Here is a 111805-nt window from a genome sequence, read left to right as displayed (position 1 = left end):
CTCTCCAGCGTCCGCTTCAGCACGACGGTCGTGGAGGTGATGTACGACGAAGGGGCCGAGGTGTACGTCGTACGGACGCAGGCCGGTGAGGTGTTCCGCGCCCGGCACCTGGTCCTCGGCACGGGCACCCCGCCGTACATCCCGGAGGCCTGCGCGGGTCTCGGCGGCGACTTCATCCACAACTCCCGCTATGTGCACCACAAAGAGGAGTTGCAGCGCAAGGAGTCGATCACGCTGGTCGGCAGCGGCCAGTCCGCCGCCGAGATCTACTACGACCTGCTCAGCGAGATCGACGTCCACGGCTACCGGCTGAACTGGGTCACGCGCTCCCCGCGCTTCTTCCCGCTCGAGTACACCAAACTCACGCTGGAGATGACCTCCCCGGAGTACATCGACTACTTCCACGCGCTGCCCGAGCCGACCCGCTACCGCCTCCAGACGGAGCAGAAGGGCCTGTTCAAGGGCATCGACGGCGAGCTGATCGACGCGATCTTCGACCTGCTCTACCAGAAGAACATCGGCGGCCCGGTCCCGACCCGGCTGCTCACCAACTCCTCGCTGAACAGCGCGCGTCACGAGGACGGCACGTACACCCTGGGCCTGCGCCAGGAGGAGCAGGGCAAGGACTACGAGCTGCGCTCCCAGGGCCTGATCCTCGCCACCGGCTACAAGTACACCGAGCCCGAGTTCCTGAAGCCGGTCCGCGACCGGCTGCGCTACGACTCGCAGGGCAACTTCGACGTGGCCCGCAACTACGCCGTCGACACGACGGGACGTGGGGTCTTCCTGCAGAACGCGGGCGTCCACACGCACTCGATCACGTCCCCGGACCTCGGCATGGGCGCGTACCGCAACGCGTACATCATCCGAGAGCTGCTCGGCACCGAGTACTACCCGGTCGAAAAGACCATCGCGTTCCAGGAGTTCGCCATATGAGCACGATCACCGACATCGGTACGTTCACCATCCGCCCCCTCGACCCCACCGAGGACGCCGAGCTGCTGCACGGCTGGGTGACGCATCCCAAGGCCGCCTTCTGGATGATGCAGGACGCCAGACTCCAGGACGTCGAGCGCGAGTACATTGCGATCGCGGCCCACGAGCACCACGACGCGTTCCTGGGGCTGCTGGACGGTGAGCCCGTGTTCCTGATGGAGCAGTACGACCCCCGGTACGTCGAGCTGGTCGGCCTGTACCAGCCGGAGCCCGGCGATGTCGGCATGCACTTCCTGGTCGCGCCGACGAACACGCCCGTGCACGGCTTCACCCGGCAGGTGATCACCGCCGTCATGGAGCACCTGTTCGCGGACCCGGCGACCGCGCGGGTCGTGGTCGAGCCCGACGTACGCAACAAGGCGGTGCACGCCCTCAACGAAGCCGTCGGCTTCATACCCGAACGCGAGATCCAGAAGCCGGAGAAGAAGGCGTTGCTGAGCTTCTGCACTCGGGAGCAGTTCCAGAAGGCGGTGGCCGCATGACCCTCGCCGACACCGTCGCCCACCTCTCCCCCGAGCGCTGGGCCCGCGCCAACCGCCTGCTCATCCGCAAGGCGCTCGCCGAGTTCGCCCACGAGCGGCTGATCACTCCGGATCCGCAGGGCCAGGACCAGTACGTCGTCCGCAGCGACGACGGTCTCACCCGCTACCGCTTCACCGCCCGCCTCCACTCGCTCGACCACTGGCAGGTCGACGCCGAGTCGATCACCCGCCACCGGGACGGCAGCGAACTCCCACTCGCCGCCCTGGACTTCTTCATCGAGCTGAAGAAGTCGCTCGGCCTGAGCGACGAGGTCCTGCCCGTCTACCTGGAGGAGATCTCCTCCACCCTCTCGGGCACCTGCTACAAGCTCACCAAGCCGCAGATCCCGGTCGGCGAGCTGGTCCGCTCGGACTTCCAGGCCATCGAGACCGGCATGACCGAGGGCCACCCCTGCTTCGTCGCCAACAACGGGCGGCTCGGCTTCGGGGTGCACGAGTACCTCTCGTACGCCCCCGAGACCGCGAACCCGATCCGTCTGGTGTGGCTGGCCGCGCACCGCTCGCGGGCCGCGTTCACGGCGGGTGTGGGCATCGAGTACGAGTCGTTCGTGCGCGAGGAGCTGGGCGCGGAGACGGTCGAGCGGTTCGCCGGAACCCTCACGGACCAGGGCCTCGACCCCGACGACTACCTCCTCGTCCCCGTCCACCCCTGGCAGTGGTGGAACAAGCTCTCCGTGACCTTCGCCGCCGAGGTCGCCCAGCGGCACCTCGTCTGCCTCGGCGAGGGCGACGACGAGTACCTGGCGCAGCAGTCGATCCGGACGTTCTTCAACAAGAGCGCGCCGGAGAAGCACTACGTGAAGACGGCTCTCTCCGTCCTCAACATGGGCTTCATGCGCGGGCTTTCCGCCGCGTACATGGAGGCGACCCCGGCGATCAACGACTGGCTCGCCCAGCTCGTCGAGAACGACCCGGTGCTGAAGTCCACCGGCCTGTCGGTCATCCGCGAGCGGGCCGCCGTCGGCTACCGGCACCTGGAGTACGAGGCCGCCACCGACCGCTACTCGCCGTACCGCAAAATGCTCGCCGCCCTGTGGCGCGAGAGCCCGGTGCCCTCGCTCCAGGAGGGCGAGACCCTGGCGACGATGGCCTCCCTCGTGCACGTCGACCACGAGGGCGCGTCCTTCGCGGGCGCGCTGATCGAGCGGTCGGGCCTGAACCCCGTGGAGTGGCTGCGCCGCTACCTCCGGGCCTACTTCACGCCCCTGCTGCACAGCTTCTACGCGTACGACCTCGTCTACATGCCGCACGGCGAGAACGTCATCCTGGTTCTCAAGGACGGCGCCGTACAGCGCGCGATCTACAAGGACATCGCCGAGGAGATCGCCGTCATGGACCCGCAGGCGGTGCTGCCGCCCATGGTCGAGCGGATCCGCGTCGAGGTCCCCGAGGACAAGAAACTCCTGTCGATCTTCACGGACGTCTTCGACTGCTTCTTCCGCTTCCTGGCGGCGAACCTCGACACCGAGGGCATCCTCGACGAGGACGTCTTCTGGCGGACGGTCGCCGAGGCCGTGCGCGCGTACCAGGACACGACGCCCGAACTCGCCGACAAATTCCGGCAGTACGACATGTTCGCGCCGGAGTTCTCGCTGTCCTGTCTCAACCGTCTCCAGCTGCGCAACAACAAGCAGATGGTGGACCTCGCCGACCCGTCCGGAGCCCTCCAGCTCGTCGGCAGCCTGAAGAACCCGATCGCGGGTCTCTGACGCACGGCCCCTGCGCGGGGTCTGTGAAGCCGGGTGGGGCTCAGGAGACGGTCCTCCTGAGCCCCACCTCCGTACCTACGCGCTGGGCCAGGGAACCTGGGGCGACTTGTAGTAGCCGATCCCCAGTGCGTCCCAGCGCGGCCCCTGCGCCGCGAGCCGCACCTTGTACGTGTCCCAGTCGTGCGTCGAGGCGGGCGACCAGCCGAGCTCGGCCGCACCGGGCAGGCGCGGGAACGCCATGTAGTCGATGTGGGCGGAGTTCACGATCGTCTCCGTCCACAGCGGCGCCTCGACACCCCGGATCGCCGAACTCGGGGCGCCCGGAATGTAGTTGCCCGGGTCCCAGTCGTACGCCCGCTTCACTTCCACCAGGCCCGCCCAGTCTTGGCCCAGCGGGGTGTCCGCGGTGTACTTCATGTCAAGGTAGATCCGGTCGGCCGGCGACAGCACGAGACCGGTCCCGTTCTGCGCGGCCTTCGCGACCTGCGCCTTCTCCTCGGCACTGGTGTCGTCGAGCCCCCAGTACTGCGCGATGGCGCCCTTCGCCGGGGTCGCCCCGGTCAGCTGGTGCCAGCCGATCACCGTCTTGCCGTACTTGGCGACTAGAGGCTGCACCTTGTCCATGAAGGTCACGTAGTCGGCGTGGCTCGTGGAGTGCGCCTCGTCGCCGCCAATGTGGAGGTAGCGGCCCGGCGTGATCGCGGCCAGCTCCCTGATCACGTCGTCCACGAAGTCGTACGTCACCTGCTTCGACACGCACAGCGAGCTGAAGCCGACGTCCGTGCCGGTGTAGAGCGGCGGCGCGGTCCCGTCGCAGTTCAGCTGCGCATACGAGGCGAGCGCGGCGTTGGTGTGCCCCGGCATGTCGATCTCCGGGACGACCTCCAGATAGCGCGAGGCGGCGTACTGGACGATCTCCTTGTACTGGGCCTTGGTGTAGGAGCCGCCCTGCCCGCCGCCGACCTGCGTGGAGCCGCCGTACGTGGCGAGCCGCGGCCAGGAGTCGATGGCGATGCGCCAGCCCTGGTCGTCGCTCAGGTGCAGATGCAGCTTGTTGACCTTGTAGAGCGCCAACTCGTCGATGTAGCGCTTGACCTGGGCGACGGTGAAGAAGTGCCGGGAGACGTCGAGCATCGCGCCGCGGTAGCCGTAGCGCGGGATGTCCTTGATGGTGCCGCCGGCGACCAGCCAGGGGCCGGGCTGTGCGGAGTTCTTCTCGACGGAGGCCGGGAGGAGCTGGCGCAGGGTCTGGACGCCGTGGAAGAGCCCGGCCGGCTTGGCGGCCGTGACGGTGACTCCCGACGTGCCGCTGTCGAGGCGGTAGCCCTCGTCGCCCAGGCTCTTGGCGCCGAACCGGAGTTGGATGCCGCCGTCGCCGTGCGAGGTGACCGGCAGGCGGTATCCGGTGGAGGGCCGCAGGATGTCCGCGAGGTACTCGCCGACCCGGCGGGCCTCGCGCGAGTCGTCGACACGGATGCGGGTGTCACCGGTGATGCGGTACGAGGATCCGCTCGCGTGGACCGAGGCGGGGGCCGGGACCACCTGGCCGAGCGGCGTCGCGGTGCGACCGGCCGCCGAGGGTGCCGCGCCGACGACGGAGATACCGGCAGCCGCCACGAGCAGCAGCGTACCGAGAAGGCGGGGCGTTCTGTGCTGTCTCACATGCGCTCCCTTCGAATGGGTATAGACCACTCTCCCGCAGACCCGGTGAAACAATCCCCCTCATGGCGGAAATCATCCAGCGCGACGGCACCTGGACCTTCGACGGCGACGCCCTGCGACTGACACCGGGACGCGACAAGAACGTCAGCCTGCTCCGCAAGAACCTGGGTGAACTGACCGTCCCCCTGGGCGCGTTGGCGGGTGTCTCCTTCGAGAAGGGCAAGAAGACCGGACGGCTCAGGCTCCGGCTGCGCGACGGCGCCGACCCGCTCCTCCAGGCGACCGGCGGCAAGCTCGCGGAGCCGAACGACCCGTACCAGCTCACCGTCGAGTCCGACCGCTACGGAGTCGCCGAGTACGTCGTGGACGAGGTGCGCAACGCGCTGCTCCTGGACCAGGTGCCGTCCGACCCGGTCGACAGCTATCTGCTGCCGGGGCCCGCCGTGCCGCTGTCCGCCTCCGCCGGTGACGGCACGGCGAGCTTCGACGGCGAGCACGTACGCCTGGAGTGGAACTGGAAGACGGAGGACGCCAAGTCGGCCGCGGGCGCCCGCTCGCTCGCCCTGACGGACATCACGGCCGTCGAGTGGCACCCCGCGGTCGGCCTGGAGAACGGCTGTCTCCGCTTCACCGTGCGCGGCGCGGAGACCAAGGCCCCGCCGAAGTACGACCCCAACTCCGTGGAGCTGTGGGGCTTCAAGAAGGATCCGCTGATGGCGCTTGTCGCGGCGGCGGTGCAGGCGCGGTTGCCGCATCCGACGGCGCCGCCCGCCGTGACGGGCGTACCGTCGAAGGAGCTGCCAGCGTCCCCCGAGCCCCCCGCCGAGGCCGACCACGACGCCCTGCTGCGCCGCCTGCGGGAGCTCGGCGAGCTGCACCAGGCGGGCGTCCTGACGGACGAGGAGTTCACGCTGGCCAAGCAGGCGGTCCTCAAAAGGATGTGAGGACCGCCCGTCACCGGCGTGCCCCGCCTTCCGGGCACACCGGCGTACTCAGCGCACCCGGCGTGCCACCGTGAAACTGTCGATCTCCGCGCCCGTCTCGGCGATGCCCCGCACCTTCAGTGTGGCCAGGTGGCCCTTGGGCGCGGGTGTCACGTCGACGCGCAGGAACGAGTAGTTGAGGTAGCGCACCCGCGACCAGGCGACCGTCTCGTTCTGCTTGCCGTCCTTCGTGTTGATGAACGAGGCCACGGAGTCGACCTTGTTCTCGTGGCCCTCGTACGTCTCCGGGGCGGAGAACGCGTACAGGCTGCGGCCCGCCGCGCCGGCCGTCGCGTAGACGACTCCGTCCGTCTCCGGGTATGCGGTGCCGCCGATCGGCAGCTCCTTGGAGACCTTGTTGCCCTTGATGACGTCGGTGCGCTCGTACTGGTGGTTGTGGCCGTTGATCACCAGGTCGACGGTGTACTTCTCGAACAGCGGCACCCACTCCTGGCGCACGCCCCCCTCCGAGGCGTGCGCGGTCGAGGTGCAGTACGCGCAGTGGTGGAAGAAGATCACGACGAAGTCGATGCCGCTGGTGGCCCGGTACTTCTTGAGCCGGCTCTCCAGCCATTTCGTCTGCGTTCCACCGGAAATGCCCAGGTTCGCGGGGATCTCGAAGGACACGTCGTTGGCGTCCAGCGAGATGACCGCCGTGTTGCCGTGCACGAAGGAGTAGACGCCGGGCAGGTTCGCCTTGTCGGGCCCGTTCTCCGGGAGCTGCCAGCGGGCCTCCTCGCCGCCGTAGCCGTTGGGCGAGTACCAGGCCTCCATGTCGTGGTTGCCGTACGAGACCATCCACGGCACCTGCTTGGCGACCGACTCGGTCTGCGCGAGGAACTGGTCCCAGGTGCGCGAGTCGAATCCGGTGTCGGCGGTCTTGCCCGCGCCCGACGGGTCGGCGTACGCGATGTCGCCGGCGTGCAGGTGGAAGGCGGGGTTCTGGCCGAGCAGCAGGCTGTTGTTGGCGAGGCCGTGGTAGCCGACGCCCTCGTCACCGAAGGCCGTGAAGGTGAAGGGCTTGGCCTGCGCGGGCGCGGTGGTGAAGGTGCCGAGGGTGCCCGCGAGGTGCGCGGCCGCCGGGTCGAAGCCGTCGTGACCGACGCCGTAGTAGTAGGTCTTGCCCGGGCGCAGGTGGGTGAGCCGGGCGTGCAGGTAGTACTGCGTGTGGTCGCCGCTCGCGCCGACGCCGGCCGGGGTGTAGAGGGAGCGGACCTCGGCCTCGATCTTGCGGGAGAGGTCCCAGGGGCGGGCGCCGATGCGTATGTAGGGCTTGCTGACCGCGACCGGGACCTGCCAGGAGACGGTCATCTCGGTGCGGGGGTCGGCGCCGTAGGCGAGGTGCCGGGCGAAGGGGGCGACGAGTGCGCCGTCCACCTTCTCGGTGCTCGCGGCCGTCCGCTGGGCGGGAACCGCGGCCTGTGCGGTCGCGCCCGGCACGAAGGCGCCACCCGCGACGGCGCCCAGGGTCACGGCGCCGCCTCTGATCATGTTGCGCCGCGAGAACTTGGCGCGGAGATACTCGTGCTGCTCTGCCATGCTCATCCGCTCGGCGAGCTTCTCCGGTACGCCCATGCGTGGAGTGTCCATGGCTCCAGAAGTTGCTCCCAGCAATCGACGCGGCGCAAGACACAGGATGGACAGCTTGCAAACAGCCCCCCATAAGAGTTTCAACAGTCAGTTGCCCGAAATCGGGCAGGATTCTTGCGAATCGACTTCTCGTACTCCAGGATCAACGGGTGCACGACGAACTTGTTGATCATCTGACGCGATCCACGCCCCTGAACCGGGGCGAGGCGCTGCGGGTGATCCAGGACGTGCTCGCCTACTTCGACGAGACGACCGAGGAGTACGTCCGTCGCCGCCACCGCGAGCTCCAGGCCCAGGGTCTGGTCAACGCGACGATCTTCGAACGGATCGAGGCGGACCTGAAGTACCGCGCGGTCGCGCCGCCGGAGCTCACGCTCAGGCAGCTGCGCCGCATTGTCTACGGCTGAGGAACCTGACTTATATGTGCGGAATCGTCGGATATATCGGCAAGCGTGATGTCGCTCCGCTGCTGCTCGAAGGCCTCCAGCGCCTGGAGTACCGCGGCTACGACTCCGCGGGCATCGTGGTCACGACCCCCAAGTCGGCCGGCCTGAAGATGGTCAAGGCCAAGGGCCGGGTCCGTGACCTGGAGGCCAAGGTCCCGGCACGCTTCAAGGGCACCACCGGCATCGCCCACACCCGCTGGGCCACTCACGGCGCCCCCTCCGACGTGAACGCGCACCCCCACATGTCCGGGGACAACAAGGTCGCCGTCGTCCACAACGGCATCATCGACAACGCCTCCGACCTGCGCAAGAAGCTCGAGGCCGACGGCGTCGAGTTCCTCTCCGAGACCGACACCGAGGTCCTCACCCACCTGATCGCCCGCGCCCAGGCCGAGAAGCTCGAGGACAAGGTCCGCGAGGCCCTCCGGGTGATCGAGGGCACGTACGGCATCGCCGTGCTGCACGCCGACTTCCCCGACCGCATCGTGGTGGCCCGCAACGGCTCCCCGGTCGTCCTCGGCATCGGCGAGAAGGAGATGTTCGTCGCGTCCGACGTCGCCGCGCTGGTCACCCACACCCGGCAGATAGTGACCCTGGACGACGGCGAGATGGCCACCCTCAAGGCCGACGACTTCCGTACGTACACCACCGAGGGCACCCGGACGACGTCCGAGCCGACCACCGTGGAGTGGGAGGCCGAGTCGTACGACATGGGCGGCCACGACACGTACATGCACAAGGAGATCCACGAGCAGGCCGACGCCGTGGACCGCGTGCTGCGCGGCCGCATCGACGACCGGTTCTCCACCGTGCACCTCGGCGGCCTGAACCTGGACGCCCGCGAGGCGCGTGCCGTGCGCCGCGTGAAGATCCTCGGCTGCGGCACCTCGTACCACGCGGGCATGATCGGCGCCCAGATGATCGAGGAGCTGGCCCGCATCCCCGCGGACGCCGAGCCCGCCTCCGAGTTCCGCTACCGCAACGCGGTCGTCGACCCCGACACGCTGTACGTGGCCGTGTCCCAGTCCGGTGAGACCTACGACGTCCTCGCGGCCGTCCAGGAGCTGAAGAGGAAGGGCGCGCGGGTCCTTGGCGTGGTCAACGTCGTCGGCTCGGCGATCGCCCGTGAGGCGGACGGCGGCATGTACGTCCACGCGGGCCCCGAGGTCTGCGTCGTCTCGACGAAGTGCTTCACCAACACCACCGTCGCCTTCGCGCTGCTCGCGCTGCACCTCGGCCGCACGCGTGACCTCTCGGTCCGCGACGGCAAGCGGATCATCGAGGGTCTGCGCAAGCTCCCTTCCCAGATCTCCGAGATCCTGGAGCAGGAGGACGAGATCAAGAAGCTGGCCGCGGAGTACGCCGAGGCCCGCTCGATGCTCTTCATCGGCCGCGTCCGGGGCTACCCGGTGGCCCGCGAGGCCTCGCTGAAGCTCAAGGAGGTCTCGTACATCCACGCCGAGGCCTACCCGGCCTCCGAGCTCAAGCACGGCCCGCTGGCGCTCATCGAGCCCGCCCTGCCGACGGTCGCGATCGTCCCCGACGACGACCTCCTGGAGAAGAACCGCGCCGCCCTGGAGGAGATCAAGGCTCGCAGCGGCAAGATCCTCGCGGTCGCGCACCAGGAGCAGGAGAAGGCCGACCAGACGATCGTCGTCCCGAAGAACGAGGACGAGCTCGACCCGATCCTCATGGGCATCCCGCTGCAACTCCTCGCTTACCACACGGCGTTGGCACTGGGACGGGACATCGACAAGCCGCGCAACCTGGCGAAGTCGGTGACGGTGGAATAAGTCCTGCCGTACGGAGGGCAGTTGCCGTCACGTGAACATGAACGATCCCCTGCGTGCCCTCAAGCGCACAGGGGGGTCGCCCTTCAAGGGCAAAGGCCGGGGCCGCCCATTACCGTTCCTGAGCAGCGAGCAGGACTGAGTCCTCGCTCACCGGCACGCCCCGAACGGTCTTGGGCGCACTGGTCCTCCGCTTTCGCGTCCTGGTCGGCGACGCATATCCCGTATGCGGTCCGTTCCAGGTGGGCGGAATCCCTCACGACCTGGCCATGTGAGTGTGGCCAGAGGCGACGGGGAGGCCCCGAACCATCTCGCTGGTGGAGCGGGGGCCCCGACTGCTGACGCCACACCGGCGTCCCAGATCGCATGCATAACCTACGCACACCCCGCCAGGCAGGCATACAGATCGTCACACCATCCACTCGATCGTGCCGAGTTCGGCAATACGGCTTGCGTGACCAGCGAATTCGAGTCTTCACGAACGACCCCCTGCACGCGCCACCAAGCGCACAGGGGGTCGTTTTCTCAAGGGTCAGGGGCGCCCATCCCCCGACCCGCGCCTGCCTCAACCGGTGACCGTCACTCCCCGGCCGGCGGCGCGATCACTTCGGCGTGGCCGAAGTCGAGGGCCACCAGGGTGAGCCCAAGAGCGAGATGGCCGAGAGGCGGCGTAGCGCTTCCCGCGGAGACGTCATTGTCCACGGCGGGCTCCCTTCATGCATGTGCAGTTGTGCTGCGTGGTACCGGCCGTGCGGTTGGTCCGGCGACCGGTATGTACCCTTCACAAGGGCACAAACCACCTCTACGCGCGAGTAGATTTACGCCGCGCCACACGGGAGTCGACCGCACCCGTGTCTCATCCCACCTGGAACGACGGCCAGTTGACGGCCCGTTACGGAATGACGATGACCGGGCGCTGCGCGCGCTTCGCGAGCCTGCCGGCGACCGAGCCGAAGATGCGCCCGACGATGCCGTGCGTGGAGCCGACGACGATCGCGTCCGCCTCGTACTCCCGCCCCACCTCTTCGAGTTCGTGGCAGATGTCGCCGCCGCGCTCGACGAGGATCCACGGCACCTCGGCCAGATATTCGGCGCAGGCGAGTTCGAGTCCGAGCACCTCGGTGCGGTGGTCCGGCACGTCGACGAAGACCGGTGGCTCGCAGCCCGCCCACACCGTGGTGGGCAGCCTGTTGGCGACGTGCACGATGATCAGGCCCGAGCCGGAGCGGTGGGCCATGCCGATCGCGTAGGCGAGGGCACGCTCGCTGGACGTCGAGCCGTCGAAACCGACGACGACGCCGTGCTTGAAGGCGGGATCGCAGGACTGGCGGAGTTCTTCCGCCGCCAGGGGCTCGGCCGCCGTGGGATCGGCGAGCGGGCGCTTGCGGTCCGCGGGATCGAAGAATTCGTGACCGGCCATGGATATCTCGGCGTTTTGATCCTTGTGGGTGGGTCGACAACGTGCGGCAGAACAGTGCCCGGGCTGTCCGGGAATCATCTTCCCAACCCCATACCCCCAAGGGTACGGCGGCACGCCTCCTCTGCCCAGATCCCGCACGCGCTACGCGGCGTTCCCCGGAGCATGCATGAGAGGCGCCCGTAACGCAATGGTTGCTGCCCCGTACAGGCGGTTTGCACAGGGTTCACCCAGGTACGGGTCCCTCCGGTCCGCGCCGGAGCCCTCCGCGGCCCGCACGCTGCCGGCGGGGCAGTGACCGACCGGTCGAACACGCGTTGAACCGGTCAGCGATCGCCATGGGAGCACTGGAGTACTAGGGAGCACAGCGTGCCTGGACCCGAGACCGCGTCCCGCTCCTCCTCCGGAGCGCACTCCGCCCCGCCCCCCGTGCCGGACACCGCGAGCGAGGTGGTGCGCTGGGCGGCCTTCAGCTGTGTACTGGTCCCCGTGGTCCTCGTCTGGTACGGCACCTCGCTCGCCGGAGCGGCCGGAACAGCCCTGGGCCTGGCGGCCGTGACCGGGGTCTGCAGGATGCTGTTGAGACAGTCCGAGCGGGTCGCCGCGCGCCTGCGTGCGGAGGAGCGCTCCCCGCACCGCGCGCGGCACGGCAGAAGCGGCCCGCACGCTCCGACCGGCCCGCGCACCACGCCCGGCCCCCGCGGCAGAAGCGGCCCGCACGGTGTGACCGGCATGACCGGCGGGCACGGTCGGGGTGGTGCGGGGGCGCACAGAGGCGGTAGGCATAGTGACGGAAGCAAGCCGATCGACTGACCGGTTTGTGCGCACGCCTACGTTTCTTTTCAGCCAACTTCGGCCTACCGCACATCCCTTGCTCGAACGACCCCCCAACCCCAGTTCGACCTGCACTGAAAGGGGTAGGGGAGGCGCGCGCACCCTACGGGGATTGGCCACTGACACGAGGCGCACTTCCCTGCACGGCCCACGAGTGCAACGCTTCGTGATCGAATGCTTCACGCCAAGTTGCCATGTCGACATTCTGCCGAGTGCCGATCTGGTCACCTTGGTGCCACGGGACGCAGTAGATTCGATCTTGACTGTCGTACGGCGGGGGACTCGTGCAGGACCGAGGGGAAACGTGCAGGAGCGACACAACCGAGGAGCCGCGACCACCGAGGGGGGCTTAGCAGGATGAGCCACGACTCCACTGCCGCGCCGGAAGCCGCGGCCCGGAAACTTTCCGGGCGACGCCGCAAGGAGATCGTCGCGGTGCTGCTGTTCAGCGGCGGCCCCATCTTCGAAAGTTCCATACCGCTGTCGGTGTTCGGGATTGACCGCCAGGACGCCGGCGTGCCGCGCTACCGACTTCTGGTGTGCGCCGGAGAGGAAGGCCCGCTGCGGACCACAGGGGGCCTGGAACTCACCGCGCCACATGGCCTGGAGGCGATCGCGCGGGCAGGCACGGTCGTCGTGCCCGCCTGGCGGTCGATCACCTCGCCGCCACCGGAGGACGCGCTCGACGCGCTGCGCCGGGCACACGAAGAGGGCGCGCGCATAGTCGGGCTGTGCACCGGCGCCTTCGTGCTGGCCGCGGCCGGACTGCTGGACGGCCGACCGGCGACGACGCACTGGATGTACGCGCCGACGCTGGCCAAGCGCTATCCGTCCGTGCACGTCGATCCGCGCGAGCTGTTCGTCGACGACGGTGATGTGCTGACGTCGGCGGGTACCGCGGCCGGAATCGACCTCTGCCTCCACATCGTGCGCACGGATCACGGCAACGAGGCGGCCGGAGCACTGGCCCGCCGCCTTGTCGTGCCCCCGCGCCGCAGCGGCGGTCAGGAGCGCTACCTCGATCGATCTTTACCAGAGGAGATCGGCGCCGACCCCCTCGCGGAGGTCGTCGCCTGGGCGCTGGAGCACCTGCACGAGCAGTTCGACGTCGAGACGCTGGCGGCACGCGCGTACATGAGCCGCCGCACCTTCGACCGCCGCTTCCGCTCGCTGACGGGGAGCGCTCCCCTGCAGTGGCTGATCACTCAGCGCGTCCTGCAGGCGCAGCGACTGCTCGAGACCTCCGACTACTCGGTCGACGAGGTCGCGGGCCGCTGCGGCTTCCGCTCACCGGTCGCGCTGCGGGGTCACTTCCGGCGCCAGCTCGGCTCGTCGCCGGCCGCGTACCGGGCGGCGTACCGCGCCCGTCGTCCGCAGGCCGAGCGGCCGTCGGACACGGACGGCTCGGCGGGTTCCTCGGGACCACCACCCTCGCTGAACCCGGAGGGCGCGCTGCCGATGCAGACCCGCCGTACCGCGGCCGCCGGCGCTCTGGGCCCGGCAGCGTCGTCCGCGTCGCTGCCCACGGACCCGGGCAAGCACGGCCCGGACCTGTACGCGGCGGGACGGCCGAGCCTGCCGGGACAGCGCAGCGCGCCGTAGCGCTCCGCAGTACGCCGTAGTACGCCCGGTACGACGGATCGAGGGCCCGCGCCTTTGGGTGCGGGCCCTCGCCCGTGCGCACGGGAGGTCCGCCCGGCCTGAGCGGGCCGTAGGGTGAGACACATGAACGATCGCATGGTGTGGATCGACTGCGAGATGACCGGGCTCTCGCTGTCGGAAGACGCGCTCATCGAGGTGGCCGCGCTGGTCACCGACTCGGAGCTGAACGTGCTCGGCGAAGGCGTGGACATCGTGATCCGCCCGCCGGACGCGGCGCTGGAGACGATGCCCGAGGTGGTGCGCACGATGCACACCGCGTCCGGCCTCCTCGACGAGCTGGCCGCGGGCACGACCCTGGCGGACGCCGAGGAGCAGGTCCTGTCCTACGTGCGTGAGCACGTCAAGGAGCCGGGCAAGGCCCCGCTGTGCGGAAACTCGGTCGGCACGGACCGCGGCTTCCTGCTCCGGGACATGCCCACCCTTGAGGACTACCTCCACTACCGCATCGTGGACGTCTCCTCCGTCAAGGAGCTGGCCCGCCGCTGGTATCCCCGGGCGTACTTCAACAGCCCGGAGAAGAACGGCAACCACCGCGCCCTCGCCGACATCCGCGAATCCATCGCCGAGCTCCGCTACTACCGCGAGGCGATCTTCGTCCCGCAGCCCGGCCCCGACTCGGACACCGCCCGCACCATCGCGGCCAAGTACGTCCTGCCCGCCGAATAGGCCTTTGACGGGGCCCTGATGGGCCCCCGTAAAAGCCGGGCGCGAGCACCCCTTCGGACCCTGTACACTTTTTCTCGGCCGGTCAGGGAAACCAAGACCGGACATGGTGGGTGTAGCTCAGCTGGTAGAGCACCTGGTTGTGGTCCAGGATGCCGCGGGTTCAAGTCCCGTCACTCACCCTGAGTAATCAGCCGGTGGCCTGTTCGAACAGGTCACCGGCTGATTGCGTTCCGGGCCACCGCAGGGGCACCCGAGTCCCGGTCCCGGGCCCGGTCCCGAGACATAGGCTCACGCGATGACCGAGCCCCACGTGACCGCCGGCACCATCCGCACCGCCTGCCTCGACCTCCTCCCCCTGCGCGTCGAGCACGCCGAGGAGATGGCCGAGGTACTGGCCGACCCGGCGCTGCACACGTTCATCGGCGGCACCCCCGCCACCCCGGAAGCCCTGCGCTCACGCTACGAACGCCTGGTCGCGGGCTCCCCCGACCCGGACGTCTGCTGGCACAACTGGGTGCTCCGGCTCCGTGCGGGCGACTGCCTGGTGGGCACGGTTCAGGCGACGGTCGCGGGGGATGTCGCGGAGATCGCCTGGATGGTGGGCACGGCCTGGCAAGGGCAGGGGTTCGCCGTGGAGGCAGCGCGGGCACTGGTCGGCCGGCTGGGCGAGGAGCCACGTGTCCGCACGGTCGTCGCCCACGTCCACCCGGACCACCGCGCGTCCGCGGCCGTCGCCGCAGCGGCGGGGCTGACCCCGACCGGGACGTTCCATGACGGCGAAGTCCGGTGGGAACTGCCGATACAGGCGTGACCTCACACGCCCTGACGCGCATGGGCCGCACGCCACGCGTCGGCGAAACGGTGGACGTTCTCGAAGCGGTCGTCGGGATCGGCGCGGGTGGCGCGGACGATCACCGCCTGCTGGGCCGGGGTGCCCCGCCAGGCGCGTTCCTCGTCGCCCGCGTCCAGGAGCAGCCGGGCGGTGCGGCCCAGGGTGAACACGGTCGTACGGGTGTCGATGACCGACCCGCGTACGAACTCCTCGGGGGCCATGAACCGCCGGGAGCCCGGCAGGCGTTCCTCCTCGACCACGAACGGGCCCGGCCGGTACTCGTCGAGGTCGACCAGGTGCGCCACGTCGGCGGCGAAGTCGTACAGCAGCGCGCCGTCGTAGAAGTCGACCGCCACATGGCCGGCGGCCTCCACCGCGAGATGGGCGTCCAGGACCCGTTCGAAGGCGCGGAGCACCCGGGTGGCGGGCAGGGCACGGAAGCGGGCCATCGGGCTGCCAGGAGTCGTACGGTCCCGGTGGCCGCGCGCGGTGGGGTGGTACAGCACCTCGCCGTCCCGCCAGGGCATCACCACCGCCCAGCCGCCGCCCCGTACGGCGATCCGGTGGACCTGCGGAACGATGGCCCGGTGCCGTACAGCCCGGTGGAACGCCCAGCCGCGTTCGAGCGACCGCCGTGCGCAGTCGGTGACGGACTCCTTGACGAACCACCGCGCCCCGTCGAGCAGCCGCACCCCGTACGACACGCACCCCGAGTCCTGCTCGCGGAACGCCCTGAACACCTCACCGACCCGGCCCAGGTGCGGCTCCACGGCGAGGACTTCGTCAACTCCCAGCAAGGGGTGCAGGACCATGCCGTCAGCCTGCCTCATTAGGCTGCCGCCATGTGGAGAGAAGCGGCGGAACGAGCTTGCGCCGAAGCCGAGTTCACGCTCCCTGTCGACGCGGCCGCACTGGCCGCGGCGGAGCGGCGGCTGGGGTGCGGGCTGCCCGCCGGGCTCGCCGGGCTGTTGCGGGAGACCGACGGTGTCGTGGGACTCGACGGGACGGACACGGTCTGGCCCCTGGAGCGGATCGTCGAGGAGAATCTGTTCTTCCGGTCGGACCCGGAGTTCGCCGGGCTGTACATGCCCTTCGAGCCGCTGCTCTTCTTCGGGGACAACGGGGGCGGTGACCGGTTCGCGTTCGTCCGGACACCCCCGCGCGACGACATCTTCGTATGGGATCACGAGGACGACAGCCGCCGGTGGGCCGCCCGGGACCTGCGGGACTACCTCGGGCGGGCACTCGGCAGCGACGGGGAGGACTGGTACCGGTAGGCGACCGCCACCCGGTTGACGTCACGCGGACACCCCCCGCGCGACGACATCCGTGTCACCCCGCCCGCGTCACGACGACGCCCGCACCACCAGCTCCGTGGGCAGCACGACCTGGCGTTTCTCCAACTCCCGTGACACCGCCGGGCGGCGGTCCGCGATCTCGCCCAGGAGGAGGTCGATCATGGCGCGGCCCATCTCCTGGATCGGCTGGCGGACGCTGGTCAGGGGCGGGTCCATGTGGCGGGCGATCGCCGAGTCGTCGTAGCCGACGAGGGCGACGTCGTCGGGTATGCGGCGGCCCGCCTCGCGCAGGACCTGGCGGGCACCGGCCGCCATGACGTCGGAGCCCGCGAAGACCGCGTCGAGGTCGGGACAGCGCTCCAGGAGCGTGGTCATCGCGCGGCGGCCGCCCTCCTCCGTGAAGTCGCCGGGGACGATCAGCCGGTCGTCCACCGGGCGGCCCGCGTCGAGCAGCGCCTCCCGGTAGCCGTCCACGCGGCGCTGGGCGCCGAAGACGTCGAGGCGGCCGGCGAGGTGGACGATCGAGCGGCACCCCCTGTCGATCAGGTGTTCGACAGCCGCACGGCCTCCGCCGTAGTTGTCGGAGTCCACGGACGGCAGCGTCTCCTCCGCCGAGCGGCGGCCGCTGATCACCGCCGGGATCTCCAGCTGGGAGAGCAGGTCGGGCAGCGGGTCGTCCGCGTGGACCGAGACCAGCAGGACGCCGTCCACCCGGTGCGCCGCCAGGTACTGGGCGAGGCGGCGGCGCTCCCGGTCACTGCCCGCGAAGATCAGCAGCAGCTGCATCTCGGTCTCGGAGAGCTCCGCGCCCACACCCCGCAGCATGTCCGAGAAGTACGGCTCCGCGAAGAAGCGGGTCTCCGGCTCGGGGACGACGAGGGCGATGGCGTCCGTGCGGTTGGCGGCGAGGGCGCGGGCCGCCGTGTTGGGGACGTAGCCGAGTTCCGCGACCGCCGCCTCGACGGCGGCGCGGGTCGCGTCACTGACCCGCGGGGAGCCGTTGATCACCCGGGAGACCGTGCCGCGGCCCACACCGGCGCGCGCGGCGACCTCCTCCAGGGTCGGCCGCCCGCCGCCCCGGCCCCGCGCTCCGTGGCTTGCCATGGTCCGCCTCCCGTCGACATCGCGCGCTCCGCGACTGGCCTGGAATCTAACAGTCCCGTTCATGGACAGGGGCCCGGTGACGGTGCCGATGCCGCCGGGGCCGCCGGCCGGCGCCGAGAAGTCGTACCGACACGAGCCAACTCGCCCGCCCCGCACTACCCTTCGACCCCGTCCCCCGAGTTAGTTAACAGGCCGATAACTGAACGCATCTCTCCGCGTCCGCTCCCTTGACACCCCCGCACGAACCGACGACTCTTCAACACATCACCTGTGGGAGCGCTCCCACGGTACCTGACACATACACATCCCGCACGTTCCCCGCCCGAGCCGCCGCGAGAAACAACGGGCCCAACAGTGCAGTTGGCCGGGGGGTCGGCACGTCAGGCAACAGGAGGACGCAATGCGCACGAGTACCCGACGGTCCCGCCGGCTGATGGCCCTGGCGGCCGTCGCCGCGCTGACGACGGGGTTGCTGGCCGGCTGCTCCAAGGACTCGGACGACAACTCGTCGAACACGGACGGCGGTGGCGGTGGCGGCAAGACCACGCTGACCATCGGCACCTTCGGTGTCTTCGGCTACAAGCAGGCCGGCCTCTACGACGAGTACATGAAGCTGCACCCGGACATCTCCATCAAGGAGAACGTCACCACCAAGACCGAGGTGTACTGGCCCAAGACCCTCACCCGTCTGCAGGCCGGTTCCGGTACCGACGACATCCAGGCGATCGAGGTCGGCAACGTCACGGAGGCCGTGCAGACGCAGGCCGACAAGTTCGTCGACCTCGGCAAGGAGGTCGACAAGTCCCAGTGGCTGGACTGGAAGAACGCACAGGCCACCACCAAGGACGGCAAGCTGATCGGGCTCGGCACCGACATCGGCCCGATGGCGATCTGCTACCGCAAGGACCTGTTCAAGAAGGCCGGTATCGAGACGGACCGCACCAAGCTCGCCGCGCAGTGGAAGGGCGACTGGTCCAAGTTCGTCGACCTCGGCAAGGACTACATGAAGAAGGCGCCGAGCGGCACCAAGTTCGTGGACTCCGCCTCCTCGGTCTACAACGCGGCGCTGGGCGGCGAGAGCGAGCGCTACTACGACAAGGACGGCAACGTCATCTGGGACAAGTCCACGGGCGTGAAGAACGCCTGGAACGCCGCGATGGAGGTGGCGACCAGCAACATGTCGGCGAAGCTGAAGCAGTTCGAGGACCCGTGGAACAAGGCCCTCTCCAACGCCAGCTTCGCCACGGTGGCCTGCCCCGCGTGGATGATCGGCTACATCGAGCAGAAGTCCGGTGACTCGGGCAAGGGCAACTGGGACGTGGCGGCGGCGCCGACCGCGGCCAACTGGGGCGGCTCGTTCATCGGCGTGCCGACGGCGGGCAAGCACCAGAAGGAGGCCATCGCGCTCGCGAAGTGGCTGACCGCCCCCGAGCAGCAGGCGAAGGTCTTCGCCAAGCAGGCGAGCTTCCCGTCGACCCCGTCGGCGTACGCGAACCTGAAGCCGCTTGCCGACACCACGGCGTACTTCTCGGACGCGCCGATCGCGCAGATCTTCTCCGACTCGGCGAAGACCATCCCGAGCCAGATCTTCGGCACGAAGGACCAGCCGATCGGCACCGCGATCACCGACGTCGGCATCCTCCAGGTCGAGCAGAAGGGCAAGACTCCCGACCAGGGCTGGAACGCGGCCAAGAACGAGATCAAGGACGTGCTCGGCCAGTGACAGGCTCCAAGCAGGCTCTCGCGCACCTCGCGTCGAGCGCCGACGCCGCGCCCGGCGACCAGCCGGGCGCGGCGCGCCGCGCTCACGGTCGCGGTACGACGCCGCCTCCGGGCCCCGACTCCTGGCGCAGCCGGCTGTACCGCTGGGACATGAAGGCGTCGCCGTACGCGTTCATCGCCCCCTTCTTCATCTTCTTCGGCGCCTTCGGGCTCGTCCCGCTGCTGTACACGGCCTGGTACTCGCTGCACAACGTGCAGCTGTCCGGCCTTGACCACCAGACCTGGGCCGGCCTGGACAACTACAAGAACCTGCTGTCCTCGGAGTTCTTCTGGAACGCCCTGGAGAACACCTTCACCATCGGTCTGATCTCGACCGTGCCGCAGCTGATCATGGCGATCGGGATCGCGCACCTGCTCAACTACAAGCTGCGCGGCTCGACCGTGTGGCGGGTCGTGATGCTCACCCCGTACGCCACCTCGGTGGCGGCGGCGACCCTGGTGTTCGTGCTGCTGTACTCCTGGGACGGCGGCATGATCAACTGGCTGCTGCACTTCGTCGGCATCGACCCGGTCAACTGGCGTGAGTCCGACTGGGGTTCGCAGTTCGCCGTCTCCTCCATCGTGATCTGGCGGTGGACCGGCTACAACGCGCTGATCTATCTGGCGGCGATGCAGGCGATCCCCACCGACCTGTACGAGTCGGCGGCCCTGGACGGCGCGGGCCGCTGGCAGCAGTTCCGCCATGTGACGATCCCGATGCTCCGGCCGACGATCCTGTTCACGGTGGTCGTCTCCACCATCGGTGCGACGCAGCTGTTCGGTGAGCCGCTCCTGTTCGGCGGGCTCGGCGGGTCCAAGGGCGGCTCCGAACACCAGTACCAGACGCTCGGTCTGTACATGTACGACCAGGGCTGGACCATCGGCAATCTCGGCAAGGCGTCCGCGATCGCCTGGACGATGTTCCTGCTCCTGCTGATCGTCGCTGCGGTCAACCTGTTGATCACCCGACGGCTGAGGAAATCCCAATGACCACAAGTGAACTGACGCTCCCTCAGGCGGAGGGGAAAGTGACGGGGAAGGGCAGCCGGGGCGACACCGGGCGCCGCCGGATGCTCGGCGCGGGCAAGCATCTGCACGCGGGTCCGCTCACCTATGTCGTCCTGTCCGTCTTCGCCTTCGTCTCGCTGGCGCCGCTGCTGTGGACGGTGATCGCGGCCTCGCGCACCGACCAGCGGCTCGCCCAGACGCCACCGCCGCTGTGGTTCGGCGGGAACCTGTTCAAGAACCTCGAGGCCGCGTGGGAACAGGGCGGCCTCGGCACCGCGATGGTCAACAGCACGATCGTCGCCGGAACCATCACCGTCGGTACGGTCCTGTTCTCCACGCTCGCCGGATTCGCCTTCGCCAAGCTGCGGTTCAAGTTCTCCAGCACCCTGCTGCTGCTGACCATCGGCACGATGATGATCCCGCCGCAGCTGGCGGTCGTACCGCTGTATCTGTGGATGAGCGACCTGGGCTGGTCCAACCACCTGCAGACGGTCATCCTGCCCACCCTGGTCAGCGCCTTCGGTACGTTCTTCATGCGGCAGTACCTGGTACAGGCACTGCCCACCGAGCTGATCGAGGCGGCGCGGGTCGACGGCGCGAGCAGTCTGCGCGTCGTGTGGCACGTCGTCTTCCCCGCGGCACGCCCCGCGATGGCGGTGCTCGGGCTGCTGACCTTCGTGATGGCCTGGAACGACTTCCTGTGGCCGATCATCGCTCTCAACCAGCAGAACCCGACCGTGCAGGTCGCCCTCAACGCACTCGGCACCGGCTACGTCCCGGACCAGGCGGTGATCATGGCGGGCGCGCTGCTCGGCACACTGCCACTGCTGATCGCCTTCCTGCTGTTCGGCAAGCAGATCGTGGGCGGCATCATGCAGGGCGCGATCAAGGGCTGACCGCCTCTCCAGGGGGCCGGGTCACCGCCGCCTCGGCCCCCTCGTCCCCCTTCTCCCCTCCTCCAACTCGTCGGTCTTCACGACCTCTTATGGGAGCGCTTCCATGCCTGAGCCCGTAACCTCCGTGATCTTTCCTCCCGCCTTCCTCTGGGGCGCGGCCACCTCCGCGTACCAGATCGAGGGGGCGGTGCGGGAGGACGGCCGCACGCCCTCGATCTGGGACACCTTCAGCCATACGCCGGGCAAGACAGCCGGCGGCGAGACCGGTGACATCGCTGTCGACCACTACCACCGCTACCGCGACGACGTGGCCCTGATGGCGGAGCTGGGCCTGACGGCGTACCGCTTCTCGATCTCCTGGTCGCGCGTGCAGCCGACCGGCCGCGGCCCCGCCGTACAGCGCGGCCTGGACTTCTACCGCAGCCTGGTCGACGAGCTGCTCGCGCACGGCATCAAGCCCGCGGTCACCCTCTACCACTGGGACCTGCCCCAGGAGCTGGAGGACGCGGGCGGCTGGCCCGAGCGCGACACCGCGCTGCGTTTCGCCGAGTACGCGCAGATCGTCGGCGAGGCGCTGGGCGACCGGGTCGAGCAGTGGATCACCCTCAACGAGCCGTGGTGCAGCGCGTTCTTGGGGTACGGCTCGGGGGTGCACGCGCCGGGCCGTACGGACCCGGCGGCTTCCCTCCGGGCCGCCCACCATCTGAACCTGGCGCACGGACTGGGCACTTCGGCCCTGCGCGCCGCGATGCCCGCCCGTAACACGATCGCGGTGAGCCTCAACTCCTCCGTGGTCAGGCCGCTTTCGCAGGACCCGGCGGACCTGGCCGCGGTGCGGCGCATCGACGACCTCGCCAACGGGGTCTTCCACGGTCCGATGCTGCACGGCGCGTACCCGGAAACCCTGTTCGCGGCGACGTCGTCGGTCACGGACTGGTCGTACGTCCTGGACGGCGACCTGACGGCGATCAACCAGCCGCTGGACGCCCTCGGCCTCAACTACTACACCCCGACGCTGGTTTCGGCCGCCGCCGCCTCACCCGACGGCCCTCGCGCGGACGGCCACGGCGCGAGTTCCTTCTCCCCCTGGCCGGGCGCGGACGATGTCGCCTTCCACCAGACCCCGGGCGAGCGTACGGAGATGGGCTGGACGATCGACCCGACGGGCCTGCACGACCTGATCATGCGCTACAGCGGGGAGGCGCCGGGCCTTCCGCTGTACATCACGGAGAACGGCGCGGCGTACGACGACAAGCCGGACCCGGACGGCCGCGTCCACGACCCCGAGCGGATCGCGTACCTCCACGGCCATCTGTCGGCGGTCCGCCGGGCCATCGCCGACGGCGCGGACGTCCGCGGCTACTACCTCTGGTCCCTGATGGACAACTTCGAGTGGGCGTACGGCTACGACAAGCGGTTCGGCGCGGTGTACGTGGACTACGCGACGCAGGCCCGCACGCCGAAGTCGAGCGCCCTCTGGTACGGGCAGGCGGCGCGGACGGGGTCGCTGCCGCCGGTGACGGCCGCCGAATAGACCATGTGACCGGGGGATCGCGGGGGACGGGGCGCGGCACCTGAGGGGGGTGCCGCGCCCCGGCATTTCTGTACCGCTTACGAGGAGTAGACCTCGGTCATCTCGGTGATCTTGTTGTCGGAACCGACCGCGGCGTCGTAGAAGTTCATGCCCCAGCAGTCGCTGGTGTCCGCCGAGGCCTGACCACCGTCGTACGACTCCCCGTTCGGGTCCGCGCACGTCTTGACGTGGGCGATGCCGCCGTCCTGGGCGGTGAGGGTCTTCTGCTTGCTGTCGTTCTTGCTGATGACGGTCACCTTGGTGTCGCCCGAGGCGATGGAGTACGTCTTCGGCTCACCGACCGGCTCGTAGGCGGCACCGGCGTCCGACTTCGGGTCGCAGTGCATCTTGGCGTCCTTGGCGATGACGTTGTTCATGGCGCCTTCGACGTTGTTGACCCAGATGACCTTGTGGCCCTCGGCGATGGTCGGGCAGGAGCCGTTGTCCGCGCTCGCGGAGGCCGTGGGACTTGCGGTGGCGGTAGCACCTGCCGAGGCCGTAGCGCTCGGACTGGCACTGCTGCCGGCGGCACCGGTGTCGTCGCTCTCGCCGGGCTGACAGGCGGTGAGCGTCAACGCCACGGAAACGAGCATGGCGGCGCCAAGGGCATGACGGATGGAAAGCACGACTCCCCCGAGTGGTGATACGGGCCGCAGCCCAAGTGGTGAACCGGGCCGAAGCCCGAGTGATGGCACGGGCCAAGATCGACCCGGCCGCACACTATATAGGCATGGGCATGCCGAGTTGACGTTGCTTCAGGGCAGCGTCTGCGTGACGCGCGACCTCGGAGGGTTCGCCGCCGCGCATCCCCGGGTGGGCCGCGTACGTCTCCTGCCAGTGCGCGCGCTGGGTCCCGCCGAGGTCCCGGTCCCGCTGTCGCGTCATGCCGACGCCTCCTGCCGGGTGAGCCCCGCGACGATCGCGGTGAGCGTACGTTCCACGACCGCGTCGCGCTGGTCGGCGGGGAGGAGGGCGAGGGGGCCGTCGAGGATGAGCAGGGAGAGGCCGTGGACGGTCGACCAGGCGGCGACCTCGGCGGCGGGGCGGTTCTCCGGGCGCATACGACCCGTGGCCACGAGCGCGTCGAGGGTGTCGGAGAGTTCCCTGAACGCGGCGAACTCCGGCCCGGCGACGGGGGCTTGGAGTCCGGTGAAGTCGTTCTCCTCCGCCTCGGACGTGCGGCAGAAGGCGGTGCGGTAGAGCCCGGGGTGCTCGATCGCGAAGCGGACGTATCCGCGCCCGATCGCCTCGGTCCTGCGCTCGGCCTCCTCGCCCGGGTCATCGAGCCCGGGGAGTACGCGCACGGCTTCGGCCATCGAGGCGGCGAGCGCCTGCTGGCCGCGGATCTTCACGGCCTCCAGGAGATCTCCCTGGCCGCTGAAGTGGCGGTACGCGGCGGTGGGCGACACGCCGACGCTGCGGGCCGCCTCCCGCAGGACGACCCGCTCGGGGCCGCCTTCGGCCGCGAGCTCGACGGCGGCCTCGATCAGGGCGTTGCGGAGGTCGCCGTGGTGGTAGCGGGGCTTGCCGGCGGCGGCCGGCTTGCCGCCCGTGATCGATCCCATGACTCCATCCTGCGGTTCCATGACTCCATCCTGCCCGAAGTTGATGCCGTTAACATCCAAAGTTGACGCCGTTAACATCCTGTGCCACCGTCGATGGAGCTAATGTTAACGGCGTAAACATCCGGAGGCGATTCGCGTGTTCGACCGCATCGCCGAGCTGGCACTCCATCGCAGCCGGCTCGTACTGACCCTCACCGCGGTGGCCGTGGTCGCCATGGGAGCCATCGGCTTCGGGGCGTTCGGCAAGCTCCTCGGCGGCGGCTTCGAGGACCCGAGCGCACCCTCGGCCCGCGCGCAGCAGCTCATCGACGAGAAGTTCGGCGGCGAGAGCAACCTGGTCCTGCTGGTCCGGGCCGACAAGGGCAGCGACGGCTCCATCGACTCCCCCGCCGCCGAGCGCGCCGGGCGCGCCCTCACCTCGCGACTCAAGGGCGAGCCAACCGTGGCGAACGTGATCTCGTACTGGAACACCGGCAGCTCCGCGCTGACCTCCCGGGACGGGACCGCGGCCCTGGTGCTGGCCCACGTCAAGGGCGACGACACCGAGCAGGGCGACAACGCCTCGGCGATCATCGACGCGTACACCGGCGACCGGGACGGCCTTACGGTCCAGGCGGGCGGCGAGGCGGCGGTCGGCGACGAGGTGCCCAGCCAGGTCGCCAAGGACCTCGCGCTGGCCGAGTCGATCGCCGTACCGCTGATCCTGATCCTGCTGGTGATCGCCTTCGGCAGCGTCGTCGCGGCCCTGCTGCCCCTGGCCATCGGGCTGATCGCGATCGTCGGCACCTTCGCCGAGCTGTTCGTGCTCGGCAGCCTGACCAGCGTGTCGGTGTTCTCGATCAACCTCACCACCGCGTTGGGGCTGGGCCTGGGCATCGACTACGCACTGCTGATGATCAGCCGGTTCCGCGAGCACCTCGCCGAGGGCGCCGACGTCCCCGAGGCGCTCCGGCACACGGTCCGCACGGCCGGCCGGACCATCACGTTCTCCGCGGCGACCGTCGCCGCCGCGCTGGCCGCGCTGCTGGTCTTCCCGCAGTTCTTCCTGCGCTCCTTCGCGTACGCGGGCATCGGCGTGGTGGCCATCGCCGCAGTCAGCGCCCTGCTCGTCATTCCGGCACTGCTCGCCGTACTGGGCCACCGCGTCAACAACGGCCGCCTGCCCTGGGCCCAGACGGTACGCAACGCCGAGGCACCCCTCTGGGGCCGGCTGGCCCGCACGGTCATGCGCAGGCCCGCCCTGACCGCGCTCCCGGTCCTGGCCGTCCTGCTGCTCGCGGCAAGCCCCCTGCTCGGCGTCACCTTCGGCACGCCGGACGAGCGGGTGCTGCCGGAGAGCGCGCAGAGCCGGCAGGTCGCCACGGCGGTGCAGCACGACTTCACCGGCAGCGACGAGTCGGCGGTGCAGATCGTGACGACGGGCCCGGTGTCCGCGGCCGACCTGAGCACCTACGCGACGGCTCTCTCGAAGCTCGACGGCGCGGCCCGGGTGGAGACCTCCGCCGGCACCTTCACCGACGGCCGGTCAACGGCGCCCGGTCCGGCGAGCGCCGCGCTCGGCCGCCCCGACGCCCAGCGGATCACTGTCGTCACCGGCCTCACGCCCAAGTCGGACGAGGCGCAGGACTTGGTGAAGGCGGTACGGGCGGTCGACGCGCCCGGCGGGACCGAGGCGCTGGTCGGCGGCACGGACGCGCGGCTGGTCGACTCCAAGACGTCGATCGCGGACCGCCTCCCGGCCGCCATCGGTCTCGTAGCCGGCAGCACCTTTGTGATCCTCTTCCTCTTCACCGGCAGCGTGGTGCAGCCCCTGCGGGCGCTGGTCCTCAACGGCATCAGCCTCACCGCGGCCATCGGCGTCATGGTGTGGATCTTCCAGGACGGCCATCTGTCCTCCCTGCTGGGCTTCACACCGCAACCGATGGACACCTCGATGACCGTGCTCATGTTCTGCATCGCCTTCGGCCTGTCCATGGATTACGAGGTCTTCGTGACCAGCCGCATCAAGGAACTCCACGACGCGGGCGCCGACACGGAAACGGCCGTCACCAGCGGGCTCTCCCACACGGGCCGGATCGTGACGATGGCCGCCGGACTCTTGGCGGTGAGCTTCTTCGCCTTCGGCACGGCCCACGTCAGCTTCATCCAGATGTTCGGCCTGGGCAGCGGTCTGGCGATCCTGATCGACGCGGTGGCCGTACGCGGGGTGCTCGTACCGGCGGCGATGCGGCTGCTGGGGCGTACCGCGTGGTACGCACCCAAGCCGCTGCGGGTGGTGCATGAGCGGCTGGGCGTAACCGAGGGCTAGGGCCAGGGCGTTGGGTTGTGCCGGCCTGCGCTGGGGACCGATGGTGCGTTGTCCTTCGGTCCACTGTCCTTCGGTGCGCTGTCCTTCGGTGCCTTGGCCGTGACCATCAGGCCGGCGATCAGGCTCGCGAGCAGCAGGATGCCGGCCACCCACCAGAGGGTGTAGGTGTATCCGCCCATGCTCGCGTCAGCGAGCGCCTTCCACGTTGCCGGCGGAAGCCCTCGCATACCGACGGCGTCCCCACTCCGGGCAGAACTGCCGAGGCCGAGATAGTCATGGTCCGGCGAAACCCCTGGCACATAGTGCATTCGGGCGTCAACGGCCGCGCCGAGGACGCTGCTGAACGCCACGACGCCGATCGAACCCCCTAGCTGCTGGGCGCTGTTCACAGTCGCCGAGGTCACACCGGAGTCCTGGGGAGTGATGCCGTCCGTCGCGACGGCGAAGAGCGGCATCAAGGTCATGCCTGTGCCGAGGCCGGTGAGGAGCATGCTGGGCAGCATCTGGGTTGCGTAGGTGCCGTCGAGCTCGAGGCGCGTGAGCAGCAGCACGCCGAGGGCCACGAGTGCCAGGCCCGGCACCATCAGGATGCGGGGTGCGACGCGGTGCAGCAGGCGGGCGGAGATCTGAGTGGAGCCGATGACCATCGCGGCAACCGTGGGCAGGAAAGCCTCGCCTGTCTTGAGCGTGGAGTAGCCGAGGACCTCCTGCAAGTAGAAGGTCTGGGTCAGGTACACCGCGAGCAGGCCCATGCCGGCCAAGAGCATGGTGAGGAAGGCACCGAGGCGGCCCCGGTCCTTGAAGACGTACGGCGGCAGGAGGGGGCTGGACGCCCTGGTCTGCCACCACACGAAGGCCGCGAGCAGGAGGACGCCTCCCACGAGTAGGGCCAGGATCAGGGAGTCGGTCCAGCCCCGTCGTCCCCCGGCCTCGCCGAGGGCGTAGAAGAAGGCGTAGAAGAGGGCGGCGAGCCCGCCGGTGCTGAGCAGTGCGCCGAGCGCGTCGAAGCTGGTCGCGGCGCGGCCCGGACGGTCCTGCACGAGGATCGCCGCGCCGAGCACGAGAATCGCGGCGATCACGACATTGACGTACAGGCACAGGTGCCGGTCCGAATGCGAGAACAGCCAGGCGCCCATGAGCAGGCCGAGCGCCGTGCCGCCGCCGGCAATCACCCCGAAGACCCCGAAGGCCCTGCCGCGTTCCTTCGGATCCGTGAAGGAGGTGGACAGGAGGGACAGCGCCGACGGCCACAGCAGCGCGGCGAACACACCTTGCAGCGCACTGGCACAGATCAACATGCCGGCGCTGTGGCCGCGCCGCCGAGCGCGGAGGCCGCCGCGAAGCCGACCAGGCTGACGATCAGCGCCCGTTTGCGGCCCATGAAATCCGCGATGCGCCCGCCGAGGAGGAGCAGACCGCCGAAGGCGAGGGGATAGGCGAGGTACAGCAGCCTCAGGTCCTGGAAGGGGATGTTCCACTCGGCCCGGAGGGACGGCTCGATGAGGTTCGGGTACGACCCGTTGATCAGCACCAGCAGCTGCGCCAGCGTGATCACCAGCAGGCCCCACCAGCGCCGGGGGTGCGGGCCCTGGATGTCCGCCGGGGGCGGGGCGCGGACCAGGCGCCGGGGGGTGGGCCCGGGGGCGGGCCGTATCCCTGCGCGGGGACGACGTGCGCCGGGGCCGCGGGGGCGTACCCGGGCGGCGGGGGCAGCGGCTGAGGCTGTGCCTGTGGCTGTGGCTGCGCGGGCGGGATGCGGGGGTCCGGGCGGGCGGCGGGCGTTTCGGCAGATGTGGCGGGGCGTAGTCCAGCAACTGGGCGGCATGGCGGCCCAGTTGCGCCAGGATCGCGCCCGGCAGCCATTCCGTGGCCTGGTCCGTCGCCGTGCGCGCGGCCACCTGCTGCGGGGTGGGCCGCTTCGCCGGGTCCTTGTGCAGACATTCGCGTACGAGATCGACGAGCGTCTCCGGTACGCCGGTCAGGTCTGCCTCCTCCTCGGCGACCCGGAAGAGGTGGGCGTTCAGGCCGGTGTCCGTGGCGCCGAAGAGGAGGCGCCCTGTGGTGGCGTAGACGAGGACGGCGCCCAGGCAGAAGACGTCGCTGGCAGGGGTGAGTTCAAGGCCGCGGACCTGCTCCGGCGACATGAAGCCGGGGGAGCCGATCAGCATGCCGGTGCGGGTGTGCAGTCTGTCTCCGGCGAGGCTGTCCATCGCCCGTGCGATGCCGAAGTCGATGACGCGGGGGCCGTCGACGGTGACGAGGACGTTGGACGGCTTGAGGTCACGGTGGATCAGGCCCGCCTCGTGCACGGCCTGCAGGGCGAGGGCGAGGCGGTTGGCGAGGGTGTGGGCCGAGTGCTCGGGCAACGGCCCGAAGTCCTTGGCGACCACGCTGTGCAGGTCGGGCCCCGGGATGTACTGGGTCGCCACCCAGGGCACGGCGGCCTAGGTGTCGGCGTCGAGGACGGCCGCCGTCCAACTGCCGCCCACCCGCCGCGCGGCGGCGACTTCACGGGCGAAGCGCTTGCGGAACTCCGGGTGCCCGGCGTACTCGGCCTGCACGGCCTTCACGGCCACGGTGCGTCCGGCCTCGGAACGGCCCAGATAGACCAGGCCCATGCCGCCCGCGCCCAGTCGGGCGATCAGGCGGTACGGGCCTATGCGGGTCGGGTCCTCGGCGATCAACTGGTCCACGGGATGAAGATAGTCCAACTATCCAACGGAGGTGGGTGCATTGGGCGAACCAGCTTCACCCATCAGACACGCCCGAGCTCGAACCAGGTCGCCTTGCCCCGGCCGGGGCCGTGCGTACACACGCCCCAGGCGTCGGCGCCGTACGAGATGAGCTGTATGCCGCGGCCGTCCTCGTCGTCGGGGTCGGGGGTACGGCAGGTGGGGGAGCCCGGGGCTTCGTCGTGGATGAGGACGCGGAGGCGGTACGGGTCGGTCCAGCCGGCGTAGAGGGTGACGGGGGTTGTACAGCCTTTGCCCGCACAGGCGTTGATGGCGTTGGTGACGGCTTCCGAGGTCAACAGGACGGCGGTGTCGGTGAGTTCGGGGCGGTGGGAGGCGGTGAGAAGGGTGCGGATGGTCTGGCGGGCGGTGTGGACCCAGATGGGGTGGGGTGGGAAGACGAGGGAGACGTCGGTGGGGGTGGGGAGGGGGTGTGGGGGGTCCTCCATGGGGGGCTCCTTGGGGTTCGGGCGCGCACGTGGTGACCAGGTCCGGGGGCCTCAACTGGGGTGAGGGTGGGGGTGCTTCCTCGGGGCGCGGGGGGGGGTGGGTTGGCCGGGATGAGCTGCGCGGCACACTGCGCACGCCCACAAGGAGGACAGCATGCCGCCCAGGACCAGCCCCAGCGAACGACAACGACGTCTGGGCGCCGAGCTGCGCAAACTGCGCATCCGAGCCAGAATGTCGGGCGATGCCGCCAGTGCACTGATCGGAGCCGAGCGGACCCGGATCAGCCACATCGAGACCGGCCGCGTCGACGTCCCACGCAACGGGCTCTACAAGTTGCTACGCGCCTACAGTTGTCCCGAAGGCGCCTACTTCGAGGGCCTGATGGAGATGGCCCAGGAGCGCGGCAAGGGCTGGTGGGACGACTTCCGGGACGTCGTGGCCCCTTCGGCCTGCGATCTGGCGGAACTCGAATCGAGGTCGACGGTCCTGCGGACCCATGAATCGCTGTTCGTGCCGGGGATGTTGCAGACGAGCGACTACGCCCACGCGGTGATCGGCGAGTCAGAACCGAACCCCCAGCGCATCGACCGGTTCGTCGGCTTCCGCCTCAGGCGACAGCGAACCATTCTCGACAGCACCTCGGTGACATACCGGGCGATCATCCACGAGGCCGCACTACACGCACAGGTCGGTGGCCCCAAGGTCATGCGCCAGCAGTTGCTCCGACTGATCGAGGTGGCCCGGCGCCCCAACGTGACGGTGCAAGTCTTCCCCTTCGACGCCGGCACGTACTCCGCGTACAGCCGCTCCTTCGCCATCTTCGGCGGCGTAACCCCCGAACTCGACACGGTGTACCTGGAACACCCGACAGAGTCCCTCTTCCTCCGGGATGGTGAACAAGTCGACGAGTACGCCAAGATGTTCGAAAGGCTCTCCGACCGGGCCCTCGCCCCCGTCGACCCCGAGTCGGCCCCGGAGTCCCACAACACGCGGGATTCACTGAGCCTGATTCAGCACGTGATGTACACCCTGTGAGAGGAACCGCAATGCCCCAACTCACCTGGCAGAAGTCTTCGTTCAGCGGCGGAGGCAACGGCGAGTGCGTAGAGCTGGCGGCAACAACCCCTCACCGCATCCACCTCCGCGAAAGCGACCAGCCGCACAAGATCGCCACGAGCACACCCCAAGCCCTGGCAGGACTACTCGGCGCCCTCAAGACCGGTCGGATCGCTCGGCCTTGACGCGCCGCCGCGCCACTGGCGCGAGCACGGCGATAAGGACCACCGCGACAACGACGAACCCCCCGACCTCGACAGCCGACGGAAACGCACGCTGAGCCACGAGCGAGGTCACGGTCATCCCCACCGCGGCCACGCCGAAGGAAATCGCCGCGCGCTGGGCGAAGGGTCGAGTGCGGGCCATCAGACGTACCGCCGTCCTGGAAAGAACACGAACCTGTCTCAGATGTGATCGTCCCGCAGGGTACTGCCCTCCCCCGAGAGGAACCACGACGCCCCAACTCACCTGGCGAAAATCCACACTCAGCGGCGGCGGCGAAGGCGAGTGCATAGAGCTGGCGGCAGCAACTCCTCGCCACATCCACCTCCGCGAAAGCGACCACCCCCAAGACATCACCACAACCACACCCCCCTCGCGGGACTGCTCAAGAGACCCCACCCGTCGGCCTCGTGGCCCGCGCGTCAGTACAGCGCGGTCGTGACCTCGGAGCGGTGATCCACATCAGGTGGAGCAGGATCGGTATCCGCAACACGATCAGCGTCCAGGCGACGGCCCTCGACGCCCGGCCGCCGCGGGCCATGAGCGCCGCGCTCACGGCCACGGACACGACCACCCCAGCCAGATGGCCGGGACCACCGACCGGTTCGCCACAGTGGTGTAGGGGTTTGCGTAGACCGCGACACCGGCCGCGACGGCCAGGGCCACCGCCACCGCCGCTTCCAGCCGCAGCGGCACCCGGGGCCGTGAGACCCGGCTGTCCGGGGCGGGTGTCGTCGTCTCCATCATGATCTCTCCCGGTTCTCTGGACCGGCCCGGCCCGGGTCGGAGCGCCCGGGCCGGCCCTGTGGGTGCTACAGCAGTTCGGTTGTGATCTCCGGCAGCAGGAAGCCGACCAGATAGAGCACCACGGGCGTGCGCAACACGATCAAGGCCCAGCCGAGGCCCCTCAGCGCACGGCCGCCACGAGCCATGAGTACGGCGGTCGCGGCCACGGACGCCACGACGCCCACGCCGATGCGTGGCAGCCACGCCCGCGTCTCCAGGTCGATGTACGAATCCAGGTAGACCCAGCCGGTGGACACGAGCACCACGACGAGCGCCAGTACGGCTTCCGCCAGGAGGAACACGCGGCGACGAGAGGTGTGACCCCCGTGTGGGGACGTCATGGGTTCATCCGTCACGAGTACCACTCCGGCCACACCTTGTAGATCCAGATCTTCATGTCGGGCTCCACTTGACGCTGTGCGCTCAGCGCCCGGTACTTGTACCGCTTGCTGTGCTGAGTGACGTAGATCTTTCCGTTCGCATCGATCTTCGAGATGACCGAGGCGTGCTCCACGCCGTCCTTCTTGGCGGGATCCCAGTCGTAGAAGATGACGTCGCCGATCTGCGCGCTGCTGGTCGAGTGCGTGGTCCACAGCGCGTAGTGGTACAGGAAATTCTTCAGGGCCGCCGCGTTGACCCAGGTCTTGGATGCCTTCGTGTACGGGCTGGTGTACCGCCACCAGTAGTTGAGGTCGTCGTTCGCCCACCACGAATACGTGTCGTACTTCTTCTTCATCCCCCCGCCCAGGTGCAGGGCCCTGGAGACGAAGTTGGTGCAGTCCGAGCTGTACATGTTGGCCTGGGCGTAGTTCTTCACGGCCCAACTCGCGATGCCCCCATACGACATGGACACGCTGGCCTGCTGGGCGTCGAAGGAGACGGTGGCCGCCGTGTCGCTCGTGTTGGTGCTGTCGCCGTCGAACGCGGACGCGTCGTCGGTGTCGTCCAGCGTGCCGGCGTCGAGACTGTTGCCGAAGTCGCTCAGCGCCTCGGCGCCCGCGCTGACGGCCGACTCGGCGGCCGAGGCCGTGCTGTGGCCAGTGAGCGTGGGAACCGTACCGGTCGTGAAAGTGTAGACAGCTGTCGTCACACCGCTGTCCTCGGTCGCGTCGGGGGTGTCACCGTCGACCCCGGACACATAGGTGGACGTGGTGGTGGCGGTGGCACGCAGGTCGACCGTGGAGCCGGTGGTGCCGGGCATGGCCAGGACGTCCGTCAGCGTGGTGGTCGGCTCCTCCGTGTCCATGTCGTCGCCGGTCACTCCTGCCCGTTCGGTCAGCGGGGTGGCCTGCTCGGCATCGAGGACGTCGACGAACGCGTCACCGCTGTCGCTCGCCTCGGCCGCTGTCGCCGCGCTGGCCTGGTCGCCGGTGAGCAGGGCGTTCTGCGCGGCCAGGTACTCCGCCAGGACCGTCTGATAGGCAGCCGTGCCGCCGGTGACGGCGGCCGGGGTGACCGCGGAGGATGTGGCCGCGCCGCCGGTCCCGTAGTCGTTCGCGGGCGTCACGGTGAAGGTATAGGCCGAGCCGTTGGTCAGTCCGGTGACGACCGCCGAGGTGTCGGTGGTGGCCGTGGAGACGACTGTCGTGCTGCTGCCCTTGAGCTTTGCCGCGACGGTGTAGGTGACCTCGTCGTCCTCTTCTCCGGTGAAGGCGGCGGGGCTCCAGGTGACCAGCGCGCCCTTCTCCCCGGCGCGGGCGGCCAGGTCGCTCACCGCGGTGGGCGCCGTGCCGGTGGCGTCCTCGTCGGGAGCGGTGGTGTCGTCCTCGACGACGTCCACAGTGAAGGACTTCAGGCTGCTGTAGGAGGAGCAGACGTCGCCGAGGCAGGCGCGCGCCTTCCACTTGTACGTAGCCCCATCGGTCAGCAGGTCCTCCGGGACCCCGAGCGCGGCGCGCTCGCCGGAGGCGACCGTGGCCGTGCCCAGCGGGCTGTCCCCGACGACGTCGCCGTCACTGTCGTACAGCACGTACTGCACGTCGACGTCGTTCTGCCCGACCGCTGTGGCGATGGTCGTCAGCAGCGGTGTGGTCGTCTCGGTGGCCCCGGTGCGCAGGTCACTCGGGACGTCGGGGACCTCCAGCGCGCCGGTGTCGACGGTGAAGGTCTGCCAGGAGGTCCAGGCCGTGGAGTAGTCCGTGCCGTCGTAGGCGCGGGCGTGGATGCGCAGGTGCGTGCCGTCCTCCAGCGGAGCCGTGGACGGCACCGTCAGCGGGGTCGCCTTGCCGGAGCTGACGTACGCGCTCGACTTGGTCAGCGTGTACGTGGTGTCGGCGTAGTCGGGATCGGGCTCGATCGCGTACTGCACCCGGACTTTGGCGCCGGAGTCCGCGTCACTGACCTTGGCGGAGAAGACGGGCAGGAGTGAGGTGACGACTTTCTCACTGCCGCTCGTCGTGCTCGGCGAGAGGGTCAGCGAACTCGGTGTCTTGGGATACGAGTTGTACGTGACCGTCAGGTGCGGTTCGGTGGCGGCGTCCTCGCCGGAGACGTAGTTGGCCGAGCGCCAGCGACGCCAGGTGAGGCTGTCGGTCTCGCTGACGCCCTTCATCTTGAGGCCGTAGTTGGTCGAGCCGTCCGCCCAGGCCTGGACGATGGAGTCGATGTCGAAGTTGACGGTGCCGGCCGGGCAGTCGTCGAAGTAGCCCTTGGCGGCCGTGCTGGTGACCGCGCCGGTGCTCGTGGAGGACGGCTCGTCGCCCCAGGTGATCGTGGACGACGACCAGGACGAGGTGATCCGGCGCACCTGGGTGCCCGAGCCCGCGGTGGAGCAGGATGACGACCAGTACGAGTACAGGGCCAGGTTGGTGTCGAGGATGTCGGTGCCCGCGAAGTCCGAGACGTCGAACTTCAGGTAGGAGCGGGCGACCGTGTCACCGCCGTTGTACGTGCCCGACTTCAGCTCGACCGAGGAGACCTGCGAGTCGGTGTAGTTGGTGGCGACCCAGGTGTCGGTGGTGACGGCGAGCGTCGAGGTGGGGTCGACCGTGACCGGGTAGGTCAGGTCCTGGTCGAAGTAGTCCGCGTCCGGGGTCAGGACGAGGGTCTGTCGGCCGTCGGCCGCCGTCTCGATCTCGGTGTCCACGGAGGCGGCGTGCTTCGACTCGCCGGAGGCGGCGTCCCTGGAGGAGTCCCACATCATCGGCGCCGGAGCCTCTGCGACCAGGTCGCCATCGGCGTTCTTCAGCAGCAGGTGCCCCGAGTCGGCCTGGGAGAGGGAGAGCCCGTCCAGGGTGATGGGGATGCGGTAAGAGAGGGTCCCGTCGGGCGCCGAGTCGAGGACGACGTTCTCGGAGAAACCTTCCTTCAGCGCGGTGACCGTCAACGTCTGGCCATCACTCAAGGCGTACGAGGCGGTGTCGCCGTCCACCGTCGGGGCGGGCAGGGTGTTCTCCCACCCCATGGTCAGGGACGTGTCACCCGCGGAGACGGAGGCCAGGGTCTTGTCCCCGCCGTCCGAGACGGTGATGTCGGCGGCCGCTGCCTCCGGCTCCAGCGCGGGGCCCGCGTCGGACAGGTCCGTGTCGATGGCCTGCCACGTCCCGCCGTCGTCCTTGACCCTGATGGGACCGGCGTAGCTCTCGGCCGTCAGCGTGCCGTCCGGGTTCGCGTACACGGTGGAGGTCTCGGTGCGCTGCGAGGTCAGCTCGACCCGCTCGCCGCTCAGCTTCGCCTTGCGCCGCGCCAGTTCGTCCTCGGAGAGGAACGACAGCGCCTTCGCCGCGCCGTCGCTGCCGCTGTCGTCGAGGGTCGTGGCGGTGATGCTGTTTCCGGGAGCCGTGGATGACGCTCCTGTGGTCTGCCTCAGGACCTGCGTACCGCCCGGGTCCGTGGTCACGACCAGTCCGGTGAGCAGCAGCGCCACGCCCGCGGCCTGCGCGCTGCGTCTGTACCGGGATCTTCGCCCTGCGGGCGTCCCCCCAACGTCCCTGTTCACGTGTCCTCCCTCAATTCCCCAACGGCAGCCGGAAATCGACTGCCGTTGGCCGGAAGGTAGTGGCATCGGTTGTGGGGGCCGCCGCTCACGCGGCAGACCCCGGCGGGGCCGCTGTTCGTCCACTGTGGGTATCCGGGGCGATGCCGGTGGGCCCGTTGCGAGCGGCCTGTACGCGTATCGGGAGAACCCCTTCATTCCCCCTCACCGGGCTCACATCCGTGTCGCTTCCGTGAAGGCCTCCCACCCTGGAGATCTTGACGAAGCTGTGACCCGGCTTGATGAGGGGTCAGGCCACCTTCACCAGCCCCCCGTCGACCCGATAGTCCGCCCCCACCACGCTGCGGGCGTGGTCCGAGGCCAGGAAGGCCACCACGGCTGCGACTTCCTCCGGCTCGGTCAGGCGGTCCGTGGTCATGCCCATGAAGTCGGCGGCCCGGTCGAGGAATTCGGCGTGGTCGGCGCCGTTGGCGGCGGCCAGTTGGGCGCCGAAGCTGTCCGGGGCCTCCCAGATCGCGGTGCGGACCGGGCCGGGGGAGACGGTGTTGACGCGTACACCACGCGGGCCGAACTCCTCTGCCAGGGCCTTGCCCAGGGCGGTGAGGGCGGCTTTGACGACGTTGTAGTCGACCGGGCCCGCGGCCGGCATCCGGGCGCCGATCGACGACACGTTCACCACTGAGCCGCCGCGCTCCAGCAGACTCGGCAGCGCTGCACGCGTCACGCGCACCGCGCTGAAGAAGTTCACGTCGAGCGTGCGGTGCCAGGTCTCGTCGTCCGTGCCGAGGAAGCCGGTGAGGGCGAACGCGTCCCCGCCGCCGACGTTGTTCACGAGTACGTCGATGCCGCCGAGCTCCGCCCGGGCCCGCTCGGCCAGGTGGTCGCCTCCGTCGGGCGTGGCCAGGTCGACCGGGACGGGGACGGCGCCGGATTCCTTCAGTTCGGGAGTGATCGTGCGGGCCGCGCCCACTACGCGTACGCCCTCCCCGATCAGCGTACGAACCACCGCCAGGCCGATGCCTCGGCTCGCACCCGTGACGACGGCGGTCTTGCCCGTGAGGTTGAGATCCATGGTTCCGAACTCCATTTTTTAACTGTAGGTACAGAAAATGGGTACCGGTGGGGCAGGAAAGGGGCCTGTGGGTCAAGCAAAGGGGCGAAATGAAGCGCGCCCCGACCAGGTGTGGGGGAGATCCGGTCGGGGCACGCTCCCCCGTGGGGGGATGGCTATCGGGGCTGGTCAGTCGGTCAGTTGGTCCGTTGTTCCGTTGGTCAGTTGGTCAGTTGAAGGCGCCGAACGCCTTCGAGAACGCGCCCGCGTCCTGGACGATCGAGCTGCAGGTCGCGTCGGCGTAGTTCTTCGCGCCGCCCGAGCACTGCTTGTCGCGGGTCGCGGACCACATGGAGAGCCAGCCGAGGCCCTTCGACTTGGCGAAGGTCACCAGCTGCGAGGCGTCGTCGACCTTGAAGATCTCGGAGGACACGTCGTTGACGCCGATCATCGGGGTGATGGCGACGGCCTTCCAGGCCGCGCTGTCGGACAGTCCGAGGACGCTCTTGACCTGGGCCTGCGTGGCGGTGGCCGCCTGCTCGGCGTACGTGCCCATGTCACCGCTGTAGGAGGCGCCGTAGTCCATCGCCATGATGTTGACGGTGGAGATGTTCACGCCGTTCGACTTGGCGTTGGACAGGAGGTTCACGCCGTCCTGGGTGAGGCCCTCGGGCATGACCGGGAGAGTGAAGGACACGTCCAGGTTCGGGTGTTGCTGCTGGAGCTTCGCGATGGCCTTGGCGCGGTTGGTGTTCGCGGTGGTGTTCGGCAGCGCGCCGCCCTCGACGTCGAAGTCGACCTTCGTAAGGCTGTAGGCGTCCACGACCTTCCCGTACGCCGTCGCCAGCGCGTCGGCCGAGGAGCAGGTCGTCGCCAGCTCCGAGCCGGAGGCCCCACCGAAGGAGACCCGGACGTCGCCGCCCTTGGCACGCAGGGCACCGATCTGCGAGGCCACCCCGTCACTGGCGAGGTCGGTCACGCCGCCCCACTTGGGCGTGCAGCTGCCGCCGTCCGTGATGAAGGCCAGGTTGTAGTCCTTCACACCGGTGGCCGTGGCGCTGGCGACCAGGTCGAAGGCCGGGTAGAGGGAGGTGTCGACGTAGGGCGCGAAGCCGGCGGTCGACGTGCTGCCTCTGCCGGTGCTCTGGGAGGGGGAGGCGGTCGCGGTCGCCGTCGCGGTCGGAGTCGGGGTCGCGCTCTGCGTGGCGGTCGGGGTGGGCGTGGCCGTCGGGGTCGCCGACTCCGTCGGGCGGCCGCTCGGCTCGGGCGTCGCGCCGTCGTCCACCGAGCACTTGGCGCTGTCGATGAGACAGCCCGTCGGGTCCGCGGTGCCGTTCACCACGAAACCGACGGTCACGGACTCGCCCGCCGCCAGGCCGTCCTTGTCCCAGGACGGCGGCGTCACGGTGACGTGCTGCCCGCTCACGCTCGACTCGCCGTTCCACAGCGAGCTGAGCTTGGCGCCGGACGGCAGGTCGAACTCCAGCGTCCAGTCGCCCTTCACCTGGTCGGTGTCGTTGGTGACGACGTACTGCGCGGTGTAGCCCGTCGACCAGTCGCTGGTCTTGGTGTACGCGGCGCCGACGCCGGCCGCCTGCGCGGTCCCGGTGAACAGGAAGGCGCCACCGCCGACCACGGCCGCGGCGACGATGCCGCCTATCGCCTTGTTCCTGCCACTGACCTTGCTGCGCCGGTGCGTGCTGCTCATCGCGTGCCTGCCTTCGCGGTTTCACGGGGGTTCACAGGGGATTCCCAGGGGTGGGTGCGGCAGCACGCTAGCGATCCGGAATCGGGCAAACCGCTTCATCCGGACGGCCGTTGAGGATCTTAGGGTGCGCTTAAGGAAGGCATCGGGGCCGGTTAAAGGTAGAGACCAATTTGGGGTACGGGAGGGTGGGCACGCCGTCGTCAAGGCGGGGTCCGTCCGCTCACGCGGACCTCGCCCTCACCCTTCGGCTCCCGGCAAGGGGCGGGGTCAGCTCACGCCCACGCCGCGCTTACGACGTCGTACGGTCCCCCGGTGCCCGCGCCGAACCGGCGCCCGCCCGTCCAGCTGGATCCATATCCGCACCTCGGTCCCGCCGAGCACCGACGAACCGATCCGCACATCCCCGCCCGTCGACTCCGCGAGCCGCCGCACGATGTCCAGGCCGAGCCCGGTCGAGCCGTCGCTCCCGGACCCGCGCCCCCGCGCCATCGCCGCCTCGGGATCCACGATCCCCGGACCCGCGTCCGAGACCAGCACGATCACGGCGTCCTCGCCGTTGTGCACGTCGACCGCGAAGGCCGTGCCCTCCGGGGTGTGCCGGAAGACGTTGCCGAGGAGCGCGTCGAGCGCGGCCACCAGGTCGGCCCGCGCGACGGGTATGCGGACGGGCCGGTCGACGCCCGCGACGCGCACCTTGCGGCCCTCGTCCTCCGCGAGCGCCGACCAGAAGTCCATCCGCTCACGGACGACTTCGGACGCGTCGCATCCGGCCCCGACACCTATCGCCGCCGTCTGCGGCTTGGCCTCCCGGGCCGTCCGGATGATCGTGTCCACCTCGCGCTCCAGCTGTGCGACGGCGGCCCGGGTCTGCTCGGCGGCCGGTCCGTCGCCGAGCGAGGCCGTGTTGAGCCGCAGCACGGTCAGCGGTGTGCGCAGGCGATGGGAGAGGTCGGCCGCCAGCTCCCGCTCGTTCGCCAGGAGTTGTACGACCTGATCGGCCATCGAGTTGAACGCGACGGCCGCCAGCCGCAGCTCGGTCGGCCCCTCCTCGGGCACCCGTGCGCCCAGCTTCCCCTCGCCCAGCTCGTGCGCGCCCTCGACCAACCGCTGCGCGGGCTGCACCATCCGTACGCCCAGCCGGTCGGCGACCGCGACCGAGCCGATGATGAGCGCGACGCCGACCGCGGCGAGTACCGCCCAGGCCGTACCGACGCCGTTGCTGACCTCGGACTCGGGGACGTACACCTCGACGACCGCGATCTCGCCGGAGCTCAGCGCGACCGGCTGGAGCAGGGTGGAGCCGCCGGGGACCCCGGTGGTGGAGGCCCGGCCCAGCTTCCGGGTGGTCGCGATGTCCTTGTCCGCGGCACGCCGGCGCCCGATGTCGGCCGCCTTGATGCCGTCACTCGCCGGTATGTGCACGGCCATCCCGGAGCCCGAGCCCGCGGAGGCGACGACGCGCTCCAGCTGGTCCCGGTCGGTGGTGATGGAGAGCGCGGGCGCGACGGCCGCGGCCTCCCGCTCCGCGTTCGAGAACGCCCGGTCCCTGGCCATCTCCTTGATGACGAGCCCGAGCGGGACCGCGAAGGCGACCACGACCATCGTGGTCACCGCCACGCACACCTTGACCAGCGCCCACCTCATGACGCCCACCCCTCGACCGGCGCCCGCCTCATAGCGGCGGCTCCAGTCTCGGTGGCTCCAGCTTCACGCCGACACCCCGCAGGGTGTGCAGATAGCGCGGCCGCGCCGCCGTCTCGCCCAACTTCCGCCGCAGCCATGACAGATGGACGTCAATGGTCTGATCGTCCCCATAGGCCTGCTGCCACACCTCGGCGAGCAGCTCCTTGCGCGGTACGACGACACCGGGCCGCCCGGCCAGGAAGGCGAGCAGGTCGAACTCACGCCGCGTGAGATCCAGTCGTACGCCGTCCAGCTCGGCCTGGCGCCGCAGCGGGTCGATGGCGAGCCCGCCGACCCGGATGACCGTCGACGGGGGCGCGTCCCTCGGGGTCGTCCGCGCACGGCGCAGCACCGCCGCCATCCGCGCCGACAGGTGCTCGACGGAGAACGGCTTGGTCAGATAGTCGTCCGCCCCGTCGTTCAGCAGGCGGACGATCTCCGTCTCGTCGTCCCGCGCGGTGGCGATGATCACTGGGACGTCGGTGATTCCGCGCAGCATCTTCAGCGCCTCGGACCCGTCCAGATCGGGCAGACCGAGGTCGAGGATGACGACGTCGAAGGAGAAATGGGCGACCTCGCGCAGCGCCTCAAGGGCGGTGCCGACACTGCGCACGGTGTGCGCGGCATCGGTCAGATGCCGGATGAGGGCTGAGCGTACGAACTGGTCGTCCTCGACCACGAGCACACTTGCCATGGGCGGCACCGTACGCCATACGAGCGACCCGCTCCGGGGCCTGTGGACAACTCCGGCCGCCAGGACGTGGACAACCCGGACTGTGACGCACCCATGAGACACCCGTGGGGCAGGTGGTGCAGTATGGCCCGCGATGCGCAGAGGACTCGTACACGTACTTGCTTGGTCGCTCGCCACGGGCGCGGCGGTCACGCTGTCGTGGTGGGGCGTCCACACGGTGATGACGGGGACGGCGTACGACCCGCCGCGCGCGCTGCCCATCACGGCGGGCGACTCGACGACGCAGGAGTCGAAGCCACTGGCCTCCTCGACGCAGCGGGCCCAGCCGTCGAAGAGCGCGTCGGGTGAGTCCGGCACGTCGGGTGAGCCGTCGCGGAGCCGGAAGCCGAGCTCGACGCCCTCGAAGTCGGCGCCCCCGAGCGCCTCCCCCTCGCCGGCCTCCTCCGGCCAGGTCAAGAGCTACGACACCGACGGCGGCCGGGCGGTCTTCGACCTCGGCAAGACCTCCGCGACGCTGGTCTCGGCGACGCCGGGCGCGGGCTGGTCGATGCAGGTGTGGAAGACGGAGAAGTGGATCCGCGTGGAGTTCACGTCGGGCGCGAACCGGGTGTCGGTGTTCTGCACGTGGCACGACGGGCCGCCGCACGTGGAGATCGGCAACTACTGACTCCGGTCGGCGGAGACCGGCGGTGATGGCCGACCGGTCAGCGGAGACCGACGGTGGCGGCCAACCGGTCGGCGGAGACCGACGAGGCGGCCGACCCGGTCAGCGGAACACCGACGGGGGCGGCGCAGGTGACGCCACCGCCGCCGCGTCGGTGACCGGTGTCGCGCCTCCGGTGAAGTCGGCCAGCTCCTTGCCGTGTTCGACCCGTCCGGGGTGCGGGTCGGAGGCCGCGCGGCGGGTCAGTTCGGCGATCGGCAGCGGGTGGTCGGAGGCCACGAGGACCGCGTTGCCGAAGCGTTTGCCGCGCAGCACCGTCGGGTCGGCCACCAGGGCGAGTTCGGGGAAGACGGCCGCCACGGTGGCGATCTGGCCGCGGAGGTGGGCGAGCGGGGGTCCGTCGGCGAGGTTCGCGGCGTAGACGCCTCCGGCCTTCACCACCCTGCGTACCTCCGTGACGAACTCGACGGACGTCAGATGCGCCGGTGTACGGGCCCCGCTGAACACATCCGCGATCACCAGGTCCGCCCAGCCGTCCGGCACCTTGGCGAGCCCTTCGCGGGCGTCCGTGGAACGCACCCGGATACGGGCGTTCGGGTCCAACGGCAGCTCGCGGCGGACCAGTTGAACGAGGGCCGCGTCGCGTTCGACGACCTGCTGGGTGGAGCGGGGGCGGGTCGCGGCGGTGTAGCGGGCGAGGGTGAAGGCGCCGCCGCCGAGGTGCACGGCGTGCACGGGCTTGCCGGGCGGGGCGACGAGGTCGATGACATGGCCGAGGCGGCGCTGGTACTCGAAGCTCAGGTACGCGGGGTCGTCGAGGTCGACGTGCGACTGCGGGGCGCCGTCGATCAGCAGGGTCCAGGCGCGCGCCCGGTCCCGGTCGGGCAGCAGCTGGGCGAGCCCGCCGTCGACCGGCTCGACGACGGCTTCGGCGGCGGCCTGCCCGCGCCGCCCGCCACGCCCCGCCTCGCGCCCGTCGTCCGACCGCTTGTTCCTCGCCCTTGCCATCCCGCCATTATCGGGGCGTACGGGTGGGGCGGCCTCCCCGGTGCTTCCGGGGCTCGGCGGCTGCCGGAATCCTTTGGGACAGCTCGGCGGCGACCGCCGCAGCCCCTTCCGACAGCTCAGCGGCGGCCACCGGAGACCCCTCGGACAGCTCAGCAGCAGTTGTCCGCGGCCTCGATGAGCCGGGCCGCCTCACCCAGGGCGGCCCGCAGCACGGCCGGGTCGGTCGCGAGGTCCGCCTCGCCCGGCGGCAGCAGCCAGTCCGAGCCCTCGACCGGGGGCTCGGGGGCCAGGCTGAGGCCGCGGCCGTTGGTCTGCGTACAGGTGCTGCCGGGCACGTCCCAGCCGTCCGCGGTGCCGGGCGGCACCAGGAAGCCGAGGGTGTCGCAGCCGTCGTCGTGGAGTACCGGCCCGACGGCGTCGCAGGAGCCACGGCGGAGGATGTCGACCGCCTCCAGACCCTGCCGCGCCGGAACGGTCACCAGGTCGCATTCGGCGACCGGCTGCGGCGGGGCGCTGCACTCCGGGGACGGCCTGTGCTGCGCGGTCGACAGCGACGTACGGATCTCGGTGGTCTGCCTGATCTCCATCCCGGCCTCCAACACGGCACCCCTCCTGACGAGTGGGTCGGGAGTTCGGGCGGCTCCCGGTCCACAGGGTTCAACGCGTCAGGACGTCAACGGCTACGGCGGAACACCGCCGCAAAGGATGGCAGTTCATGGCAGATCGTGGATGAGATATCCGGTTTGTAGCCAAACCCAGCGTGGCTGCGCCGTCACAGCGGGTACGTTCTTGCCGCGCCGGAAACAGGGCACCCATAGGGCACAACCCGGGTAACTCTCCTTGAATCCGGCATGGTTCGACGGTTCGCAAGAGAGGGCCCGGCCATGACGTCGTCAACGGTGACCTCGTCCCAGTCCCCCCGGCCGTCGCGGCCGAATCTCGCCTTCCGGCGGCTGCGCGGACAGCGCTCGCCGGGCGAGTTCGCCGCGGCGGTGCGGCGGGCTGCGCGTGAGATCGGCGAGCGGGTCAGCTGCGACGCGCGCTACATCGGGCGCGTCGAGGCGGGCGAGATCCGCTGCCCCAACTACGCGTACGAGCGGGTGTTCCTGCACATGTTCCCCGGCCGCACGCTCACCGACCTGGGGTTCGCGCCCCGCTCATCGGTACGCGGGCGCGGGGCGCGCGACACGGACGAGGCGCCCCCTCCGCACACCACGAGCCTGTCGTGCGCCTCTCATGAGACGGAGGGGGCGCACGAGACGTATGACCGGCAGAACCCGCACCACACGCACATCCCGCACCACAGCCCGACCCCGTACGACCCGCACGATCCGCAAGACACGTACGACCCGTACGAGGACCACGATCAGAACCACGAGGAGAGCGACGTGCAGCGTCGCGCATTCATGACCGGAGGTACCGCCACCGTGGCGGTGGCCTCACTGGGGCCCTTCGGGGTCGTCGCGTTCGGCGGCTCCGCCGCTGCCGCGGAACGTCGCGTCCACCGGGCGGGCACGTCCGAGGCGGGCGCCCTCGAAGAGGCCGTACGCAAGATCCGGTTGCTCGACGACCGGCACGGGGCCGACGGCCTCTACCAGCGCGCGGCGACGCCGCTGCGGACCGCGTACGCGCTGCTCGACGCGGGCACCACCCGGCAGACGACCACCGACCGGCTGTACTCGGGGGCGGGTGAACTGGCCATCTCGGTAGGGTGGTTGGCGCACGACTCCGGACGCTTCGACGACGCGCGCTCGCACTACGCGGAGGCCCTCGCGACCGCCCGGATGTCGGGCGACCCGGGCCTGGAGGCGCACGCCTTCTGCAACACGGCGTTTCTCGCGCGCGACGCGGGGCGCCCGCGCGAGGCCGTGCGCGCGGCGCAGGCGGCGCAGCGCGCCGGGCGCCCCCTCGGCTCCCCGCGCCTGCTCTCCCTGCTCGCGCTGCGCGAGGCGGGCGGCTGGGCGGGACTCGCCGACCGCACGGGGTGCGAGCAGGCACTGGCCCGCGCGCAGGCGCTCTACGAACGGGGTCCTTCGGAGACGGACCCCGAGTGGATGACCTTCTACGGAGAGGCCGAACTGGAGGGCCTGGAGGCGCAGTGCTGGTCGATGCTGGGCGACTGGCCCCGCGCGGCCCGCCACGCACGCCGCGCCGCCGAACTCCAGGACCCGCACTTCACCCGCAACATCGCCCTCTACACCGCCGAACTCGCCGACGACCTCGCGCGCGGTGGCCGCCCCGACGAGGCCGCCCTCGCGGGCCTGCGCGTCCTGGACCTCCTGGGCGAGGTCCAGTCCTCCCGCATCCAGACCATGCTGGCGGGAACGGCCCGCGTACTGCTCCCGCACCGCAGGGCATCGGGCGTCTCGGCGTTCCTGGACAGGCACGCGTCGCTGCCGCGCACGGCGTGAGCGGAGTCAACGGCACTTACCGCGCCAACAGCGGCAAGAGGCTCAACAGGGCACGAGGGGCAAGAGCGCCTACGCGGTCAGATGCCCGCAGTCGTTCCACGACTCGATCGCCGGCTCGCCGTAAGCCCACCCGAGCACCGACAGCGAGGTCGGGTTGAGGCGGATGCGGGCCGCGAAGTCGAGGGGAAGACCGAGCCAGCGGGCGCCGATGGAGCGCAGGACGTGGCCGTGGGCGAAGACCAGCACGTCACGGTCCTCGGCGCGGGCCCAGGCGACGACCTCGTCCGCGCGCGCGGAGACCTGCTCCAGGGTCTCGCCGTCGGGAACGCCGTCGCGCCAGATGAACCAGCCCGGACGGACCGCCTGGATCTCGGCCGGGGTCATCCCCTCGTACGCGCCGTAGTCCCACTCCATGAGCGTGTCCCAGGTGGTCGCGCGCTCCCCGAAGCCGGCGAGTTCGCACGTCTCACGCGCGCGCACCAGCGGACTGGTGCGCACCTCGACCCCGGCCAGCCCGTCGAACGGCGCGCGGTGCAAGCGCTCGCCGAGCAGCTTGGCGCCGCGGCGGCCCTCTTCCAGGAGCGGGATGTCGGTCCTGCCGGTGTGCTTGCCGGACAGCGACCACTCCGTCTGTCCGTGCCGGGCCAGCAGGATGCGCGGTGCCATGAAGAGGGGCCTTTCCGGTCTGTGTGAGGGATGGGTCACTCCATCATCGCTCACGCGCTCACCGGGCAACCCGACGGGCGATCTCTGCGTCTTTGACGACCGGGGGCGCCCCTCAAGGGCGTTCACATACACCGTAAAATCGGATGAGGCCGCGGACCGTCGCCAGCAGACTGTGCAGACTGCCGGGTCACATAAGCAGATGGGGGAGGGCGATCGGATGCCGCAGACCGATGCATCGCGTACCGAGGCGGCACCACACGCCCGGTTTCGCCGGTGGACCGAGCTGCGGACCGCTGCGGCATCGCACGCCCGGCTCCGCTGGTGGACCGAGCTGCCGCTGATCGTGCTGGTGTACGCGTCGTACTCGGCGGGCCGTCTGCTGGCCCGGGGCGACACCTCCAGCGCCGTCGACCACGGTCTGGAGATCCTGCGCATCGAGAAGGCCCTCCACCTCAACGCCGAGCACCCGCTGAACCGCCTGTTCACCCGCGAGGCCTGGCTCGGCGTACCCGCCGACTTCTGGTACGCGTCCCTGCACTACCTGGTGACGCCCGCGATCCTGATCTGGCTCTTCCGCTCCCGCGCCGTGCGCTACCGCGCGGCCCGCACCTGGCTGATGACGTCCACGCTCATCGGCCTGATCGGCTTCACCCTGCTGCCGACCTGCCCGCCCCGGCTGCTCACCGCCGGGCACGGCTTCATCGACACGATGGCCCAGTACAGCTCGTACGGCTGGTGGGGCGGCGAGGCGAGCGCGCCGCGGGGGCTCGGCGGCATGACGAACCAGTACGCGGCGATGCCGAGCCTGCATGTGGGCTGGTCGCTGTGGTGCGGAGTGATGCTGTGGCGGTACGGCCGCACGCGTGCCGCGAAGGCCGCGGGCATCGCCTATCCGCTGCTCACCACGATCGTCGTGATGGGCACGGCGAACCACTACTCCCTCGACGCGGTCGCGGGCGCCGCGGTGATGGGCGTCGGGCTGCTGCTGACCCCGTCCGTGATGCGGCTCTCGGACCGGGTGAGGATGGCGCTGGGCGCCCGTTTCGCCTGGATCCCGGGCGCCTCGCGCGGCGCAGGTTCCTCAATTGTCAGTGCGGGGTGCCAGACTTCCACGGGTGAGCGAATTCCCCGACAGCGCGAGTCCCGAACCGGGCCGGGAGCCGAACCGGGTGCCTCCCCCACGGACGCGGGGGACGGCGCTCCGGCAGCGGCTCGCTGAGCTGCGCGGCCCGGCCTCCCCCACGCTCGACTTCACTCGCGCGGGGGGACCCCCATCGCCCAAGGCTCTCGACGCGCGCGCCCTCGCGGCGCTCGCCGCGAACCCCGGGTGCGAGCGGCGCGCCCTGCTGGACGGGGCGGGGGTCGACAAGGCGAAGCTGGCGGAAGGGCTGGGCTCACCGTCCGCCTTCGGGCAGTCGCAGTTCGCCTTCATGCGAGGCAATGCGTTCGAGGCACGGGTCAAGGCCGACGGAGGCGCGGAGCTACTGCGGCTCGTGCACGAGAAGCTGGACCCCGGCGCCGAGCCGCCCACGGCCGGTGTCGTCCCCGACCTGAGCGCCGTCGGCCCCGAGGGGCGCGCGGCCCGTACGGCGCTCGCCCTGCGCGAGGCCACCGCGGCCGGCGCCTGGACCCTGCTCGACCACCCGATGCTCGCCCTCGACGTCGCGGGCTCCCCTGCCTTCCTGGAGCCCGACGCGGTGGTCGTGCACCCCGACGGCGGCTGGACGGTCGTCGAGATCAAGTCCTTCCCGATGCTGGACGGTTCGGCGGACCCGGCCAAGGTGGGCGCGGCCGCGCGCCAGTCCGCGGTGTACGTGCTGGCACTGGAGGAGGTCGCCGCGCATCTGGAGCCCGTCCCCGAGGTCCGGCACCGGGTCCTGCTGGTCTGCCCCAAGGACTTCTCCAACCTCCCGACCGCGTCCGCCGTCGACATCCGCAAGCAGCGCGCGGTCACCCGCCGCCAGCTCGCCCGTCTCACCCGCGTCGAGGACATCGCCGCCGCCCTCCCCGAGGGCACCTGCTTCTCCCCCGACCTCCCTGCCGAGGAGCTGACGACGGCGGTCGAATCCGTCCCGGCGACCTACGCCCCCGAGTGCCTCGCCGCCTGCGAACTGGCCTTCCACTGCCGCGACCGCTCCCGCGCGGAGGGCGCGGTGACGTCCTTGGGCCGCTCACTGCGCGCCGAGCTGGGCGGGCTGACGACGGTGGGGGACGTGTTGGCGGCGGCTCATGGTGAGGCGGGGGATCCGGACGACCCGGCGGTCGCGGCGCTGAGGAGAGCGGCGACGCTGCGGGCCGAGGCGCTGGGGGCCCAGGCCTTGAGGGCAGGGGCATCGGCAGTCCAGGCCTTGAGAGCTGATGCGTCGGCAGTCCAGGAGGGTGCCGTATGTCGCTGATCGCCACCCTCGCCCGACTGGAAGCCGTCGAGAGCGGGCGCGCGCAGCCCACCGCGACCGTGCGGCACCGCCATCTCACCGAGCGGCCACTGGTGTTCGTGCCGCTGACCACCGCCGGTGAGGCCGGGGCTCCGCTCGGGGCGCTGGTGGGGACCGAGCGGGACGCGCCGCGGCTGCTGGTCGTGCCGCAGCCCCGCGACCGTGACCTGCGGTTCGCGTTCCTCGCCGAGCTGGCGGACGTCGTGCTGCCGTACGTCGACTCGTACGCGGAAGTCGTCGAGGCGGCCGAGCGCAATGAGACCGATCCGGAGACCGGCAAGCGGGTCAAGGTCGAGGTCGAACTGTGCGCGGACGCCCCGCAGTTGATCGTGCCGAGCCGGGCGGGCATCGAGTTCGTACGGCTGCTCGGGCGTTCCATGCGTTTCAGGCGCACCGCCGAGCAGGAGCCCGAGGCACCCCATCCGGCGCCACCCCGGGTGCCGTTGCTCGGGCGGTGGCTGACGCACTTCGGGGAGCGGTCCCGGGTGCCCGGCTCCGCCCTGCTGCTCACGATGACCGACGTGCTGTCCCGGCACTGGGCCACCGGGCAGAGCAACCTGGAGGACCAGCACCTGGGAGCGCTGCTCGCCTGGATCGACCCGGCGCACGGCGCGTCGGGCGCGGAGGCCGCGCTGCGGGCCGAGCTCCAGCGGGACGCCCGGGGGCAGCTCGTGTGTCCGCCCGCCGGGCCCGCCACCGACCCCGCCTTCGACAACAAGCTGCTGGCCCCGGCCATCGAGCGCTACGACCGCGCGCGTACGGCGCTCGCCGCCGCCGAGGACGGCATCGAGGCGGACGACCGGCTCGGTGAACTCACCGCCGCCGAGCGGGAGATCCGCGCCCTCGTCGAGAGTGTCACCCGGCCCACCTGGGACGCGGTGTGGCGCGGCCTCGACCTGCTGCGGGAGCTGCCCGAGGGCGCCCACGCGGCCGACCGGTGGACCCGCGACCGCTGGTCGTTCACCGGCCACCGCGACCGGATCACCGCGGGCGAACCCCCGCAGCCGCGCCGCGACGACGCGGTGACCGCGGCGAACAAGCTGGCCACGCGCGAGCGCGAACAGGCCCGCCTGGAAGCCCAGGAGGCCCTCGACGACCCGCTGGTCATGGCCGGGCGGCGGCTGGCCGGGGAGGCGTTCGCGGGCGAGGTCACGGATGTCGTGATGGCGTACAGCGAGGGCAAGCGGCCCAGCCCGCGCCCGCTGGTGACCGTCCACACGGACGACCTGCCGCATCTGGGGGAACGGGGCAAGGTGTACCGGTCGCTGGGCGGAAAACCGCAGGCCGCGGAGTTCGTGGGGTACGAAGGGTCCGGGGACGGAGGCGAAGGGTCCGGGGACGGAGGCGAAGGGGGTGCCGTCGTCGTGCTGCGCGTCGTCGACAAGATGGGGCGCGGCAAGGAGCCCGAGGCCGGGTCCGTGCCCGAGAAGGGGGACCTCGTCTGCTTCACGCTCTTCGAGCACGAGCAGCGGGGCGGGGCGAAGCTGCCCGACCCGGAGGAGACGCCGTGGACGCACGGCGGGCCACCGGGTGAGGCGGCGGTTCCGGACGCCGACCCCGTGACCGAGGAGGACGTCCTGTGAGGCCCGTGACCGAGGAGGACGCTCGGTGAACGGCGTGACCGAAGAGGACGTCCAGTGAGCCCCGTGACCGAAGAGGACGTCCCTGTGAATCCCGTCGCCGCTTTCGACCCCGGCGCCGAAGCCACCCGGGCCACCGACGCGATCCTGCGCGACACGCTGCACGGCACGCACCGCGGAGTCGTGGTCGACTCCCCGCCCGGCGCGGGGAAGTCGACCCTCGTTGTGCGCGCGGCACTCGAACTCGCCTCCGCCGGACGGCCGTTGATGGTCATCGCGCAGACCAACGCCCAGGTCGACGACCTGGTGCTGCGGCTCGCCGAGAAGGATCCCGAGCTGCCCGTCGGACGGCTGCACAGCAGCGACCCCGACCCGTACGACAAGGCGCTCGACAGCCTGGAGAACGTACGGAAGTCCGCGAAGGCGGCCGACCTGGCGGGCCTCGACGTCGTCATCTCGACCGCCGCCAAGTGGGCCCACGTGAAGGGCGTCGAGCCCTGGCGGCACGCGATCGTCGACGAGGCGTACCAGATGAGGTCCGACGCCCTGCTCGCCGTGGCCGGGCTCTTCGAGCGGGCGCTGTTCGTGGGCGACCCGGGGCAGTTGGACCCGTTCGCGATCGTGGGCTCGGAGCAGTGGGCGGGGCTGTCGTACGACCCGTCGGCCTCCGCGGTGACGACGCTGCTCGCCCACAATCCCGAGCTCCCGCAGCACCGCCTGCCGGTGTCGTGGCGGCTGCCCGCGTCCGCGGCGCCGCTGGTCTCGGACGCGTTCTATCCGTATACGCCGTTCCGCAGCGGCACGGGGCATGGTGACCGGCGGCTCAACTTCGCTGTGCCGTCGGACGGTTCGGGGCCCGACCGGGTCATCGACGAGGCGGCGGAGGCGGGTTGGGGGCTGCTGGAGCTTCCGGCCCGGCACACGCCTCGTACGGATCCGGAGGCGGTGCGGGCCGTGGCCCATGTCGTACGCCGGCTGCTGGACCGGGGTGGTGCGGCGACGTCGGAGCGGTCGGCCGATCCGGTGCCGTTGACCGCCGACCGGATCGCCGTCGGCACCGCGCACCGCGACCAGGCCGCGGCCGTACGGGCCGCACTGACGGACCTTGGCGTCGCGGACGTCACCGTGGACACGGCGAACCGGCTTCAGGGGCGGGAGTTCGATGTGACGGTGGTGCTGCATCCGTTGTCGGGGCGGCCCGACGCGACGGCGTTCCATCTGGAGACGGGTCGGTTGTGCGTACTCGCGTCCCGGCATCGGCACGCGTGCATCGTGGTGTGCCGGGCGGGGGTGACGGAGCTGCTGGACGACCATCCGTCGACGGAGCCGGTGCAGCTGGGGGTCACGGTCAAGTTTCCCGACGGGTGGGAGGCGATGATGTCCACGTGGGATCACCTCTCCGAGCACCGGGTGACGTGGACTCCCTGATTCGCCGGACGGAGTCCGGCACGCCGCCGGAGGCGGCCAATGGATGCAGCCCCGACGGGTGGGAGGCGAATCACACGGTGCTGTCGCATCTGGGGGAGCATCGGGTGGGGGTGGTGGCCATAGGGCACGGGGGTATCCGCTCCGGGGTGCTCGCCCCGGGTACCCGCCCTGGATCCTGCTGATCCCCGACTGGGCCGGGCCCCGGGCCCACTTGCGCGGGCGGGGGAGAATAGACGGTGGCCCACCCTCCCTCACGCTCGGCCTGTCTCGCGCGGGGAGCCCATGGCGGGCCCCTGAACCGTACGAGGAGGAGAAGACATGGCGGAGCCCACGCCGCGTCGGAACGAACCGCGGCTTCGCCCCGCGCCCCTGCTCTTCGAGCCCGCGGAGGCCGCCGGCGATCCGGAGCACTTCTTCGATCTGGAGTCGATCGACGATCCGCGTGCGCTGCTGGACCGGGCCACGGAGCTTACGCACGCGTTTCGCGCGGCGGCTGATCGTGCCGTCGAGTTTCAGGCGATCGCCGCGGCGCAGCTCGCGGATCCGCGTCGGTTCGACCGGCTCACCGCGGCTGCCATCGCCGAGCGGGCCGAGTGGACCGAGGACTACGCGAAGAAGATGGTCGAGTTCGGGCGGGATCTGCTGCGGGGGGCGGACGGGAACGGGCATGGTCTTGGGGTGGGCGACCTCGCGTGAGCCCGGGGGCGCCTGCGGAGGTTTTCGCCCCCGCCGCCCCTTCCCGTACCCAACCGACCCTTCCCGTACCTGGGGGCTGCGCCCCCAGACCCCCGCTATCGGCCTGACGGCCTCGTCCTCAAACTCCCCCACTCTCGGCTTCTCCCCCACTCTCGACTTCGCTCGAGCGGGGGGACCCCCATGAGCGGGGGGACTCCCACGACGGGCTGAGAGATTCAGCCCGACGCCGAGTCGATCGCCTCGTCCAGGACGTCCCGGGAGCGGACCAGGTCGGCGATCGCGCGGTCGATGCGGTCGCGCTCGGCGGTGAGGTCGGCGATGAGCCGGGGCGTGGCGATCTCGGAGGGGCCGCCGTCGGTGTCGCGCATGCAGGGAAGGAGCTCCGCGATCTTCTTGCTGCCCAGCCCGCCACCGCCACCGTCTGAGACTCACGTCCGGCCCTCACGTCCGGCTCTCACCCCCGGCTCTCACGTCCGGCTCTCACGTCCGGCTCTCACGTCCGGCTCTCACGTCCGGCTCTCACAAGATCTTCTGGCATATGCCAGCGGGGCAAGATACTCCACCCCACCCCCTCCTGTCCTGATTTCCGGCAACCCTCAGAGACGGAACGCTTACCCCCGGTAGATGTAATCGCCATGAGCAGCACACGGAACCCGGCAAGCACTTCCCCTCACGGCCCCGGCGCACCGTTGCCCGACCGGTTCGACAGCTCGGGCGTCACCTCCGAGGGAGCCGCCTGGCTCGCCTCTGCGGGGACGTATCCGCGCAGCACCCTGGCGCTCTGGGAGGATCGGCCCGGCGCCCCGGTCGTCCTGCCCTGCGGCAGCGCCTTCGACGTCGTCAACGCTCCGGCCATCTTCGGGCGGCGGATGCTCGACCGGTTATGGGACGAGGGTCCGGGCTCGGGCCCGGTGGCCACGTACCGCGGGCGGATGCTGCTGTTCACGGCGCCCGGTACGGCTCACCGGCTGCCCTCACTGCTGGAGTGGGAGGAGTGGGGCTCCCGTGGCACCGAGGGCCGCGAGGACGGGCACGTCGGGCGGTGCGGCGGGGTCCCGCCCCTGCTGTGCCACGGCTCCGGCGACGCGGTGACCGTCCCCGCCCTGACTCCCGACGGCACCGGGCGGAGTGCCGCCGCCCGCCCGGAATCCCGCTGGCTCGTCGCCCCCGACACCCGGCATCCATGGCTCCCCGGCCCCGAGATCCTGCTCTGGGCGGCCGTCCGGGCGGCCCGCGCCGCCGCCTCCACCGCGGTGCGCATATCGATTTTTCCTCCTGCCGATCAGGATGCTAAGGTCTACGACGTCAGCAGGCGCCGCTAGCTCAGTTGGTTAGAGCAGCTGACTCTTAATCAGCGGGTCCGGGGTTCGAGTCCCTGGCGGCGCACGCTAGCGATGGCGAGGCAGGTTCGTGGAAACGCGAGCCGGTCTCGCCATCGTTGTTTTTGCTCACGCCATCCCATTGTTTTGCTCACGGCATCGTGATCTTCACCGTCCACGCCCCGGAAGCCGTTCGGTCCTCCACCTCGATCCGTACGTTCTCGCCCGGCACCGTGAAGCTCTCCCCCAGGGCCACCGGCGCGTCCGCGAGGGGCGGGTAGACCGAGTCCTCCCAGCAGGACTCGTGGTGGGGGTGGGCGTCGACGACCTCGATCGGGCCGCCGCCCGATTCGGTCTCGCTGCGGACGCGGTAGATGAGGATGCCCTGCGAACACGTCGCACCGTCGTTGCCCCCCGAGCCGCGCGCCTCGAAGGCGAGCTCGCTGTCGGGACCCGTACGGACCACCGCCAGCTTGGTGCCGCGACCGGAACCGAACGTCTGCACACCAGAACCGGAGGGCTGCGCACCGGATCCGAACGTCTGCACACCAGAACCGGAGGGCTGCGCACCCGATCCGAAGGCCTGCGCACCGGAGCGATAGGTCCGCGCGCCCGAGCGGAAGGTCCGCCCGCCCGAGCCATAGGACTGCGCGCCCGAGCTCCCCACTCCCGATGCATCCGCCCCGGCCACGCCCGGCCCGGCGGAACCCACCCCGGCCGCCGCCCCCGGCCCCGCCTCCGCCGGCTCCAGCGTCAGCCGCGTACTGCCGGGACCCAGCACACACGCCACCTGGTGCGGTTCCAGCCAGCCCAGCTTCCACTTGTGCCAGGCGAAGAGGTCGGGCGCGAGGCCGAACTGGCTGCCCATGAGGTCCCAGTCGCCGACGTAGGTGTCCCAGTCGCCCTTGCCGTCGGAGGGGCGGTGGTAGAGGTCGGGCAGGTCGAAGACGTGGCCCGTCTCGTGGGCGAGGACGAGGCGGTCCGGCGGGTGCTTCTCGAAGACCGTGACCACGCGGCGGATGTCCTTGCCGTCGGCCCGCATGGGGGTGTCGAGGTTGACCACCTTCGTCGCGTCCGAGTCGACGCCCGGCGCGTCCGGGTCGGCCACGAAGTAGACGATGTCGTAGCGCGAGAAGTCGACCTGTTTGTCGGCCACGGTGAGCGCGTCGCGCAGATAGGCGGCGCGGTTCTCCGCGTTCCAGTCGCGCTGTATGGCGTACGACGTGGAGGCGTGCGGCATCCGGATCCAGTCGCGCTGGGGATGCGGGCGCACCGTGAACTTCCCGTACGAGGCACGCTCGAAGAAGCGGCTGGTGGCCGGGAAGTAGTCGGCGGTCAGTTCGGCGGGCGTGGTCCGTGGCACGGAGTCCGGGAAGGACAGGAAGACCATCACCGCGTCGAGGGGGTGAGTGGGGCGCACATAGCCGGAGTTCCAGGTGTCGACGCCCTCCGAGTGGTGTGCCTCGGTCCGCTTCAGGTTGCACGCGGCCGAGCGGGGTTCGGCGAGCGCGGGCCCCGGCATCAGCGAGGTCGCGGCCAGTGCCGTCATCGAGGTGAACACGGCCGCGGTGCTGCGCCAGCGGGGCGCCCCGAAACGGACAACTCCCCGCAGCACCTCACGAGTACGCCCCCGCAGGATCTCGCGGGTGCGACCCTGCGGGGCCTCACGGGCGAGACCCCTCAGGGGGAGCTGACGCGGCACGCAGACCTCCGGATGCGGATTTCGAGACACCGCACCCAGCCTGTGTGAGTTCGTATTACTTTGCCCTGTTTGTCTGCACCAGAAGAGTGAGGGGCTCCGCGAGGCCGACACCCCGAACACTCACGGAACGTCACATGCGATCGGCAGGGGATGGAACCCGTCCAGATGCAGGCAGAAACGATCTGCCAGAAGTGGCGGTTGTTCCGGGACACTGGACAGTGGCTGCGCGTCCGGGAGGCCAGCCTCTATGATCGGCACACTTTCCTGCACCGACACGGCTTGTGCGGCCGTCCATCACCGGCCGACCGCCCCGAGATACCCATACGATGAACGAGTGCACTGCGGGAGCGAGCGGTGAGCGGAACGTCCGAAGGGCCGGCGCCCGCGGCAGACCTCGTCCGGCCGGCCGTCACAGAGCGTGACATCAACACATCTCCTCGTACGCCCGTCGGGTCACCCGGGTCACCCGGGTCGTCTCCCGGCGCATCCGTCTCAGCCGAAACGCCTCCCGGCGCGCCCGCGTTCACATCCGTGTCCGCCGCCGGCTTCGCCGCCGCGCCCCTCGCGATGGCCGTCGTCGACCGCGACGGTCTGGTCGTCACCGCCAACGAGTCGCTCGGCGCGCTGCTCGGTGCCGGGGCGGACGCGCTCGCCGGGCGGATCGCCGCCGATCTGGTGGACCTGGCGTCCGACGCCCGTACTTGGCACGCCTACCGCGAGGTGCTGCGCGGCCGACAGGCCCGGCTGCGCTGCACGCGGCGCCTCAAGCACCCCGACGGGCACTCGCTCTGGGTCCAGCTGACGGTCACGCCGCTGCCGCCTCAGGAGCGGGCCGTGCTGCTGTCCGTCGCCGACATCAGCGCCCGGCGTGAACTCCAGGCCCGGCTGCGGCACTTGCAGATGCACGACCCGGTGACCCGGCTGCCCAACCGCACCCTGTTCTTCGAGCGCCTGTCGGCCGCCCTGGAGGCGGAAGCGTACGAGGAGGGCGGCACCGGCCGGATCGGGCTCTGCTATCTGGACCTGGACGGGTTCAAGGCGGTCAACGACACGCTCGGCCACCGGGTCGGGGACCGGTTGCTCGCGGCGGTCGCCGAACGGCTGACGCGCTGCGCCGACGAGGCGGGTTACGCGCGAGCGGCCACTCCCCTGGTGGCGAGACTCGGCGGCGACGAGTTCGCGCTGCTCGTCGAGGACTCCACGGGGACGGACCAGTTGGCGGACCTCGCCGAATCCGTCCTGAAGGCGCTTCAGGCCCCCTTCGACCTCTCCGGCCAGCGGCTGTCCCTCTCCGCCTCCATCGGCGTCGTCGAGCGGCGCGCCGCCGGGACCAGCGCGACCGGGCTGATGCAGGCGGCGGACACGACGCTGTACTGGGCGAAGGCCGACGGCAAGGGCCGCTGGACCCTCTTCGACCCGGAGCGCAACGCCCACCGCATGACCCGCCAGGCCCTCTCCTCCACCCTCCGCGCGGCGATCGAGCGCGGTGAATTCGCCCTGGAATACCAGCCGTTGGTGGGCATGGAGGACGGCGGCGTACGCGGAGTCGAAGCGCTCGTCCGCTGGAACCATCCGCAGTTCGGAATGCTGACGCCGAATCGGTTCATCGGATTGGCCGAGGAAGACGGCTCCATCGTGCAGCTCGGCCGCTGGGTGCTCGCCACCGCCTGCCGCCAGGCCCGCCGCTGGCAGCTGGACCACCCGGACGCCGTACCGATCTTCGTCAGCGTGAACGTGGCGGTGCGTCAGGTCTGGGACTCCGACCTGGTCGCCGACGTGGCGGAGATCCTCGCGGAGACGGGCCTGCCGCCGCATCTGCTCCAGCTGGAGCTGACGGAGTCGGCGGTGATGGGCTCGGCCGGCCGCCCCCTCCAGGCCCTGCAGGCCCTCAGCGACATGGGCGTCCGCATCGCCATCGACGACTTCGGCACCGGCTATTCGAACCTGGCCTACCTGAGCCGCCTTCCGGTCTCCGTCCTGAAACTGGACGGCTCCTTCGTCCGCGGCTTCCAGTACGAGAACCTCGACGGTACGGCCGCCCACCCCAACCCCGCCGACGAGGTGATCGTCGAGGCCCTCATCCAACTCGCCCACCGGCTGGGCCTGACGGTCACCGCCGAATGCGTGGAGACCGCCTCCCAGGCCTCCCGCCTGCGCGGCATCGGCTGCGACACCGGCCAGGGCTGGCTGTACTCCCGGCCGGTGGCGCCGGATCGTATCTCCGCACTATTGACGGCGTCCCGCGCTCAGGCCTGAGCCTCCTGAGCCTCCTGGGATTCCTAGGTCTCCTGGGTCCCCTGGTGGGTCTTCGGCAACCCGTAGGCGTCCGCGATCAGTTCGTACGAGCGCAGGCGTACGTCGCCGCTGTGCGCGTTGCCCGTGATCATCAACTCGTCGGCGCCCGTGCGCTTCTGCAGGTCGTCGAGGCCGGAGCGGACCTCGTCGGCCGTGCCGTGAATGACGTTGGAGTTCCAGCTGGTGATGAACTCCCGCTCCATGGGGCTGAATTCGTACGCCTCCGCCTCTTCGGGGGTCGGGACGAGTCCCGGGCGGCCGGTGCGCAGGCGGACCATGTTCAGGGCCGCGGCCATGACCTGGCGGCGGGCCTCCTTCTCGTCGTCCGTGGCAAGGGCGGAGACGCCGATGAGGGCGTACGGGGCGTCCAGCACGGCGCTCGGCCGGAAGGACTCGCGGTAGAGGTCCAGCGCCGGGATCGTGTTCTGCGCCGAGAAGTGGTGGGCGAAGGCGAACGGGAGGCCGAGGATGCCGGCCAAGCGGGCGCTGAAGCCTGAGGAGCCCAGCAGCCAGATCGGGGGGCGGTGCGGGGACTGGACGCCGCCGGGGGAGGTCGACTGGATGGGGCCCGGGACCGCGTGGATGCGGGCGTACGGGTGACCGTCCGGGAAGTCGTCGTCCAGGAAGCGGGTGAGCTCCGCGAGCTGCTCGGGGAAGTCGTCGGCGCCTTCGCCCAGACGCTCGGTGCGGCGCAGGGCCGCGGCGGTCGCTCCGTCCGTGCCCGGGGCCCGGCCGAGGCCCAGGTCCACCCGGCCCGGTGCCATCGCCTCCAGCGTGCCGAACTGCTCCGCGATGACCAGGGGGGCGTGGTTGGGGAGCATGACTCCGCCCGAGCCCAGGCGGATGCGGGTGGTGTGGGCGGCCAGGTGGGCGAGGATCACCGCGGGCGACGACGATGCGACGCCCGGCATCGAGTGGTGTTCGGCCACCCAGTAGCGGTGGAAGCCGCGGGATTCCGCGAGGCGGGAGATTTTGACGCTGGTGTGGAGGGCGTCGGTCGCGGTGCGGCCTGCGCCGACGGTGACCAGGTCGAGGACCGACAGGGGTACGGGGGCGGTGCCCTGCGCTGTGCCTCGGATCTCGTCCGTCTCGTCCACCGGGTGCCTCCTGCTGTCTGCCGTTTGTACGTCGCGTGTCCGCGGGGTACGAACAGGAGGCTGTCTCCGTTTATTCCCGGTGGGCCGGGGTGGGGGCTGGGCGTGGGGTTGTTTTCGCCCCCGCCGCCCCTACCCGTCCCGTATCTGGGGGGCTGCCGCCCCCAGACCCCCGCTTCGGCCTGAACGGCCTCGTCCTCAAACGCCGGACGGGCTGAGAATCAGCCCCCGGCGTTTGACGGGGGTAGGGGCGGCGGGGGGCGAAAACCCCTACGCCTGGACGATCGGTTCCTTCGTGAACAGGGTGCCCAGTTGGGGGGCGTTGACGCGGCGGTCTGCCAGGCGGAGGGCCTCCCAGACGGTGACCTGGTTGGCGGTGAGGACGGGCTTGGAGAGGGCGTGTTCCAGGGCGGGGATGTGGGAGGCGGTGTGCAGGGCGGTGTCGGGGAGGAGGACGGCGTCCGCGTCGGGGTGGTCGCCCTCGCGGGCCAGGGCGACCACCTGGTCGTACCCCCACGTGGCGACCTCCGCCGCCGTGATGACCCCGGAACCGCGCACCGCGACGACCTCCACCCCCGCATCCTTGAGAAAGGCGGCGAAGAGCGCGGCCACGTCATCGGGGTACGTCGCAGCGATCGCGACCCGCCGGGCGCCGATCTCCCGTACGGCGTGCGCGAAGGCGAAGGACGTGGAGGAGGCGGGCAGACCGGCCGCGCGGGCGAGGCCGCGGACCTGCTCCTGGGCGCCCTGCCAGCCGTACACGAAGCTGCCGCTGGTGCAGGCCCACACCACCGCCTCGGCACCCGACAGACGCAGCTCCTCGACGCCCGCCGCGAGCCGGCCCGCCGAGCCCATCTCGAGGAGCGCGTCCACGCGGTGGGCGTCCTCGCCGATGTCCGTGTGGACGACGGGAAGGCGGATGTCGCTGCCGAGCAGCTGCTCCATGCGCGGGTAGTCGTCCTCGGCCGAGTGACCGGGGTAGAGGAAACCAACTGCTGTCATGCCCAACCTTCCTGTTCTTCCGGCAGTACCGGCCCCCGGCGAGCGGATTCGTCCAGTAGAGCTTGATAGGGGCCCACGGCCCGGGTACCCAGCTGGCGCAGCGCCGCCCACATCGTCACCTGGTTGGCCGAGAGGACCGGGATGCGCAGTTCCGCCTCCAGCTGGGGGATGACGTCGTACGTCGGGAGGTTGGTGCAGCTGATGAAGAGCGCGTCGGGCGTTCCGACGGCCGCCGCACGCGCCATCTCCACCACATCCCGGTACGGAACTTTCCAGATGTGCCTGGTCAGGCCCATGAAGGCGCGACCTGTGACGCGGATGCCCGCCTCGGCGAGGTACTCCTCCAGGGACTGGGTGACCGAGACCGTGTAGGGGGTCACGAGCGTGATACGGCGGGCGCCCAGCTCCTCCAGCGCGGCGATGAGGGCGCCGGACGTCGTGACCGAGGCGACCCCTCCCGCCCGTGTCATCGCCTCGCACATCGCACGCTCCCCGGCGACGCCCCCGACGAAGCTGCCCGAGGTGCAGGCGTACGCGACGACCTCGGGCGCGACCGCGTTCAGGGCGCGCACCGCGTCGCCGAGCGTCTCGTGCTCGGAGACCAGGCGGGCCAGGTCCAGACTGACCTCGACCGGCACGAACGGGGTCCGGGTGAGGTGCAGGGAGACGTCGTCGGGCACCCATCGCCACAGTTCGCGGTCGAGGGCGAAGTCGAAGGGGGCGACGACGCCGACACCGCGCTGGGCGCGGGGGCCGCCGAGAAAAGAGACGTCCATGGCAGGCACCGGCCTCACTAAGGGAAACGGGTGGGCAACGGACCGTAGGTGGGCCCGTGTTGACGAAGGTAGGTTCGGGTGCGAGCGTGGTCAATCCGCGCATCTCAGACGGCTCCGGCACACCTCTCTTCTCATAACCATCCAGATCCTCATAACCATCCAGATCCTCGGACTCCCCCAGGAAAGCGGACCCGCATTGCGAAACGGTTACCCCCGATGACCACCCTCCTCGTTCTGGACGCCGAGCCCCTCCCCCGCCTCGGCAAGCTCACCGGGCGGGTGCGGATCGAGCACGCGGACGAGTCCACGCTGGCCGAGCTGCTGCCCCGCGCGGACGTGCTGCTCGTGTGGGACTTCACCTCGGACGCCGTACGCCGCGCCTGGCCCGGCGAGGGTCCCCGGCCGCGCTGGGTGCACACGGCGAGCGCGGGCGTGGACCATCTGCTGTGCCCCGAGCTCGCCGCGTCCGACACCGTGGTGACCAACGCGCGCGGGGTCTTCGACCAGCCGATCGCGGAGTACGTCGCCGCGCTGGTCCTCGCGATGGCCAAGGATCTGCCGAGGACATGGGACCTGCAGGGGCGGCGGGAGTGGCGGCACCGCGAGTCGCAGCGGGTGGCGGGCACGCGCGCGTGCGTGGTGGGTTCCGGGCCGATCGGGCGGGCGATCGTCAAGGAGCTCAAGGCACTCGGCATCACGACGGCCCTGGTGGGGCGCACCCCGCGCACCGGCATCCACGGCCCGGAGGAGCTGGACCGGCTGATGGCGCGCGCCGACTGGGTGGTGTCCGCGGCGCCGCTCACCGAGGCCACGTACGGCATGTTCGACGCGCGGCGCTTCGGGATGATGCAGCCGTCGGCGCGCTTCATCAACGTCGGGCGTGGGCAGCTCGTCGTCGAGGACGCGCTCACCGAGGCGCTGTCGAAGCGGTGGATCGCGGGCGCGGCCCTCGATGTCTTCCAGCACGAACCGCTCGGCCCCGACAGCCCGCTGTGGGACGTCCCCGGGCTGATCGTGTCGCCGCACATGAGCGGGGACACGATCGGCTGGCGCGACGACCTCGGCACGCAGTTCGTGGAGTTGTACGAGCGCTGGGAGGCGGGGAAGCCGCTGCCGAACGTCGTCGACAAGAAGCGTGGGTACGTGCCCGGACACTGAACTCCCTTTGGAGGAGCCGATGTCGGAACTCACCGAGCTGACCGCAGTCCAACTCCTCGACGGCTACCGCAAGGGCGAATTCAGCCCCGTGGACGCGACGCGGGCGGCCCTGGAGCGGGTCGACCGCATCCAGCCCGCGGTGAACGCGTTCGTCCGGCTCGACGCGGACGAAGCCCTCGCGCGGGCAGCCGAGTCGGCGGAACGCTGGCGGCGGGGCGAGCCCGCGGGCCTGGTGGACGGGGTCCCGGTCACCGTCAAGGACATCCTGCTGCTGCGCGGCGCCCCGACCCTGCGCGGCTCCAAGACCATTGACCCGCATGGCCGTTGGGACGAGGACGCGCCGTCCGTGGCCCGGCTGCGCGAGCACGGCGCCGTGTTCCTCGGCAAGACGACGACACCCGAGTTCGGCTGGAAGGGCGTCACGGACTCGCCGCTGTCGGGGGTGACACGCAATCCGTACGACGTCTCGCGCACGGCGGGCGGCTCCAGCGGCGGCAGTGCGGCGGCCGTGGCACTGGGCGCGGGCCCGCTGTCCCTGGGCACGGACGGCGGTGGCAGCGTCCGTATCCCGGCCGCGTTCTGCGGGATCTTCGCGCTGAAGCCGACGTACGGGAGGGTGCCGCTGTTTCCCGCGAGCGCCTTCGGGACGCTCGCGCACGTGGGGCCGATGACGCGGGACGCCGCCGACGCGGCGCTGATGCTGGACGTGATCAGCGGCCCCGACGCGCGGGACTGGTCCGCGCTCGGGCCGGTCGGCGGGTCCTTCGTGGACGCGCTGGAGGGCGGGGTGCGGGGGCTGCGGGTCGCGTACTCGCCCTCCCTCGGCGGGCAGGTCGCGGTCCGTCCGGCCGTCGCGGCGGCGGTCCGGCGGGCCGTGGAGCGGCTCGCGGGGCTCGGCGCGTACGTCACCGAGGCCGACCCCGACTTCACCGACCCCGTGGACGCCTTCCACACCCTCTGGTTCGGCGGGGCGGCCCGCGTGACCCAGCATTTCGGGCCCCACCAGCGAGAGTTGCTCGATCCCGGCCTCCGCGAGATCTGCGGCCTCGGCGCCCGCTTCGGCGCGCTGGACTATCTCGCCGCGGTGGACGTCCGGATGGAGCTGGGGCGGCGGATGGGCCGCTTCCACGAGTCGTACGACGTCCTGGTGACGCCGACCCTGCCGCTGACCGCGTTCGAGGCGGGCGCGGAGGTTCCCGCCCGGTCGGGCGTGCGCCGCTGGACGGGGTGGACCCCGTTCACGTACCCCTTCAACATGACGCAGCAGCCGGCGGCGACGGTCCCCGTCGGGGTGGACGGGGACGGACTCCCGGTGGGGTTGCAGGTCGTCGCCGCCCGGCATCGGGACGACGTCGTCCTGCGGACGGCGCATGCGCTGTACGAGGCGGGGGCCGCCGGGGTCGAACCGCCGGACGGGGTGTAGAGCGCGAGCCCTACGTCCGCCGGAACGACAGCGTCTCCCCCGACGCCCCCGAGCGCCACAGGTCGTTGCACGCTTCCGCCATCTCGTCCAGACCCTCCACCACCTGGCCCCACACGATCCCCGGCACCCAGCCCACATCCCCGTTGAGGAGCAGGTTGTTGCGCTCGTAGAAGAGGGCCAGGTCGACGACGGTCGTGCCAGGGCGTACGTCGGTGTCGTAGCCGTACGCCCGCGTGCCCAGTTCCGTGCCCGCGAAGGCGAAATAGCAGAGGTCACCGGGGATGGGCGTGACCGTCGGGTTCTCCAACGGTGGCTCCCTGTCCGCGAAAGGCGGGAAAAGGGCGTAGATCTCATTGCGTGCGTATTTCGCGTGGTAGACGTCGCCGCCCAGCGGGAGCGCGTCCCACACCGCCGCGCAGGTGAGCGGCGCCCGGTCGTCGAGGAGTCGTGCCGTGCAGTGGACGCCCCGCTTGAGCAGGGACACTTCGATATAGCGATCGGCCATGCACTCCATGGTCCCGCCGAGGTCAAGGGGGCCTCGGCGGCGGACGAGTGCGGACGGGTGCGGACGGGGCTCGAATTGATCTGAATACATCGCGTGGTCCCGGGTAGCCGCGCGGCCATGGCTCCACCACTTGGGAATGACGGGAATGACGCAGAGAAAGCAGCGATACGAGGGCCGAGTCGCCGATCGCTGCTCGCGGGCGTGTCCGCGCTGGGCGCGCTGGGCGCCGCCGGCTGCAGCCGGGTCGCGACGGCGGCCGACACCGAGGGAGGTGATCTGCTCGACCGGCTGAAGGCGCAGGGTGTCGTACGGCTGGGTATCGCGGGTGAGATCCCCTTCGGGTACATCGACAGGAACGGTGAGCTGACGGGCGAGGCGCCGGAACTCGCGAAGGCCGTCTTCAAGCGGCTGGGGGTCGATCGCGTCCAGCCGGTGCCGACCGAGTTCGGCTCGCTCATCCCCGGGCTCAACTCGCAGCAGTTCGACGTCGTGTCCGCCGGGATGTACATCAACCCCGAGCGCTGTGCGCAGGTCATCTTCGCGGATCCGGACTACCAGATGCTCGACGCGTTCATCGTGCGCAAGGGCAACCCGAAGGGGCTGCACGACTACAAGGACGTCGTCGCGAAGAAGGCCAAGTTCGCGACGGGGACCGGGTACGCCGAGATCCAGTACGCGGTCGAGGCCGGGTACAAGGAGAGCGACATCCTGATCGTGCCGGATCAGGTGGCCGGGCTGAACGCCGTCGAGGCGGGCCGTGTCGACGCCTTCGCGGGGACGGCGCTGACCACGCGTGAGGTGGTCAAGAAGTCCGGCAAGGCCGAGAGTACGAAGCCCTTCGCGCCGCTGGTGAAGGGCAAGCCGCATGTCGACGGCGGCGGCTTCGCGTTCCGGTCGCCGGAGACGAAGCTGCGGGACGCCTTCAACGTGGAGCTCAGGAAGCTGAAGGACAGCGGCGAGCTGTTCCGCATCCTCCAGCCGTTCGGCTTCACCAAGGCCGAGATGACCGACATGACCGCGAAGGAGCTGTGCCGCGGATGACCTCGGGACTCTGGGAACTCGTACTCAAAGGAATCTGGGTCACCGTCCAACTGCTGTTCTTCAGCGCCCTGTTGGCCGGTGCGATCTCCTTCGCCGTCGGGATCGCGCGCACCTCGCGGTGGTGGATCGTCCGCTTCCTCGCGGGCTTCTACACCGAGGTGTTCCGCGGCACCTCCGCACTGATCATGATCTTCTGGGTGTACTTCGTGCTGCCGCTCGCCTTCGGCTGGCAGCTCGTCCCGATGTGGGCGGGCACGCTGGCGCTGGGACTGACGTACGGGGCGTACGGCTCCGAGATCGTGCGCGGCGCCCTGAACGCGGTCGACCCGGCGCAGCGTGAGGGCGGGATCGCGCTCGGCTTCACCCCCTGGCAGCGGATGCGGCTGATCCTGCTGCCGCAGGCGGTGCCCGAGATGATCCCCTCCTTCTGCAACCTGCTGGTCGAGCTGCTCAAGGGCACGGCCCTGGTCTCCGTCATGGGCCTGGGCGATCTGTCGTTCAGCGCCAACCTGGTGCGGCTCGCGTTGCAGCAGAGCGCGGAGATCTACACATACGTCCTGCTGATCTACTTCGTGATCGCCTTCCTGCTCACGCGGCTGATGCGCGGTCTGGAGAAGCGGCTGAAGGCCGGGGTCGGCAAGGACCCCGGGACGGAGACGGCGGCGCGTGAACTCAAGCGCGCACAAACGACCGGCGTGGGAGCCGCGAGCGGAGGTGCCTCATGAAGTGGGACTGGAGCGCGGTCGGCGATTTCATGCCGCACTTCTGGGACGGGCTGCTGGTCACCCTGCAGGCACTGGCCCTCGGCTCGGTGATCTCCTTCGCCCTCGGTCTGGTGTGGGCGCTGCTGATGCGGACGCCGACGCGGTGGGTGCGCTGGCCGGTCGGGGTGGTCACGGAGTTCATCCGCAACACCCCGCTCCTGGTGCAGCTGTTCTTCCTCTTCTATGTGCTGCCCGAGTGGAACATCACGTTCTCCGCGCTGACCACCGGTGTCGTCGCGATCGGGCTGCACTACTCGACGTACACGATGCAGGTCTACCGGGCCGGTATCGAGGCGGTGCCCGCCGGCCAGTGGGAAGCGGCCACGGCGCTCAGCCTGCCCGTGCGGCGCACCTGGACCGCGGTGATCCTGCCGCAGGCGATCCGCCGGGTGGTGCCCCCGCTCGGCAACTACGTCATCTCGATGCTCAAGGACACCCCGATCCTGATGGTGATCACCGTGATGGAGATGCTCGGCGAGGCGCGGCTGTACTCGCAGCAGCACTTCCAGTTCACCGAGCCGCTCACGGTCATCGGCGTGGCCTTCATCCTCATTTCCTATCCGGCTTCCCTGCTTCTGCGAGCCCTGGAGCGACGTCTTGTCCGCTGATACGAAGAGCGACGTCTTGTCCGCCGATACGAACACCGAAGAGCTGATCCGCTTCGACAAGGTCACCAAGCGCTTCGGGGACAACACCGTCCTCGACGGCCTCGACTTCCGCGTCGATCCCGGAAAGCACGTCACGCTGATCGGCCCGTCCGGCTCCGGCAAGACGACGATCCTGCGGCTGCTGATGACGCTGACCGAGCCGGACGAGGGCACGATCACGGTCGCCGGGGAGCGGCTCTTCCCGGCGGGCGAGAAGCAGATCCGCGAGGTCCGCAAGAAGATCGGGATGGTCTTCCAGCAGTTCAACCTGTTCCCGAACATGTCGGTGCTCAGGAACATCACCGAGGCACCCGTCACCGTCCTCGGCCTGTCCAAGGACGAGGCCGAGGCGCGGGCCCGCGAGCTGCTGGACCTGGTGGGCCTCGCCGACAAGTGCGACGCCCGACCGACCCAGCTGTCCGGAGGCCAGCAGCAGCGGGTCGCGATCGCCCGCGCGCTGGCAATGCGGCCGCAGGTGCTGCTCCTGGACGAGGTGACGTCCGCGCTCGACCCCGAGCTGGTCGCGGGCGTCCTCGACGTCCTCCGTGACATCGCCCGCACCACGGACATCACGATGCTCTGCGTGACCCACGAGATGAATTTCGCCCGGGACATCTCGGACCAGGTGCTGATGTTCGATTCCGGCCATGTGATCGAGTCCGGCCCGCCCGAGAAGATCTTCAGCGATCCGGAGCAGGAGCGGACCCGGGAATTTCTCAGCGCGGTGCTCTGACTGCGAGAAGTGAACACGGCAAGGTGCGAGGTCCGGCTCATGGGGCATGCCCTATGTGCCATGACTTTGGCATATGCCAGGGTGGCGCGTTCCTGCTGAGAGGCTTGGAACGCGCCATCAATCTCGTCAACACACGCCCACAGCAAGCCCTTTGGTGGTTATCGTGGAGGTAGCCCGCTGTCCGGGCTGTGTCCTTTAGCCGTCTTGTAGCCGGGCCGAAAAGCGCAGGGGGAAACCGTGGCGCTGATGCACGAGCCGACCGCGCCGTACCACTCGGTCCAGGACGCCCTCCGCGTCCTGGAGACGGTGTCGCGGCACTCCACCGGTGTCACCGACGCCGAACTCGCCCGCCAGACCCGCCTGGGCACGGAGCGCCTGACCGCACTGCTGCGGATGCTGCGCCGGGAGGGGTACGTCGAGCAGGTCGCCGACGGTGCGTACGTCGCCGGCGCCGCCCTGAGCCGCCTCGGTTCCGCCCACGGGCGCGACCAGGCGCTGCGCGAGAAGCTCCAGCAGACCATCGACCGGCTGCGCGACTCGGTCGGCGCCGCGATCTACCTCAGCCGGTACGTCGACGGTGAGATCCACATCACCCAGTACGCCGACAGCCCGACGACCCCCGCGGTCAACGAGTGGGTCGACTTCCGCTCCTCCGCCCACGCCAGCGCGATCGGCAAGAGCCTGCTCGGCCAGCTCGACCTCAACGGCCGCCGCGATCACCTCGCCCGCCACAAGATGGCCCGCCTCACCTCGCGCACCATCACCAACGAACGGCTGCTCCTGTCCCACCTCGCCACCCAGCCGCCCACCGTGCCGGTGCTCGACCTCCAGGAGTACGCGGTCGGCACGGTCTGCGCGGCCGTCCCCATCACGGCGGGCTCCTCCGTCGGCTGCCTGGCCCTCTCCCTCCCGGTCGAGCACGCCCACCGGCTCCGGCAGGCGGCGGAGACACTGAACCGGGGCGCGGCCCCCGTACTGCTGTCTCTCGCCCTCTAGGTGGTCAGGAGCACCGCCGCGGACCAGGTAGTATTTCTTTTGTCGCCGACCGCGAGAGCGGTAGGCGGGAGTCATGCGCCGCTAGCTCAGTTGGTTAGAGCAGCTGACTCTTAATCAGCGGGTCCGGGGTTCGAGTCCCTGGCGGCGCACGCTAGTGATGGCGAGGCCGGTTCGCGGAAACGCGAACCGGCCTCGCCATCACTGTTTTCCGCGCGGCTTCGCCGCCCGTTGCCGGGGCTTCGCCACCCACACCCCCATTGATGTGCCTGAGGTGCGTGTCCGGGCCGGGCCGTCACCCCGCTCGGGGCCTCCTCCGGGGTGACCAGGGCGTGCTGTATGCGCCGGGCGCCCCCGTTCAGCTCCCCGAGACCTCGGCGCCGTCCCGCCGACCGCCGTCGTGCGCACCACTCGCCCCCGCCCCCTCTGCACCGGCCCCCCGGACCGCGTACAACCGGAGCAGGTAGATCCCCGCGACCGCGATGGCGACCCCGTGGGACCAGGCCACGACGGTGAGCGCCGAGAAGGATCCGAGGGCCGCCGACACGGCGATCATGCCGAGTCCGAAGCCGAGGTTCTCGACGGTGGCCGACAGGCCGAAGGCGTGGCTCCGCAGGGTTTCCGGGAGGGTCTGCAGGTGTGAGGTGTACGAGACCTCGGTGAGCCCGTCCGCAGCGCCCGCGACAAGGGCGATCCCGATCGTCGCCGCCAGCGGGAACCCGGCGAAGCCGAGGATGAACGCGGACGACATGACCACCGTGCCCAGGCCGAAGCCGAGCGCGCCGACGGACCGGCCACCGCGCTTGGCCCAGCGCTGGATGACCTGCTGTGCCAGCACGTTGCCGAGCGCCCAGAACAGCCAGAAGCGGCTGACAAACGCGGCCGGGTCGTCCGGGTCGAGGGCGCTCGAATAGACGGGCAGGGCCGCGTTGTGCGAGGAGGAACCGAGCGCGTCGACCGCGCGCAGGCAGACCATCAGACCCAGCGCGGGCACGGCGGTCAGCGCCGTCGCGGCGCCGAACACGCTCCGCTTGTCGCGGGGTTCACCCTCGGCCGCCGAGGACACGGCCTTCCGCTTCACCCCCGGCAGCCACCCCACCGCCCCCGCGCACACCAGGAAGCTCACCGCGTCGACGAGGAACGCGGCGGTGAAGCCCAGCCAGGGCACCAGCACGCCGGACGAGGCGAACCCGGCGACCATGGCCAGCGAACGCCCGCCCACCATCAGCGAGTTGGCCCAGCCGCGCCGCTCCGCTCCGACCAGGTCGGGGATGGAGCTGCGCAGCGCGACCATGAACACGGTGCCGCACGCGCCCACGACCGCGGACACGGCGAACAGCATTCCGGTGCGCAGGCCCCCGTCCGGCGCCACCGCCAACAGGAGCATGACACCGGCTTGGACGACGTTGGCCCACAGCATCACCGGCTTGACCTCGAACCGGGCCAGGATCCGCCCCGCGGCCATCCCGGCCAGGAACCCCGCTCCGAGCCGCACCGCCATGAACAGTCCCACGGCGAGCGCGCTGCCGGTGGTGGCGTAGACGAACAGGTTGAGCGCCACCATGTTGAGGAAGGTGCCGAACGAGGAGACGGAGTACCCGGCGACCAGAACGCGATAGGGCCCGTCTGCGCCCCCGCCTGTGACCCCGTCCGTGCCCCCGTCTGTGACCCCGCTCAGGCGACGCATGTTCCCTCTCCCCTCTTCCGTCTTCCGTCTTCCCTCGACACAGGCGTCCGGGTGCATCCTCCCCCGTGGGGCGACAGGGACTCCTCAGGCGTTCCTCGGGGGTTCCGCACCCCAACTAGCCGCGCAAATAGGCCAGTACGGCCAGCACCCGCCGATGCGTGTCCTGCGCCGGAGGCAGGTCCAGCTTCCCCAGGATGTTGCCGATGTGCTTGCCGACGGCCGCCTCGGTGACGACCAGGTGTCGCGCGATCGCGCCGTTGGACTTCCCCTCGGCGACCAGGCCGAGCACCTCGCGCTCGCGCGGGGTCAGCGCCTCCAGCGGATCGCGCCGGCGGCGCAGCAGCTGTCGGACGACTTCGGGGTCCACGACCGTTCCGCCCGCGGCGACGCGCTCCACCGCCTCCGCGAACTGTTCGACCTGCCCGATCCGGTCCTTGAGGAGATAGCCGACGCCGGTGCCGTCCCCGGTGTCGAGCAGCTCGGCGGCGTACGCGCGCTGGACGTACTGGCTGAGGACGAGCACGGGAAGGCCCGTGTTCAGCGAGCGGAGGGCGAGGGCCGCGCGCAGTCCCTCGTCCTGGAAGCCGGGCGGCATCCGTACGTCGGTGACGACGAGGTCGGGTGCGTGCGCCGCGACGGCTTCCGTCAGCGCCCGCGCGTCCCCGACCGCCGCGACGACCTCGTGTCCGAAGCGGCGCAGCAGCCCCACGAGCCCCTCCCGCAGCAGCACGCTGTCCTCGGCGAGCACGACTCTCAGCAAGGGATCTCCATACGCAGCACGGTCGGCCCACCGGGCGGGCTGTCGACGGCCAGTGTTCCATCGAGGACGGCCAGCCGGTCGGCGAGCCCGGTGAGCCCCGAGCCGCGGCCCGGATCGGCTCCCCCGCGCCCGTCGTCCCGCACTTCGATCCGCAGCCGCCCGTCCCCGTGCCGCCCGCTGATCCACGCCCGCCCCGCCCCACTGTGCCTGCCCACGTTGGCGAGCGCCTCCCGCACCGCGAAGTACGCGGCGGACTCGACGGATTCGGCGAGCCGCGGCAGCCGCACGTCCACCTCCACGGGGACGGCGGACCGGTCGGCGGCGTCGGCGAGCGCGTCCCCGAGCCCGTAGTCGGCGAGGACTTGAGGGTGGATGCCGTGGATCAACTCCCGCAGCTCGCTGAGGACTTGGTCCGCCTCCTGGTGAGCGGCGGTGAGCCGCGCCGCCAGCTCGGGCGGGGCGTCGAGACGGGCGAGGCCCAGCGTCATGCTCAGCGCCACCAGTCGCTGCTGCGCCCCGTCGTGCAGATCCCGTTCGATGCGCCGCCGCTCCGCTTCGAAGGCGGCCACCAGGCGGGCCCGGGACTTCGTCACCTCGGCGAGCCGCCGCTCGGCCTCGCGCGGGGCGAGCAGCAGCCGGGCGAGGGCGGCGCGGGCACGGGCGTACAGCGCGAGCGGCCACAGGAGGACGAGGAGGAGGACCAGCCCCGCCGCCGCGCACAGGAACGCCTGCCCGTACGACTCGATCAGCCACAGCTTGGCGATCCGGGTGTCGCCGCCGGAGAGCGCGAGCTGCACCGGCGCCCCGGCCAGGGCGCCGGGGATCCCGATCGCCGCCGCCAGGACCAGCAGGTCCAGCGGCCACAGCAGGTACGCGAGCAGCACCGCGTACGCCAGCTCGCGCCAGGTCGCCTGCTCGGCGAACCGGAGCCCGGCCCAGGCGGCGAGGCCCGGCTCGTCCGGGGTGCGATGGGGGTCGGTCACCGGCGCGGGGTCCACCAGCCGCAGCCGCCGCCGCTCCAGCGCCCCGACGGGTACGCCCGTCAGCGCGAGCAGCGCCAGCAGCGGCAGCCCGACGAGCACGGGCGTCAGCGCGGCACCGACGACGCCGAGCACCAGCAGCCCGCCGCACAGCGGGGCGCCGGCCAGAACGCCGGTGACGAGGTATCCGGCCGCGCGCCACGGCCCGACTCTGCGGATCATGCGGCCACGGTAGGCGGCGCCCGGCACCCGGGACCATACGAGCAGCGGGTGGACCGGGGGTGGGCCCAGCCCTACCTCGTCAGCAGCTCCTCGCGCCCTTGCGCCCGGTACCGCGCGACCAGCTCCGCGAGGTCCGCCTCCCCCAGCCTCCGGTACGCCGACTCCCCGGGCGGCCGCCACCACACCGGGTCCGGACACCGGAAACCCTCCCGCCGCAGCCCCACCCGGTGGATCTTGTTGGTGGCGGTGACGGGCATCCGCCGCACCAGCCGTACGAAGCGGGGTGCCATCTTGGTGCCCAAGTCCGGCTGGGAGAGCAGGAATTCACCGAAGGCCAACGGATCGAACCCGACCCCCTCGCGGAGCGCCACGGCCGCCATCACCTGATCCCCCGCGACCGGGTCCGGCACGGCATACACCGCCACAGCGGCGGCGTCGTCGTAGCGGGCGAGGATGTTCTCGATCACCGCGGCGGCGAGGTTCTCGCTGTCGACGCGCAGCCGGTCGTCGGTGCGGCCCGCGAAGTAGAGGAATCCGTCGCCGTCGCGGTAGAAGAGGTCTCCCGTCCAGTACCAGCCTCCCCCGCTCTCGGCTTCTCCCCCACTCTCGACTTCTCCCCCATTCTCGACTTCGCTCGAGCGGGGGGACCCCCATGAGCGGGGGGACCCCCATCGCTGCCGGGCTGCGTCCGCGGCCGGGTTGCGCCAGTAGCCCTCGAAAAGGTTGGCACCCCGGTTCACCAACTCCCCTATCGCGTCGCTCCCGTTGAGGAGGCGGCCGTCCGCGGCGAAGACGGCGGGCGGGCACTCGCGCCGGGTGGCCGGGTCGACCACCGCGAGGTCGTCGCCGGGCGCCGCCCGTCCGATCGCCCCGGGCGGGGTGCCGGGCGCCCACTGGATGGCCGCGCCGCCCTCCGAAGAGCCGTACCCCTCCACGAGGCGCACCCCGAAGCGCCGCTCGAAAGCCGCCGCGTCCACCGCCCCCGCCTCCGTGCCGAAGCCCATCCGCAGCGGGTTGTCGCGGTCGTCGGGGCGGGCGGGCGTGGCCAGCAGGTACTGCACGGCACGGCCCACATAGGTGAAGTACGTGGCCCCGCAGGCCCGCACGTCGGCGAGGAACCCCGACGCCGAGAACCGCCGCCGCAGCGCGACCGCCGCGCCCGCCGCCAGCGCGGGCGCCCAGTCGGCGATCACCGCGTTGCCGTGGAACATCGGCATGCAGATGTAGTGCGTGTCGCCCGGTCGCACCCCGAAGTGGTCGACGAGCGACTGCCCGGCGGCGGCGAGCCTGCCCTGGGTGCAGATCGCGGCCTTGGGGGCGCCGGTCGAACCGGAGGTGAAGTAGAGGAGGAGGCGGTCGTCCGGGGTCGCGCTCGAAGCGTCCGGCTTCGCGCCCTCGTACGAGGCGAGGAGCTCGTCGTAGGCGTCCGTGTCGGTCACCAGGACGCGTACGCCCGGGAGTTCGAGGCCGTCGAGCAGGGGCAGGTGGGCCCGCTCGGTGATCACGACACGGCACTCGGTGTGCAGGATGTCGCGGGCCAGTTCGGGGCCGCGCCGGGTCGGGTTGATCCCGGCGACGGCGGCACCGGCGAGGGCGGCGGCGCTCAGCCACATCGGGTACTCGGGAGTGTTGTCGAGCAGCACCCCGAGGTGCGGTTCGGCGCCGGGCGGGAGCAGGTCGGCGAACAGTGCCGCCCGCGCCGCCGCGCCCGCCGCCACCCGGTGATGGCTCAGGACCCGCCCCTCGAACCACAGCCCCGGCCGGTGGTCGCCCCACCGTTCCTGCACGAGCTCCGCGACGGTACGCCTCATGGACCCCATGGGGGCGCACGATAATTGACGTACCGTCAGATGGGGAGACCTGTGAGCCCGCTCCCTAGAAGTCGTCCCCCATGGCGTCCCACTCCGAGAAGAACCCGTGGGCCGCCACCATGAAGCCGATGCAGAAGACGACGATCACCGCGCAGAACACCAGCATGCCCACCGCGCCCGCCGCCAGCTTGCCCCGGCTCGGCTCGTGGGCCGTGGCCTTCTCGGGGCTCTCGGCGGTGTAGTGGACGGTGACGATGTCGCCCTCGACGATCGTCGAGGGACCGTTCCCCTCCTCGAAGCGGACCGTGCGGCCCTCGCGCGTCGTGAACTCGTAGACGTGGTGCAGCGTCGTCGTCACGGAGGTGTCGCCACCGCCGCCGCTGGTCGTCGTGTACGACCGCAGGCAGCGCGCCTCGGCGGTCAGTCCGCTGTTCCAGGCGCTGCGCAGCTCCAGCGAGCGGCGGATCACCTTGGTCGCCATGAAGAGGGCCACGGCCATGATCAGTCCGGGCACGGCATAGAAAAACACACTCATCGTGATCCCTCGATGTTCGGCAAAGCTCCCCGCACGCCGCGATGTTATGTCGACGTGCGGGGAACATACCCGCCGGGGACGGGGGTGCAGCTCAAGGGAGCCTCAGAACGTGACGTCCGCGCACGAGTAGAAGGCGTTCGCGGTGTCCGCGATCGTCCACACACCGAGAATGATGTGGTGTCCGCTCTTGCCCGTGGGCAGCGTGCCCGTGTGCGTGAGCGTCGAGGACGGGGGGCGCTGTCCGTTGTAGGGGATGGTCAGGAACGGAGTGGTCTCCAGGTCCGCGCGGGTCAGGGCGTGGTTCTGGTTCCAGCCGGTCTTGGTGACGAAGTACTTGAAGTCGGTCGTGGCGTGGATGGCCGTGAACTGCCAGCGGAAGGTGTAGCTCTGACCGCCGGTGACCTTGGTCGTCGGCCAGGCGGTGCCCGCGGGGGTCGTGGGCTGGTCGAGCTGACCGAAGTTGGTGTGGTTCGCGGAACAGATCTGGCCGTCGGCGGGACCGGCCGCCGGGAAGCCCTTCGGGCCCTCGACGCTCTGGGGCTCCCACTGGATGTCACCGCAGTTGGCGACGGTGCCGCCGTTGGCGGCGCACAACTTCTGCCTGCTGAGGGGCTGGTCGGTGTAGCCGTGGGCGCCCGCGCCGCCGGCGGAGAGCACGAAGGTGCCCGCCGTGACGAGGCCGATCACGGTCGCGTACAACTTGGCTTTCCTGGTCGTCCGTATGCGCATTGCTGCCGCTCCTGGAGGACGTGAGGGAGGTTCTCATGAGCCGTGCGCGCGATGTTCAGGTCTAGACCAAGTCCCAGATTATTGCCGTTACTTGAACATGTCCAGACCAATCACGGACGGGCTTTCCAGGAGCGGCGCCCCTCACGTCCCGTCCGCCTTGCGCCCCGTGTAGAACGCCACAGTGAGGTCCTTCACCAGCGCCTTGCGCTCGTAGTCGTCGAGTTCGACCAGCCCCCGCACGGTCAGCCGCGTCACCGCGTCCTCCACCGAGTCGACGACGGAGGCGAGCACGGTGTCGCGGTGCTGGGCGTCCAGCGTCGCGATGCGGCGGCGCTGCATCACTGCGGCGACCTCGGGCGCGTACTCGATCCGGGTCGGCTGCGCCGAGAACACCTCCAGGCCGACCGGCGCCGCGTCCGCGGCCACCAGCCGGGTCAGCGACTCGCCGACGGCCTCCGTGTTGCGCAGGGTCACGTCCTTGACCACGGCGGGCGGCAGCTCGGCCGGGAGCTGCGAGAGCACCCGCGAGAGCGCCGCCTCCACGCACTCGCGCAGATACGTCTGGTGGTCCTCGACCCCGAGCGTGGCCCGCGCGGTGTCCTTCACACGCCAGACGACGAGCACCACCACCCGCAGCGCGACCCCGTTCGCGTCGACCACGGACATCGGCTCACTGCGCCAGTGCCGCAGCCGTACGTCGACACAGCGGCGCAGCACCAGCGGGTTGACCCACATCAGCCCGGTGCGCCGGACCGTGCCGCGATAGCGCCCGAAGAGGCCGAGCACCCAGGCCCGCCCGGTCCGGCCGCGGGCGAGACCGCCGAACCCGAACAGGCCGAGCGCCCCGGCGCCCGCGTACGCCGCCCACTGAGCGGGCCCGAGCCCGGCGCCCGCATGCCCCGGCAGCTCCAGTGCCGCCAGCACCGGGGGAGGCAGCGCGCCCGCCCACCACGAGGTGAGCACACATCCGGCCACACCACAGGCCCCGGCCAGCACTCCCGCCCCTCCCGGCAGCACCCGGGCGGGGCGCTCCACCAGTTCGGGGTCGACCTCCGGCACCGGGCGCGGGGCCTTGCCGGGCACGGGCCGCCGGATCCGCGGCTGCTCGCCCGTGCCGCGCCGCCGGCCCACGACGGCGGGCGCGAGCGGTACGGAGACCGGCTCGGGGTCGTCCCGGAAGAGCAGGTGGACGGGGATCTCGGTGGTCGCCTCGTTGTGGATGAGCCGGGCGGACCGTGTACCGCCGCCCTCCGGTGCCCCTTCGGACTCCGGGGTGTGTGAAGTCGTCGTACTCATAGCTGCCTCCATGCCTCCGCGCCTGGAAGTTTCGTAACCCTCGAGAAGGGGCTCGGGGTTCAGGACTCACGGCTCACGGCTCACGAGAAGAGCCGTCGCCACGTCTCCGGCCCCGGGTAGCCGTCCGCCGCGCCGCCCCGCCAGCCCTGGGCCCGCTGGAACGCCTCGACATTGCGCCGGTCCGCCTCGCCCCAGCGCGGTCCGGGCCCCGCTGTGTAGTACTTGCCGAACCCCTTGCTGACCAGCTGTTTTCCGAGCTGGGTGACATACGCGTTGTGCGCTCCCGGCCGGAACAGCCCGCGCCCCGGATAGCCGGACACGCCGTGCGAGGACGCGGTCGGCCTTGCGGAACCCTTGGACCCGGCGGGCCCCTCGGCCCCGGGGCTCACCTCCGCAGGACCCGGAATGTCCTGGCCCTGCTTCCCCACCAGGTACGACCAGGTCTCGGCCCCCGGCAGCCCGTCCGCGTCCGACCCGGTCCAGCCCTGCGCCTGCTGGAACGCCTGGGTGGCCCGCCGGTCCGCGGCCGACCAGCGCGGCCCCGGGCCCGAGGTGTAGAAACGGCCCGCGCCCCGGTCCACGAGGAGACGGCCCAGCTGGGTGACGTACGCGTTGTTCGCGCCGGGCCCGAAGTACGCCGACCCCGGGTAGCGGGTGGCGGTCGCGCCCGGCGTGGACGCGACCGCGCCGCTCGTTGCCTCGGCGACCCCCTTGTAGCGGTAGGGCACATAGCGGTCCGAGTTGCTCCAGTAGGCGTATGGGGTGGACTGTTTCCGGGTGTGCGGGCGGCTCTGCTCGTACGCGATGTAATACGTGTGCGTGTAGTCCGTCCAGCCGCCGAAAATGACGACGTGCGAGCCGTTCTGGGGGTTCTCGGGATTGTGGAAGAGAAGCATGTCGCCGGGCTGCAGCTGATCGCGGGAAATCCGTACGCCGAACGTGTCGAGGCTGCCCGTCCATTCGTTCTCCGGCAGGCTCCAGGCCATCGAGACAAAGCCCGAGCAGTCCTGCCGGTAGCCGTCCGACCAGTACGCGGCCATGCTGTACGGCACGTGCGCGGCGACCCACCTCTTGGCCCGGTTGATGATCTCGGCCCGGGTGGTCGTGGGCGTCCTGACCCCGGTCGTGGGCTGTGTGGGCTTCGCCGGTTTCCCCGCGGGCCCGTGCAGCGGAGCCCTGCTGCCCTGCGGGGTGTCGGGCTCGTCACCTGCGGGAATGCCCGGCCGGGCGGATCCGTGCGGGGCGGCGACCGCGGGCATCGGCAGGCCCGCGCCGAGGGCCGCGCCCGCCGCCGCGGCCAGCACGAGTGCCCTGCGTGCCGCCGGATGGCCCACCGGCCCGGACAGCGGGGACCGGGGAATGACGCGCCGCCAGTGAACGCATCCGGGGCAGTCGCAGTCGCTCGCGGGATCGAATTCCTCGAATACCGGAGCCTCCATGCGATTCCCCTCACACTCCAGGTGGAAATGCTCGCGGTTCTGCACAGTCGTCAGTTTCTCAACTGTCCTCCGGTGTCGCATGTTGACGGTCCGAATGATGTACACGGCCCCCGGACCTGGTCCGGGGCCCACTCCGGCGGTCGGGAGCACCCCTCGCGGTCGGGTAGGGTTCTCGGGTCAGCAGGCGCCGCTAGCTCAGTTGGTTAGAGCAGCTGACTCTTAATCAGCGGGTCCGGGGTTCGAGTCCCTGGCGGCGCACCGACCGAAGGGCCTCTCGCAGCAGCGAGGGGCCCTTCGTCATGCGGCGAGCCGACGCCTTCGCCTGGCGACATCCGGCCCCTTCGCCACGCGGGCCCGTCGGACCCCTCATCAAGCGGACGGCCGACTCCTTCTTTCGTACTGATCTTCGTACACACGTCCCAATTAGCTCGTATGACCGGTTAACACCTCGTTTCGCATCTTGCGATCAAGATGAACGGCGTAGAACCCTGGGCTTCAAGGGACTGTCGATACACGGCAGTTGGGGGCACGAACCGGTTGCAACTGTGATGGGGATTGATGGGGGACCCGTTCATGAACGGATGCCGAGGGGGGCATCATGCAACCGGAAGGTCATCGTTCCATGTCTGAAGGTGTGGAAGATGTGGTCGCGCTGGCCTGCCAGTGACGCGCCCGGGACGGTCGAGGGGGACCCAGCGGACGCCAGGAACCGACGAACACGCACCTGACCGTGCGTGCGGGGGGATGACTCATGACGTCGACGCCGACGGGCGCCCGGCAGAACTTCGATCCGTCAGAGACGACCCAGCTCAGGGTGCCATCGCACCGGACCGGCGGCTTGCGCAGGATCAAGAAGACGCTGCCGAGATACGACTACGAGCACTACAGCAGGCTCGCGGGACCCCTCACACAGCCAGACCCGAACAAGCCGTACAAGGTGCAGTACCGCTCACTGCTGTCGCAGGAGCCGCACCGCATACGCGCAGCGCTCATGCTGGGCGCCGCGCCGCTGCTCTCGCTGATCCTGCTCGGCTGGCTGCTCCAGCCCGAGCACTGGACCGAACGCGACTATCCCGCATACGACTTCCTGCCGGCCCTCGACATCGTGATGCTGGTCTCGATCGGACTGATCGAGTTCTTCCGCTGCATGAACGTGCTGTCGAACGCGCACGCCACCCTGGTCGCCCGCGACCCGGTCCCGGTGGTGCCCGAAACCGGCACCAGAGTCGCCTTCCTCACGTCCTTCGTGCCCGGCAAGGAGCCCCTCGCCATGGTGACGAAGACCCTGGAGGCGGCCGTCAAGCTGCGCCACCGGGGGCTTCTGCACGTCTGGCTCCTGGACGAGGGCGACGACCCGGAGGTGAAGGAAGTGTGCGCGCGCCTGGGCGTGCACCACTTCACCCGCAAGGGCGTCACAAAGTGGAACCAGGCAAAGGGCGCGCACCGCGCCAAGACCAAGCACGGCAACTACAACGCCTGGCTCGAGGCCCACGGCGAGGCGTACGACTACTTCGCCTCGGTCGACACCGACCACGTGCCGCTGCCCAACTACCTGGAGCGGATGCTCGGCTTCTTCCGCGACCCGGACGTCGGCTTCGTCATCGGCCCGCAGGTGTACGGGAACTACGACGGGTTCGTCACCAAGGCCGCCGAGTCGCAGCAGTTCCTCTTCCACGCGCTGATCCAGCGCGCCGGCAACTTCTACGGATCCCCGATGTTCGTGGGCACCTCCAACGCCGTACGCATCAGGGCGCTGAAGCAGGTCGGTGGGCTGTACGACTCGATCACCGAGGACATGGCGACGGGCTTCGAGATCCACCGCGCCAAGAACCCGGCCACCGGCAAGAAGTGGAAGTCGGTCTACACGCCGGACGTACTCGCGGTCGGTGAGGGGCCGAGCGCCTGGACGGACTTCTTCACCCAGCAGCTGCGCTGGTCGCGGGGAACGTACGAAACGATCCTCAAGCAGTACTGGAAGGGCCTCTTCTCGATGCCTCCGGGCAAGCTCTTCAACTACACGATGATGATCATCTTCTATCCGATGTCGGCCCTCAACTGGATTCTCGCGGCGCTGAGTTGCGCCCTGTTCCTGGGCCTGGGCGCGTCGGGCGTGAACATCGACCCGACGGTCTGGCTGATGCTCTACGGCAACGCGTCGGCGCTGCAGATCGGCCTGTACATCTGGAACCGCCGCCACAACGTCTCCCCGCACGAGCCGGAGGGCTCGGGCGGTGTCGCGGGCATGGTGATGTCGGCGCTCTCCGCCCCGATCTACGCCCGCTCGCTGATGGACGCCGTACTGCGCCGCAAGAGCAAGTTCGTGGTGACACCCAAGGGCGATTCGACGAGCCCCGACACGCTGTTCGGGACCTTCCGGATCCACCTGTTCTTCATTCTGGTCTTCGCCGGCTCGATCGCCGCCGGCCTGCTCCTGGGGCACTCCCACCCCGCGATGATCACCTGGGCCTCGTTCGCCCTGCTGATCACCGCCTCGCCGATCTTCGCGTGGCGCTGGACCGTGCGCCAGGAGAAGAAGAAGCCACCGGTGCCACCCGAGGAGAGCGTGCCCCTGCCCGCACAGTCCTCTGTGCCCCAGCAGGAGCAGCACGCCCCGCACGCCCCGCAGCCCAAGCCCAGTTGGGCCGCCGCGAACGGGGGCAACGGAGGCAATGACCAGACCATGCAGATCGCCCTTGGGGGACACAAGAAATGAAAGACGGTGCCCGTCGCCGCCGTGCTCGTCGCCTCGGGATAACCGCGGTGGTGGTACTCGCTCTGGCCGGGATGAACGGGCCGTGGCTGTACCGCTTCGGAACGGACAAGTACCACCAGTACACGATCAACAAGCCGGAGTACAAAGCCGCCAACGGCCACTGGGACATCATCAATTTCCCCAAGGAATTCCGGCAGAACACCATCCACGCTGCCCTCCTGCACACCGGCAAGGTCCTGCTGATCGCGGGCTCGGGCAACAATCAGGACAACTTCGACGCGAAGAAGTTCGACACACGGATCTGGGACCCGGTCAAGGGCACCATCAAGAAGATCCCGACGCCGGCCGACCTGTTCTGCACGGGCCACACCCAGCTCGCCAACGGCAATCTACTGATCGCCGGCGGCACCAAGCGCTACGAGACGCTGAAGGGTGACGTCACCAAGGCCGGCGGCCTGATGGTCGTCCACAACGAGAACCCCGACAAGCCGATCACGCTGCCCGCGGGCACCAAGTTCACCGGCAAGGAGAACGGCAAGACGTTCGTGTCGAAGGACCCGGTGCTCGTGCCGCGCGCGAAGAAGGTCTTCGACAAGGCGACCGGCAAGTTCCTGCGCAACGACCCGGGCCTGGGCCGTATCTACGTCGAGGCACAGAAGAGCGGCCAGAAGTACGAGACGGGTACGCAGGACAACTACCGCATCCAGGGCCTGACCGGCTCGGACGCCCGCAACACGTACGGCATCGCGCAGAAGCTCGCCCTGGACAAGAAGGACTTCCAGGGGATCAGGGACGCCTACGAGTTCGATCCGGTCGCCGAGAAGTACATCAAGGTCGACCCGATGAACGAGGCCCGCTGGTACCCGACGCTGACCACGATGAGCGACGGCAAGATCCTCAGCCTCTCCGGCCTGGACGAGATCGGCCAGCTGGTGCCCGGCAAGAACGAGGTCTTCGACCCGAAGACCAAGAAGTGGACGTACGCCAAGGGCATCCGCCAGTTCCCGACCTATCCGGCGATCACCCTGATGCAGAACGGCAAGATGTTCTACTCGGGCTCGAACGCCGGCTACGGTCCGGACAACGTGGGCCGCGACCCCGGCGTCTGGGACGTGGCGACCAACAAGTTCACCAAGCTGCCGGGCCTGAGTGACCCCAACATGATGGAGACGTCCGCCACGGTGCTGCTGCCGCCCGCGCAGGACGAGAAGTACCTGGTGGTCGGCGGCGGCGGGGTCGGCGAGTCCAAGCTGTCCAGCAAGAAGACCCGGCTCATCGACCTCAAGGACAAGAACCCGAAGTTCGTGGACGGACCCGAGCTGGAGAAGGGCACGCGCTACCCGCAGACCTCGATCCTGCCCGACGACACCGTCCTCGTCTCCGGCGGCTCCGAGGACTACCGCGGACGCAGCGACTCCAACATCCTCCAGACGCGGATCTACAACCCCACGTCGAACACCTTCGACAGGGTCGCCGACCCGCTGGTGGGCCGCAACTACCACTCGGGCTCGATCCTGCTGCCCGACGGCCGCGTGATGTTCTTCGGCTCCAACTCGCTCTACGCCGACAAGGCCAACACCAAGCCCGCCACCTTCGAGCAGCGCATCGAGATCTACACCCCGCCGTACCTCTACCGCGACTCGCGGCCCGATCTCACCGGCGGCACCAAGACGATCGCCCGCGGCGCCTCGGCGACGTACACCTCGAGGCACGCCTCGTCCATCAAGACGGCCCGCCTGATCCGGCCGAGCGCGTCCACCCACGTCACCGACACCGACATGCGGTCCATCGCGGTGGACTTCAAGAAGACGAAGAACGGGATCACGGTGACGGTGCCGAAGAACCGGAATCTTGTGGAGTCCGGCTGGTACATGCTGTTCGTGACGGACGATCAGGGAACTCCGTCCAAGGCGCAGTGGGTCAAGGTGCCCTGATTCTTTGAGAGTTACGTGACCGGGGGCGCCCTCCGCCACTCGCGGAGGGCGCCCCCAGTCACGTACGAGCTGCTACTTGGAGGCCTTCGCCAGCTTCAGCGCGTATTCCGCCCACCACTGCCCCGCCGTCGGCCCGCCCCTGCACGTGCCGTCCGACTCGCCCGGCCGCTTGACCCACAGATAGGCGTCGACGAGCGGATCGTCGGTCCGGGTCGTCGGCGCCTCCCCCAGCGCGCGCCCCGGCGGATTGCACCAGTTCGCGTCGGCCTTGCCGGCCGTGTAGGGGCCGTTGCCATTCCGGCTGGTGTCGATGACGAAGTGCTTGCCGCCGGTCTTCGCGGACAGCTGCTTGCCGTAGGCGATGGAGTCCTGGGTCGAGTAGAAGTTGGAGACGTTGACGGAGAAGCCGTCGGCCTGGTCGATGCCCGCCCGCTGGAGCGGCTGGAAGATCTGGTCGGGATGGCCCCAGCCCGCGTTGCCCGCGTCCAGGTACACCTTCGTGTTCTTCAGGGACTTGAGTTTGCCGATGGCGCCCTTGAGGAGGTCGTAGCGCTCCTCCTGGAACTGGGCCGGGGTGCACTGGTTGACCAGGTGCAGGATCGCGTCCGGTTCCAGGATCACCGTGGCGGGCCGGTCCTCGATGCCCTTGGCGACCCCGTCGATCCAGGCCCGGTAGGCGTTGCCGTCCGCGGCGCCGCCCTGCGAGAACTGGCCGCAGTCGCGGTGCGGGATGTTGTAGAGGACCAGGATCGCGGCCCGGTCGGCCTTCTCGGCGGCCTCGGTGAAGCCGCGCGCCTCCTGCTCCGGGTTCTCCGGGCCGATCCACTCACCGGTCGGCTGCTCGGCGATCTTGCGGATCTGCTCGGCGTCGTCCTTCTTGCCCGACTTCACATACGCGGCGACCTGCGCGGCCGCGTTCCCGCCCGGGTTGACCCAGAACGGGTCCGAGCTCCTGGGCTGCTGGGTGACCTTGGAACCGGAACCGTCGTTCTTGTCGCCGCCGCCCCCGGAGGAGAAACACCCCGCGAGCAGCAGTGCCGCCCCCGCCATCGCCACGGAGGCCCGTGCCGCCGCCGACGGGGCGGAAAGAGTCACCTTCCCCCTCATGCCGTACATCCAACTCCCCCTTGGCTGCACTGTCCTGATCCCCCTCTAAGCCTCAATCCTGACATAGGTGTCGCGTCGCCCACGAGGTCGCCCGACCCTTGTCGGAGAGCTGTTACAGCCCCGACGCTCCGGATAGGCGCGGGCTGGACAGGGCCTGGGGGGAACCAAGGGATCGGGGTAGGGGACATGCACCTGAGCACCCGGGAAATACTGCTGGCGGCGGCGCTGCTGGAGGCCGCGGACACCCTGTCCGAGAGTTTCGACACCGAGCGCTATCTGCAACGCCTGTCCGACCACTGCGTGGAGATCCTGGGCGCGCGGGCCGCCGGAATCATGCTGATCGACGGCGGTGAGGCGGTCTCGCTGGCGGTGAGCAGCCGCCAGCAGGACGTCGCCCTCGACCTGTTGGCCGTCCAGCACCACGGCGGCCCCTGTCTGGACATCTACGGCACGGGGCGGCCCGTCCCGCCCGTCTCGATCAGCGTGGCCCATGCCGCCTCCCGCTGGCCCGACTTCACGGAGCGGGCGCTGCGCCACGACGTCGCCGCGACCTTCGCGGTCCCGCTGCGCCGCCGCGAGACCCTGCTCGGCGCGCTCAACGTCTTCGTACCCGCCCTCCCCGAACACAGCTCCTCGCCCGAGGACCACTGGAGCGTGCGCCTGGCCCAGGTCCTCGCCGACGCCGCGGCCGTCGGACTGCAGAACCACCGGGTGTACGCGCAGTACCGCACCCTGGCCGACCAGTTGCAGGTGGCCCTCTCCAGCCGCGTACGCATCGAACAGGCGAAGGGCATGCTCGCCGAGCGCCGGCACACGGGCGTCGACCAGGCGTTCATGACCCTGCGCCGGTACGCGCGCCGCCACCGGCTGCCGCTGGACGCGGTCGCGACGGCGGTGATCGACGGTTCGGTGGACTGGGACGATCTGGGCGGCGGCCCGCCGCAACGCTCATGAGGGCTTCGACAACACCCCCGCCACCTGCATGCATCACATAGAGCCACCGAGTGTCGACTTGGCGTCAAACAGCCTCTAGGCCAGACCGCTCATCCGTTCTAGAGTTGCCTCAAACGGCCTCAGCCCCCGGCCGGTTACCTGTCCGCACGCCCTGCGGACAGGCACCAGAACCTCCCGCGCCGGTCGCCGGGTTACTCCCGCAGCCCGTGCGCGCGCGGTCGAGGACCAGCCCGGTCGGCGGCTCCGGGGGGAGCGGGTCGTCGACCGGGCCAGGTGAGTTCAGAGTCCGCTTCCGGTGAGGTACGCCGACACGATCACGTTCGCCGTATACGTATGGTTCGTCCGGTCGAACGTGCCGCCGCAGGTGATGAGCCGCAGCTCCGCCCGCCCCGACTTCCGTACACCGTACGCCTGTTGGGCGTCGAAGTGGTCGCGCGGGACGACCTGGACGTCGTCCACGGTGAACTCGGCGACCTTCCCGTCGTCGCGGATCACCCGGACGGTCGCGCCGGGCTGCACCGCGCTGAGCTTGTAGAAGACCGCGGGCCGGGTCTCGGTGTCGACGTGCCCCACGAACAGCGCGGTCCCGGCCGCCCCCGGTTTCGCTCCGGCGGCGTACCAGCCGACCACTCCCGGCTGGTCGAAGGGCGGCGGCTCGATCGCGCCCCGCCCGTCGAGCCCGCGGGCCACGACGGGTGCCTGCACCCCCATCGACGGAATGTCGACGCGCTGTGGCCGCGCGTCCCCCAACGGCCGCAGCGCGGGCGGCAGTCGCACCTCCGGCGGCCGTCCGACGGCCGCGATGTCCCCCGTGGTCGGCCCCGATATCCCCTGCCGTACGTCCGTCACATCGCGGCCCCACAGCCACAGCCCGAGCAGCAGCAGCACCCAGGCGACACCCGTCAGCAGCCGCCCGGAACCCGAGGAACGCTCCCGTTCGGACACGTCAGTCCCGGGTGTCGTGGCCCCGGCGCGCGCTGCGGACCGCCACGGCGGCCGCGGCGACGCTCGCGAGGACCAGGCCGACCACCGCCTGCCGGGTGCCGGGGCCGGTCTCCCGGGCGTCCACCGAGGCGAAGTGCGCGGTGCCGCCGCCGCCCGCGTGCACGGGCGCGACCGGCGAGGCGGGAATCGAGGTACTCGGAGCACTGCCTTGCTGGGCGACGGTGACCGTGCCCTGGACCTTGTCGTCCTGGCCGTCGCAGTTGACCTTGATGTCGTACGTGCCGGGCGTGAGCGAGGTGCGGACCAGGGTCTCGCCGCCGAGCGTGCCGTCCTGGCCGGTGAGCTGCGCGTCCGAGGCGAAGGCGTCGGACTTCGCGACACCCGTCCGTCCCGTGCAGCCCGTCGCCCGCAGCTGGATGTCGCTGCCGGGTGCCGGGGTGGCTGGCGTCGAGGAGACGCCGGCGTCGGCCGCGTACGCGGTGGGAGTGAGCGCAGCCGCGACCACCGCCCCGGCACAGAGAGTGAGTCGCAGTGAGCACATCGTGAACCTCCAGATACCTGGAGACTCCTCCTCGGGGCGGCGGACCGCATCTTCTGAGGGGCAGGACTGCTCCGTACGAGTTCGTACGCGGCCCTGCGGGTTTCAGACCGTTCAGACCGTTCAGACCGTTCAGACTCGTTCGACGAGATCCGCGATCGAGTCCACGACCTTCGAGGGCCGGTACGGGTAGTTCTCGATCTCCGCGGGCGTGGTCAGCCCCGTGAGCACCAGAAACGTCTCCATCCCCGCCTCCAGCCCGGCCAGGACGTCCGTGTCCATGCGGTCGCCGATCATCGCGCTGGTCTCGGAGTGCGCCCCGATGGCGTTCAGGCCGGTCCTCATCATCAGCGGGTTCGGCTTGCCCGCGAAGTACGGCTGCTTGCCGGTCGCCTTGGTGATCAGCGCGGCGACCGCGCCGGTGGCGGGCAGCGGGCCCGCGGTGGACGGGCCGGTCTCGTCGGGATTGGTGGCGATGAAACGGGCGCCGTCCTTGATCAGCCGCACCGCCTTGGTCATCGCCTCGAAGGAGTACGTACGGGTCTCACCGAGGACGACATAGTCCGGCTCGTGGTCCGTCAGGACGTACCCGATGTCGTGCAGCGCCGTGGTCAGGCCCGCCTCGCCGATGACGTACGCCGTGCCGCCGGGCCGCTGGTCCTCCAGGAACTTGGCGGTGGCCAGGGCCGAGGTCCAGATGTTCTCGACCGGCACGTCCAGGCCCATGCGCTGGAGCCTGGCGTGCAGGTCACGGGCGGTGTAGATCGAGTTGTTGGTGAGCACCAGGAACGGCTTCCCGGACTCCCGCAGCTTCTTGATGAAGGCGTCGGCGCCGGGGATCGGCACACCCTCGTGAATGAGCACACCGTCCATGTCGGTGAGCCACGATTCGATGGGCTTGCGCTCTGCCATGTGCCGGTCTCCTGACGTACGCGGTGCTGCGCGACTCACGCTGTGCGCGACCCACGCCGTGCTGCGGAATCCACAGCCTAGCGATCCTTCGTGATCAGCTGCCGGTCGCGGTTTTCCACTCCTCGACGTAACTCTGCAGGTTCTTGTCGATCTCGGTCCAGTCCGGTTCGAAGATCGGTTCGAAGATCTGTACGCCGTCCATCAGTTTGGTGAGGCCGATGGCGTTCGCGTCCGTGGCCTTGACGTCCGCGCGGGCGGAGAAGCCGCCGCCGATCTCGCTGACCTGCCGCTGCGCCTTGGCGGAGAGCCTGAAGTCGAGGAGCTTCTTGCCGTTGGCCGTGTGCGGGGCCTTGGTGACGAGTCCGGCGGCACGCGGGCGACCGCCACGTACGTACTCTCCAGCCCGACCCGCTCGTCGTCCGCGAGCAGTACGCGCTCCATGTGCCCCGTGCGGGGTCTGCGGGCTGCGTGCGGGTGCGGGGTCTGCGGGCTGGGTGCGGGGGCGGGGTCTGCGGGCTGCGTGCGGGTGCGGGGTCTGCGGGCTGGGTGCGGGGGCGGGGTCTGCGGGCTGGGTGCGGGGGCGGGGTCTGCGGGCTGGGTGCGGGGGCGGGCTTCAGGCGTCAGCGGCGGCGGCGGAAGCGTGCCCGGCGTGCCGCCGCGAGGAGAGCGGCCCCTGCGGTGAACAGCGCGACGCCCGCCGCCACACCGAGCGCGTGCGGTGCGCCCGGCCCTGTCCTGGCCAGCTCGTCGGCGGACGGCGCGGCATCCTTCTGTACGCCGTCACCGCTACCTCCGGCACTGGCGGCACTGCTCTTGCCCCCGTCCCCGCCCCCGCCCCCGCCGGTGGCACCACCGCCGCTCTCGTCCGAGTTCGCGTCCTTGCCCTTCTGCTTGTCCTTGTCCTTCTCCTTCTCCTTCTCCTTGTCCTTGTCCTTGTTCTCGTCCTCGATGCGGAACCGGTAGTCGTTCGACTGGCCCACCCAGTCCCCGTCGTCGTTGTGCCGCTGCACGAGCGCCGCGTTCGCGACGACGTCGTTCGGGGCGGCCGCGTCGGAGGTCACGGAGAGGCGCACCTTCACGGTGAGGGTGCGCCCGGGTCCCACCGTGAACCCCGGGAACCCGTCGTCGAACGCCCCCACGTTCTCGTCCTCGTCACTCTTCTGGAACTCGACCGGATGCGTTCGCGCACCTTCGTAGAACTCCAGCCGCGCCTGCTCCGGCCGCAGCGCCCGCTTCCCGTCCACGAGCACGACGATCGGGTGAATGCTGCCGCAGGCGTGCGCCGTGGTGTTGGTGAGGTCGATGTACCAGGTCTGGAAGTCACCGCCGGCGTCGTAGGTGGCGGGACCGCCGTGGATGCGGGTCTTGACGGGGAAGTCGTGTGCGTCGGGGTCGGCACAGGTGGGGCGTGGGCTCGCGAGGGCCGTGACCGGCGCGGCGAGCACGAGGGGGAGGGAGAGGGCGGCTGCAGCTGTAGCGGAGAGGGACAGGGACGTGCACAGTCGCGTTCGCGTTCGCATGGAGAGCCTTGCCGTTCGGGAGCGTAAGGCGGTACACGGGCAGCGGCTCCATGAGCCTGCCACGCCCAACCCGACCCCTTGGCACCGCCACGCCCGACGCACACCCGGATCGGCCTGAACGGCCTAGAAGATCTCCGGCGCCGGGGAAAGATTCAGCCCCTCCGGCGTTTGAGGAGCGGGGTCCGGGGCGGAGCCCCAGGGACGGGAAGGGTAGGGGCGGCGGGGGCGAAAACACTCACCCCTCGGCCCGCCCGAACAACGGCGCCAGCAGCAGCTGCGCCGCCCCCTCGGCGACCCCACGCGCCCCACCGGGAGCGACGCTCACGGGAACCCCCGCCTCCGCCCCCTCCCGCCGAGCCCGCTCCCCCAGCACAGCACCGACACCCCCCACAAACGCCTCCTCGTGCACCGCGACGGTACGCCCGCCCAGCAGCACGAGATCGATATCCAGCAGCCCCACCAAATTCGCCGCCCCCTCCCCCAGCACCCGCGCCGCCTCCTCCACCGCACCCCGCCCCACCGCGGCCAGACACAACGCCTCAATGCACCCCCGGTTCCCACACCCACACAGCACCCCGTCCAGCTGAATGACCTGATGCCCGAATTCACCGGCCCCCGTCCGGGCCCCCCGATGCACCGCCCCACCGATCACCAGCCCGGCCCCCAGCCCCGTACCGAGATGCAGATACGCGAACGACCCGTACCCACCCCCGAGCGCACCGCCCACCGCAAGCCCGAGCGCCGCCGCGTTCGTGTCCTTGTCCACCACCACCGGCACCCCGAGCCGCCCGGCGAGCGTGTCCCGCAGCGGGAACCCGTCCCACTCGGGGAACCCGGTGACCCGGTGCAGCACACCCCGCGCATGATCAAGCGGCCCGGGCAGCGCGACCCCTACCCCCAGCACGGACACCCCCGCGACAAGGGCCTCCACCTCCCCGGCAGCCCCCTCGACGAGGGCCTCCGCCCCGGCCCCCAACCCCAGCGGAGCCCGCCGCTCCGCGACCACGGCCCCCGTGAGATCGCAGAGCACCGCCGTCAGCTCGTCCCGGTCGAGGTGCAGTCCGACCGCGTGACCGGCCCCGGGAACGAGCCGCAGCACGGTACGGGGCTTGCCGCCCGTGGAGGCACGGCGCCCCGCCTCCGCCGCGAGACCATCCGCCCGCAGCCGGGCCGTGATCTTGCTGACGGCCTGCGGGGTCAGCCCGGTCCGCTCGGCGAGTTCGAGCCGGCTGATCCCGGACGGCCCGGCGGTGCGGAGCAGATCGAGCACGAGCGCCGCGTTATGACTGCGCAGAGCAAGCAGATTCACACCCGCAGTACCCGCAGCACCCACCCCACTCACAGCCTCACCCACCGCATCGCTCCTGTTCACACCCCCCATTGTCCCCTGCGCTTGCACTTTGGCAACAGCGTTGCGAAAGTAGAACCATGACTGGTACAGGTTCCCGTTCCCCCCTCCGTGTAGGCCTCGTCGGTTACGGCCTCGCGGGCTCCGTCTTCCACGCCCCGCTGATCGCCGCGACCGAGGGGCTGACCCTCGACACGATCGTCACCTCGAACCCGGAGCGGCAGGAACAGGCCCGCGCCGAGTTCGGCGCCGGCGTCCGGTTCGCCGCCACGCCCGACGAGCTGTGGGCGCGCGCCGACGAGCTGGACCTGATCGTCATCGCGTCTCCGAACAAGACGCACGTCCCGATCGCGACGGCCGCCCTCAAGGCCGGCCTCCCGGTCGTGGTCGACAAGCCCCTGGCCGGTACGGCGGCGGAGGCCCGCGAGCTGGCCGCCCTGGCCGACGAGCGCGGCCTCCTCCTCTCGGTCTTCCAGAACCGCCGCTGGGACAACGACTTCCTGACGGTCCGCAAGCTGCTCGCCGAGGGCGAGTTGGGCGACGTCTGGCGCTTCGAGTCCCGCTTCGAGCGCTGGCGCCCGCAGCCCAAGGGCGGCTGGCGCGAGTCCGGCGACCCGGCAGAGATCGGAGGTCTCCTCTACGACCTCGGCAGCCACGTCGTCGACCAGGCGCTGGTCCTCTTCGGCCCCGCGGCCTCGGTGTACGCCGAGTCGGACATCCGCCGCCCGGGCGCCCGGACCGACGACGACACGTTCATCGCGATCACGCACACGAACGGCGTCCGCTCCCACCTCTACGTCTCGGCGACCACCGCCCAACTCGGCCCGCGCTTCCGCGTGCTGGGCTCGGCGGCCGGTTATGTGAAGTACGGCCTCGACCCGCAGGAGGCCGCCCTGCGCGAGGGCGAGCGCCCCACGAGTGAGGGGGCGGACTGGGGTGTCGAGTCCGAGGCCCTGTGGGGCCGCGTCGGTTCCGGCGAGTCCCCGCTGACCGGCGGCGGCCGCCCCGAGCCCACCCTGCCGGGCGCGTACCCCGCGTACTACGCGGCCATCGCCGCCGCCCTCCGCGACGGCGCCCCCAACCCGGTCACCGCCCAGGAGGCCGCGGCGGCCCTCGACGTCCTGGAGGCGGCGCGCCGCTCCGCCCGCGACGGAGTGGCGGTGTCCCTGTGAGCGCCCCCACGATCCCCGAACTGGAGCAGCAGGAGCGCGAACTGACGCTCCCTCGCTTCACGTACGACGACGCGTGGGCGCTCGGCACGCTGCTCGTGGAGATGGCCCGGGCGCAGGACGCCCCCGTCGCCATCGACATCCGCCGCGGCGGCCAGCAGCTCTTCCACGCGGCACTGCCGGGCTCGACCCCGGACAACGACGCGTGGATCGACCGCAAGCGCCGCGTCGTCGAGCGCTACGGCTGCTCGTCACTCCTGGTCGGCTCCCGCTTCCGCGCCAAGGGCACGACGTTCGAGGAGTCCTCACGCCTCGACCCCGACGTGTACGCGGCGCACGGCGGCTCGTTCCCGATCAACGTCGCGGACGTCGGCGTGATCGGCACGGTCACGGTCTCCGGCCTGCCCCAGGTCCAGGACCACCGCGTCGTGGTGGAGGCGCTGGAGCAGTTCCTGGCCGAACAGCACCGGCGGGATTAACCCGAGACACCCTCCGGTTGGGACTGTCGCACGAGACAGCGATCATGGAACAACACCCACCCGGAGGGAACGGAACCATGACCACCGCCCTGAAGGAAACAGTCGGCCGGTACGGCATCTGGAGCGTCGGACTCCGCTCGGAGGACCCGGCCCAGCGCGCCGAAATCGCCGAGGCCGCCGCCGAGCTGGAGCAACTCGGCTACGGAGCCGTCTGGTTGGGCGGCAGCAGCGCCGCCCACCACGCCGTACCCCTGCTGGAAGCCACCTCGCGGCTCACGGTCGGCACCAGCATCCAGAGCATCTGGCAGTACGACGCCGAGGCGAGCGCGGCGGGCTTCGCCGAGGTGGATTCGGCCCACCCCGGCCGCTTCGCGCTCGGCCTCGGGGTGAGCCACGCCAAGCTCGCGGACCAGTACCGCCGCCCGTACTCGGCCCTGGTCGACTACCTGGACGCGCTGGACGCGGCCGGGGTCCCCGCGGAGCGCCGGGTCCTGGCGGCCCTCGGTCCGAAGACGCTGCAACTCTCCGCCGACCGGGCGGCGGGCGCGATCCCCTACCTGGTCACGCCCGAGCACACCGCCCAGGCCCGCGAGATCCTGGGCGAGGCCCCGCTGCTGGCCCCCGAGTTCAAGGTCGTCCCGGAGACCGACCCGACCCGCGCCCGCGCCCTGGCCCGCGAAGCCTTCGCCATGTACCTCTCCCTCCCCAACTACACGAACAGCTTCCTGCGCCTCGGCTTCACCGAGGACGACCTGGCCGACGGCGGCAGCGACCGCCTGGTCGACGCGCTGTACGCATGGGGCGACGAGGACCGGATCCGTGACCGCGTCAACGCCTTCCACGAGGCGGGTGCGGACCATGTGGCGATCCAGGTGGTGGACGACGGCCCGAGGGACGGATTGCAGCGGGAGGCATGGCGCAGGCTGGCCGACCTCTTGAGCTGACGTCGAGGGGGCTCAGGCGTCCTTGAACTCCTGGCGCTGACGCCCGAGTCCCTCGATCTCCAGCTCCACGACATCCCCGGCCCGCAGGAACGGCTTCGGCTCGGGCTGCCCGAGGGCGACCCCCGCCGGCGTACCGGTGTTGATGACGTCACCCGGGTAGAGGGTCATGAACTGGCTCACGTACCGCACCACTTCGGCGACCGGGAAGATCTGCTCGGCCGTGGTCCCGTCCTGCTTGAGCTCTCCGTTGACCCAGAGCTTCAAGGAGAGGTTCTGCGGGTCGGGGACCTCGTCCGCCGTCACCAGCCACGGCCCCAGCGGATTGAACGTCTCGCAGTTCTTGCCCTTGTCCCAGGTGCCGCCGCGCTCGATCTGGAACTCGCGCTCGGAGACGTCGTGCGCCACCGCGTACCCGGCGACGTGCGCGAGCGCCTCCTCGTGGGACTCCAGATAGCGGGCCGTACGGCCGATGACGACCGCCAGCTCGACCTCCCAGTCGGTCTTCACCGAGCCGCGCGGCACGAGCACCGTGTCGTTCGGGCCGACCACGGTGTCCGCCGCCTTGAAGAAGATGACGGGCTCGGCGGGCGGCTCGGCGCCGGTCTCGCGGGCGTGGTCGTGGTAGTTCAGCCCGATGCACACGACCTTGCCGATCCGGGCCAGCGGCGGCCCGACGCGCAGCCCGGTCGCGTCCAGCGCGGGCAGCTCACCGGCTTCCGCGGCGGAACGGATCCGGCCGAGCGCCGCGTCGTCGGCGAGCAGCGCCCCGTCGATGTCCGGGACGATGCCCGCCAGATCCCGGAGGGTCCCCTCGGCGTCGAGCAGCGCGGGCCGCTCCGATCCCGCCGTACCGACTCGCAGCAGCTTCATGATCACAATCTCCCTCGATCGCGGGCAGCCGCCGATGGGTGCAGCCATCGGAGGACTGGTCGATCCTCCAAGCTGGACGTCCAGTCCGCAATACCCCGTTCACGGACTGGACCACCCTTGGACCAGGGCCACCCTTTGGACCAGGGCCGCCGTCTGTACCAGGCCCGCCGTCTAGACCAGACACCCGGACAGCGGGGACACCTTTTCCTCCGCGTGCAGCTCCAGCACCGCCTTCTGCAACTTCTCCGGATTCTTCGCGTGCTTCTTGCGCAGCTCCGCGATCCGCGGCTGGAGCACGGCGCGCGCCCGCTGTCCGCGCGCCGCCGCCCGGGACAGGGGATGCACGAGCAGCCGTACGAGCGCGGTGAACAGGACGATCGCGGCAGCCGCCGCCGAGGCGTGGCACAGCGGCTGGAGCAGGTCGGCGAGATGCTCGACCAGACCTGCGAAAACGGACATGAACGTGGACATGGGTGAGCCCTCCGGGGGTCTCGTCGTGCCGGGGTGAAGGAATGCGGCATGACGACCCGCGCGGGGTGCACAGCTCTGACCGAGCTTCTGGGCTGGGAGTTCCCCTACGCGGTGGCCGTCAGGAGGGCACGGCCGGGCGCTCGGGGGCGGGTACGCCCCGATGCGTCGGGATCGCGTTGCGGCAGGAACGCCGTACGGTGCTCACGGTCGCGGATGGCCGTCCGTACGCGCGTACGCGGAACGGCGGGCGCACAGCGCGAGCCGATGAGCGCGCAGACGGCGAGCGCGGAACCGGCCGCGGCGGTCGCGGTGAAGGCCACGGCGACGGCGGCGGAGAGGCTGCCGGTGTCGAGGAGGGCGACTTCAGCGAGAAGGAGCAGCAGCACGGCCGCGGGGCGCATGTTCACCCAGGTGCGGATCATGGCCTGCTCCTCCTCTCGTACGCGTCGTACACGTCGTACACGTCATATGCGCCGTACACGTCGTACGCGCCGTACACGCGCTGTCCTTGCCGTTGATACAGGATCCGCTATACCGGGTCCGCTTCGACCAGCTTCACGGAATCCGTCTCGACGGGCTTCACAGAATCGGTCTCGATCGGCTCCAGCAGCCGCTTCGGCTTGAGCAGCGCCCGGCTGACCGGATCCGCCGGGTCGGGATCGAGTCCCGGGCCCGGCTCCATGAGGACGTCAGGGACGGGGACGACGGTTCCGCAGGCGGGGCATTCGGCGTACGGGCCGAGCTCCGTGCCGCAGGCCGCGTGCCGGAAGTAGCGAAGCTGCGTCTCGGTGAAGTGCTCGCGGCCCCACAGGCCGAGCGCCCGCAGGGTGGGCCACAGCGCGATGCCGCGGTCGGTCATGACGTACTCGTCGCGCGGTGGCGACTCCTGGTAGCGGCGCTTTTCGAGGATGCCCTCGGCGGTGAGCGTCTGGAGGCGGGCCGCGAGGACGGCGCGCGGGATGCCGAGGTGGACGAGGAAGTCGTTGTAGCGCCGTACGCCGTAGAGCGCGTCGCGTACGACGAGGAGCGTCCAGCGCTCGCCGACGATCTCGAGCGCGCGGGCGATCGAGCACTCCTGCGTCGCGTAGTCCTTGCCCAGAGCCATGCCCCTACTGTAGCCACTTTTCGACATATTGGTTCAGTGAATGAACCTAGGGTGTTACGGTCGACTCGTACGGCCGGTTCAGTGACTGAACCTACTCACTCTGAAGGGCAGGCCATGTCCCAGCTCGACCGCACGATCGTGACGACGACTTCGGAACCCCCGGTGCGGGAAGCCCCACGGAAAGCCCCGCGGGCAGCCCCCACCCTCGCCGTCACCAGCGCCGCCACCGCCGTGGCCCTGATGACGTACACGGCGCCGATGGTCACGCTTCCCGACACCGCCGCCGCGCTGCACACCTCGGTCTCCGCCCAGGCCTGGCTGCTCAACGGCACCCCGCTGGGCCTGGCCGCGCTGCTCCTGGTCGCGGGCAGCCTCGCGGACGACTACGGCCGCCGCCGGATCTTCCTGGCCGGCACGGTCGCGCTCGGCATCACGACGGCACTGGGCGCCGTCGCGAACTCGACCCTCCTGTTCACCCTGACCCGCGTCGCCCAGGGCGCGGCGAGCGCGGCGATCCTCGCCAGCAGCCTGGGCCTGCTGGTACACGCGTTCCCGACCCCACGCGGCCGGCTGCACGCGACCGGCGTGTGGGGCGCTTTCGTCAGCGGCGGCATCGCGGTGGGCCCGCTGCTCGCGGGCGCGTTCGCCCTGGCGGACTGGCGGGTGGCGTACGCGGTACTCGGCGCCGCCGCGCTGGTCGTCGCCGCGCTGGGGACCCGGGCGCTCACGGAGTCCCGGGCGCCGCGGGGCGGTCGCCCCGACCTGGCCGGAGCCTTCACCTTCGGCCTCGCACTGGTCTCCCTCGTCGCCGCGCTCACCCTGGGCCGCGACGGCTGGCTGCGCGCGCCGGTGGGCGTGCTGCTGGCGGCGTTCCTCGTACTGACCTCCGTGTTCGTCCTCGTCGAGCGCCGTACCCGTACGCCCATGATCGACCTCGGCCTGCTCCGCCGCCCGCGCTTCCTCGCCTCCTCCGTGGGCGGACTGTTCATGGGCCTCGCGGTGATCGGCCTGTTCAGCTTCCTGCCGACGCTGCTCCAGCGGACGCTCGGCATGTCCGCGATGGACACGGCGTGGCTGTTCCTGTTCTGGTCCGGGCTGTCCTTCGCGGTCGCCCTGCAGGCCAGGCGCCTCGCGGGCCGGGTCTCGCCACGCCACCAGCTCACCCTCGGCTTCGCGCTGCACGCGGCCGGCGCTCTGACGATGCTCGGCGCCCTCGACGCCGGTTCGTGGGTACGGCTCCTGCCCGGCTTCATCGTCTCGGGGGTGGGCAGCGGTCTGCTGAACGCCGCGCTGCCGCTGCTCGCGGTGGAGTCCGTGCCGGTACAGCGGGCCGCGATGGGTTCGGGCGCGCAGCAGACGTTCCGGTACATCGGATCGTGCGCGGGCGTCGCCCTCACGATCGCGCTGATGACCTCCACGGGTGGGCTCGCGCACGGCGCGGACATCGCGATCGTTGTCTCCGCGGGGCTCGCTGCGCTGGCGGCGGTGAGCGTGCTGGTGCTTCGGGAGCGAGCCTGACTTGCGGCAGGGTCTGCGGGCGGCCCCCTGTTCGGCGCCCGGGGGCACTACCCGCCGGACCGGCCTAGCCTGGAGTAATGGGCAGTGACCTTGTCACGCTGTTCCTGGCCGGCGATGTGATGCTCGGTCGCGGAGTCGACCAGATCCTTCCGCACCCCGGCGATCCGAAGCTGCCGGAGTCGTACATCAAGGACGCCCGCGCCTATGTGGAGCTGGCCGAGGCGGCGAACGGCATGATTCCCCAGCCGGTCGACTTCCCCTGGCCCTGGGGCGACGCGCTGGACGTGCTCGCCGCGGCGGCGCCCGACGCCCGGATCCTCAACCTGGAGACCGCCGTCACGCGGAACGACGAGGTCGCGCCGGCCAAAGAGGTCCACTACCGGATGCACCCGGCCAACCTGCCCGCCCTGGCCGCCGCACGTCCGCACGTCTGCGCCCTGGCCAACAACCATGTGCTGGACTACGGCCGCCGCGGGCTGGAGGAGACCCTCGACGCCCTGGCGGACGCGGCTCTTCGCTCGGCAGGGGCGGGCCGGGACGCCGACGAGGCCCGGCGTCCCGCGGTCGTTCCCGTCGCCGGCGGCCGGCGCGTCCTGGTCTTCTCCGTGGGGATGGCCTCCAGCGGCATACCCCACAGCTGGGCCGCCACGGCACGGCGCAGCGGGGTCGACTTCGTCGCCGAGCCGTCGGACGTCGCCGCGGCCGGGATCGCCGCCCGGCTGCGTCAGGCCAAGGGGCCGGGCGACATCGTGGTCGTCTCGGTCCACTGGGGCTCCAACTGGGGCTACCTCATCCCGCGTGACCAGGTCCGCTTTCGGCCATGCGCTCATCGACGGTGGCGCGGACGTCGTGCACGGGCACTCCTCGCACCATCCGCGGCCGTTGGAGTCGTACCGGGGAAGGCTCATCACCCATGGCTGCGGCGACCTGATCAACGACTACGAGGGCATCGGCGGCCGAGAGGAGTACCGGGACGACCTCCGGCTGCTGTACTTCGTCACTGTGGACCCGGACGACGGCAGGTTCCACGACGTGCGCATCGTCCCGATGCGGTCCCGGCGGATGCGGCTGGAGCGCGCGACGGCCGAGGACTCGCGGTGGGTGCAGGACGTTCTGGGCCGGATCAGCCGGGCCTACGGCTCACACGTCGAACGGAACCCGGACGACACCCTCACCGTCCGGCCGTCCCAGAGGCCGCAGGTGTGAGCGGCATGCAACGGCCGCCCGGCACGCACAGCGAACTTCACTCGGGACTCGAGGACCTCACCTCACCCGGGAGGCGACCATGTACTTCACAGACCGAACCGACGCGGGCCGGCAGCTCGCGGCCCGGCTGCACTACCTGAAGGGCCAGGACCTGGTGGTCGTGGGACTTCCCCGCGGCGGCGTCGTGGTCGCCGCGCAGGTCGCCGAGGCCCTCGGCGCTCCGCTCGACATCTGCCTCGTACGCAAGCTGGGGGTGCCCTACCAGCCGGAGCTGGCCATGGGTGCCATCGGCGAGGAAGGCGTGCGCGTCATCAATGAAGAGGTGGTGCGGGCGATGGGCGTGAAGGACCGTGATCTGGCGGCGGTGGAGGAACACGAGCGCGGCGTCCTGGAGCAGCGGGCCCACCGCTACCGGGGCGGGCAGCAGCCTGCCCGGTACGAGGGACGGACGGTGCTGGTGGTGGACGACGGTCTGGCGACCGGCTCCACGGCACTGGCGGCCTGCCGGATCGCGCGCGCCCGCCGCGCGTCGCGGATCGTGCTGGCGGTTCCTGTGGCGCCGCACAACTGGTCGGACCGCCTCGGAGGCGAGGCGGACGAAGGCGTCTGCCTGCACACCCCCCGGCAGTTCTACGCGATCGGTCAGTTCTACGCGGACTTCGGGCAGACGAGCGACGAGGAGGTCATCGCCTGTCTGGAGCACAACCGCGCGGCGCACGCCACGTCCGACGCGCCGCCGACGGCGGGCAGCGCCTCCCCGGAGCACGATTCCGCGGAACAGGATTCCCTGCCCTATGACAGGGCGGTCCGGATACCGGCCGCAGGGGCCGTGCTCGACGGGCAGCTGACGGTACCCCGCGGCGCCCCCGGGGTCGTCCTCTTCGCCCACGGCAGCGGCAGCAGCAGAAAGAGCCCGCGCAACCGCTTCGTCGCCACCGGGCTGAACCGTGCCGGTCTGGGCACCCTTCTGTTCGATCTGCTCACCGAGGCCGAGGCGGTGAACCGGGACAACGTGTTCGACACGGCGCTGCTCGCCCGCCGCCTGACCCAGGCGACCGAATGGCTGCGTGAACAGCCCGACACCCAGGGCATGCAGTTCGGTTACTTCGGTGCCAGCACAGGCGCCGCCGCCGCGCTGTGGGCCGCGGCGGAGTCCGCCGCAGACGTCGCGGCAGTCGTCTCCCGCGGCGGCAGGCCGGACCTGGCCGGCCCCAGGCTGCCGGAGGTGAAGGCTCCGACGCTGCTCATCGTCGGGGGCCGCGACCACCTGGTGCTGGACCTCAACCGGCAGGCCGCGGCGCGCCTGAGCTGCGAGCATCAGCTGACCGTCGTCCCCGGTGCCACACACCTCTTCGAGGAACCCGGCACCCTGGAATCGGTCACCGAGCTGGCCACGGACTGGTTCAGCAGGCACCTCGCCTGATCCAGAAAACGGCCTGGGTGTCCGGGGCCTTCGCGGACCCTAGCGAGGCCGCATGGACCGCAGCTTCCCCCACACCGCGAGCCGGTACTTGGACGTGTACTCGGGCGTGCAGGTGGTGAGCGTGATGTAGTACCCGGGCTCGCTGTACCCGTACGACGGCCGGACGGTGCTGCGCGGCACACTGCGGATGACCCCGCCGTCCCGCGCCGAGGTCTGCGGAAGGGTCTTGTCGACGACGTACGTGTAGAGGGCGGCCTTGGTCTCGACGGTGATCGTGTCGCCGCGCTTGAGTCTGTTGATGTACCGGAAGGGTTCCCCGTGCGTGTTCCGGTGCCCGGCGAGCGCGAAGTTCCCGGCCTGACCCGGCTGTTGGGTGCCCTTGTAGTGGCCGACGTACCCCTTGTTGAGGACGTTCTGCTTGCTGACGCCCTCGGCGACGGGGACGCGGAGGCCGAGGCGGGGGATGGTGAGGATGGCGTAGGCCTGGGACCAACGGGGTTGCGACTGAGGGCTGTCGACGGTGCTCTGCCGCCGCGCGGACGAGGAGGAATTCTTCGTGGCGCCGGTTCCGTCGCTGCCGCTGCCGCCCGTCTCCGGGTCGGGAACGGCACCCGCCGTCGGGTCGGCCGCCCCCGGCGTCCCCCACTCCCTCTCCAGCGCCTGCACCTTCCGCTCGGCGTTGTGCTGGGCCTGCCGGTTGGTCCACCACAGCTGGTGGACGACAAGCAGCATGAGCACCACCCCGGCGGTGACCAGGAGTTCACCGCCGCTCCACAGGGCGCGCCGACGGAGGGCACGCCGCCGCCGGGTGCCGTGGTGCACGACCCCTGGAACCCGCACGCGCAGGCCTCCCTCCAAGTCCGTACGTACGCTTCCCTACGAGTTCGTAGGCCCCTTCCACTTTTCGCCGGGCCCGCACGATAAGGGCTGCCCCCTCAAGTCGCCAGCCCCACAGGCTCATCCCGTCGCGCCCCCTTCCCCCTTCCCCCTCCCCCTCTTGCTGTGCCCTCCCTCGTACTGCCCCCTCGCCCTGCCCCCCGCCCCACCCCCTTACTCTCCCCCTTCTCATAACCATTGGAAGAATTGAGAGAAAGCGCTGTCACACCTCTCGACAACCTCAGGGGCCACACCCGATGCTTCCTGGTGGCATGACGAGGACGGACCAACACCGGCTGGACGACCGGTAGTTGGCCGTTGAGCGGTACGGAGAGGCGGAGCAGCCATGATCCGACGCAGAACACTGCTGACGGCCGCGGGCGGAACGTTCCTCGGGAGCGCCCTGGCCACCGGCACGGCACGAGCCGACGCGACGATAGCCGTCAGCCCTGCGACGAAGTACGGCAGTTGGGAGGGATGGGGAACCTCTCTGGCCTGGTGGGCCAACGTGTTCGGGGCCCGGGACGACTTCGCCGACCTGTTCTTCACCACCAAGTCGGTCACGTACAGCGGCAAGACCCTGCCCGGCCTGGGCCTGAACATCGCCCGCTACAACCTCGGCGCGTGCAGCTGGAACAGCGTGAGCGGCGAGAGCATGGTCGCCTCCGCCAACATCCCCGCCTTCAAGCAGATCGAGGGCTACTGGCAGGACTGGAACAACGAGGACCCCACCTCCTCCGCCTGGGACTGGACGGCCGACGCCACCCAGCGCGCCGCGCTCGTCAAGGCGACCGCGCGGGGCGCGACGAGCGAGCTGTTCGCCAACTCGCCGATGTGGTGGATGTGTTCGAACCACAACCCGTCGGGCGCGTCCGGCGGCGGCAACAACCTCCAGACCTGGAACTACCGCCAGCACGCCTCGCACCTGGCGGCCGTAGCCCTCTACGCGAAGTCGAACTGGGGCGTGAACTTCGCGACGGTGGAGGCCTTCAACGAACCGTCCTCCAGCTGGTGGACGGCCACCGGCACCCAGGAGGGCTGCCACATGGACTCCTCCGTCCAGTCGGCCGTCCTCCCCTACCTGCGCAGCGAACTCGACAAGCGGGGCCTGACGAGTACGAAGATCTCGGCGTCGGACGAGACGAGCTACGACCTGGCCCGTACGACGTGGAGCTCTTTCAGCTCGACGACGAAGGGCCTGGTCAACCGGGTCAATGTGCACGGATACCAGGGTTCGGGCGGCCGCCGGGACCTCCTCTACACGGACGCCGTGACCACGTCCGGCAAGAGCCTGTGGAACTCCGAGTACGGCGACAGCGACGCGACCGGCCTCACCCTGGCGAGCAACCTCTGCCTGGACTTCCGCTGGCTGCACCCGACCGCCTGGGTCTACTGGCAGGTGATGGACCCGTCGTCCGGCTGGGCGATGGTCGCGTACGACGCGAGCACCCTGCAGCCGACCACCGTCCAGACGAAGCACTACGTGATGGCCCAGTTCAGCCGCCACATCCGCCCCGGAATGACGATCATCGACACGGGAGTGGACTACGCGGCGGCGGCCTACGACTCGACGGCGAAACGCCTGGTGATCGTCGCCGTGAACAAGGCGTCCTCGTCCCAGACCCTGACCTTCGACCTCTCCCGCTTCACCACGGTGTCGGGCGGCACGGGCGGCCTGGTCCCCCGCTGGAACACGCTCACGTCGGGCGCGGGTGACCTGTACACGGCCCACTCGGACACGTATCTGAGCGGGAAGTCGATCGCCGTGCCGTTCGCGGCGGGGTCGGTGCAGACGCTGCAGATCGACGGCGTGGTGGTCTGAGGAGGGCGTGAGCGGGGCGGGGCAACCGAGCGGAATATGCCCCCGGGGACTCCCGCCCCTGTGGCCTGCGCATCTCTCTTCTTTGTCGGTCAACGGCAGTACGGTGTCACTCATGCGCCCCGACACGTCTGCCGAGCACGTCGACCACAACGCGGAAGCAGCACGCCTGGAGCGGACTGCCGGCCTCTACCCCGAGGACGCCGAACACCTGCTCCTGCAGGCCGCGGCCCACCTCGAACTGGCCGGAGACCGCCCAGGCGCGACCGCGCTCTACGACCGTCTGCTGTCGTCCTCCACCCCCCTGGACCACCCCCACCTGGTACGAGCCCTGAAGGCGTCGAACCTCTGGGAGTACGGCCACGAGGCGGAAGCGCGCGCGATCATCGACGGAGTCCGCGCCGCGTCCCCCCGCGACCCGGCCCCCTGGGTGATCGTGGCGGAGGCGCTGGAATCCCACGACGAGCTGGAAGCGGCGCAGGACACCTTCACGGAGGGGGTGACCCTGCTCCTGACGGACGCCCCGGAGCCCCCCTACTCCACCCTCCCCCTCCTCTTCGGCCGCCACCGGGTCCGCCGCATGCTGGGCGTATCCCACGACGAGTGGGACACCCTGGCGGACACCCTCCACTCATCCCCGATCTCCCTGGACGAACTCCACGACCCGAAGCGGGTCTGGTCCCTGGGCTCGGACAACCCGGCGGAACTCCAGGCGGAGATCTCGCGCCTGCGAGCAGAACTGGGCACATACCGTGAGGCGCTCTCCCGCCCCTTCCCGGTAGCGGTCCTCCACTGGCCGACGTCGGAACTGGCGGAACTGGTCGCGGCGTATCCCTCGCTCGCCTCCGAGTACCAGTCCCACGAGGAGCACCTCGCGACCATAGAGGCGTCCCTGCGAGAGCTGGCCACCTCCGGCACGCCGAACCTGGGCATCGTCACGGGGACGGTCCCCTCCTACGAGGCCTTCGCCGCCTCGGAGGCGTCATCACCGGCGGACGCGACGCTGCTGCCGCAGTACGCGACGACGCTGGCGGCGAGGGGGCTGGCTGTGGCTTGGCCGCCGCAGCGGGGGGCGGGGTGTTGGTGTGGGTCTGGGCGGGTTTATGGGGAGTGTCACGGGGCGTAGTAACCCAGCCATCAGGGTCCAACTGACCGGCCAGCCGAGTGCGGTTGACTAAGACCGTTTTCGCACTATCAACGACCCTTGAGGGTGAGGCTGTTATTGACGCTGCCCAGTACGGTCTCACCCTTTACATCAACGAGCGACCGCGCTAGGACGACATGCCGCAGGCTCACGAACCGCACCCCCTGCCTGCTCCTGACAGCCAGGAGTTGCAGGATCTCGTAACCGAAGCCGAGACACGTGCCGTGTATCAGGTGCTTTACCATTCACGCCAAGAGCCCCTGGAAATGGCCGCCATCAGGGAACGCGTAAACGCCATAATCGGCAAAGCCAACCTGCAAATGGATCGTCGCCTTCGGTCGTTGCGTACGCATTTTGATGTGCCTGCGCAGCGCGTGCCAGGAAGGGGAAACTGCTTTATCTACCCCTTGAAGGGATGGCAATCTGACGCCGACTTGCGGACAACCCGGAAGAAAATTCCCGGCTCGGTTCGCGCTCTTGTCCAACAGACGTACGGAAATCGCTGCGCCGCATGTGGCCGCACACCGAAGGACGATCAAGTAAAGCTCGTCTTCGATCACATGGTTCCTCTAGACCTCGGGGGCACCAACGACCCAGACAATCTTCAGTTGCTCTGCTATGAAGACAATCACAACAAGCAAGCACTCTTCGCCGACTACCAGGAAAACGCTGCCGCTCTGCGTCAATCGCTGAGCTTGCCTGAGGTCCACATGCGCATCGGCGAGTTGCTGAAGGCCATGGTGGGTGAAGAAGTGCCCAAGGAACTTATCGTCCTCGTCGCCCGGGAGGAGAACCATGGCGATCCGACGAAACGCATGCGTGAACTCAGGTCCTTGGGTTGGAAAATAAAGAACTCTCAGCGCAAGAAGGGACGCCGTGTCCTTTCCTTCTATCGCCTGGAGCATTGGGAGCCATGGCCACCGGAGGGCCCGCAAGCCGCGGTCGCCCGATTGGAGCGCGCGCGTAAGAGAGCCAAACGCCTTCAGGAAGGATGAAGCCGCCCCTCGACACAGACTGCCGGAGCAAGCGCATGAACGATCCCACCCCTTGGACGCCGCCTGAAGGGTCTTGGGCCTCGTCTGCGGCGAGACGGCGCAACATGCAGGCTATCCGGAGCCGGGACACCAAGCCTGAACGTCTGATTAGGCGGCTGGTACACGCCAATGGCCTGCGGTATCGGGTAGCCGCAAGACCGCTGCCCAACCTTCGCAGGACAGCAGATATGGTCTTCCGCCCTGCGAAAGTCGCCGTATTCATCGACGGGTGCTACTGGCACGGGTGCCCGGAGCACTATGTGTCGCCGAAGACCAACCCGGGGTACTGGTCAGATAAGGTCGCGCGCAACATGGCGCGCGATCGCGATACCGATCAGAGGCTCACTGAAGCCGGATGGCTTGTCCTGCGGTTCTGGGAGCATGCGCCTGCCGAAGAGTCCGCCGCGGAGATCATTCGGCTAGTAGCCGAGCGGCGAAATTCTGCTTCAGATAAGGGTGTCTCGACCTGAATCGCAGAGGGTCCCGTCCGGTTCAAGGTCGCCCTCAGGCGCTTCGACCGGATCTCCAGTACGCTCCAGCGCATCCCTGATGGCCAGGCCCACCGCTTTGGCGACTGGCGGCGGAAAGGCATTGCCAACTTGGCGATATTGAGCGGTCTTACGCCCAGAGAAGCGCCAGTTCACCGGGAATCCTTGAATGATGGCTGCCTGTTCGACGGTAAGCATAGGACCAAGACGCTTTTCCTCTGGGCCGATTTTCAAGTCAAGGTTCCCCAGGTCCCTTGCAATGTTGACGTTGTCTTCATCATTGGCGACGCCCATCCCATTCACACCGAGAGCGTCCCAGGCCTTCTTTGCTCGCGTGGGCCCCAGGTCCGCACCGCCATGCTTTTTGGAGCCCCCGACCAGAGTAGGAGCGACCGTGCCAGCATTAGTGGCTGCTTTGAGCCACTGCTCGTACCCCTTAGGCCTGCCAGCCTTCTCGAAACGGCGCTCCATCGTGATCTTCAATGCATCCGCTACCGTCTGCAGTTCACCCGCCGGCCTGGGCCAATCGAAACCCCGATAGCAGTCCTTTCGAATTGCCACAAGGATTGCGCGGGGCCGGAGCTGAGGTACTCCATAGTCAGCCGCCTCCAGTAGACGCCAGCCGCATACCACGTAGCCCTCAGCGCGAAGCCCGTTCTTAATATCCTCCCGATAATCACGGAATTTATCGATTGGCTTCACGAGTCCTGCGACGTTTTCGATCATCACAGCACGCGGTTTGAGCAGCTTGACAAGCCTCAGCATTTCCGGAAATAGATCACGCTCGTCATCCTTCCCGAGCTGCCTTCCAGCAACAGAGAAGGGCGGGCACGGTACACCGCCAGCAAGAAGGGCAAGGTCTCCCTTTTTAGGGGGGTCAAATTCCTTAACATCCATGGTGAGAATTTGGCATTCCTTCGCCTCCGTCTCCCCCCACAGCTTCCGCTCTGCCACATTGAGCTTCAGCGTCGCGGCCGCATGCGTGTCGATCTCGACAAGCGCGAGATGACGGAAGCCCGCCTCGTGGAGGCCGACAGCCTGGCCTCCCGCGCCCGCGCAGATCTCAATCGAGGTCAGCGACTGGCCGCTGGAACTCATCGAACGCCTCCCGGTACTGACTGGTTACAGACACGCAAGTGTCGCATCCAGAGCCACCGGTCATCCCGCGTGTTGCCCCTCTTTCTCTGTACATCAGCTTCCCAGCAGTTCCTCCAAGTCCCGCTTGATGCCCTCACGCAGCTCCCCTGGGAGCTGTCTGTACATCCCCCAGGCACGCTCCGTGTCGGTCTGCGTCCGGGCGTCAGCGGCCATCCACAGCAGCAGCTCCTTCTTGTGACGGAGGGGGAGCTCCTTGATCCGGTCCCACACCTGCTCGCCGCTCATCTGCGGTCCAGTGAGATGCCTCACCGTCTCATTGCACCGGGCACACTCGGTGATCAAGTCCGCGGGGCTCGATCCGCTACCGGACTTGTGGGGGTTCACATGCCCCAGAGTCAGCCTGGCCCTGGACCCCGGCTCGCCTGGATAGGCCTCGCCCGCCGCCACCCCACATCGGCGGCACATGTGGAGGTCACGCTCGTAGACGCTTCGCCGGGTCCGCGAGCTGATCTGCCGCAGCCCTGTGGCCCGCTGTTCCTTTTCCCAGATCGGAACGCCGATCGCCTCCAGGTACAGCTCATCCGCCTTCAAGCTGGGCTTGTCCCGGTAGGTCTTGATCACCCAGCCCGCCGGCCGGAGATCCCGCATCCTGCGGTCCACCTGTTCCGACCCCGGGATCGCCGCGCGCAAGGCCTGCTTCTTGAAGGTCTTCCCCTCGCCGACCTCATCCCGCAGCCACAGCGCCACCCTGACACGGGTGCCGAGTCCCTCATCACGCCAGTCCAGCCCGCCGTCCGGCATATCCCCTCCAGATCGAACAAAGGTCCACGCAGTCCTCCGATAGCGGCGGAACAGTAGCTTGCCGCCGCCTGCCGCGGCAAGTGACGGCAAGCTGTCTCTGCCACTAGCCAGCTTCACCCTCAGGAGGGTCCGTGCCCCGGCAGCCAGTAGCGCGTCCTGCCACCCTCACTTGTCTTGAACTCTGCGCAGGCGCGGGAGGCCAGGCGCTAGGCCTGGAACAGGCCGGATTCAGCCACGCCGCTCTCGTTGAGCTGGATACGGACGCATGCGAGACGCTGTGCGCCAACAGACCTCAGTGGAACGTCATGAACGCCGACGTCCGCATGCTTGGTGCTCTGCACAGCGAACGCTGGCATCGATGCTCCTTGCTTGCAGCCGGGGTTCCATGCCCTCCGTTCTCGCTGGCAGGAGCGCAATTGGGAGCTGACGATGAGCGTGACCTCTTCCCCGACGTCATTTCCCTCATCTCGGCCATCAAGCCGAGGGCGGTCCTCATCGAAAACGTGAAAGGGCTCCTGCAGAAGAAGTTCTCCGGCTACCGGAACAGCATTCTCCTCGCGCTCTCCGAACTCGGCTACGTCGCCGAGTGGAGACTGCTGTATGCCAGCGAGTTCGGCGTCCCGCAGCTCAGGCCCCGCGCCGTTCTCGTCGCCTTGGAGGCGGACAGGTTCAGGCATTTCACGTGGCCCGAAGCCGAGTCCGGCCCAGACCGCACCCCACTCGTGGGAAACGTACTCCGGGATTCGATGGCCTCCCACGGATGGGAACTGGCAGATGTGTGGGCAGAGCAGGCTCAGCGGATTGCCCCGACCTTATGCGGCGGCTCAAAGAAGCACGGTGGGCCGGATCTCGGACCCTCACGTGCCAGGAGAACCTGGGCGGAGCTGGGTGTCGACGGCTCAGGGGTGGCGGACAGGCCGCCGGCGCCCGGGACCGTCCTGCCAGTGAAGCTCACTGTCGCGCAGATGGCTCTCCTGCAGGGCTTTCCACCGGACTGGAAGTTCGAGGGCCGCAAGACCTCCGCGTACCGGCAAGTGGGAAACGCCTTCCCGCCACCGGTCGCCCGAGCGGTTGGCAGCAGGATCGCAGCTGCCCTGACTCACATGGACAGGGCCGACGGCACCTGCGACAAACCCCAGACAGGCTTGAAGGGAGCAAGAGTATCCGGGACCATCCGGCTGCCGTCAGCAGTCACAATGCCGGGCGTGAGTACGTGATCCGGGATGCTGAAACGCGCTGACTCCCACTGGCCATGGCGATCCCTGTCTTCAGGTGCGGCCAGGACCAGCCAGTCCCGGCTGACCGTCACCACGTTCAGAGCGTCGCCATACGAACCCACCAGGACAGCTGTGAGCAGCCAGTCAGGATCCCTGCACATTACTTCGTACTCATGGCGCGTCAGGTGAACCCTCAGCCTGGTCGGGTCAGTTGTCGCCTTCACTTCGATGTGGCCGACCGCTCCGTCCTTCGACTCCGCCTGGATGTCATAGCCGTACGCGTCGGAGAGCACAGCCACATGAACGAGGTGGGCTGAACCGCTCAGTTCCAGCAGGCGGACAACGGCCCGCTCGCCGGCGGCTCCTGTTTCCCTGCGTGCGGTATCAGCATCAGGGGTCCAACGCACTTGGGAGACATGGGCTGCCGCTGACCGGTCCCGCTGTTGTTCATGCGCACCGAACCTCACCAGCGAGCGGCCCTCCGGCGTAATCAACCCCTGGCTGAGCAACCACGTAAGACCATCCGCGTACTGGACCGGAGTGAGGTCCGAGTAGTCAGAGTGATGGGTGAACAGCGAACGTAGGCGCGGAATATCGGCCACATGCAGGTGTTCAAGCCAGCGACGCGCCGCGCGGCGCGTCCCTTCACCGGGCGCCGTGGGCATCGATATGCCTGAGCAGTGCGCGAACGTCAGCCATGTCCATCCCTGCCGCGAGGGCCGGTTCCTCCTCCAGGTCAGCGAGCTGCTGCACAGACGGGTCATCCAGGATCTGCCCCATGAATTCGAGCTTCTCCTCCAGCCGGAGGGCCACAATCCCATCAATCGTGTCTTCCGCGGCGAGCACGGTGACACGCGTCTCCGTGCCAGGAGCAAGTCCCAGTCGGTGAATTCGGTCGAGACTCTGCAGAAACCGGCCGGCCATGAAGTCGCGGTCCACGTACACAGCGTCATGGCAGACCTGGTGAAGGCTGATGCCTTCACCAAGAGTGGCCGGGTTCGACAGCAGGACATGGCAGTCCGGGTCCTCGCGGAACCGCCGGATCTCTTCCTCCCGGTCCGGAGTGCCTCCGTGGACCACGGCAGGCTGATAGGCCGCGAAGAGTTTCTCCATGGTCGTCAGGCTGCGTACGAACGTCGACCAGACCAATGTCTTTCGGCCTCTCGCGGCATTCTCAGCAACGATGCTCAGCGCCTCTTTGTACTTGGGCGAGAGTTCGTAGCTCGGCAGCTGCCGCATCAGGGAGTAGAGCGAATCAGTCTCAGGAACCGCCAGCGGGGGAACCTGGTAGGAGAGCGGCGCGTACCGGCTCTCCCCCTCCAGCAGGAGTGCCGGGCTGGTTGCCGCCATGAGCAGCCGGAGCATCGCCTTGCCAAGCGCGTCAAAGTCGGAGCGGCCTGCCTCGGCCCGCGCGGTGAAGTTTCCAATTAACGCGTCGTACACCTCGCGGTGAAGGGAGGGCAGTTCGACATACCGGATACGTGTCTCGAAGGGCGGCAGCCCCAGTTCATTCTTGGTGGTACGCGTGAACATCGGACGCAGCACACGGCTGGCGTACGCGAGATCCCCACCGGCGACTGCTTGGGTGACCACGCGCCGCCCGTGACCCGGCCAGACGAAGGAAAGCAGGTTCTCAAGGTCGCGTGCCCCGTTGGGCGCCGGTGTCCCAGTGAGGATGAGGCGCCGCCGGGCGAGGGGCCCCAAGGCCATACAGGCGCTTCCGTAGATGCCCCGGGAACCCAGTTTCATCCGGTGTGCCTCATCGAGGATGACCACGGTCGGGGCCGCACGGAGCCAGGAGGCAAGTGCGGTTAGGGAACGGTCGAGGCGCTCGTAGTTGACGATGAGTACGTCCGTGCCAGCATCGGGAACGCCGTCCATGACCCGCACCGTGAGAGGCTCCTTGAAACACACCTCACCCTCGTAACGCCACGATTCATAAGCTGACTTGGGGCTCACCACCAGAAGCCGATGGGCTTCCCCTCTATCGCGCATCGCCGCGAACACCGCCAGGCCGACGCGTGTCTTGCCGGCTCCAGGCACGGAAAAGTTCGCGCCGTGCTGCATCGAAAGCAGCTGAGAGATGTCCCGCCGCTGGAAGTCCGTGAGGTCGGCGCACCACTCCAGGCCAAGGTGAGCGTGCACTTCGTCCGGCGCGACCGGTCTGACGGCTTCCGGGTTGCTGAGCAGTTCCTCCGCTCGGTCAGCGTCATCGAGTACGCCGCCGACGAGCGTAATCAGGTCTGGCTCCCACTCGACCGAGTCCGCGTGCGGCCAGATGGCCAGTGCGTCCAGGCTCGTCAGAAAGTCGTCGAGGTCGACCTCCACAGACAGCGAAGTGCGCTGCCCGCCCGAGGGAAACCGGGCCGCCACCTTGGCGAAGTCGCCTTCGAAACCCCGGGCTGCCCGCAGGACAGCTCGGGTCCGGGTGACATCGAAGGCAACCCGCAGAGACGGCTCCGCGATCGCGGTCACGCGCCCTCCTGCCGCACCGCGTCCAGCAGCCACGCGACTCCGTCGCCAGGTGCCTTGATGCTCCGCTGCGTCGCCACGGCGAGTTTCGTCAGCGACTGCCGCAGCGCGAGCACCGCCTCATCGAACGCTTCCTCGTCCAGGCTGTTAGACGCCTTGGCAAGGGTGAGGTCAGTGACGCACTGCTCAATGTCCTTGCAGGCGTCAGTGATGCGGTCGGGGGCGGCCTGCTTCCGCTTACGGACTCGGGCGTCCTTGCCGGCGGGCTCCAGGGCGTCCTCCACCGCCTTCTGAGCCGCGGAGAACGCCCTGGCCGCGGCAGTCCCACGCTCGGTGAGCTTCCCGTCTTCGGCTGCCTCCACAGCCTTGGCCTTCAGCACGGTATCCGTGAGGGTCTTGGCCTGGGCGACCCTGGGAGCGGCGGACTTAACCGTTCGGTTCAGCCCAGGGATGGCCACAGCGGCTGCGGTTGTCGGTTCCGACTTCAGCGCCTCAGGAAGCTCCTGATCCAGGTATCGCGCCCTGAAGTCCGGTTCGATGAGACGAACGTCGGTCTTTGAGAACCCCAGAACGATCGCTGCGAGCCTCGTCTCCTTGATCAACTCCGCGTTGTCTCTGTTGACAGTCGCCTCTTTGACGTAGCGCCGGTGGAGTTCCCGGAGCTTCTCCTGGTGCTGCTCGAAGTCCAGAAGCCGAAGCTGAGCGTCCCCGTCCCTGGACCGGTCAATGAGGTCACGCAGGCACGAGAGGATCCACAGATCCTGTTCACATGTGGATGTCCGGATACGGAATTCCCGGGCGATATCGACCATCGTCCGCCCGAGTAGATGCTGCTCGTCAATGGCAAGCAGCCGGTTGATGTACGAGTAGTCACGACGCTGGTCGGGGCGGAGCTGAAGCGAGAGTTCGACCGCGCTGATGTCGTCCCAGGTGCAGGATTCCGGCAGGACTCCGACCCGGATATTCGCGACGCCCAGTTCCTTGAGCGCTGCCCTGCGGGTGTTGCCGTTGACGAGGATGCCGTCCCGAGTGATGAGACCAGGCTCGTTCTGCCGGTACTCGCGCAGGCTCTCCACGAGATTCTCGAACTCCGGATCCCGCTTTGACGGGTCAGCCGGCAGCGCCTGGAGAAGGTAGTGCAGGTAGTCCTGGCTCTCCGGGAGGAACGGGTCCTCGTCCAGCAGCAGATCCCGCGCCGGATCGTGGCTGCGCTGAGCCCGAATGCGGTGAGTTCCTGGGTTGTAGTAGAGGGAGTCCACTGGCATGTCGATGACCTCGACGTGCATCGGTTTAGTACGCCACTCCACAGTCAGCGTCTCGCGAATGCCGCCGCTGCCAGCGGCCTCCTTCAGACGCTGCTCGACCAGTGTCTGGTTTTCCTGCGCCAGCGGCGGCCGGCCGAAGTCCTTGCTCACGGAAGCGTTCTCCTGCATAAACGTGATGGTCAGGTCCCACCGAGGAGGCCGGCGCGGATTCCGGCCTCCTCGGGAATGTGCGGTGGTGTGAGCCTCAGTCGCCCGGCTCCAGCGCCTTGCGGATCCTCGCCCGTGACTCCTCAGGGAGCGTGCGGAAGTCGGCCCAGATCAGTTCCACCTTGCTGAACTCGCGCTTTTCCTGGTCGATCCAGTCCGCGAGCATCCTGCGTTCGATGCCGCCGAGGGTCTCGACGTCGGCGAGTACCGCCCCGAAGTCCACCGTCTTCCCGCGCCCCCCGACACGGCACCGGTTGCACTCGGCGACGAGTTCGACAGCCTCGCTGCCGTCCGCCTGCCGCACCACCCTGCGGGCGATGTCCAGCTGCGCGGACTCGTACGTGCCGGCGTAGATCTCGCCGGGAGCAATCCCGCAGGACCGGCAGAAGTGACCATCCCTCGCGAGGACTTCACGGCGCTGGGTCTGGGTGATCGAGGTACCAGGGCGGGTCCCCTTTCCCGGCTCCCAGACCGGGGCCCCCTGCCTGACGAATCGCTGCTCATGCTGGCCGAGGGACGCGTCCTCGCGGTTGGTGTCGATCTGCCAGTCGTGGTCGCGCAGATCCCGCACGCGGCGATCTGCCTGACTGACGCCCGGAAACGCTTCCTTTACGTCCTCCTTGGTGAAGACGTTGCCTTCACCGACGACGGTCACGAGCCACAGCGCCGCGCGCTTCATCGTGCCGAGCTTGACATCCGTCCACGACGGAAGATCCATCAACGTTCCCCTTACGCCAGATCCTCTGAAACCGCTTCACATCCAGACCGCGGTCACCCCGAAGCCCACCCGAGCGATGCTCCACTGTCACCCCGGGCAGCATCCGAAATCCAGTCCCACAAGACCTTCGCAGGATGCGCGTAAGTCACATCCGCTACGGAACCTGATCCTCCTGACACGACGTCACCCACTATTAGGAGTCGTTGAGTTCGCACCCCACCTGAGAGGGCTGATGTGACCGGCAGAACGCAGAGGTGGAAGGAAATCCCGAGTGAACGTTCCGCCGAGCTGAAGGAGTTCGTCGTCACGCTGCGCGCGCTGAAGGACTCCACAGAGCTGACCCAGCAGCAGATCGCCGAAGCGGCTGGCATGGCGGCCACCACGTACTCCGGCTATCTCAATGCCTGGAGACTGCCGGAAGAGGAGGATCTGGCGCGGATCTGGAAGGTCATCTCGGAAGAGGCACGACAGCGGGGGCAGGCCGAGCCGTACAGCCTCGACGAACTGCGCGCCCTCCGGGAGAACGCATCACTCTGCGCGACCTGCATCCGGCGCGGAGGATCCGGGACCGCAGCCAAAGACCTTTCGCTTGAGGTGGCCCCCGCCTCCGAACTCAAGAGGCGTCGGCCGGCTCCCCGAGTTGTTCGCGGCCGGGCGCGAAGGCGAGTCCACCTGTACGGCAGCCGCCGACGCGCAATTTCCATGCCGCCGCCACACGCCGGGGTGCCGGTCCCCCGCGAAGGGGGGGACCGG

General features: G+C 69.8%; 102 protein-coding genes, 4 tRNA genes and 5 pseudogenes (1 of these 111 only partly in view). 54 read left to right on the top strand and 57 right to left on the bottom strand.

Annotated elements, in window-relative coordinates; all coding sequences use genetic code 11:
- The 3 genes in view from ACZ4WS_RS26070 to ACZ4WS_RS26060 are tightly spaced (each overlapping or abutting the next) and all read left to right on the top strand, a layout consistent with a single transcriptional unit that may run on beyond the window.
- Positions 1–936, top strand: the 3' portion of a protein-coding gene (locus ACZ4WS_RS26070; RefSeq protein ID WP_467983854.1) for a lysine N(6)-hydroxylase/L-ornithine N(5)-oxygenase family protein. The gene continues 348 nt to the left of window position 1, outside the view; the window shows 936 of its 1284 coding nt (coding positions 349–1284); its start codon lies beyond the left edge, outside the window; it ends in the stop codon at positions 934–936.
- Positions 933–1478: a GNAT family N-acetyltransferase gene (locus tag ACZ4WS_RS26065; RefSeq protein ID WP_467983853.1), complete on the top strand. Its 546-nt coding sequence runs from the start codon at positions 933–935 to the stop codon at positions 1476–1478. Before ACZ4WS_RS26070 ends, ACZ4WS_RS26065 begins: the two co-directional genes overlap by 4 nt.
- On the top strand, positions 1475–3247 hold the full coding sequence (locus ACZ4WS_RS26060) for an IucA/IucC family protein (RefSeq protein WP_467983851.1): 1773 nt from the start codon (positions 1475–1477) through the stop codon (positions 3245–3247). The genes ACZ4WS_RS26065 and ACZ4WS_RS26060 overlap by 4 nt, the downstream gene beginning before the upstream one ends.
- A gap of 75 nt (positions 3248–3322) precedes the next feature.
- On the opposite strand, the gene ACZ4WS_RS26055 is transcribed toward ACZ4WS_RS26060, so the two are convergent.
- Positions 3323–4909, bottom strand: a complete 1587-nt coding sequence (locus ACZ4WS_RS26055) for a beta-N-acetylhexosaminidase (protein ID WP_467983849.1) — start codon at positions 4907–4909, stop codon at positions 3323–3325.
- A 62-nt stretch (positions 4910–4971) separates the two neighbouring features.
- On the opposite strand from ACZ4WS_RS26055, the gene ACZ4WS_RS26050 reads away from it, so the two are divergent.
- Positions 4972–5853 carry a DUF4429 domain-containing protein gene (locus tag ACZ4WS_RS26050; protein WP_467983847.1) on the top strand — a complete coding sequence of 294 codons (882 nt, stop codon included), beginning with the start codon at positions 4972–4974 and terminating at the stop codon, positions 5851–5853.
- 48 nt (positions 5854–5901) lie between these two features.
- Here the strand turns inward: ACZ4WS_RS26050 and ACZ4WS_RS26045 are convergent, their stop codons facing one another.
- Entirely contained in the window at positions 5902–7467 is a 1566-nt protein-coding gene (locus ACZ4WS_RS26045) for a purple acid phosphatase family protein (protein WP_467984027.1), read from the bottom strand.
- A 164-nt stretch (positions 7468–7631) separates the two neighbouring features.
- Between ACZ4WS_RS26045 and ACZ4WS_RS26040 the strand changes: the two genes are divergently transcribed.
- Both ACZ4WS_RS26040 and glmS read left to right on the top strand, forming a co-directional pair.
- Complete coding sequence (locus ACZ4WS_RS26040; protein WP_010986670.1) at positions 7632–7889, top strand: hypothetical protein; 258 nt, start codon at positions 7632–7634, stop codon at positions 7887–7889.
- Positions 7890–7903: 14 nt separating this feature from the next.
- The gene (glmS, locus tag ACZ4WS_RS26035; RefSeq protein WP_467983844.1) at positions 7904–9721 is read left to right on the top strand and encodes a glutamine--fructose-6-phosphate transaminase (isomerizing); all 1818 of its coding nucleotides are present in this window, start codon (positions 7904–7906) and stop codon (positions 9719–9721) included.
- Between the two features lie 576 nt (positions 9722–10297).
- Here the strand turns inward: glmS and ACZ4WS_RS26030 are convergent.
- Together ACZ4WS_RS26030 and ACZ4WS_RS26025 are read right to left on the bottom strand one after the other, a co-directional pair.
- Entirely contained in the window at positions 10298–10420 is a 123-nt protein-coding gene (locus tag ACZ4WS_RS26030) for a hypothetical protein (protein WP_467983842.1), read from the bottom strand.
- 190 nt (positions 10421–10610) lie between these two features.
- Complete coding sequence (locus tag ACZ4WS_RS26025; RefSeq protein WP_467983840.1) at positions 10611–11138, bottom strand: universal stress protein; 528 nt, start codon at positions 11136–11138, stop codon at positions 10611–10613.
- 366 nt (positions 11139–11504) lie between these two features.
- Here ACZ4WS_RS26025 and ACZ4WS_RS26020 point away from each other — a divergent pair, with 366 nt between their 5' ends.
- From ACZ4WS_RS26020 to ACZ4WS_RS26000, 5 genes are all read left to right on the top strand, one after another.
- Positions 11505–11948 (top strand): hypothetical protein, encoded by a 444-nt coding sequence (locus ACZ4WS_RS26020; protein WP_467983838.1) that lies wholly within the window; start codon positions 11505–11507, stop codon positions 11946–11948.
- A gap of 378 nt (positions 11949–12326) precedes the next feature.
- A complete protein-coding gene (locus ACZ4WS_RS26015) occupies positions 12327–13571 on the top strand; it encodes a helix-turn-helix domain-containing protein (RefSeq protein WP_467983836.1) in 1245 nt (414 codons plus the stop codon).
- A gap of 123 nt (positions 13572–13694) precedes the next feature.
- The gene (gene orn, locus ACZ4WS_RS26010; protein WP_467983834.1) at positions 13695–14297 is read left to right on the top strand and encodes an oligoribonuclease; all 603 of its coding nucleotides are present in this window, start codon (positions 13695–13697) and stop codon (positions 14295–14297) included.
- 106 nt (positions 14298–14403) lie between these two features.
- Positions 14404–14476 (top strand) — tRNA-His (locus ACZ4WS_RS26005).
- Positions 14477–14592: 116 nt separating this feature from the next.
- Positions 14593–15108 (top strand): GNAT family N-acetyltransferase, encoded by a 516-nt coding sequence (locus ACZ4WS_RS26000; RefSeq protein ID WP_467983832.1) that lies wholly within the window; start codon positions 14593–14595, stop codon positions 15106–15108.
- Positions 15109–15110: 2 nt separating this feature from the next.
- Here ACZ4WS_RS26000 and ACZ4WS_RS25995 read toward each other — a convergent pair whose 3' ends face one another.
- Positions 15111–15941: a serine/threonine-protein kinase gene (locus ACZ4WS_RS25995; protein ID WP_467983830.1), complete on the bottom strand. Its 831-nt coding sequence runs from the start codon at positions 15939–15941 to the stop codon at positions 15111–15113.
- A gap of 30 nt (positions 15942–15971) precedes the next feature.
- Between ACZ4WS_RS25995 and ACZ4WS_RS25990 the strand changes: the two genes are divergently transcribed.
- Positions 15972–16406: an SMI1/KNR4 family protein gene (locus ACZ4WS_RS25990; protein ID WP_467983829.1), complete on the top strand. Its 435-nt coding sequence runs from the start codon at positions 15972–15974 to the stop codon at positions 16404–16406.
- 69 nt (positions 16407–16475) lie between these two features.
- On the opposite strand, the gene ACZ4WS_RS25985 is transcribed toward ACZ4WS_RS25990, so the two are convergent.
- Positions 16476–17531 carry a LacI family DNA-binding transcriptional regulator gene (locus tag ACZ4WS_RS25985; protein WP_467983827.1) on the bottom strand — a complete coding sequence of 352 codons (1056 nt, stop codon included), beginning with the start codon at positions 17529–17531 and terminating at the stop codon, positions 16476–16478.
- Positions 17532–17931: 400 nt separating this feature from the next.
- On the opposite strand from ACZ4WS_RS25985, the gene ACZ4WS_RS25980 reads away from it, so the two are divergent.
- From ACZ4WS_RS25980 to ACZ4WS_RS25965, 4 genes are all read left to right on the top strand, one after another.
- Positions 17932–19254: an ABC transporter substrate-binding protein gene (locus ACZ4WS_RS25980; RefSeq protein WP_467983825.1), complete on the top strand. Its 1323-nt coding sequence runs from the start codon at positions 17932–17934 to the stop codon at positions 19252–19254.
- Positions 19251–20282: a carbohydrate ABC transporter permease gene (locus ACZ4WS_RS25975; protein WP_467983822.1), complete on the top strand. Its 1032-nt coding sequence runs from the start codon at positions 19251–19253 to the stop codon at positions 20280–20282. The genes ACZ4WS_RS25980 and ACZ4WS_RS25975 overlap by 4 nt, the downstream gene beginning before the upstream one ends.
- Positions 20279–21196, top strand: coding sequence for a carbohydrate ABC transporter permease (locus ACZ4WS_RS25970; protein WP_467983819.1), 918 nt, complete (start codon positions 20279–20281; stop codon positions 21194–21196). The genes ACZ4WS_RS25975 and ACZ4WS_RS25970 overlap by 4 nt, the downstream gene beginning before the upstream one ends.
- A 103-nt stretch (positions 21197–21299) precedes the next feature.
- Positions 21300–22730, top strand: coding sequence for a GH1 family beta-glucosidase (locus ACZ4WS_RS25965; RefSeq protein ID WP_467983817.1), 1431 nt, complete (start codon positions 21300–21302; stop codon positions 22728–22730).
- Between the two features lie 77 nt (positions 22731–22807).
- Here ACZ4WS_RS25965 and ACZ4WS_RS25960 read toward each other — a convergent pair whose 3' ends face one another.
- The 3 genes from ACZ4WS_RS25960 to ACZ4WS_RS25950 form a co-directional block, all read right to left on the bottom strand.
- Positions 22808–23350 carry a hypothetical protein gene (locus ACZ4WS_RS25960; protein ID WP_467983815.1) on the bottom strand — a complete coding sequence of 181 codons (543 nt, stop codon included), beginning with the start codon at positions 23348–23350 and terminating at the stop codon, positions 22808–22810.
- Between the two features lie 139 nt (positions 23351–23489).
- Positions 23490–23654, bottom strand: a complete 165-nt coding sequence (locus ACZ4WS_RS25955) for a hypothetical protein (RefSeq protein WP_467983813.1) — start codon at positions 23652–23654, stop codon at positions 23490–23492.
- The gene (locus ACZ4WS_RS25950; protein WP_467983811.1) at positions 23651–24334 is read right to left on the bottom strand and encodes a TetR/AcrR family transcriptional regulator; all 684 of its coding nucleotides are present in this window, start codon (positions 24332–24334) and stop codon (positions 23651–23653) included. Before ACZ4WS_RS25950 ends, ACZ4WS_RS25955 begins: the two co-directional genes overlap by 4 nt.
- Positions 24335–24470: 136 nt before the next feature.
- Between ACZ4WS_RS25950 and ACZ4WS_RS25945 the strand changes: the two genes are divergently transcribed.
- Positions 24471–26642: an MMPL family transporter gene (locus ACZ4WS_RS25945; protein WP_467983808.1), complete on the top strand. Its 2172-nt coding sequence runs from the start codon at positions 24471–24473 to the stop codon at positions 26640–26642.
- On the opposite strand, the gene ACZ4WS_RS25940 is transcribed toward ACZ4WS_RS25945, so the two are convergent.
- The 5 genes and pseudogenes from ACZ4WS_RS25940 to ACZ4WS_RS25920 all read right to left on the bottom strand — a co-directional run bounded on the left by ACZ4WS_RS25940 (position 26639) and on the right by ACZ4WS_RS25920 (position 29823).
- A complete protein-coding gene (locus ACZ4WS_RS25940; RefSeq protein WP_467984025.1) occupies positions 26639–27940 on the bottom strand; it encodes an MFS transporter in 1302 nt (433 codons plus the stop codon). The two genes, ACZ4WS_RS25945 and ACZ4WS_RS25940, sit on opposite strands and share 4 nt — an antisense overlap.
- A complete protein-coding gene (locus ACZ4WS_RS25935) occupies positions 27934–28197 on the bottom strand; it encodes an MFS transporter (protein ID WP_467984040.1) in 264 nt (87 codons plus the stop codon). Before ACZ4WS_RS25935 ends, ACZ4WS_RS25940 begins: the two co-directional genes overlap by 7 nt.
- A 397-nt stretch (positions 28198–28594) precedes the next feature.
- A pseudogene (locus ACZ4WS_RS25930) lies at positions 28595–29032 on the bottom strand (protein kinase domain-containing protein); the annotation flags it as partial.
- Between the two features lie 54 nt (positions 29033–29086).
- Positions 29087–29335: a hypothetical protein gene (locus ACZ4WS_RS25925; protein ID WP_467983806.1), complete on the bottom strand. Its 249-nt coding sequence runs from the start codon at positions 29333–29335 to the stop codon at positions 29087–29089.
- A 62-nt stretch (positions 29336–29397) separates the two neighbouring features.
- On the bottom strand, positions 29398–29823 hold the full coding sequence (locus ACZ4WS_RS25920; protein WP_467983804.1) for an ATP-binding protein: 426 nt from the start codon (positions 29821–29823) through the stop codon (positions 29398–29400).
- 154 nt (positions 29824–29977) lie between these two features.
- On the opposite strand from ACZ4WS_RS25920, the gene ACZ4WS_RS25915 reads away from it, so the two are divergent.
- Positions 29978–30859, top strand: coding sequence for a helix-turn-helix domain-containing protein (locus ACZ4WS_RS25915; protein WP_467983802.1), 882 nt, complete (start codon positions 29978–29980; stop codon positions 30857–30859).
- Between the two features lie 11 nt (positions 30860–30870).
- Positions 30871–31065 carry a DUF397 domain-containing protein gene (locus tag ACZ4WS_RS25910; protein ID WP_467983800.1) on the top strand — a complete coding sequence of 65 codons (195 nt, stop codon included), beginning with the start codon at positions 30871–30873 and terminating at the stop codon, positions 31063–31065.
- Here the strand turns inward: ACZ4WS_RS25910 and ACZ4WS_RS25905 are convergent.
- Positions 31037–31246 carry a hypothetical protein gene (locus ACZ4WS_RS25905; protein ID WP_467984038.1) on the bottom strand — a complete coding sequence of 70 codons (210 nt, stop codon included), beginning with the start codon at positions 31244–31246 and terminating at the stop codon, positions 31037–31039. The genes ACZ4WS_RS25910 and ACZ4WS_RS25905 overlap by 29 nt on opposite strands.
- On the opposite strand from ACZ4WS_RS25905, the gene ACZ4WS_RS25900 reads away from it, so the two are divergent.
- Positions 31236–31544 carry a DUF397 domain-containing protein gene (locus tag ACZ4WS_RS25900; RefSeq protein WP_467983798.1) on the top strand — a complete coding sequence of 103 codons (309 nt, stop codon included), beginning with the start codon at positions 31236–31238 and terminating at the stop codon, positions 31542–31544. The two genes, ACZ4WS_RS25905 and ACZ4WS_RS25900, sit on opposite strands and share 11 nt — an antisense overlap.
- A gap of 110 nt (positions 31545–31654) precedes the next feature.
- Here ACZ4WS_RS25900 and ACZ4WS_RS25895 read toward each other — a convergent pair whose 3' ends face one another.
- The 7 genes from ACZ4WS_RS25895 to ACZ4WS_RS25865 all read right to left on the bottom strand — a co-directional run bounded on the left by ACZ4WS_RS25895 (position 31655) and on the right by ACZ4WS_RS25865 (position 40958).
- Entirely contained in the window at positions 31655–31849 is a 195-nt protein-coding gene (locus ACZ4WS_RS25895; protein WP_467983796.1) for a hypothetical protein, read from the bottom strand.
- Between the two features lie 65 nt (positions 31850–31914).
- The gene (locus ACZ4WS_RS25890; RefSeq protein ID WP_467983795.1) at positions 31915–32190 is read right to left on the bottom strand and encodes a hypothetical protein; all 276 of its coding nucleotides are present in this window, start codon (positions 32188–32190) and stop codon (positions 31915–31917) included.
- A gap of 50 nt (positions 32191–32240) precedes the next feature.
- Positions 32241–35825: a DNRLRE domain-containing protein gene (locus ACZ4WS_RS25885; RefSeq protein ID WP_467983793.1), complete on the bottom strand. Its 3585-nt coding sequence runs from the start codon at positions 35823–35825 to the stop codon at positions 32241–32243.
- Positions 35826–36111: 286 nt separating this feature from the next.
- On the bottom strand, positions 36112–36894 hold the full coding sequence (locus ACZ4WS_RS25880) for an oxidoreductase (protein ID WP_467984023.1): 783 nt from the start codon (positions 36892–36894) through the stop codon (positions 36112–36114).
- A gap of 208 nt (positions 36895–37102) precedes the next feature.
- Positions 37103–38581, bottom strand: a complete 1479-nt coding sequence (locus tag ACZ4WS_RS25875; protein WP_467983791.1) for a glycoside hydrolase family 18 protein — start codon at positions 38579–38581, stop codon at positions 37103–37105.
- 267 nt (positions 38582–38848) lie between these two features.
- Positions 38849–40225 carry a sensor histidine kinase gene (locus ACZ4WS_RS25870; protein WP_467983789.1) on the bottom strand — a complete coding sequence of 459 codons (1377 nt, stop codon included), beginning with the start codon at positions 40223–40225 and terminating at the stop codon, positions 38849–38851.
- Positions 40226–40253: 28 nt separating this feature from the next.
- Positions 40254–40958, bottom strand: a complete 705-nt coding sequence (locus ACZ4WS_RS25865) for a response regulator transcription factor (protein WP_467983788.1) — start codon at positions 40956–40958, stop codon at positions 40254–40256.
- Positions 40959–41091: 133 nt separating this feature from the next.
- Here ACZ4WS_RS25865 and ACZ4WS_RS25860 point away from each other — a divergent pair, with 133 nt between their 5' ends.
- Positions 41092–41625, top strand: a complete 534-nt coding sequence (locus ACZ4WS_RS25860; protein WP_467983786.1) for a hypothetical protein — start codon at positions 41092–41094, stop codon at positions 41623–41625.
- Positions 41626–41724: 99 nt separating this feature from the next.
- Here ACZ4WS_RS25860 and ACZ4WS_RS25855 read toward each other — a convergent pair whose 3' ends face one another.
- Positions 41725–42630 (bottom strand): spermidine synthase, encoded by a 906-nt coding sequence (locus ACZ4WS_RS25855; protein ID WP_467983784.1) that lies wholly within the window; start codon positions 42628–42630, stop codon positions 41725–41727.
- Between the two features lie 149 nt (positions 42631–42779).
- Positions 42780–43217: a hypothetical protein gene (locus ACZ4WS_RS25850; protein WP_467983782.1), complete on the bottom strand. Its 438-nt coding sequence runs from the start codon at positions 43215–43217 to the stop codon at positions 42780–42782.
- A gap of 297 nt (positions 43218–43514) precedes the next feature.
- Here ACZ4WS_RS25850 and ACZ4WS_RS25845 point away from each other — a divergent pair, with 297 nt between their 5' ends.
- On the top strand, positions 43515–45041 hold the full coding sequence (locus tag ACZ4WS_RS25845) for a hypothetical protein (protein ID WP_467983780.1): 1527 nt from the start codon (positions 43515–43517) through the stop codon (positions 45039–45041).
- Positions 45042–45110: 69 nt separating this feature from the next.
- On the opposite strand, the gene ACZ4WS_RS25840 is transcribed toward ACZ4WS_RS25845, so the two are convergent.
- A complete protein-coding gene (locus tag ACZ4WS_RS25840; protein WP_467983778.1) occupies positions 45111–45707 on the bottom strand; it encodes a histidine phosphatase family protein in 597 nt (198 codons plus the stop codon).
- Between the two features lie 217 nt (positions 45708–45924).
- Between ACZ4WS_RS25840 and ACZ4WS_RS25835 the strand changes: the two genes are divergently transcribed.
- From ACZ4WS_RS25835 to ACZ4WS_RS25815, 5 genes are all read left to right on the top strand, one after another.
- Positions 45925–46926 carry a phosphatase PAP2 family protein gene (locus ACZ4WS_RS25835; protein WP_467983776.1) on the top strand — a complete coding sequence of 334 codons (1002 nt, stop codon included), beginning with the start codon at positions 45925–45927 and terminating at the stop codon, positions 46924–46926.
- Positions 46877–48103, top strand: a complete 1227-nt coding sequence (locus tag ACZ4WS_RS25830) for a hypothetical protein (protein ID WP_467983774.1) — start codon at positions 46877–46879, stop codon at positions 48101–48103. Before ACZ4WS_RS25835 ends, ACZ4WS_RS25830 begins: the two co-directional genes overlap by 50 nt.
- Positions 48094–49725 carry a hypothetical protein gene (locus ACZ4WS_RS25825; protein ID WP_467983772.1) on the top strand — a complete coding sequence of 544 codons (1632 nt, stop codon included), beginning with the start codon at positions 48094–48096 and terminating at the stop codon, positions 49723–49725. The genes ACZ4WS_RS25830 and ACZ4WS_RS25825 overlap by 10 nt, the downstream gene beginning before the upstream one ends.
- Positions 49726–49788: 63 nt before the next feature.
- A complete protein-coding gene (locus ACZ4WS_RS25820; RefSeq protein ID WP_467983771.1) occupies positions 49789–51150 on the top strand; it encodes an AAA domain-containing protein in 1362 nt (453 codons plus the stop codon).
- A gap of 318 nt (positions 51151–51468) precedes the next feature.
- Entirely contained in the window at positions 51469–51846 is a 378-nt protein-coding gene (locus tag ACZ4WS_RS25815) for a hypothetical protein (RefSeq protein WP_467983769.1), read from the top strand.
- Between the two features lie 215 nt (positions 51847–52061).
- Here the strand turns inward: ACZ4WS_RS25815 and ACZ4WS_RS25810 are convergent.
- Positions 52062–52253, bottom strand: a pseudogene (locus ACZ4WS_RS25810) (MerR family transcriptional regulator); the annotation flags it as partial.
- 228 nt (positions 52254–52481) lie between these two features.
- Here ACZ4WS_RS25810 and ACZ4WS_RS25805 point away from each other — a divergent pair.
- Both ACZ4WS_RS25805 and ACZ4WS_RS25800 read left to right on the top strand, forming a co-directional pair.
- Positions 52482–53168: a bifunctional DNA primase/polymerase gene (locus ACZ4WS_RS25805; protein WP_467983767.1), complete on the top strand. Its 687-nt coding sequence runs from the start codon at positions 52482–52484 to the stop codon at positions 53166–53168.
- Positions 53159–53232, top strand: a tRNA-Lys gene (locus tag ACZ4WS_RS25800). The genes ACZ4WS_RS25805 and ACZ4WS_RS25800 overlap by 10 nt, the downstream gene beginning before the upstream one ends.
- Positions 53233–53316: 84 nt before the next feature.
- On the opposite strand, the gene ACZ4WS_RS25795 is transcribed toward ACZ4WS_RS25800, so the two are convergent.
- The gene (locus ACZ4WS_RS25795) at positions 53317–54714 is read right to left on the bottom strand and encodes a M6 family metalloprotease domain-containing protein (protein ID WP_467984021.1); all 1398 of its coding nucleotides are present in this window, start codon (positions 54712–54714) and stop codon (positions 53317–53319) included.
- Positions 54715–55221: 507 nt separating this feature from the next.
- Between ACZ4WS_RS25795 and ACZ4WS_RS25790 the strand changes: the two genes are divergently transcribed.
- Entirely contained in the window at positions 55222–57123 is a 1902-nt protein-coding gene (locus ACZ4WS_RS25790) for a putative bifunctional diguanylate cyclase/phosphodiesterase (RefSeq protein ID WP_467983764.1), read from the top strand.
- A 23-nt stretch (positions 57124–57146) separates the two neighbouring features.
- On the opposite strand, the gene ACZ4WS_RS25785 is transcribed toward ACZ4WS_RS25790, so the two are convergent.
- The 3 genes from ACZ4WS_RS25785 to ACZ4WS_RS25775 form a co-directional block, all read right to left on the bottom strand.
- Positions 57147–58259: an LLM class flavin-dependent oxidoreductase gene (locus ACZ4WS_RS25785; RefSeq protein ID WP_467983762.1), complete on the bottom strand. Its 1113-nt coding sequence runs from the start codon at positions 58257–58259 to the stop codon at positions 57147–57149.
- A gap of 267 nt (positions 58260–58526) precedes the next feature.
- Positions 58527–59258, bottom strand: coding sequence for a maleate cis-trans isomerase family protein (locus ACZ4WS_RS25780; protein ID WP_467983760.1), 732 nt, complete (start codon positions 59256–59258; stop codon positions 58527–58529).
- Positions 59255–60034 (bottom strand): maleate cis-trans isomerase family protein, encoded by a 780-nt coding sequence (locus ACZ4WS_RS25775; protein ID WP_467983758.1) that lies wholly within the window; start codon positions 60032–60034, stop codon positions 59255–59257. Before ACZ4WS_RS25775 ends, ACZ4WS_RS25780 begins: the two co-directional genes overlap by 4 nt.
- A gap of 216 nt (positions 60035–60250) precedes the next feature.
- Here ACZ4WS_RS25775 and ACZ4WS_RS25770 point away from each other — a divergent pair, with 216 nt between their 5' ends.
- Together ACZ4WS_RS25770 and ACZ4WS_RS25765 are read left to right on the top strand one after the other, a co-directional pair.
- Positions 60251–61192 (top strand): D-2-hydroxyacid dehydrogenase, encoded by a 942-nt coding sequence (locus ACZ4WS_RS25770; protein ID WP_467983756.1) that lies wholly within the window; start codon positions 60251–60253, stop codon positions 61190–61192.
- A gap of 19 nt (positions 61193–61211) precedes the next feature.
- Positions 61212–62615, top strand: a complete 1404-nt coding sequence (locus ACZ4WS_RS25765) for an amidase (protein WP_467983754.1) — start codon at positions 61212–61214, stop codon at positions 62613–62615.
- A 10-nt stretch (positions 62616–62625) separates the two neighbouring features.
- On the opposite strand, the gene ACZ4WS_RS25760 is transcribed toward ACZ4WS_RS25765, so the two are convergent.
- A complete protein-coding gene (locus ACZ4WS_RS25760; protein ID WP_467983752.1) occupies positions 62626–63120 on the bottom strand; it encodes a DUF3830 family protein in 495 nt (164 codons plus the stop codon).
- Between the two features lie 117 nt (positions 63121–63237).
- On the opposite strand from ACZ4WS_RS25760, the gene ehuB reads away from it, so the two are divergent.
- The 6 genes from ehuB to ACZ4WS_RS25730 all read left to right on the top strand — a co-directional run bounded on the left by ehuB (position 63238) and on the right by ACZ4WS_RS25730 (position 67450).
- Positions 63238–64161, top strand: a complete 924-nt coding sequence (ehuB, locus tag ACZ4WS_RS25755) for an ectoine/hydroxyectoine ABC transporter substrate-binding protein EhuB (RefSeq protein WP_467983750.1) — start codon at positions 63238–63240, stop codon at positions 64159–64161.
- A complete protein-coding gene (gene ehuC, locus ACZ4WS_RS25750) occupies positions 64158–64886 on the top strand; it encodes an ectoine/hydroxyectoine ABC transporter permease subunit EhuC (RefSeq protein WP_467983748.1) in 729 nt (242 codons plus the stop codon). Before ehuB ends, ehuC begins: the two co-directional genes overlap by 4 nt.
- A complete protein-coding gene (gene ehuD / locus ACZ4WS_RS25745; protein ID WP_327428965.1) occupies positions 64883–65533 on the top strand; it encodes an ectoine/hydroxyectoine ABC transporter permease subunit EhuD in 651 nt (216 codons plus the stop codon). The genes ehuC and ehuD overlap by 4 nt, the downstream gene beginning before the upstream one ends.
- Before the next feature lie 16 nt (positions 65534–65549).
- On the top strand, positions 65550–66305 hold the full coding sequence (gene ehuA / locus ACZ4WS_RS25740) for an ectoine/hydroxyectoine ABC transporter ATP-binding protein EhuA (RefSeq protein WP_467983746.1): 756 nt from the start codon (positions 65550–65552) through the stop codon (positions 66303–66305).
- A 237-nt stretch (positions 66306–66542) separates the two neighbouring features.
- Positions 66543–67301, top strand: coding sequence for an IclR family transcriptional regulator (locus ACZ4WS_RS25735; RefSeq protein ID WP_467983744.1), 759 nt, complete (start codon positions 66543–66545; stop codon positions 67299–67301).
- A 75-nt stretch (positions 67302–67376) separates the two neighbouring features.
- A tRNA-Lys gene (locus ACZ4WS_RS25730) sits at positions 67377–67450 on the top strand.
- A gap of 206 nt (positions 67451–67656) precedes the next feature.
- Here the strand turns inward: ACZ4WS_RS25730 and ACZ4WS_RS25725 are convergent.
- The 8 genes from ACZ4WS_RS25725 to ACZ4WS_RS25690 form a co-directional block, all read right to left on the bottom strand.
- On the bottom strand, positions 67657–68862 hold the full coding sequence (locus ACZ4WS_RS25725) for an MFS transporter (protein WP_467984019.1): 1206 nt from the start codon (positions 68860–68862) through the stop codon (positions 67657–67659).
- Positions 68863–69100: 238 nt separating this feature from the next.
- A complete protein-coding gene (locus ACZ4WS_RS25720) occupies positions 69101–69733 on the bottom strand; it encodes a response regulator (protein ID WP_467984017.1) in 633 nt (210 codons plus the stop codon).
- Between the two features lie 5 nt (positions 69734–69738).
- Positions 69739–70947, bottom strand: coding sequence for a sensor histidine kinase (locus ACZ4WS_RS25715; RefSeq protein WP_467983742.1), 1209 nt, complete (start codon positions 70945–70947; stop codon positions 69739–69741).
- A 71-nt stretch (positions 70948–71018) separates the two neighbouring features.
- Complete coding sequence (locus tag ACZ4WS_RS25710) at positions 71019–72767, bottom strand: AMP-binding protein (RefSeq protein WP_467983740.1); 1749 nt, start codon at positions 72765–72767, stop codon at positions 71019–71021.
- A gap of 55 nt (positions 72768–72822) precedes the next feature.
- Positions 72823–73293, bottom strand: a complete 471-nt coding sequence (locus tag ACZ4WS_RS25705) for a DUF3592 domain-containing protein (protein ID WP_467983738.1) — start codon at positions 73291–73293, stop codon at positions 72823–72825.
- 102 nt (positions 73294–73395) lie between these two features.
- Positions 73396–74022 carry a lytic polysaccharide monooxygenase auxiliary activity family 9 protein gene (locus ACZ4WS_RS25700; protein WP_467983736.1) on the bottom strand — a complete coding sequence of 209 codons (627 nt, stop codon included), beginning with the start codon at positions 74020–74022 and terminating at the stop codon, positions 73396–73398.
- A gap of 141 nt (positions 74023–74163) precedes the next feature.
- Positions 74164–75318 (bottom strand): SPFH domain-containing protein, encoded by a 1155-nt coding sequence (locus ACZ4WS_RS25695; RefSeq protein ID WP_467983734.1) that lies wholly within the window; start codon positions 75316–75318, stop codon positions 74164–74166.
- Between the two features lie 80 nt (positions 75319–75398).
- A complete protein-coding gene (locus tag ACZ4WS_RS25690; RefSeq protein WP_467983732.1) occupies positions 75399–76757 on the bottom strand; it encodes a peptidoglycan-binding protein in 1359 nt (452 codons plus the stop codon).
- Between the two features lie 184 nt (positions 76758–76941).
- On the opposite strand from ACZ4WS_RS25690, the gene ACZ4WS_RS25685 reads away from it, so the two are divergent.
- The 3 genes from ACZ4WS_RS25685 (at position 76942) to glxA (ending at position 81404) form a co-directional block, all read left to right on the top strand.
- Positions 76942–77015 (top strand) — tRNA-Lys (locus tag ACZ4WS_RS25685).
- Between the two features lie 493 nt (positions 77016–77508).
- Complete coding sequence (locus ACZ4WS_RS25680; protein ID WP_467983730.1) at positions 77509–79470, top strand: glycosyltransferase family 2 protein; 1962 nt, start codon at positions 77509–77511, stop codon at positions 79468–79470.
- Positions 79467–81404 (top strand): radical copper oxidase GlxA, encoded by a 1938-nt coding sequence (gene glxA, locus ACZ4WS_RS25675; protein WP_467983729.1) that lies wholly within the window; start codon positions 79467–79469, stop codon positions 81402–81404. Before ACZ4WS_RS25680 ends, glxA begins: the two co-directional genes overlap by 4 nt.
- Before the next feature lie 72 nt (positions 81405–81476).
- Here the strand turns inward: glxA and ACZ4WS_RS25670 are convergent, their stop codons facing one another.
- Positions 81477–82520 (bottom strand): glycoside hydrolase family 6 protein, encoded by a 1044-nt coding sequence (locus ACZ4WS_RS25670; RefSeq protein ID WP_467983727.1) that lies wholly within the window; start codon positions 82518–82520, stop codon positions 81477–81479.
- 177 nt (positions 82521–82697) lie between these two features.
- Between ACZ4WS_RS25670 and ACZ4WS_RS25665 the strand changes: the two genes are divergently transcribed.
- Positions 82698–83465 carry an ANTAR domain-containing protein gene (locus ACZ4WS_RS25665; protein WP_467983725.1) on the top strand — a complete coding sequence of 256 codons (768 nt, stop codon included), beginning with the start codon at positions 82698–82700 and terminating at the stop codon, positions 83463–83465.
- 279 nt (positions 83466–83744) lie between these two features.
- Here ACZ4WS_RS25665 and ACZ4WS_RS25660 read toward each other — a convergent pair whose 3' ends face one another.
- The 6 genes and pseudogenes from ACZ4WS_RS25660 to ACZ4WS_RS25635 form a co-directional block, all read right to left on the bottom strand.
- Positions 83745–84410, bottom strand: a complete 666-nt coding sequence (locus ACZ4WS_RS25660; protein WP_467983723.1) for a class F sortase — start codon at positions 84408–84410, stop codon at positions 83745–83747.
- A 1-nt stretch (position 84411) separates the two neighbouring features.
- The gene (locus ACZ4WS_RS25655) at positions 84412–84951 is read right to left on the bottom strand and encodes a hypothetical protein (protein ID WP_467983722.1); all 540 of its coding nucleotides are present in this window, start codon (positions 84949–84951) and stop codon (positions 84412–84414) included.
- A 129-nt stretch (positions 84952–85080) separates the two neighbouring features.
- Complete coding sequence (locus ACZ4WS_RS25650; protein WP_467983720.1) at positions 85081–85860, bottom strand: HAD-IIA family hydrolase; 780 nt, start codon at positions 85858–85860, stop codon at positions 85081–85083.
- Positions 85861–85954: 94 nt separating this feature from the next.
- Positions 85955–86236 (bottom strand): annotated as a pseudogene (locus ACZ4WS_RS25645) (2-aminoethylphosphonate ABC transporter substrate-binding protein); the annotation flags it as partial.
- A gap of 244 nt (positions 86237–86480) precedes the next feature.
- Positions 86481–87380, bottom strand: coding sequence for a hypothetical protein (locus tag ACZ4WS_RS25640; RefSeq protein WP_467983718.1), 900 nt, complete (start codon positions 87378–87380; stop codon positions 86481–86483).
- 235 nt (positions 87381–87615) lie between these two features.
- Positions 87616–88761 (bottom strand): ROK family transcriptional regulator, encoded by a 1146-nt coding sequence (locus ACZ4WS_RS25635; protein WP_467983716.1) that lies wholly within the window; start codon positions 88759–88761, stop codon positions 87616–87618.
- A 47-nt stretch (positions 88762–88808) separates the two neighbouring features.
- Between ACZ4WS_RS25635 and ACZ4WS_RS25630 the strand changes: the two genes are divergently transcribed.
- The 3 genes from ACZ4WS_RS25630 to ACZ4WS_RS25620 all read left to right on the top strand — a co-directional run bounded on the left by ACZ4WS_RS25630 (position 88809) and on the right by ACZ4WS_RS25620 (position 91320).
- Entirely contained in the window at positions 88809–89900 is a 1092-nt protein-coding gene (locus tag ACZ4WS_RS25630; RefSeq protein ID WP_467983714.1) for a Gfo/Idh/MocA family oxidoreductase, read from the top strand.
- Positions 89897–90376, top strand: coding sequence for a heme-degrading domain-containing protein (locus ACZ4WS_RS25625; RefSeq protein ID WP_467983713.1), 480 nt, complete (start codon positions 89897–89899; stop codon positions 90374–90376). The genes ACZ4WS_RS25630 and ACZ4WS_RS25625 overlap by 4 nt, the downstream gene beginning before the upstream one ends.
- 77 nt (positions 90377–90453) lie before the next feature.
- Complete coding sequence (locus tag ACZ4WS_RS25620; protein ID WP_467983711.1) at positions 90454–91320, top strand: LLM class F420-dependent oxidoreductase; 867 nt, start codon at positions 90454–90456, stop codon at positions 91318–91320.
- Between the two features lie 12 nt (positions 91321–91332).
- Here the strand turns inward: ACZ4WS_RS25620 and ACZ4WS_RS25615 are convergent, their stop codons facing one another.
- From ACZ4WS_RS25615 to ACZ4WS_RS25600, 4 genes and pseudogenes are all read right to left on the bottom strand, one after another.
- Positions 91333–92190 carry a fumarylacetoacetate hydrolase family protein gene (locus ACZ4WS_RS25615; protein WP_467983709.1) on the bottom strand — a complete coding sequence of 286 codons (858 nt, stop codon included), beginning with the start codon at positions 92188–92190 and terminating at the stop codon, positions 91333–91335.
- A 177-nt stretch (positions 92191–92367) separates the two neighbouring features.
- Positions 92368–92649: pseudogene (locus tag ACZ4WS_RS25610) on the bottom strand (YidC/Oxa1 family membrane protein insertase); the annotation flags it as partial.
- Positions 92650–92765: 116 nt separating this feature from the next.
- Positions 92766–93083 carry a DUF6412 domain-containing protein gene (locus ACZ4WS_RS25605; protein WP_467983707.1) on the bottom strand — a complete coding sequence of 106 codons (318 nt, stop codon included), beginning with the start codon at positions 93081–93083 and terminating at the stop codon, positions 92766–92768.
- Between the two features lie 107 nt (positions 93084–93190).
- Positions 93191–93766, bottom strand: coding sequence for a winged helix-turn-helix transcriptional regulator (locus tag ACZ4WS_RS25600; protein WP_467983705.1), 576 nt, complete (start codon positions 93764–93766; stop codon positions 93191–93193).
- 114 nt (positions 93767–93880) lie between these two features.
- On the opposite strand from ACZ4WS_RS25600, the gene ACZ4WS_RS25595 reads away from it, so the two are divergent.
- From ACZ4WS_RS25595 to ACZ4WS_RS25585, 3 genes and pseudogenes are all read left to right on the top strand, one after another.
- Positions 93881–95284, top strand: a complete 1404-nt coding sequence (locus ACZ4WS_RS25595) for an MFS transporter (RefSeq protein WP_467983703.1) — start codon at positions 93881–93883, stop codon at positions 95282–95284.
- A 77-nt stretch (positions 95285–95361) separates the two neighbouring features.
- Positions 95362–96490: pseudogene (locus ACZ4WS_RS25590) on the top strand (CapA family protein).
- Positions 96491–96569: 79 nt separating this feature from the next.
- Positions 96570–97913, top strand: a complete 1344-nt coding sequence (locus tag ACZ4WS_RS25585; RefSeq protein ID WP_467983701.1) for a phosphoribosyltransferase family protein — start codon at positions 96570–96572, stop codon at positions 97911–97913.
- Positions 97914–97952: 39 nt separating this feature from the next.
- On the opposite strand, the gene ACZ4WS_RS25580 is transcribed toward ACZ4WS_RS25585, so the two are convergent.
- Positions 97953–98753 (bottom strand): class E sortase, encoded by an 801-nt coding sequence (locus tag ACZ4WS_RS25580; RefSeq protein WP_467983699.1) that lies wholly within the window; start codon positions 98751–98753, stop codon positions 97953–97955.
- Between the two features lie 382 nt (positions 98754–99135).
- Between ACZ4WS_RS25580 and ACZ4WS_RS25575 the strand changes: the two genes are divergently transcribed.
- The 4 genes from ACZ4WS_RS25575 to ACZ4WS_RS25560 all read left to right on the top strand — a co-directional run bounded on the left by ACZ4WS_RS25575 (position 99136) and on the right by ACZ4WS_RS25560 (position 103256).
- Positions 99136–100611, top strand: a complete 1476-nt coding sequence (locus ACZ4WS_RS25575) for a glycoside hydrolase (protein ID WP_467983698.1) — start codon at positions 99136–99138, stop codon at positions 100609–100611.
- Positions 100612–100723: 112 nt separating this feature from the next.
- Entirely contained in the window at positions 100724–101734 is a 1011-nt protein-coding gene (locus ACZ4WS_RS25570; RefSeq protein ID WP_467983696.1) for an SEC-C metal-binding domain-containing protein, read from the top strand.
- 155 nt (positions 101735–101889) lie between these two features.
- Positions 101890–102747, top strand: coding sequence for an HNH endonuclease (locus ACZ4WS_RS25565; RefSeq protein WP_467983694.1), 858 nt, complete (start codon positions 101890–101892; stop codon positions 102745–102747).
- A gap of 35 nt (positions 102748–102782) precedes the next feature.
- Positions 102783–103256, top strand: a complete 474-nt coding sequence (locus tag ACZ4WS_RS25560) for a very short patch repair endonuclease (protein WP_467983692.1) — start codon at positions 102783–102785, stop codon at positions 103254–103256.
- Here ACZ4WS_RS25560 and ACZ4WS_RS25555 read toward each other — a convergent pair.
- Positions 103233–104372, bottom strand: coding sequence for a DNA cytosine methyltransferase (locus ACZ4WS_RS25555; RefSeq protein ID WP_467983690.1), 1140 nt, complete (start codon positions 104370–104372; stop codon positions 103233–103235). The two genes, ACZ4WS_RS25560 and ACZ4WS_RS25555, sit on opposite strands and share 24 nt — an antisense overlap.
- A gap of 93 nt (positions 104373–104465) precedes the next feature.
- Positions 104466–105290, bottom strand: a complete 825-nt coding sequence (locus tag ACZ4WS_RS25550) for an HNH endonuclease (protein WP_467983688.1) — start codon at positions 105288–105290, stop codon at positions 104466–104468.
- Between the two features lie 14 nt (positions 105291–105304).
- Between ACZ4WS_RS25550 and ACZ4WS_RS25545 the strand changes: the two genes are divergently transcribed.
- Positions 105305–106390: a DNA cytosine methyltransferase gene (locus tag ACZ4WS_RS25545; protein ID WP_467983687.1), complete on the top strand. Its 1086-nt coding sequence runs from the start codon at positions 105305–105307 to the stop codon at positions 106388–106390.
- On the opposite strand, the gene ACZ4WS_RS25540 is transcribed toward ACZ4WS_RS25545, so the two are convergent.
- The 4 genes from ACZ4WS_RS25540 to ACZ4WS_RS25525 form a co-directional block, all read right to left on the bottom strand.
- Positions 106273–107055, bottom strand: a complete 783-nt coding sequence (locus ACZ4WS_RS25540) for a protein NO VEIN domain-containing protein (protein WP_467983686.1) — start codon at positions 107053–107055, stop codon at positions 106273–106275. The two genes, ACZ4WS_RS25545 and ACZ4WS_RS25540, sit on opposite strands and share 118 nt — an antisense overlap.
- Positions 107036–108865 (bottom strand): DEAD/DEAH box helicase, encoded by a 1830-nt coding sequence (locus ACZ4WS_RS25535; protein ID WP_467983684.1) that lies wholly within the window; start codon positions 108863–108865, stop codon positions 107036–107038. Before ACZ4WS_RS25535 ends, ACZ4WS_RS25540 begins: the two co-directional genes overlap by 20 nt.
- Positions 108862–110277 (bottom strand): transcriptional regulator, encoded by a 1416-nt coding sequence (locus tag ACZ4WS_RS25530; protein ID WP_467983682.1) that lies wholly within the window; start codon positions 110275–110277, stop codon positions 108862–108864. The genes ACZ4WS_RS25535 and ACZ4WS_RS25530 overlap by 4 nt, the downstream gene beginning before the upstream one ends.
- 94 nt (positions 110278–110371) lie before the next feature.
- Positions 110372–111052 (bottom strand): hypothetical protein, encoded by a 681-nt coding sequence (locus tag ACZ4WS_RS25525; RefSeq protein ID WP_467983680.1) that lies wholly within the window; start codon positions 111050–111052, stop codon positions 110372–110374.
- Between the two features lie 234 nt (positions 111053–111286).
- Here ACZ4WS_RS25525 and ACZ4WS_RS25520 point away from each other — a divergent pair.
- A partial coding sequence (locus ACZ4WS_RS25520) for a helix-turn-helix domain-containing protein (RefSeq protein ID WP_467983678.1) occupies positions 111287–111805 on the top strand: 519 nt, incomplete at its 3' end.

The sequence above is a fragment of the Streptomyces sp. NPDC029292 genome, from assembly GCF_055569295.1.
Note: the sequence above shows the minus strand (reverse complement) of the source record. Positions and strands in the feature narration are given on the sequence as shown.

Bases quoted from the DNA above. Each gene is read 5' to 3' on its own strand.
- ACZ4WS_RS25870 (WP_467983789.1), bottom strand. From the start codon at position 40,225: ATGAGGTGGGCGCTGGTCAAGGTGTGCGTGGCGGTGACCACGATGGTC.
- ACZ4WS_RS25965 (WP_467983817.1), top strand. From the start codon at position 21,300: ATGCCTGAGCCCGTAACCTCCGTGATCTTTCCTCCCGCCTTCCTCTGG.
- ACZ4WS_RS25585 (WP_467983701.1), top strand. From the start codon at position 96,570: ATGTACTTCACAGACCGAACCGACGCGGGCCGGCAGCTCGCGGCCCGG.
- ACZ4WS_RS25880 (WP_467984023.1), bottom strand. From the start codon at position 36,894: ATGGATCTCAACCTCACGGGCAAGACCGCCGTCGTCACGGGTGCGAGC.
- ACZ4WS_RS25710 (WP_467983740.1), bottom strand. From the start codon at position 72,767: ATGGGGTCCATGAGGCGTACCGTCGCGGAGCTCGTGCAGGAACGGTGG.
- ACZ4WS_RS25655 (WP_467983722.1), bottom strand. From the start codon at position 84,951: ATGTGCTCACTGCGACTCACTCTCTGTGCCGGGGCGGTGGTCGCGGCT.
- ACZ4WS_RS25690 (WP_467983732.1), bottom strand. From the start codon at position 76,757: ATGGAGGCTCCGGTATTCGAGGAATTCGATCCCGCGAGCGACTGCGAC.
- ACZ4WS_RS25700 (WP_467983736.1), bottom strand. From the start codon at position 74,022: ATGCGCATACGGACGACCAGGAAAGCCAAGTTGTACGCGACCGTGATC.
- ACZ4WS_RS25695 (WP_467983734.1), bottom strand. From the start codon at position 75,318: ATGAGTACGACGACTTCACACACCCCGGAGTCCGAAGGGGCACCGGAG.
- ACZ4WS_RS25955 (WP_467983813.1), bottom strand. From the start codon at position 23,654: ATGACGCGACAGCGGGACCGGGACCTCGGCGGGACCCAGCGCGCGCAC.
- ACZ4WS_RS25665 (WP_467983725.1), top strand. From the start codon at position 82,698: ATGCACCTGAGCACCCGGGAAATACTGCTGGCGGCGGCGCTGCTGGAG.
- ACZ4WS_RS25915 (WP_467983802.1), top strand. From the start codon at position 29,978: ATGCCGCCCAGGACCAGCCCCAGCGAACGACAACGACGTCTGGGCGCC.
- ACZ4WS_RS25680 (WP_467983730.1), top strand. From the start codon at position 77,509: ATGACGTCGACGCCGACGGGCGCCCGGCAGAACTTCGATCCGTCAGAG.
- ACZ4WS_RS25615 (WP_467983709.1), bottom strand. From the start codon at position 92,190: ATGAAGCTGCTGCGAGTCGGTACGGCGGGATCGGAGCGGCCCGCGCTG.
- ACZ4WS_RS25835 (WP_467983776.1), top strand. From the start codon at position 45,925: ATGCCGCAGACCGATGCATCGCGTACCGAGGCGGCACCACACGCCCGG.
- ACZ4WS_RS25775 (WP_467983758.1), bottom strand. From the start codon at position 60,034: ATGGACGTCTCTTTTCTCGGCGGCCCCCGCGCCCAGCGCGGTGTCGGC.
- ACZ4WS_RS25905 (WP_467984038.1), bottom strand. From the start codon at position 31,246: ATGGCCCGCACTCGACCCTTCGCCCAGCGCGCGGCGATTTCCTTCGGC.
- ACZ4WS_RS25895 (WP_467983796.1), bottom strand. From the start codon at position 31,849: ATGATGGAGACGACGACACCCGCCCCGGACAGCCGGGTCTCACGGCCC.
- ehuD (WP_327428965.1), top strand. From the start codon at position 64,883: ATGAAGTGGGACTGGAGCGCGGTCGGCGATTTCATGCCGCACTTCTGG.
- ACZ4WS_RS25635 (WP_467983716.1), bottom strand. From the start codon at position 88,761: ATGGGGGGTGTGAACAGGAGCGATGCGGTGGGTGAGGCTGTGAGTGGG.
- ACZ4WS_RS25525 (WP_467983680.1), bottom strand. From the start codon at position 111,052: ATGGATCTTCCGTCGTGGACGGATGTCAAGCTCGGCACGATGAAGCGC.
- ACZ4WS_RS25540 (WP_467983686.1), bottom strand. From the start codon at position 107,055: ATGCCCACGGCGCCCGGTGAAGGGACGCGCCGCGCGGCGCGTCGCTGG.
- ACZ4WS_RS25715 (WP_467983742.1), bottom strand. From the start codon at position 70,947: ATGATCCGCAGAGTCGGGCCGTGGCGCGCGGCCGGATACCTCGTCACC.
- ACZ4WS_RS25840 (WP_467983778.1), bottom strand. From the start codon at position 45,707: ATGGCACCGCGCATCCTGCTGGCCCGGCACGGACAGACGGAGTGGTCG.
- ACZ4WS_RS25860 (WP_467983786.1), top strand. From the start codon at position 41,092: ATGCGCAGAGGACTCGTACACGTACTTGCTTGGTCGCTCGCCACGGGC.
- ACZ4WS_RS25650 (WP_467983720.1), bottom strand. From the start codon at position 85,860: ATGGCAGAGCGCAAGCCCATCGAATCGTGGCTCACCGACATGGACGGT.
- ACZ4WS_RS25865 (WP_467983788.1), bottom strand. From the start codon at position 40,958: ATGGCAAGTGTGCTCGTGGTCGAGGACGACCAGTTCGTACGCTCAGCC.
- ACZ4WS_RS25725 (WP_467984019.1), bottom strand. From the start codon at position 68,862: ATGGTGGCGCTCAACCTGTTCGTCTACGCCACCACCGGCAGCGCGCTC.
- ACZ4WS_RS26000 (WP_467983832.1), top strand. From the start codon at position 14,593: ATGACCGAGCCCCACGTGACCGCCGGCACCATCCGCACCGCCTGCCTC.
- orn (WP_467983834.1), top strand. From the start codon at position 13,695: ATGAACGATCGCATGGTGTGGATCGACTGCGAGATGACCGGGCTCTCG.
- ACZ4WS_RS25595 (WP_467983703.1), top strand. From the start codon at position 93,881: ATGTCCCAGCTCGACCGCACGATCGTGACGACGACTTCGGAACCCCCG.
- ACZ4WS_RS25920 (WP_467983804.1), bottom strand. From the start codon at position 29,823: ATGGAGGACCCCCCACACCCCCTCCCCACCCCCACCGACGTCTCCCTC.
- ACZ4WS_RS25780 (WP_467983760.1), bottom strand. From the start codon at position 59,258: ATGACAGCAGTTGGTTTCCTCTACCCCGGTCACTCGGCCGAGGACGAC.
- ACZ4WS_RS25760 (WP_467983752.1), bottom strand. From the start codon at position 63,120: ATGGCCGATCGCTATATCGAAGTGTCCCTGCTCAAGCGGGGCGTCCAC.
- ACZ4WS_RS25875 (WP_467983791.1), bottom strand. From the start codon at position 38,581: ATGAGCAGCACGCACCGGCGCAGCAAGGTCAGTGGCAGGAACAAGGCG.
- ACZ4WS_RS25575 (WP_467983698.1), top strand. From the start codon at position 99,136: ATGATCCGACGCAGAACACTGCTGACGGCCGCGGGCGGAACGTTCCTC.
- ACZ4WS_RS26060 (WP_467983851.1), top strand. From the start codon at position 1,475: ATGACCCTCGCCGACACCGTCGCCCACCTCTCCCCCGAGCGCTGGGCC.
- ACZ4WS_RS25620 (WP_467983711.1), top strand. From the start codon at position 90,454: ATGACCACCGCCCTGAAGGAAACAGTCGGCCGGTACGGCATCTGGAGC.
- ACZ4WS_RS25555 (WP_467983690.1), bottom strand. From the start codon at position 104,372: ATGAGTTCCAGCGGCCAGTCGCTGACCTCGATTGAGATCTGCGCGGGC.
- ACZ4WS_RS25630 (WP_467983714.1), top strand. From the start codon at position 88,809: ATGACTGGTACAGGTTCCCGTTCCCCCCTCCGTGTAGGCCTCGTCGGT.
- ACZ4WS_RS25910 (WP_467983800.1), top strand. From the start codon at position 30,871: ATGCCCCAACTCACCTGGCAGAAGTCTTCGTTCAGCGGCGGAGGCAAC.
- ACZ4WS_RS25970 (WP_467983819.1), top strand. From the start codon at position 20,279: ATGACCACAAGTGAACTGACGCTCCCTCAGGCGGAGGGGAAAGTGACG.
- ACZ4WS_RS25570 (WP_467983696.1), top strand. From the start codon at position 100,724: ATGCGCCCCGACACGTCTGCCGAGCACGTCGACCACAACGCGGAAGCA.
- ACZ4WS_RS26045 (WP_467984027.1), bottom strand. From the start codon at position 7,467: ATGGGCGTACCGGAGAAGCTCGCCGAGCGGATGAGCATGGCAGAGCAG.
- ACZ4WS_RS25670 (WP_467983727.1), bottom strand. From the start codon at position 82,520: ATGTACGGCATGAGGGGGAAGGTGACTCTTTCCGCCCCGTCGGCGGCG.
- ACZ4WS_RS25600 (WP_467983705.1), bottom strand. From the start codon at position 93,766: ATGGCTCTGGGCAAGGACTACGCGACGCAGGAGTGCTCGATCGCCCGC.
- ehuC (WP_467983748.1), top strand. From the start codon at position 64,158: ATGACCTCGGGACTCTGGGAACTCGTACTCAAAGGAATCTGGGTCACC.
- ACZ4WS_RS25985 (WP_467983827.1), bottom strand. From the start codon at position 17,531: ATGGCAAGCCACGGAGCGCGGGGCCGGGGCGGCGGGCGGCCGACCCTG.
- glxA (WP_467983729.1), top strand. From the start codon at position 79,467: ATGAAAGACGGTGCCCGTCGCCGCCGTGCTCGTCGCCTCGGGATAACC.
- ACZ4WS_RS26025 (WP_467983840.1), bottom strand. From the start codon at position 11,138: ATGGCCGGTCACGAATTCTTCGATCCCGCGGACCGCAAGCGCCCGCTC.
- ACZ4WS_RS25855 (WP_467983784.1), bottom strand. From the start codon at position 42,630: ATGGCAAGGGCGAGGAACAAGCGGTCGGACGACGGGCGCGAGGCGGGG.
- ACZ4WS_RS25845 (WP_467983780.1), top strand. From the start codon at position 43,515: ATGACGTCGTCAACGGTGACCTCGTCCCAGTCCCCCCGGCCGTCGCGG.
- ACZ4WS_RS25765 (WP_467983754.1), top strand. From the start codon at position 61,212: ATGTCGGAACTCACCGAGCTGACCGCAGTCCAACTCCTCGACGGCTAC.
- ACZ4WS_RS25770 (WP_467983756.1), top strand. From the start codon at position 60,251: ATGACCACCCTCCTCGTTCTGGACGCCGAGCCCCTCCCCCGCCTCGGC.
- ACZ4WS_RS25980 (WP_467983825.1), top strand. From the start codon at position 17,932: ATGCGCACGAGTACCCGACGGTCCCGCCGGCTGATGGCCCTGGCGGCC.
- glmS (WP_467983844.1), top strand. From the start codon at position 7,904: ATGTGCGGAATCGTCGGATATATCGGCAAGCGTGATGTCGCTCCGCTG.
- ACZ4WS_RS26065 (WP_467983853.1), top strand. From the start codon at position 933: ATGAGCACGATCACCGACATCGGTACGTTCACCATCCGCCCCCTCGAC.
- ACZ4WS_RS25940 (WP_467984025.1), bottom strand. From the start codon at position 27,940: ATGTTGATCTGTGCCAGTGCGCTGCAAGGTGTGTTCGCCGCGCTGCTG.
- ACZ4WS_RS26050 (WP_467983847.1), top strand. From the start codon at position 4,972: ATGGCGGAAATCATCCAGCGCGACGGCACCTGGACCTTCGACGGCGAC.
- ACZ4WS_RS26015 (WP_467983836.1), top strand. From the start codon at position 12,327: ATGAGCCACGACTCCACTGCCGCGCCGGAAGCCGCGGCCCGGAAACTT.
- ACZ4WS_RS25950 (WP_467983811.1), bottom strand. From the start codon at position 24,334: ATGGGATCGATCACGGGCGGCAAGCCGGCCGCCGCCGGCAAGCCCCGC.
- ACZ4WS_RS25995 (WP_467983830.1), bottom strand. From the start codon at position 15,941: ATGGTCCTGCACCCCTTGCTGGGAGTTGACGAAGTCCTCGCCGTGGAG.
- ACZ4WS_RS25825 (WP_467983772.1), top strand. From the start codon at position 48,094: ATGTCGCTGATCGCCACCCTCGCCCGACTGGAAGCCGTCGAGAGCGGG.
- ACZ4WS_RS25705 (WP_467983738.1), bottom strand. From the start codon at position 73,293: ATGAGTGTGTTTTTCTATGCCGTGCCCGGACTGATCATGGCCGTGGCC.
- ehuB (WP_467983750.1), top strand. From the start codon at position 63,238: ATGGCTCCACCACTTGGGAATGACGGGAATGACGCAGAGAAAGCAGCG.
- ACZ4WS_RS25560 (WP_467983692.1), top strand. From the start codon at position 102,783: ATGAACGATCCCACCCCTTGGACGCCGCCTGAAGGGTCTTGGGCCTCG.
- ACZ4WS_RS25805 (WP_467983767.1), top strand. From the start codon at position 52,482: ATGAGCAGCACACGGAACCCGGCAAGCACTTCCCCTCACGGCCCCGGC.
- ACZ4WS_RS25640 (WP_467983718.1), bottom strand. From the start codon at position 87,380: ATGCGAACGCGAACGCGACTGTGCACGTCCCTGTCCCTCTCCGCTACA.
- ACZ4WS_RS25990 (WP_467983829.1), top strand. From the start codon at position 15,972: ATGTGGAGAGAAGCGGCGGAACGAGCTTGCGCCGAAGCCGAGTTCACG.
- ACZ4WS_RS25795 (WP_467984021.1), bottom strand. From the start codon at position 54,714: ATGACGGCACTGGCCGCGACCTCGCTGATGCCGGGGCCCGCGCTCGCC.
- ACZ4WS_RS25850 (WP_467983782.1), bottom strand. From the start codon at position 43,217: ATGGAGATCAGGCAGACCACCGAGATCCGTACGTCGCTGTCGACCGCG.
- ACZ4WS_RS25565 (WP_467983694.1), top strand. From the start codon at position 101,890: ATGCCGCAGGCTCACGAACCGCACCCCCTGCCTGCTCCTGACAGCCAG.
- ACZ4WS_RS25815 (WP_467983769.1), top strand. From the start codon at position 51,469: ATGGCGGAGCCCACGCCGCGTCGGAACGAACCGCGGCTTCGCCCCGCG.
- ACZ4WS_RS25605 (WP_467983707.1), bottom strand. From the start codon at position 93,083: ATGATCCGCACCTGGGTGAACATGCGCCCCGCGGCCGTGCTGCTGCTC.